Origin of the sequence: Ruegeria sp. HKCCA5463, assembly GCF_013034175.1 — a bacterium.
Classification (GTDB): Bacteria; Pseudomonadota; Alphaproteobacteria; order Rhodobacterales; family Rhodobacteraceae; genus Ruegeria.
Window position 1 is genome coordinate 1 of record NZ_WQFL01000004.1, and the last position, 115343, is coordinate 115343.

The window sequence follows — 115343 nt, forward strand, 5'->3', positions numbered from 1 at the left end:
CGTGCATCTGCAAAACCTTAACAAACGCCTCTTCCGTCGTCATCTTCATCTGAGTTCTTCCTTGTCTTTTCAGGGCGCCGAAGCCCCTGTGAGTTACAGTATTTCGTCTTTGAGGTAGTAGCCGACATACGCCATACGCTGTCCCAGTCGGCGGAAAGGCGTCAGGATGCCATGGCTCGGCAATGGGGAGGTGAAGATCGGCAGTTCAAACGCCTTGTCCTTCTGGCCGGCAACCAACTGCGCCATGCGTCGTCCGGCCTGCGCCGAGTACATGACGCCATTGCCGCCGTAGCCCATGGCGTAGAACACGCTCTGATCTGGATCGGGCCGAAAAATGCGCGGCATCATGTCGTGGCTGACATCAACCCAACCCCACCAGGAGTAGTCGAGGTTGATATCCTCGAGCGCCGGGAACTTGCGGGCAAGTCCCTTTTTCAGCAAGTCCAGATGTTTGCCGTTCTCGGCATCACGCCCTGTCACGGCGCTGCGGCTGCCGATCTGCATCCGATTGTCCGGCAACAGGCGGTAATAGTGGCGCAGCGTGCGCGTGTCGGTCAGCGGGGATCTGGTCTGAATACCGCATTCGTCCAACTCGGCCCGGGTCAGAGGCCGTGTCACCATCGAATTTGACAGGATCGGCATCAAGCGGTGCCTGGTGCGGTTGTTGAGCCCCGGGGGTGTATAACCGGCCGTTGCCAAGGCCACCGATTTCGCGCGCACAATACCGCCCGGCGTACGCAGATGATGCACTCTGTCCTTGGTTTGCCACCCCATGACCGGGCTGCCGGTATGGATTTTCACACCCAGCCTGCGCGCCATGTTGACATAGCCAAAAGCCAGCTTGCCGGCGTGGATACACGTTCCGTCCGGCTCCCACATCGCGCCTGCGGCTTCCATGTCGCGCACGTGGTTTTCATGCAGTTCGTCCCGGGAAATGATACGCGAGCCGTAGCCGAACACGTCGTTCAGCAGCTTGCACTCTTTCTTGAGCGACGGCATGACCTTTTCACGGTGGGCAATATAGTAATGGCCACCCGGCTGCGGTTCGCAGTCGATGTCATCCGACGCGATGAGATCGTTGAACAACTCGAAAGCTTCGGTGACTTCGGCGTGCATGCCCTTGGCCACATCCGTGCCCCAGCGCTGAATCCATTGCGACCGTTTCAGCCGCCCGGATGAGATCTGGGCCTGCCCGCCATTGCGCGTCGAGCATCCCCAGGCCACGGTATTCGCTTCAAGAACAACCGCCTGGATTCCGTGTTCCTTGGCAAGGTGAATGGCGGTGGACAGGCCGGTATAACCCGACCCGATCACCACCACATCGGCATCCATATCGCTGGACACTGGACCATCATCGGCCGGGGGCGTACCGGCCGTTCCGATCCAGTATGTGGGCGCGTGGTCGCGATTGTGACCAGGACCCGCATCGATGATGGGGTCATATTTCGGGTCATAGCTGGCCTTGGGCCAATGACGCGGGATGCTGTTGTCCACCATTCTTGTTTTTCTCCGAAGCTGCGCGCAGTGCGGCGGATCAGGCCTTGAACATGGGGCGCGTTTTGCGAAGCGCCTGTTTTACGACGATTTTCCCGTCACGCAGGGTGAACAGATCCGCACCTTCCGCTTCGATCCGCATGCCGTCTGCATCGGTTCCCGAAAACGTCCATTCCGACACGGCGCGATCACCGTGGACAAAGTGGCCGTGGTGATTCCAATGGGCGTCCTTCATGCCTGCCCAGACGCCTGAAAACGCGGCGGCGATGGCCTCTGCTCCTTCAACCTTGTTGCCGTATTTCTCGTCACCGGCCACGGTGTAGAACACGCAGTCGTCGGCGAAGTGGGTCATCACGCCGTCGATGTCGTGGCGGTTGAACGCATCAAACGTGTCCGCCAGGTCCTGCGCGGTCAGGGTTTTGCTCATTTTGTACTTCCTTGTCAGTGGGGTTGTTTCGTTTCGTCCGGGTTCGGAACGATCAGTGTCGGTATCTTGGAGCGCCGCAAAACACGCTTTGCGACGGTGCCCAGAAACGTATGCGAAAAGCCGTGATCATGCGCGCCCAGCACGATCAGATCACAGCCCAGTTCGACCGAGCGGCGCAGGATCACTTCGGCCGGGTGGCCATCTGTGACCTCGACCGAAGTGACCTGATCGCGAATTCTCTCATCGTCACCATCGAACTGAGCCCAGAACTTGGCTTGCCGTTCGGCCAGAACCTTGCGCACCATCTCGTGACGGCGCGCAGCGGCGGTTTTGCGGGTCTCTTCATTCAGGATGAAGATCTCCATCGTGATCTTGGCATCGTCCGACAGTGGCTCATTCACATGCAGCACGTGAATTTCAGCCCCCGTGGCCTGCGCGATGCTGGCGGCATGGCGCATGGCGTGACCCGAGTTTTCGGACAGGTCAGTGGCAAAGAGGATGTTTGTGACCAGTTGTTTCATGTCGTCATCCTTTCGGGTCAGTAGCCGAACAGCCGTGGAAGCCACAGCGACAGTTCAGGGAAGAAGGCGATGATGAAGATCGCGATCGTGTTGGCGGCCGCAAAGGGCAGCGCACGCAACGAGATCTGTTCGATCGTGATGTTCGAGATACCTGACGCGATGAACAGGTTTTCGCCCAGCGGCGGCGTCTGGAATCCGATACCCAGCGTGCAAACCATCACCACCCCAAAGTGGATCGGGTCGATACCCACCGAATAGGCCACCGGCAGCATCACCGGAACCAGGATCAGGATGGTGGCCAGCGTCTCCATGAACATGCCGACGAACAGCAGGAAAAAGATGATCAGCGTCCAGATGACATAGAGGTTGTCCGTGAAGCTGAGCATCGAATCCGCGATGATCGCCGGGATCTGGTTTTCCACCAGCAGTCGACCAAACACCGTCGCGGTGAACAGGATCAGCAGAACACGCCCAGTCAGCCAGGTGGTGGCCTCGAGCGACTGGAACAGCGACTGCCAGGTCAGTTCGCGGTAGATAACCACGCCCACGAACAGGGTGTAGAAGATTGCTACGATTGCCGCCTCGGTCGGGGTGAAGAACCCGGTATAGATACCGCCCAGGATCACCAGCGGCGCCATCAGCGACCAGAAACCGCGATACATTTCGCAGCCCACGTGACGGATCGACCAACCTTCGGAAACTCCCTTGTAGCCGCGCTTTTTCGACATGAAGAAGTTCAGGATCAGCAGGCTGGTAGCGATCAGGAAGGCCGGGACGAATCCGGCGATGAACAGTTTCGAGATTGAAACCGACTGGAACGTACCGAACTTTTCCACGGCTTCCGGCGGCGGCGCCATACCGAGCGCGGCAATACCGAAGATCACCATCGGGATAGAGGGAGGAATGATAATCCCAAGGCCGCCAGAGGACGCAGTGATCGCCGAGGCATAGCCGCGCTCATAGCCGCGGTCGATCATCGCAGGGATCATCAACATCCCAACGGCCGCGGTTGTTGCCGGGCCCGAGCCCGAAATGGCGCCGAAGAAAAGACATGCCATGACCGTCGCAGCCGAAATACCGCCGGTGAAAGGACCGGCCAGGCTTTCAGCAACATTGATCAGGCGTTTCGAGATACCGGCGGCCTCCATCAGGGCCCCGGCAAGAATGAAGGCAGGCAACGCCATCAGGGGGAAAGCACCCACCGAGGTAAAGGCGATTTGCACGAATTTGATCGGGTTCTCGTCCAGGTAGAGGAATGAGACCAGCGACGCCACACCCAGCGCCACCGTGATCGGCGCGCCAATGAGCAGCAGAAACAGGAAAGACCCAAACAGGATTGTGACGATTTCGGATTCCATGGTTTATCCCCCTGCCCTTAGGATTTCTTTGCTGCTTCAGTCGCAGCTTTGATTTCGTCGAGGTCGATCTGATCAGGATCGTGAATATCCTCGCCCTTGATAAGGCGGCGGTAATTCACCTGAATGATGCGGACGGTCATCAGCGCAAACGCGATGGGCAGCACCATGTAGATGTACTTCATCTCGATACCCAGGGTCTGGGACTTCCAGAACTTGTTCATCTTGTTGAAGACAAAATCCGTCGCCAGATACAGGAAGTAGACATTGAAGAAGAGCCAGAAGAGATCGGCGAAGGCTTCGATGTACTTGATCGACCCTTCGGGCAGGAACTTGAACTGGAATGTCACGCGGTTATGCGCACCTTTCAGAGCGGCGTAACTTGCGCCGAAATAGACGAACCAGACGAACATGTAGACCGAGAGCTCTTCGATCCAGCTGATCGAAAAGCCGAAGACTTCGCGCGCGATGATCTGCACGAACAAAAGGCAGACGAAGCCGGATAAGAGGATCCGGCAGATGACACTTTCTATGTTGTCCAGAAATTTCCAGAACATGTGGTTTCACTCCTCCCTGAAATGAGAAGAGCGCCGCAGCGCTCTTCCCGGTATCGCCGTGCGACGATTATTGCTGGACCGGCTCGCGGCCGATGGCTTCGAGAACTGCATTCAGTTTCTCGACACCACCAATGGACTCGTAGAATTGCGGCCAGACAGCTTCGGTCGCCAGTTGAATGAACTCGGCTTCGTCGTTCTCGGGGTCGATGATTTCCATCCCCTTGGCCGTCAGCTCTTCCTTGATGGCTGCTTCCGAGTCCCGCAGGAACTGGGCCGAGACCTGAGTGGCTTCCTGCCCTGCTTCCAGGATCATTTGCTGTTCCTCCTCGGACAGGTTCTGGAACACGGCTTCCGAGATGATCAGCGGTTCGATCGAGAAGATGTAACGCAGGTTGGTGACGTGGTCCTGAACCTCGTAGAACTTCATCGCATTGATCGTCAGGTAAGGGTTGTCCTGACCGTCAACCACTTTGGTCTGCAGGCCGGTGAAGGTTTCCGACCAGGCCATCGGGGTCGGGTTGATGCCCCATGCCTTGTAGGTTTCGATCATGATTTCGTTTTTGGGAACGCGAATGATCAGGTCCTGCAAATCCGCAACCGATTTGACCGGCTTCTTCGAGTTCGTCAGACGGCGGAAACCGGTATACGTCCAGCCGATGATGCGGACGCCGGCATCACGGATGGTGTTTTCGATCAGTTCCTGACCGATTGGACCCTGGGTCAGTTTTTCGGCATCTTCCAGGCTGAGAATAACATAGGGCAGAGTGAAAACCCCGACCGAGGGCGAGAATGGCGTGATGTTGTTGATTGCCAGCAGAGACATATCGAGCGTGCCGATGGCGGCCTCGTTCACGGTGTCCTGCTCGGAACCGAGCTGACCGTTCAGGAACAGCGTCGCGGTGTGCTCACCACCTGATTTTTCTTCAAGCGCTTTTACGAAAGCGAGCCCCAGCGCCTCTTGAGCGCTGCCCGCGCTGTCGCCGACAGCGATCTTGAAATTCTTCGCCTCGGCCGTGCCTGCAACCATCAGTGCGGCAACGGAAACGGCTGCGCTGAAAGTGCCAAGCTTTTTGATAAATGACATGGATTTCCTCCCATTTGTCGTGTTTCGAGGTGCGCGCTGACCTGGGGAGAAATAGGCCAATCCGATTCTACCTCGGCGACACGAAGCTAACTTGCCAAAATGGTTTCGTCGTTGTTAATATTTGCGCGAAAGGTTTCATTAATCTCAAACATACGATATGAGTCAGAACAAACTTGATACCCGGATCGGCGACACGGACATCCGTCTGCTGCGCGTGTTCAAAACCGTTGCGGAAAGTGGTGGTATCACGGCCGCCGAGATCGAGCTGAACATCGGAAAATCGACGATCTCGAAACACTTGTCTGATCTGGAACTGAGGCTTGGCCTGAAGCTGTGCAACCGGGGGCCGTCAGGGTTTTCACTGACGGAAGACGGCGAGAAGGTGCTGGCGGCGGCAGAAGACCTGCTTATTTCCGTGGCGCAGTTCAGAACCGAGGTCAACGAAGTCAAACAACAACTGGCCGGCAGTATTCGCGTGGCTTTGTTCGATCAATGTACAACCAACCCCGAAGCCCAACTTGCCCGCACCATTCACAAGTTCAATGAGGCCGCACCGGCGGTTCACATCGAGCTGTCGCTGGAACCCCCAAACGTGATTGAGACAATGGTCATCACCGGGCATCTGGATGTCGGCATCATCGCTTTGCACCGACCATCGGCAAGCCTGGATTACACACCGCTCTACGGGGAAAACATGTTCTTGTACTGTGGGCAGGAACACCCCCTGTTTGACCGGTCGGATCCAGAATTGAAGCTGAGTGTTCTTCGCAAGTTCAACTATGCCGGTCTGAATGTGAACTCTCCAAATCTTATCGTTGGTCAACAACTGGGGTTTCGACGTGCGGCCAAAGTGCAGAACGAACAAGCCCTTGTCATTCTGATACTGTCAGGTCGCTACCTTGGGTTTCTTCCCGATCATCTGGCGCAGGAATTTGTCGAACAGGGGCTCATGAAAAAGGTCCTGCCCAAAGAAATCAAGTACAGAACCCGTTTCGCGGCCGTGGCCAGAAAACAACCTGCGCCAACACGCGTGGCCAAGCTGTTTCTGGAAACTTTGGTAAAGGTGCATTCTCAGGTACAGTAGGAACGCGGACAGGGCGTCTTGTTTCCCAGGCCCAAACCCGCCCGTGTCTGAAATCAGTGCATGGCGCGCGGCCGGGCGGATCAATCGCAGGCTGCGGTAACGATCATTTCGACCTTCAGAACATCACGAGCCAGTTTCGCCTCGCCACAGGCACGGGCCGGGGCGTGGCCCTCTGGCACCCAGGCATCCCAGACCGCGTTCATTTCGGCAAAGTCGGCCATGTCCGACAGCCAGATCACACATTGTAGGATGCGCGTCTTGTCGCTGCCGGCCTTGGCCAGAAGGTCCTCGATCTTGGCAAGGATGTCACGGGTTTGATCCGCAACGGTTGCAGCATCGGAAACCTGACCGCACAGATAGGCGGTTCCGTTATGTTTGACGATGCGGCTCATGCGTTTGCCGGTCTCGATCCGAGTAATGGTCACAACTGCTGTCTCCTGTTTCGATGGGTATGTTCCGGTTGGGCGATAGAGCGAAACGACGCCAACCGCCAGCCCGGACCTTCAATCATCGAATAATTGCCAGCCTGCTGCGCGAGGGCTTTCAGCCTAATAGCACGCTTATGTCCGGTGCTCGGAGACGTGATAAGCGGTTGCCAGCGCCTTGCGGATAGGACGTTTTCACCGATGCTTTTTCTTTCCTGTCTTGCACTCTTCGGCCAACACATTTGGTGAAACATCGCGGCCTTGGTTCACAAGGCGTTTTACGGAGATTTCCCAGTCTGCTTTCAATCGGCCAAGAGCTCCTCCGCTCGCCCCAATATCGGAGCGCCATATGCCACCCGGCACTGCCGAAACGCTGCTTTTTTGCATGTCCGATGCAGGACAGCGAAGTTGGTCGACTGACGAAAATGGTTTCAAAAAAGGACGGGTGGTCACGCGATGTGCTGCTGCAACCCTATCAGCTGAAACATCTGACGCTGAAGAACAGGATCATGACGACCAGTCATGAACCCGCCTACCCCGAAGACGGCATGCCGAAAGAGCGGTATCGCGCCTATCTGAGATACGCGCTAAAGCTGGTGTTGCCATGACCATGACGGCTGGTTCCGCCACCGTCAGCCGCGACAGCCCGCCGGTGTTCAACAACGTCCTTGCCTACAAGGACGAGGTCGTGCGCTGGATGGCTGAATTGACCGACGCCTGCCATGCTCATGGTTGCGCAGTGATGATTCAATTGACCCATCTGGGGCGGCGCACGGGTTGGAACAAGGGCGATTGGCTGCCGTCGGTCTCTTCGTCGCATTATCGTGAACCGGCCCATCGGGCTTTTGCGAAGAAGATGGAAGACCATGATATCGAACGGATCGTGAGCGACTACGCCGATGCAGCCGAGCGTATGAAGGCCGCGGGTCTCGACGGAATCGAATTGCAAGCCTATAGCCACCTGATCGATCAGTTCTGGTCGCCGCTGACCAATAAGATGGACGCGCCCTAAGGCGGCAGTTTCGACAATCGGTTGCGGTTCGGCTTCATGGTTCTGGATGCGATCCGCGACCGTGTCGGGCAGGATTTCATCGTTGGCGTCCGCTATACCGCGGATGAGGTTGAAAAAGGCGGCATCACCGAAGAAGACGGGCTGGAAATCGCCCGGCGGCTGCGCGACAGCGGTCAGGTCGGTTTCCTGAAAGTCATTCGCGGGGGCATTCATACGGATCCGGCCATGACGGATGTGATTCCCGCGGCCAATTCCCGCCGCCGGACGGTCGTCGTCGGCGCCGGGCCCGGAGGGCTTGAAGCGGCGCGGGTCGCGCATGATGTTGCCGTTTTGGAAGCGGCCCCTGAACCTGGCGGTCAGGTGCGTCTGGCCGCGCAATCCCGGCACCGGGCCGAGAAGGACGAGATCATCGACTGGCGCATGGCGCAATGTGCTGCGCGTGACGTCAGGTTCCAGTTCAACACGTTTGCAGAGGCCGAGGACGTAACAGCCCTTTCCCCTGATATGGTCGTGATCGCAACCGGAGGCTTGCCCGAGAAGACAATATTGGAAACCGGCAAAGGTCTGGCGATTTCGGCGTGGGACATCCTGTCCGCAGACGTGCCCCCCCGCGAAATTGTCCTGATCTACGATGATGCGGGCGACCACCCGGCCCTGATGGCGGCAGAAATCATCGCCGAATCCGGTGCGCAGGTTGAGATCATGACCCGCGACCGCAGCTTTGTGCCCGAGATCATGGGCATGACTCTGGTGCCATATATGCGGGCGCTGCAAAAAACGGGGGCGGTGTTCACCGTAACCCGGACGCTGAAATCGCTGGTACGTTCAGGCAATCAACTGGAAGCGGCGATTGGAACGGATTACTCGGATCTTGTTGAAAAGCGCATGTATGATCAGGTGATTGTCAATCAGGGCACCTTGCCTCTGGATGATCTCTATTTCCAACTCAAGCCGCTTTCGCGAAATCGTGGCCGTGTGGATCACGACGCTTTGGTCGCCAATTCGGGTGACGTGTTTCCGCAGGTGGACCCGAATGCCGGTTTTGATCTTTGCCGGATCGGAGACGCCGTTTTTTCACGCAACATACACGCGGCAGTCTATGACGCGCAGCGCCTTGGCCTTCGGTGGTGACGCCACCGGAATACGAGTTGAAGACGATCGCGACGTTGATGGGCACGGACGACCGGTGGCGCGAGGACGTCCACTTTTGCAGCGGATGCCTGGCCAACGACAATTTCTGGTGGGTTTCGATCATAAAACTGTATAACGCCATGCCACCTGACCCAGAGATTGTCGGCGCGGACCGCTGGCTTGACATGTGGCGCGAGCGGTTGGCAGGCGCCGCGTTTTGGCCGTCACCGAATATCACCAACACGTCCCTGTGGCTGATTCAGCAGACGCTTGAGGCAGACGCCGTCTCCGCAGCAGAGCTTGCGATTTGCTCGCCGCCAAGCTTCGGGGCGGCCGCAGGCGATATGTGCTCTTTCGCCATTCCCGGAGACATGGCGGCAGATTGCCGGATCGACGCCGCCGGCGCGTTGCAGTTCAAAGCGGCGCCACTTGAAGACGCACTTGATATCCTGGGGCAACCGTCGGTCGATCTGAAAGTGTCAGCAGATCAGGCTCAGGGCTTTGTCGTTGCATTGTTGGTGGACGAAGCCCCGAACGGTGCGCAGACGATGATTGCACGGGGATTCTGCAACCTCAACCACCGCATCAGCGATATAGAACCCACACCGATCACACCCGGCGAGGAGATGGCTGTAACCGTCCCGATGTTTGGAACAGGATATCGGGTTCCGCCGGGTCATCGCATCGTTTTGCAGATCGCTTCGGCTTATTGGCCCGTACTCTGGCCCGCCCCCGAACCTGTGACGCTCACGATCCGTCCGGGTCAATCTTAGTTGCATTTGCCCATCCGCAACCCAGGCGTTGACACAACGGAACCCCGCCCGCTGCCGGAACCGGCAGCGTCCGGTGAGGCCGCAAGAAAGACCAAGGTGCGCTCGGGCTCGATGGAACGCTCGGTCCACACGGACCTGACCAATGGCAAGGTGACACACAAGTTTTTTCTGGATGGGGGCGTTTTCGGACCGGTGGGAGATTTCCGCCTGGACGATATTGGGACGGTGCTCAGCGACGTGTCGGATCGAAGATATACAATCCTTCCGGGTGATCCGCTTTCGGCTGTTGCCACGATGGAGCAGACCGCCGGTTTCGACCGAGAAGACTGGTCGGCCAGGATCTGGACCTATTCCGAACAACAGGCAACGGCCACCGAGTTTCATTTGATCTCGCGCCTGAAGGCATGGTCAGGAGAGGAGCTGATCTTTGAAGAAGAGAAAGCGCATGTCATTCCGCGCAATGGAATGTAGTTGAAAACACCTTGGAACAGCGGCGCTGAGACCCGTGGCGGGACTTGCCTTTGCAGTCCTGTCAACCCAACCGAATGGTCCAGACCTGCGCGGACAAGTCTGGACGGGTCTGTCGTTGCACCATGTGCCGGTCAGAACCCCAAAGCACTGCCGGATTTGATGGTATCCATGGAAACGAAGGTTCTGAACTTTCGGATATTTCCGTTTTCAAAGAACATCCTGCGGGTGAAATCTTCGTATACCGCCATGCTTTCGACGACCACGACAACCATGAAATCAACCTCTCCGGTCACGTAAAAGCATTGTTGGACTTCCTGAGCATTCAGCAGGGATTTCTTGACGGCATCAATCTCGTCCGGGGTTTCGCTGACCAGTTCAAGTTCAACGAAGATGGTAAGCTGAAGACCTACGGCCGCCGGGTCAACGACGGCCACATTGGCTCGTATCACGCCCTCGGCCTCCATCCGGCGGATACGGCGCTGCACCGAGGGTGCGGACAGATTTACGGCCTCGCCAATCTTGTGCTGCGTGGTTTTGTTGTCTTGTTGCAAAATCCGCAGGATCGCGCGGTCAAAGTCATCCAATTGCGTCATGTGAAAGAAACTTGCATGGCTGGCAACCAACTAGAGCCCTTTTTTCAGGTCACCTGCAATAAACTTGTTTCACACCTGTGAAGCAACACGTCGAAGGAGAAGTTTTGCCGTGACAGCATTGACAGAACGCCTGCGTGCGTTGCGCCATGAGTTTCATCGCAACCCCGAGCTTGGGTTTCAGGAAGTCTGGACCAAGGCCCGGATTGCCGGGCATCTGCGAGCCTTGGGCATCGAGGTGTTTGAAGGGGTCGGTGTCGTGGGCGTGTTGAAGGCGGGCAACGGCAATCGCGCCATCGGGCTGCGCGCGGATTTCGACGCGCTGCCGATCACCGAAGTCAACACGTTTGCGCACAAGTCGCAGAACGAAGGTGTCATGCATGCCTGTGGCCATGATGGCCACACGGTGATGCTGCTTGGGGCCGCCGAATTGCTGGCCAAGGATCCGGCGTTTGACGGCACGGTTGTCTTTCTGTTCCAGCCCAACGAAGAGCATGGGCTTGGGGCAAGGGCGATGATCGATGAAGGGGTTTTGCGGACCTTCCCGATTGATGAGGTTTACGGCGCGCACAATCTTCCGGGAGAGCCTGTCGGGCGGGTTTCCACCCGCGCCGGTGTCATCTGTTGCAGTGAAAGCCTGTTTGAAATCACGCTTTCCGGTCAAGGCGGTCATGCCTCGATGCCGCATGTCGGGCGCGAAACGATCACGCCTGCGGCGGAACTGGTATTGGCCCTGCAAACCATCGTTTCACGCAAACTTGCACCTTCATCCGGCGCCGTGGTGTCGGTGACCGAGTTCATCACCGACGGGCAGCGCAATGTGCTTCCGGGGCGCACTGTTCTGAAAGGGGACGCACGGGCCATGTCACCGGAAGACCGCAAGTTGATCGAGCGCAGCATGCGCCAGATCGCAGCCGGTGTGGCCGAAAGCCATGGCGTCGAGGTGAGTGTGGATTTCCGCACCGCATTCATCGAGGCAAACAATGATGCCGATGCCGCATCGCATGTCGTTGCAGCGGCTTCGGCCATGGGTCTTGAGGTGGACGGAGACCGCTCTGCCATGTCTTTCTCGGAAGATTTTGCCGAATTTGCCGCCGTTGTGCCCGGGTGTTTCCTGCTTATCGGCAACGGAACCGAAGGATCAAATGGCCGTCCGCTGCACTCGGCTGATTACGATTTCAACGACGAACTGCTTCCGCTGTGTGCAGAACTCTGGGCAGAGCTGGTGCGGCAGCGCCTGCCGCTGACCCCCTGACAGGATACACGACCATGACAGAAATCATCGTCCATCAGGCAGGCAGGCCGAGCTTCGGCCCCGCTGCCGAAACCGTTTTGACACAACAGGATTTCGATCGCGCAGCAAGGGAAATCACCCAATGGGAGGGGTATGCGCCAACGCCTCTGCATTCTTTGCCCGCGTTGGCAGCCGAGATCGGCGTCGCGAAGGTTCACTACAAAGATGAAAGTCCTCGGTTTGGGCTTGGCAGTTTCAAGGCCTTGGGGGGGGCCTTTGCCGCCTTACGCGTTCTGCAACGTGAAATATCGCGCCGGACCGGTCAGGACGTGTCATTGGAAGATATCCGTACTGGCCGCTGCGCCGACATGGGTGCCAGTATCACGCTTGTTTCGGCGACCGATGGAAACCACGGTCGGTCCCTCGCGTGGGGGTGCAAGCGGTTCGGCGCGCCTTGCCGGATTTACATTCACGCCGAAGTCAGTGAAGGCCGCGCGCAGGCCATGCGCGAACTCGGGGCCGACGTCGTGCGCATCGATGGAGACTATGACGCCTCGGTGGATCAGTGTCGGCGGGAAGCCGACGAGAACGGCTGGTTCGTGGTTTCGGACACATCCTGGCCAGGCTACACCGACCCGCCGCGCGACGTGATGTCGGGCTATGGCGTCATGGTCAAGGAAGTCGTGGATGCAATGGACGCGGCACCGACGCATGTCTTTCTGCAAGGTGGAGTTGGAGGGCTTGCCGCGGCGGTTGCGGCAGCTTTGCGTCAGGCCTGGGGTGATGCCGCGCCGCGCGTCGTGGTCGTGGAACCGCATCTGGCGGCGTGTTTGTTCGAAAGCGCAAGGCAGGGGCAAGCCGCGTCCGTAGATATCGACGAGGAAACCATCATGGCGGGTTTGTCCTGCGGGGTGCCGTCACCGATGGCGTGGGAGGTTTTGCGCAGCGAAGCCTCGGACTTTCTGGCAATCGACGATCAACTGATACCGCCCACCGTCCGTCGTCTGGCGCGTCCGCATGGCAGTGATCCGGCGATCGAAGCCGGAGAGAGCGGCGTTGCCGGATTGGCTGCATTGATCGAAGCAGCCAACAGCCCCGAGCTTTTTCAGAAGCTTGGATTGACGCCGCAGTCTCGGGTTTTGACAATCGGTTCCGAAGGTGTGACGGATCCCGATATCTATGCCCGGATCATACAAGGCGACGTGTAGCTCAGCCGCAATTCCTGCGGGCACCGAGGCCGATCAGCTCAGCCCAAAGCCCAGTTTCAATGGGCCTTGGGACGGTTGAATCCGACATAGTGGCCTGCAACGGAGAAGTTCCATCAAACGACATCCCGATGTCGTAGGAGTTGTATACAGGCCAGACCCGCATCAGTAGCGGTTGGCCATGATACGCGCGTTAAACGAAAACTGGGCACTGTTCCTGGGGATGTTCATGCTGATGGTTGCCAACGGTCTGTTGGCGACGTTGCTGACGATCCGGGGGGCCAGTCTGGGCTTTAGTGACTTCACGATTTCCGTCATGCAGGCAAGCTATCCTTTGGGCGCGCTTGCGGGGACGGCACTTGCCCCGAGGCTGGTTGAAAATGTCGGGCATATTCGGGCATTTTCGGCCCTCGCCTCGCTGGTTTCGATTGCGGCCATCGTGCATCTGCTGACCAGCGACGCGATCAGCTGGAGCGTGATGCGTCTGTTGGGCGGGTTTTGTTACCCAGGACTTTACGTCATCACCGAAAGCTGGCTGAACGCGAAATCCGAGAACAACATGCGCGCTCAGGTTCTGTCGCTGTATTTCATTATCCAGCTTGCCGGCCCGGCGCTTGGCACCGCCATAGTAGGCTTTCCCGACCCTACCGGGAACCTGCTGTTCGGGCTTGTTTCCATCCTGATTTCGCTTTCGATCGTGCCGCTTCTTCTGTCGGGCAACAAGGCGCCGGAATATGCCGCGCCGGAACGCATGTCGGTTCCGGTGCTTTACAAGGTTTCGCCCATCGCAGTCATCGGAATCGTTCTGGTCAGTATCGGTGTCGCGGCGTCCTATATCTCGTTGCCGCTTTATGCGTTGCAAAACGGCTTTACGACGGCGCAGGCGTCAGGGGCGCTGGTGGCGGCGCTGATCGCCGGTGCGGTGGTGCAATACCCCGTCGGCTGGCTGTCTGATCACACCGACAGACGCTATGTCGTCATCGGGCTGGGAGTCGTTACGACCCTGTCCAGTCTTTGGATGGCCATCGATACGTCTCCGTCTCATATCGTCTATGGTTTTGTACTGATCGCAATCGGGCTGTATCCCGCGTATTCGATCCTGACGGCGCATGCCAATGATCAGCTCAAGCTGTCTCAGATCGTTCCCGCCAGTGGCACGATGGTGCTGCTGCTGAATGTCGGCCTGCTGGTGGGAACCATGCTGGGGCCGAACTCTATCTCATTGTTAGGCGGGCGCGGTCTTCCGTTTCTTCTGGCGGCTATCGGTATTGCGGTCGCCCTTTTCGCATTGATCCGGCGCGTTCAGGTGGCCGCGCCCACCGACACCGGCGATGTGCAGGTCGTGGGGATTATCGGCACCGGGCAACCCGGGGTCTTGCAGGCCGAAACCTGGGTTCAAGAGGAAGAATCCCGGACAAACCCAGACTCATCCCAAGGGTTCAAAGCATAGGCTGTTTCATTCGCGTCCGGCGCGACGGACGTCGTGCCGATGCCGCGATCAAACCGAGATCGAAGCCGCCTTTGAAGCACCGGACCATTCTGCACCGCAGGACCCCGTCAGAAATCCGTCGCTCAACCGAATATCAGGATCAGCGCCACGCAGGGCGCGCTCCACTTCTCCTTGGGGAAGATCACCGTCGATACGTTTTCGATACAGTTCGCACAGCTGACGGAATCCGCCAGATTGCGGCGACAGACGCAACGCCGAGATGCCAGCCTGTTTCAGAAGGTCGATCTGATGATCCGTACAGGCATGGCTGTCTGACAGGGTCTGCACACCGTTCATGGCCATAAAGGGCTTGCCGTCGCCGGTCAGAACGTCCAACCCGTCCGGATCGTCTTCGCAGGCAAACTGGCAATTGTCCTTGCTGCGCCCATGCAATCGCGCGTGGTAACAGCGCCCGGAAATAGCCAGTGGCAACCTGCCATGCCCCCATATTTCGATCGCGACGCCCAAGTCCGAGGCAGCTTGCGCCAGCGTTTTGACCGAAGCGATGGGCAATTCCGGCGGAAGACAAACCCGGCGCGCACCCCGAGCAGCCAACCATCTCAAAGTGCCTTCGTTGTAGACATTTACCAACGGGCCAACGGCAAACGTGCAGGTTCCGGGCAAATGTGCCAGCGCGGTCAGATCGTTGATCTCGACCATGACGCCCATTTCTGCAAGCTCAGCGGTGAGTTTGCGCTCGCGTTTCAGGGTCACAAGGGCCAGGCTTGTCAGCGCAACGTCTTTGCCCGCCTCCACCAGCCGGGAAATCGCCGCGGGGATACGATCCTGGTAAAACGGCAAGCGCTTGGAACAGACCAGTTCCCCAAGCACGACGCGGTCGACGGGCGATCGGGCCAGATCATCGTAAAATGCAGCCCAGGTTTCGGCGGGCCAGAAGAACTGGTTCGGACCTACTGTCAGTTCCATCGGATCACCTCCACGTCTTTTTGTAAGCGCCGGTCGTCATGGCCTGCCCTTCCGACAATCGCGCAAGCATACCTTCGGGCATCGGCTGGCCTGACTCCAGCGCATCGACCGCGGCGCGAAAATTCCGAACGACTTGTGCGACATAGGATTTTGACCGCTGGCGCCCTTCGATCTTCAAGGCTGTCACACCTGCCTTTTGCAATTGCGGGATCAGCCGTTCTGCGTTCAGACTGACGGGATCCTCGAACAGGTGCCCGGTTTTTTCACCTGCGGAAAAACACCCTTTGCACAAAGTCGGATACGGTGCGGGCTCATCCCGTTCGACCCGGTGGATCAGGTACCCGCCAAGGCGCGCGTTCAACGCGCCCTGTTCTTCTTGATACTGCACATGGCTGGCAGGAGAACAGACACCGTTCATGTTTGGAGACAACCCGGTGGCATAAGAGGACAGCGAGCATCGCCCCTCGGCCATGACGCAAAGACCGCCGAACACGAAGACTTCGGTTTCGACGTCGGTTTCAGAGTTGATCGCGGCAATTTCCGGCACGGACAAAACGCGCGGCAAGACCACCCGCTTCACACCGAAAGTTTCAGCATAGAAATTGATCACGTCAGCATTGGCCGCCGCGGCCTGCACGGACAGATGTCTGCGCAGCTTGGGATGATGTCGCGCCGCGTAGTCCAGCAAGCCCAGATCGGCGAGAATGACAGCATCTGCACCGCAGATTTCGGCATCCGCCACGGCTTGTTTCCAGATCCCTTCGTTGCCCGCCTGCGGGAAGGTATTGATTGCAATCAACACCTTCGATCCGTAACCATGGGCAAAGGAAATTCCGGCCCGCATTTCAGCGCGGTCAAAGTTGAGCCCCGGAAAGTTCCGCGCATTGGTTTCGTCATTGAAGCCACAATAGACCGTGTGAGCCCCGGCCTTGACGGCTGCACGCAGGGCCGCGGGCGTTCCCGCCGGGCAAACGATTTCCATTACCATAGGATCGCGTCCTCGGGTCGGGTCAGGCACAGACCGGTCCGACGCTCTGCAAAGGCGATGATCTGCTTCAGCGGGCGTGCAAGCGGGCCGGAAAGGGCTGCGGCCTCGTGCGCGAGGTCCAGCTCTGCGTCGTCAATTGCGTTGCGCAGCGCCAGTGCCGCGGCTGTGTCGCCCTCGATCACCAGATCGCGTGAAAAGAACAGGGCGTCACCGTCAAACGCACCATGCACCAGCCCCAACAGCGCGGCCAGTGGGCCGGAAATTCGCGCGGCCCCTTCCACGCGCCCTCGGCTCAGTCTTATTCTCGGTGCGCCGTCATTCGGTTCAAGCAGAAGGACAACGGGCAGATCCGTGGGATCAAGCACAAAGGCTGCCCGGCTGTATTCACCGAGCCGGTTGAGCAAGTCGGGGTGTTTCTTGGTTATTTTGCGGGAAAACGCCGTCAGTGACAGCGACAAAGGTGCAAGCGGAACAAACCGCAGGGCCGCGGCCAAAGCGGCAGGGCATCGCGGTATCGGGTTTCGGGGATCGGACAAACAGACCTCCTGCTGTCTCAACAAAGTGAACCGGTGCGGCCTTCCTAAAGCCGCCCCGGCGCCCGGGACTTGACGGTTGTCAATTCGACCGGTCTCTTTCGCTGCTAGAGGGTGGGCACCACCGCCGGAGCAAACCCATTCGCACTCTGCCGCCATATCCCAGCCTTCGACATTTTCTGAAATGGTGTGAAGAAACAGGGCAGTTCAGGCGCATCGCCGAACCGGTTTCCGTGCGCCATCAAATGACCACTGTCCACCGCGCCGTGCTAGAGGCCAATGGGCCCGTGTTGCAATTCGACACGCCGACGGGCGTGCCTTCGGGGCAGTGCGACATACCGGTTGTGGTGAACCTGTTCGGCACTTCGGAACGCGTCGCCGCCGGGCTGGGCGTTTCTTCCGATGGGCTGGATGATCTGGGCGCGTTTCTGGCCGCGCTTCGGGCACCGACGCCGCCGGGCGGGTTGCGGGATGCGCTGTCCCGGTGGCCGATGCTCAAGGCCGCATTGTCCACACGGCCGAAGCAGGTCAAAGCCGCCGCTGTTCAGCAGGTTTGCCACTGCGAAACCGATGTTGATCTTTCAGCGCTGCCGATCCAGACACATTGGCCCCGGGACGCGGGCCCCCTGATCACCTGGCCTGTGGTCATCACCCGGCCGCGTGGCAGCGAACCCGACGCGGCACAGACCTACAATGCCGGCGTCTATCGCGTTCAGGTGCTGGACCGGAACCGTCTGATCATGCGCTGGTTGCCACATCGCGGCGGGGCCGCTCATCATCGCAGTTGGGCGCAGCATGGCGAAACGATGCCGGTCGCAATTGTTCTGGGCGCAAACCCCGCGACCTTGTTGTCGGCGGCTCTGCCCCTGCCCGAAATGGTGTCTGAGCTGACATTTGCCGGGGCCCTGAACCAGAACCGGCCGCGGTTGGTTCCGGCCAAATCCGTCCCTCTGCTTGTACCGGCAGATGCCGAGATCGTTCTGGAAGGCTGGGTGTCGCCAAACGAGACAGCACCCGAAGGGCCGTTTGGGGATCACACCGGGTACTACAATCCCGCCGAGCCGTTTCCGGTGATGCATGTCACGGCCGTGACCCATTGCGAGGCGCCGCTGTATCTGTCAACCTATACTGGACGCCCGCCTGACGAACCTGCCATCATTGGCGAAGTGTTCAATCGCCTGGCCTTGCCGACCATTCGCGCTCAGATCCCCGAAATACACGACCTTTGGCTGCCGCCTGCCGCCTGTTCCTATCGCATCGCCATCGTCGCCATCGACAAGCGATATCCGGGCCAGGCCCGGCGTGTGATGATGGCGCTTTGGGGGATGCTGCCGCAATTCAGCTATACGAAGATGATCGTTGCGGTAGATGCCGATATCGACCCCCGAAACTGGGACGATATCGCCTGGGCACTTGCCACGCGAATGGACCCGGGCCGTGATGTGATGATCCTGGACAGGACACCCATGGATTATCTGGATTTCGCCTCACCCGAACCTGGTCTGGCCGGAAAGTTTGGCATCGACGCCACGACAAAAACAGGCAGTGAAACAGGGCGGGAATGGGGGACGGTCATGCGCACCGAAAAGGTTGATCACGCATTTGCGGAAGATCTGATAGACAGATTGATGCCAGAGCTGAGAACATGACGAAAACCCGAGTAGTCTTAGGCGTGTCAGGCGCTTCCGGTGCGGTTTTGAGCCTTGCGGTGGCACGGCATCTGAAATCGGTGGATATCGAAATCGACCTGGTCGTCAGTCCAGCCGCCCGTCTGACGCTTGCGCAGGAATGCGGCCCGGATGCCCTGAAGGAATTGCGGCAGTCGGCAACCCGTCATCACGCGCCCGCCGATATCGGGGCCAGTATTGCGTCCGGTTCGGTGCCGGTATCCGGGATGATCGTCGCGCCCTGTTCCATGCGTTCATTGGGTGCGATCGCGCATGGCCTGGACGACAACCTGCTGACACGCGCGGCGGGCGTGCAGCTCAAGGAACGACGCCCACTGGTACTGCTGACACGAGAAGCGCCGCTGACACTGGCGCATTTGCGCAATATGACGGCGGCCGCAGAAATGGGAGCCATCATCCTGCCCCCCGTGCCTGCCTTCTATTTGAACCCCGTCGACATAGCCGAAATCGCGGATCAGATCGCAGCGCGCGCGGTTGATTGTCTGAAGGTTTGCGAACCGGCCGCGAAACAGTGGCACCCCGAAACCGAGGCGGACCCTGTCGAACGATTCGAAAGCAAATTGCACATCCCATAGCCACAGATCGCGGATGAGATCTGTGGCCACGGGATGAGCTTGATCGGGCGGGCCGGTTGTTTCAGCCGCGCAGCCTGCCGCCCAAAGGATCGAACGGCGCCTCTGCCAGCACCCGAGCCTTATGCGTTTTGCCAATCACTTGGATCACCACTTCATCCCCCGGCTGCGCCACCTCGGGGTTGCGGAAACCCAAAGCCAGAGATTTCCCGACTGAATACCCGTACGCCCCCGATGTGACACGGCCGACAGGCACACCATCAGGTGTAAAGATCGGCTCACTGCCGGTGGCGTCGGCATCCTCGGTCACGTCCAGTTCAAAGATGGACAGGACCTCGCGCGGAGCTTTGTCCTTGATGGACAGATAGGCGTCTTTGTGCAGGAAATCCTTGTCCAGCTTGATCAGGCCCGTCAGCCCGACCTCTTGCGGCCAGTATTCCTGGGAATATTCCCGCCCCCAGGATCCATAACCCTTTTCGATGCGCAGCGACCCAAGCGCCCGTCCACCCACGGGGCCGCCACCGCAGTCTTCGGCGGCTTCGAGCAATGCAGAGTAAAGCGCGACCTGATCGGTTTCGGCGCAGTGCAGTTCCCAACCCAGATCGCCGGTAAAGCTGACCCGGATGGCCACGCAATCAACACCTGCAACGGTGATCTTTCGCGACCGCATGAAGCGGAACGCTTCGTTGGAAAGGTCTGCATTGGTCAGGCGCGCCAATGCCTCGCGTGATTTTGGGCCGGCGATGTTGAACCCGGCAATGCGGTCCGTTGCGACGTCAAGAGTTGTGCCCTGAGGCATTTCCACCATTTGAAAGAAGCGCTGATGATAGCGTTCAGCCATGCCGGAGCCAATCATCATGTATTCGTCTTCCGCCAGCTTGGTGACGGTAAAATCCCCCGCCACACCACCGCGGACCGAGATCAGCGGCGTCAGGCAGCTGCGCCCAATTTCGGTCGGCACGCGATTGGCCACCAGTCGGTCCAGCCAGTCATAGGCACCAGGCCCCTTGATCACGTAATTGGCGAAGTTCGAGATATCGATCACGCCCACGCTGTCGCGCAGCATCTGCACCTCGCGCCCCACCGGATCAAACCAGTTCTGACGGGTAAAGCCAGCGGTCTCTTCGGTGCCGGGTTCATCTGCAAACCACAAAGGGTGTTCCCAACCACAGTTGAGACCAAAGACACAGCCCATCTGTTTCTGCATCTCGTAGGCGGGGCGCACACGAGCCGGGCGGCCTGCACTGCGTTCTTCATTCGGGAAGTGGATTTTGAAGCGATGGGTATAGGCGTCTTCGACCCGCGCCTTGGTGAACTTCTTGTCGGCCCAGTCGCCAAAGCGGGCGAGATCCCAGGCGAACATGTCATATTGCGGCTCACCCTCGATCATCCATTGCGCCGCCAACAGCCCCAGCCCACCGGATTGCGAGAAGCCGGGGATCAGACCGCCGCAGAGGAAATAGTTCTTCAGCTCGGGCACCGGCCCCCACAGCATGTTGGCATCCGGCGACCAGATCATCGGGCCGTTTATCACCCGTTTCACCCCGGCTGTGGCGGCAACGGGCACGCGTTCGGTGGCGCGGATCACGTTTTCCATGATCCGGTCCAGATCGTCGGGGAACAGATCATGCGCAAAGTCGAGCGGCGTGCCGTCTTCGGCCCAGAACTTCATGTCTTTCTCATAGGCCCCGATCAGCAGGCCGTTGCCCTCTTGTCGGAAGTAATACTCGCCGTCCCGGTCGGCGATTGACGGCAGACGACGGCCCAGACTGGCCACTTCGTCGATGCTTTCGGTCACGAAATACTGATGTTCGGTCGGTTGCAGCGGCAGGGTCAAGCCTGCCAGCGCCGCCACCTCGCGCCCCCAGAGGCCCGCCGCGTTGACCACCCATTGGGCATGAATGTCACCCTTGGGCGTACGTACGATCCAACTGCCATCGGGTTGCTGTTCCGTGGCGATCACCGGGCGGAACCGTTCGATGGTGGCCCCCATCGCGCGGGCCCCGGCGGCATAGGCATGCGGTACGCCGGACGGGTCCACATTGCCGCCATCAGGTTCGTACATGATGCAGCGGATGTCATCGAACTGCGCCAGCGGGTGCAGCTCTTTGGCCTCTTCCCGGCTGACCTCGTGAAAATTCAGCCCATAGAACCGGGCCTTCGCCTCTTGCAGGCGCAACTGTTGCTCGCGCTCTTCGGTCTGGGCCAGATAGAGCGATCCGGGCTGGAACACCCCGCAGCTTTGGCCGGTTTCCTTCTCCAGCTCTTTGTACAGGTTCATCGTATAGTGCTGGATGCGGGTGATGTTGTTGTTGTCATGCAGACCGTGGATGTTGGCCGCCGCGTGCCAGGTCGATCCGCTGGTCAGCTCGTCGCGTTCCAGCAGGATGGAATCCGTCCAGCCAAGCTTGGCAAGGTGATACAGAATCGACGTACCGGCAAGGCCGCCGCCGATGACAACAGCTTGTGCATGGGTTTTCATGAGGGAATGTCCTTGGATATGGCGCGGCTCAGGCGGCGATTTCTTTCATGACGGCAAGGAATTTGGCGACTTCGCCGATCGAGTTGTAGTGACACATCGAGACCCGCACACAGGCATCATAGCCAAGCGGTGTCAGGATATTGCCGGAATAGTGATCCGCCTTGCGCAGATGCGTGCGGATACCGTGTTCGTTCAGCCGTTTGACGACCTCGGACGAGGCCACGCCTTCGACACGCAGCGATACCAGACCTTCTCGCACCGGGTTGTCGGCCCCGCCCAGAATGGTGACTTTTTCCATCTCGGCCAGACCGCTCAGGTTGCCGGTGCCATGGATCATCGCGTCGGTCAGCGCCTTTTCCTGCGCATGGATCGCGTCACCCGCCGCCAGAAACTTGCCGCGCCGGTCTTCGGCATCGCTGACCTGACTGCCCAGCCATTCGAAATAGGATACGACGTCGGACATCGTGGCATAAGCTCCGGTGTCGCGCGTGCCCATTTCCCAGTTGTCCGCGGGGCCATCCAGCAAGGCGTTGTGCTCCAGCGCGGTCAAGCGATCAGAAATCCACGCCACGCCGTAGCCATGACGCGAAAACACCTTGTAGGGCGAAATCACATAACCATCGACGTCATAGGCGGTCAGATCGATCCGGCCATGCGCTGCGTGCTGAATGCCATCGACGATGATGAAACAATCCGGAGCCACGGCGCGGATGGCCTGAGAAACGGCAGCGACGTCAACGCCCATTCCCGTCACCGGCGAGGTATGCAGGATCGTCGCCACTTTGGTATCCGGTGTCACGGCCACGGCATAGGCTTCGGCCGAGACGGTACCGGTGGCGTCATCATGGGGCACCAAAACGTGGGTTTGCCCGGAAATGCGGGCCCAACGATCACAGGCCGAACGCGTCGCCGGGTGTTCCAATGTTGATCCCAGCACAACGCCCGGACCCGTTCCCAGACATGCGTTCATGATCAGCCGGAACAACAGCTCTGTACCGCTTTCACCCACAAAGAACTGCCCGCCGGGTGCGTTCATGAAATCCCGCATATCCGCCTTGGCCGCGTTGATCGTGGCGACCAGCGCATGGGATCCCGGATTGTCGCGCCCCTGGTTGTCCGGGATGGCGGCGTAACGAACCGAACTTTCCAACACTGAATTCAATGTCAGTGCGCCTCCGGCATTCTCGAAAAAGATCCGCTCACCCTGTTCGGGGCAATGATCGATCTGGGCAAAGCGGCTGCGGATTTGGTTCAGCAGGCTCTCTGATATTTGGCTCATGGTCAGTGGTTCTTGTTTCGTTGTGTGTGCAAAGCTGTGCTTTGCCGACCCTAGGACGGTTCTTGCCGCAAGACATGCAAAAAAAACTGTGGCAAAGCGGTAGAATATTCTGTGCAAGTCGCGCGGGTGCCAGCCCAAAGCTTATCACGACGGATACCACCCTTCGCCGGGCCGGGGACCCCGTGCCTGCGGCGGCGGATGGCATATCTTCTTGATTTCCGAGCCATCTGTGGCTGGTCGACTACTCGGGCAAGTACTTTTCCGACCAGCTTTCGGCGGCCGATCCAGCAGAGATCATCGCGTCGATATCCTCATCTGCATAACCGACGCTTCGCAGAATGCTGCGTGTATCCGCGCCGTATTTCGGCATCGGTCCGGGAATGACGATCCGGGCGCGTTCGGGTCGCACAGCGTTTGGTGCAACCAGATCGCACCACCGGCCCATAGGATGCATGTCATGCCGAATGACGCTGAACGTTCCCCGCGTCAGGTCGATATTCCCGGCACTTTCCGGCTGCAACACGGCGTCGCGCGTGTCATGCAGCGATCCCAGAGGCATGACAGTGCTGGCGGAACCGGAAAACGCCTTTTGCCAATAATCAACAGGTTGCCTTGCAAAATGATCCGCAAGCGCATCCGGCAATTCCTTCTCCGGTGTATCGGCCACGCTGGCGAGGTCCGAGACACGGCGCAGGGCTTCGCGTTGTTCGGTGGGTGCGGCAAAGAACATCCACCCGTCCGCCGCGCGGTAACAATGGTAGAATGGTCCCCACCCCATAGCTGCGCGCCCGGCTGGTTCGTCAAAGGGCGCGCGGCCTTCGAAATCATACATCAACTGCGCCTGAATGAGGTTGCCGGCCGCCGCCAACGCCGCCCGCGCAATCCCGCCTTTGCCGGTTTTCTGCAATCTCAGCAGGGCCGCACCAAGCGCAACACATGCGCAATAGCCGGTCAGAACGTCAATGGTACCGAAATGCGCATGTTCTTCGGGCGTGGCCATGCCACCGCCAAAACGCACCATGACCCCTGTCGCCGCCTGCGCCAGGTCGTCATACCCCAGATGGTCCGATTTGGGTCCGCTCGCAGGCCCACCAAAGGCATCGAGTTGCACCAGTATGAGGCGGGGGTTGATCGCCGCCAACTCTTCCTCGCTCAACCCCAGGGAATCGCGCTGCTCATCCGTGCCGTTCATGGTGATGACATCCGAGGAGTCGATGAGCCGTCGCAACGCCTGCTTCCCGTCATCCGAGCTCAGGTTCAGCAAAACGCTTTGTTTTCCACGGTGTGCGTGCAAGCCGAAAACCACGGTGTTCCACGGATCGACTGATGGCTCGGCCGGCTGAACGGAAGTCACCTGAGCGCCAAATCGCGCCAGCGTGGACCCGATCGTCGGACCGGCGATCACGTTGGTCAGGTCCAGCACCTTCAACCCCTCCAGCCAGCCCTGGCCGCTTGCGGCTGGTGGCCCGCTGCGCGGTGGTTCAGCAAGTATCGTTGAAACGGGTGCGTCATCGGGATCGGGGCCCGGTATTTTGACCAGCGCAGCGCCATCATCCGCAAGCCACGCAACATTTCCCATCTGCTGCATCTTCCCATGACGCGGGTCCTCTACCTCCAACACCAGACCCGAGGCCAAAGCGTGCGGATCGGCCAGCCATTCCTTGCTGAACCGTTGCGCCGTTCCGGGCGCCTTGGCAGACCCGAAAAGGGCTTCCCACTCATGAGAGGGCCTTGTCAGAAACGCCTTTTTCATCGCGTTGGACACACGCGCGCGATCCCTTGCTCCGACGGGGTAGTTGCGCAGCGACCATTCATCCGGCCAGTCTGCGGTATCGAGATAGGCATCGAAGTCCGGCAATTGATCGGCAAGGTGTTTGAGGCCAAGCGTCTCCAACACTCGCCGGGGATGTGTTTTCACACTGCCCGCCACCACATAGAACCCACGCCCGTCGGCGCAGGTATAAGTTCGATAGAAAGGGTCCAGGAACTCTTCCAGTTCCGCAAAGCTCAGATCCGTTGGCAAGCCTTCGGCTGTGCGCCTGTCAAGTTCCACTTCGCGAGGGGACTTGTAGCGTTCGGGATAGTCTTCAATCTGCTCACAGTTATACACCAACCCTTCCAGCAAAGCCGAAGCCAGAGGCACCTCGATGTGATCGCCTCCGTTTCGGTCACGTGCAGCCAAAGCGAACTGCACGGCCATCGCGCCGAATGAAGCGCCATAGGCGGATGCCAGCGTCAAAGGTGAAAAGGATGGGTTGATGCCCATCAGGCGCCGGTTCAGCCCCATATCCGTGAATTGCCCGGTACGGGCCGCGATCACGGCTTCCCACGCCGGAAGATCGGCCAGCGCGGTATCATTTGAGGCAAACCCCGGCAATGACAATGACACGATGCGCGGATTTATGTCGCGCAGAGCTTTCGGACCCAGGCCCAGCCTCTCCAACACGCCGGGCCGGAAGTTCTCGATCACCACGTCAGCCCGCGCCACAAATTCGCGCGCGACCTGCAAACCCCCTTCGGATTTGAGGTCGATCGTCACGGCGGTTTTGCCGCGTGACAGCATGTCTGTGGCCGGTTCTTTCAATCGCGGGCCACCGGGCGGGTCGATGCGGATCACCTCTGCCCCCAAATCAGCAAGCATCATGCCAACCAGTGGACCAGCCAGGTACTGGCCAAAATCGAGGACACGAATATGATCGAGCTGCCTTGCAGTCATCCGTTGTGACCCTCCCCGGGTGTTTGGTGTGTTTGTTGCGAAGCGGCGTGCAGGCAAGAGGTCACAACGCCCTTTCCGGAACAGGCTGAGTTTTCAGGCTTGGGACATAACGCGATCAATGCAACACCTGCCCTTGTTCAACATGCGACAAGGCGGCCACGGCCGAGCTTCACAGCCTTCTCCGGCGACCGCTGCGCGTACCATGCAGCCGAGCAATGCCAAGAAGTTGTTCGATTTGACCAAGCCATGTCGCAAACGAGAAACATCGCTCAAAAATCCGCGTGTGAGGCATACTTGGAAGCGCACCGAGGCCCGGATGGAAGCGGATCAGTCGCCTTGCAAGATCACCGGACCGTTGCGCCCGGAAGTCAGAACACAAGTGCTTGGAATCGCACAAGAACGAGGAGCTTCACAGGTGTCGGGCGCCACAAGACAAAAGGTCACGGCATTATCGGGACAAAGGCCACGTTGGTACGTGGCAGGACCTGTCGCGACGCATGGCCGGCAATTGCGATTCCGATAAAATATCTCTTTTTCCGGCAATATGACAACCATCTACATCAATTCGTCAAATTGGCACCTATGAATTGTCGTGGCCGCGCGTCACGCTTGGGACAGGATGGGAAACAGCGGAGATCTTTATGTCCTGGAATGTGTGCGTTGTCGGCGCTGGAAAGATCGGACAGATGATTGCAACCCTGTTGAAAGGGTCGCCGAATTACTCTGTGACGGTCGCTGATCATGATCTGAAAGCGCTTGGTGATATCTCGAAGATGGGCATTGGAACCAGACAGATCGATGCCAATGACGCGGACGGGCTGGCCCGGGAACTGACGGGTTTCGACGCAGTCATCTCGGCAGCGCCGTTCTTCTTGACCCCTTCGATCGCCAAAGCGTCCAAAGCGGCGGGCGCGCATTATTTCGACCTGACCGAAGATGTTGCGGCCACGAATGCGGTACGTGAACTGGCCGGGGACAGCGCAACTGCGTTTATGCCGCAATGCGGTCTGGCGCCAGGTTTTGTCGGCATCGCCGGAGCGTCGCTGGCGGCGGAGTTTGACGAGATTGACAGCCTGCACATGCGGGTGGGGGCATTGCCGCTTTATCCGACCAACGCGCTGAAATACAACCTGACCTGGTCCACCGACGGGTTGATCAACGAATATTGCAACCCATGCGATGCCATCGTGAACGGCAAGCTGGTCAAGACCGCGCCGTTGGAGAACTACGAGATTCTGGGCCATGACGGCGTGGAATACGAATGCTTCAATACCTCTGGCGGTCTGGGCACGTTGCCGGAAACGCTGGAGGGCAAGGCGCGGGATGTGTCCTATCGTTCGATCCGCTATCCGGGTCATTGCGATATCCTGAAGCTGCTTTTGAACGATCTGGGACTGGAACGCCGCCGCGACCTGCTGAAAGAGATATTCGAGGCCGCCCTGCCCCGCACCGATCAGGACGTGGTACTGGTATATTGCACCGCAAAAGGCGTCATTGGTGGCGTGCTGCGCGAAAAGTCCCTGATCAACAAATCCTTTGCCCGCACCATCAATGGACAGGTCTGGAGCGCCATTCAGGTCACGACCGCCGCAGGCGTGCTGGGGGTGGTCGATCTGATGCGGATCGGAGCGCTGCCCTCGAAAGGCTTTGTCCGGCAGGAACAGGTCAAGCTGGACGATTTCCTCAACACTGAGTTTGGCCAGCTGTATCGCGCTGGCGACGTCACCGAACAGAACAAGGCGGCCTGAGATATGAAAGACATCGTAATGACAGCCCAAACCACGCTTGCAAACCTGGATCTGACCGAGGCCCAACTCAAAGGCGGCACGCTCAAGGTCACGTCGCCGATTGACGGAAGCCTGCTGGCCGAAGTGCACGAGACGCCGATCTCGGACATGGACGCCATCTTTTCCCGTGCAAAGGCCGCGTTCAGGGAATGGCGCGTGGTCCCCGCCCCGCGCCGGGGTGAACTGATCCGCCTGTTGGGTGAAGAGCTGCGCGCGGCCAAGGATGATCTGGGTGCTCTGGTCAGTTGGGAAGCAGGCAAGATCACCTCGGAAGGTCTGGGCGAAGTGCAGGAGATGATCGACATCTGTGACTTTGCCGTCGGCCTGTCGCGTCAGCTTTATGGTCTGACCATCGCGTCCGAACGTCCAGGCCACCGGATGATGGAAACCTGGCATCCTGCTGGCCCGGTTGGTGTGATTTCCGCGTTCAATTTCCCTGTCGCGGTTTGGTCGTGGAATGCTGCTCTGGCCCTCGTATGCGGTGATCCGGTGATCTGGAAACCGTCCGAAAAAACCCCGCTGACGGCGCTGGCCTGTCAAAAGGTTTTCGAACGCGCCCTGGCCCGGTTTGGCGATGCGCCGGACGGTCTTCTGCAAACGCTTATCGGTGGCGCCGATCTGGGAGAAAGACTGGTGGCCAGTGAAGATGTTCCGGTGATCTCGGCCACGGGATCGACCCGCATGGGCCGTGCTGTCGCCCCCATCGTCGCACAGCGCTTTGGCAAGTGCATTCTGGAACTGGGTGGCAACAACGCAATGATCGTCGGCCCTTCGGCTGATTTGGAGATGGCTGTGCGCGCGATTGTCTTTTCGGCAGTTGGTACCGCCGGTCAACGCTGCACCACGCTGCGTCGCCTGATCGTGCACAACTCGATCCGCGAAGAACTGGTGAGCCGTCTGAAAAAAGCCTATTCGGGTCTGCCCATCGGCAATCCTCTGACAGACGGCACGTTGGTTGGACCGCTTGTGGACGAAGCGGCGGGCGCGGCGATGACCGCGGCTTTGAAAGCGGCCGAAGCGGAAGGCGGTTCGGTGTTCGGCGGCAACCGCGTTACCGAAGGCGTTCCGGCAGGCGTATACATGGAACCTGCGATTGTCGAAATGCCGGGTCAGACCGCGACCGTGAAAACCGAAACCTTTGCGCCGATCATATACGTCATGGGCTATGACGATTTCGACGACGCGGTAGAGCTTCAGAATGACGTACCGCAAGGCCTTTCATCCTGCGTGTTTACCCTGAACATGCGCGAGGCCGAGCAGTTCCTGTCCGCAGCCGGATCCGATTGCGGAATTGCCAACGTCAATATCGGGCCCTCAGGGGCAGAGATCGGTGGCGCCTTTGGCGGAGAGAAGGAAACCGGCGGCGGGCGCGAAAGCGGTTCGGACGCGTGGAAAGCCTATATGCGCCGACAGACCAACACCGTGAATTACTCTGCCGAACTTCCACTGGCCCAGGGCGTCAAATTCGACATCTGAGTGTCGCTGGATAGTTGTCGGGCAAAAAACTTGAATAGCCCGCAAAAACACCACCCGGGACGACCAGTCCCGGGTGTTTGTTTTTTCCTATATGTTGAAGCAGTGTTCAGGCCGCGGGTTTCGATGTAGACGCTGCGGCGGTCGTTTCGATGCAGATGGGTTGTCGTGAATGTCGCCAGGGCGGCGGCAACGCGCGTATCGTTTCCATGATGGCCATCCGACGCGTTTCGGTAGGAGACCCTCCGAGGCTTTGCGCCACCTCATAGATCGGGGAATGACCCTGTTCGGTGCGCTGGGGCTGTTCATCTCGAACGTGGCCGATGTGCTAGAACCGTATAGCAAACGGCGTCTGAAGGCGGGATTGGACGCCGATCTGGTGGTTCTTGACGAAAACCTTGCTGTACGGCATGTGATGGCCGGGGGGGAGCAGCATGTCCGCTAAAGCCCGATAGCCCGACGTGGCATGCATGAACAGTTCAAAGCGTCCGCGCGGTCCCCGATGACTGCCCGCTTCAGCACCGGAAGGTAGTTAAGACATGTGCCCTGCACCCATTGATGCAGAGACCCCACGCGGGTTCATTATCCCGATCGGGGGCGGCGAAGATCGCGTCAAGGAAATGCAGATCCATCGCAAGTTCGTTGAGCTTTCTGGCGGCAGCGATGCCGACATCGTCGTGATCCCGACAGCCTCGATGCTGGAAGAAACCGGGCCCGATTATAACCGTATCTTTTCCGAACTGGGTGCGGGCAAAGTAGAGTTCCTGCCTATCTCGCGCAGGGCGGATTGCGACAACCCCGAGTATGTCGAGATGCTTGATCGAGCGACCGGAGTTTTCATGACAGGTGGAAACCAGTTGCGCCTGTCAGCGATTCTTGGGGGAACTCTGGTCGCCCAAAAAATCCGCCAGCGGAATGCAGCCGGTGTTCCGGTTGCCGGAACTTCGGCGGGTGCTTCGATCATGTCTGAACACATGGTTGCCGGTGGCAGCAGCAACTCGGCTCCGGCGGAAGGCAACATTACACTTGCACCAGGTATGGGCCTGACCAATGCCGTCATCATCGATCAACATTTCACCCAGCGTAACCGTCTGGGTCGCCTGCTAACGGCTTCATCTTTCAACCCATTTTTGATTGGTTTGGGAATTGACGAAGATACGGCCGCCTTCATTGGGCCCGACAATGTCTTTGAAGTCATCGGCAGCGGCTCGGTTACTGTCGTGGATGCCAGCCAGTTGACTCATTCATCAATGTGGGATGCCCGGCGGGGCGAAGCGCTTAGCCTTCTGGGACTTCGGCTTGACGTTCTGGGTGAAGGGTGCCGTTATGACCTGACGGCTCGCCAGGCTTTTCCGCCGGATGAGCATCTGGCGTTCTGCACCTTGCCGGATTTTTCCGGGGAAGAGGCCGCAAACGGGGGGAACAAAAGCTAACCAACGGGGAGCCTCATGAAAATAATCTCGACCAATGTCTTTGTCGGCCCGAATGTCTGGGCAAGTTTCCCCGTTATTCGCCACGTCATCGACCTGGGTATTCTGGAAGAGTGGCCATCGGCAAAAATTGGTTCCGAGTTTATCGACGCGCTGATCGAAGCGCTTCCTGGCCTTGCGGAGCATGGCTGTTCCTACCGCGAACCCGGAGGTTTCATCCGCCGTCTGCGTGAAGACGAAGGCACTTGGCTGGGTCACGTTCTGGAACACTGTGCCATCGAAGTTCAGAACGTAGCGGGCACTGACGTGACCTTTGGCCGGACACGCGGCACAGGTGAGCCGGGCCAGTACAACATGGTGTATGAATACCGTCAGCGCGACGTTGGGCTGGACGCAGGGAAGCTGGCAATGCGGTTGCTGATGCATCTGTTGCCTCAATCCCTGAAAGATCAGGTAGATTACGATTTCGACCCGGACTTTAACTGGGACGACGAACTGCGCAGCTTTGTTCTGCGCGCACAGCGCAAGGAATTCGGCCCGTCGACCGGGTCGCTGGTCAAGGCGGCGCAAGAACGCGACATTCCCTGGATCAGACTCAACTCTGGCTCGCTGGTGCAATTCGGGCACGGCAAATACCAGAAACGCATTCAGGCGACGATTACATCCGAGACCAAACATATCTCGGTCGAGATTTCCTGCGATAAGGAAGATACCCACAACCTGCTGAACGATCTTGGCCTGCCGGTTCCACAGCAGCGCATGGTCTATTCCGCCCGCGAAGCTGTGCGTGCTGCGGCGCGCATTGGCCATCCGGTGGTCGTCAAACCATTGAACGCCAATCATGGGCGGGGCGTTTCGATCAATTTGAACTCGGATGAAGAGGTCGAGGCTGGCTTCGCCGAAGCAAAGGAACATTCCCGCAGCCGCGCCATTCTGGTGGAGAGCTTTGTCACCGGGTTCGATCACCGGATGCTTGTGGTGAACAACAAGCTTGTTGCGGTGGCAAAACGGGTTCCAGGCCATGTGGTCGGTGATGGTACGCACACGATTGCCGAGTTGGTCGATATCGTGAACGAAGACCCGCGCCGGGGCATCGGGCATGAAAAAGTACTGACCATGCTCGAGATCGATACTCAGGCCAGGCGCCTTATGGATGCCGCAGGCGTAACCGAAGAGACCGTCTTGCCGGACGGTGAAATTTTCTATCTGCGTTCGACGGCAAACCTTTCGACCGGCGGCACTGCGATCGACCTGACAGATGTGGTCCATCCCGACAACCGCGACATGGCGGAACGAGCCATAATGGCGGTTGGGCTGGATGTTGGCGGCGTCGATTTCCTGATCGATGACATCACCAAATCCTACAAGGACATCGGCGGTGCCATTGTCGAAGTGAACGCAGCACCCGGTTTCCGCATGCATGTGGCGCCATCCGAAGGACAACCGCGCGATGTAGCCGGCAAAGTGATCGACATGCTGTTTCCAGCCAATGAGGAAACCCGCATTCCGATCGCGGCGATCACCGGCACCAACGGCAAGACGACGACGTCCCGAATGCTGGGCCATATTATGAAGACCAGCGGCAAAACCGTTGGCATGACCTCGACCGACGGGGTCTATGTCGATGGTAAGCTGAGCGTCAAGGGTGACATGACCGGGCCAAAATCCGCGCAGATCGTCTTGCGCGACCCGATGGTTGATTTTGCCGTGATGGAAACCGCGCGCGGCGGGCTTGTGCGGTCTGGTCTGGGATACCAGCGATCGAACGTGGCGGCATGCCTTAACGTTTCGGCCGACCATCTTGGCCTTGGCGGCATAAACACAGTCGAGGAACTGGCCGTGGTGAAACGCGTGGTGGTGGAAAGCGCGACGGATACTGCGGTTCTGAATGCTGATGACATCAATTGTCTGAAAATGGCTGACTACGCCGGGGCGGATCAGATTTTCTACGTCACGACCAATCCCGGCCACAGCTTGGTCAAGGAACATATCAAGGCGGGCGGAAAGGCCATTGTTCTGGAAAAAGGCATGAACGGAGACATGCTGACGATCTATGACAACGGGCTTCACATTCCGGTCCTCTGGTCGCATCTGATCCCCGCTGCACTGGAAGGCAAAGCGATCTTCAACGTTCAAAACGCCATGTTTGCTGCCGCCATGGCCTACAGCTTCGGGGTCGATCTGGACAACATCCGGCATGGGTTACGCACCTTCGACACCAGCTATTTCCAGGCGCCGGGGCGTATGAACGTCTATGACGAACATCCGTTCAAGGTCATCCTGGATTACGGCCACAACCCCGCCGCTCTCAACGCGATGGCCGCGTTGGCGGATCAATTGGAGATCAAAGGTCGCCGATTGTGTGTCGTTGCCATGCCCGGCGACCGGCGCGATGAAGATATCATCAACGGAGCTGCCGCGCTGGCCGGGCATTTTGACCATTTCATCTGCAAGGCCGATGACCGCCGCAGAGGCCGAGGACATGATGAAGTACCGCAGATGATGCGTCAGGCACTGATCGACAATGGCGTTGACGACGCATCCATTACGGTTATCCCGGATGAGGTCGAGGCCGTAAATGCTGGGCTGCAACAAGCGGTACCGGGGGATCTGTTGGTAATCTTCGGCGACGACACTACGCGCTGCTGGAAACAGATCATCTATTTCAGCTCTGACGGTGCAACCCCAGATGCCGAGGCTGCACCAAAGACCACGGCCGTCGACACATCCTTCGAGGACATGTTCGAAAACGATCAGAATTTGATCAGGGACGAGCGCGGTGTGCGCCTGGCGCGTGAAAACAGCGAAGACGCGGACTGAGCGAGGGCACCGGAATGGACCGGATTGAAGAGCTTGAAACCGCGCTGACCATAATAAGCGCGACCGCTGATCATATTCAGGTCGACGATGCCCGGCGTCTGACGGGCCCTGGCCTGTTATGGAACAAACCCGGCGCGGTGATGGATGTATTTTTCACCGGAATTGATCCATCCACGGTCTCGGCCCTGTGGGAAAAAAACGCCCGGCGAGTGCTGGGCGCGCTGGGATGGACGGATGAGGATTTGACCCATCGCACATTCACTGGCGGTGTAAATCTGGCGATTTCCGCACCAATGGATCAGCTGTATTCGGCGATCTTCGCGGTGCAGACGGCGTGGCACTTCTGTGCCGCCGAGTTGTTGGATGCAACTCCCGGTGACTTTGATCAAATGGTGGCCGATGTCAAAGCTGTTATGGCCAAAGAAGCCAATCCCCGCCTGATCGACCTGATCGCTGCGGCCGAGGCGCATGGCGTGGATATTCTGTGCGACGACGATGAGGTTTCAATCGGGCACGGTACAGGTAGTCAGGTCTGGCCGGTTGATGCCCTGCCCGTCCCTGGTGACGTGGACTGGTCCAGCCTTCACAACATTCCAGTTGCGTTCATCACCGGCACCAATGGCAAGACCACGACGACCCGGTTGCTTGAGGCGATCGCGCGGGCATCTGGCAAAGTTGCAGGGCTGACCTCGACCGAGTTTGTGCGGGTCGGCAACGACATTCTTGACCGAGGCGATTACTCGGGCCCGGGTGGCGGCCGGATGCTGCTGCGCGACAAGCGCCTTGAGATCGCCTGCCTTGAAGTGGCCCGCGGGGGTATTCTGCGCCGTGGTCTGCCAACGCGTGCGGCCTCGGCGGCCGCTGTCACAAATGTTGCGAATGACCATTTGGGTCAGTACGGCGTCAATACCGTGCCGGAACTGGCACAGGCGAAGTTCGCCGTGCATCGCACACTTACCGATGGTGGCGTGCTGGTTCTGAACGCTGATGATGCGTATGTCCGTGCCGAGGCAAAAAACACGTCGGCAAATATCTGGTGGTTTTCCTTGGATGCACAAGCGGATCTGATCCGTGAGGCGCGCGATTCCAACAAATGCTGCGCCTATGTGCAGCAGGAAAATATCGTGTTTTTCGATGGCACTTCCGAAAAGACGGTGATTGCCGTGTCAAACGTGCCCGTGACCATGGGCGGGGCGGCGAAATACAACACCCTGAACGCCTTGGCCGCCATGTGCCTTGCTCTGGCGCTGGACCTACCCCTTCAGGCAGTGCGGGATGGATTGGCCGGTTTCAAACCCGATGCAAAGGACAATCCGGGGCGCTGCAACGAGTTCAACTATCATGACGCCCGTGTTTTTGTAGATTTCGCACATAACCCGCACTCGATCTCTGCCGTGTGCGATGCGCTGTCAGGACTTCCGGCAAAACGTCGCTTTATCATGCTCAGCCATGCGGGCGACAGATCGGATCAGGACATTCGGGACGTCACCGCGACGGCTTTGAAATTCCAACCTGACGTAATCGTTGCAGCCGAACTGGAAGGCTATCTGAGAGGCCGGGCGTTGGGAGAAATCCCGGACCTGATCGAAGGGACGGCCTTGAAGCACGGATACAACGCTGATCAGATCCAAAGGGCCCAATCCCCTTCTCAGGCCGCGGCCAGGATTCTTAAACAACTTGAGCCGGGCGATCTTGCTTTGTTGCTTGTCCTGTCAGAACGCGACGCCGTTCTTGAGATGCTGGGCGCTTAGGTACGACACCTATTGGCGTACCCCGGCGATCTATTGGAAAACAAACAAACCCCGCAATGGGTTTGTGGCATCCAAGAAATCACGGCCACGAATGACTGTCGGCCTGATCATGGGTTTTCTATATTTGTGAGGACGTAATCCACCGTTCAATCTCGCCTGGGGAAACTGAGCGAAACCAATCGCCCGAGTTGTCAGGTCACGGTGGATCTCAGCGGGCATTCGGCGATCATGAAGCTTTGGAACACAGTCCGGGCCTGATAACACAACCCTGTTGTTGTTCGATTGCCGATTATCCCGGTGCGCCACTTACTCGCCCAACAGCAGCGACAGTTTTTCTGCACCCCGGCGCAAAGTGTCGAGAAATGACTTCAGACTGCCGACGTCATGCCGTTGCGTCGGGGCATGAACTGAAAGCGTGGCAACCAGCCTGCCCTGCGCGTCCTGCACCGGTACGGCAATCGCCACCATGCCCGCCATGAATTCTTCGTCGTCGGTGGAAAATCCCCGCTCGGCGGTGATCTTGATTTCGCTCAGCAGAGCCGTCGGCTCTGTCAAAGAACGGGCGGTCTGCTCTTTCAGCTTTCCGGCTGACAGAAACCCGTTCAGAGTTTTGGGACGCAAGGTGGAAAGGTACATCTTGCCACTGGCCGTGCAGTGGAACGGCACCTGGGTTCCGATCGGCAATTGAATCCGCAACGGCCATTTTGTTTCCACTCGGTCAAGATAGATCATGCCTTCGCGATCCGGGATGGCCAGATTGCATGTTTCGCCCACTTCGTCGGCTACGCCGCGCAGGATGGCGAGACGCGCGGTCCGCAAATGCTCGGCGGACATGGTATTCACGGACAGCAGCCGCAGTCTTCTGCCCGGACCATAGGACCGTCCGTCAAGATCGCGTTGCAAGAACCCTTCTGCCTCAGCCGTTTGCAGCAAACGATGGATGGTGGGTTTGGCCAATCCCAATGCATCGATCAGATCCGAGGGTTTGACCGCAACGCCGCGCCGTGCCACCTCTTCCAGGATCAGCAACAGGCGCAGGTTGGTGGGAATCTGAGTTTCTCTGTCTTTAGTATCAGTCTCGGCCATCCTTCAACATTCTAGTTATTTGGCAGAAGGATCAAGGCCAGTTCGGGGACCAGCGACACCAATATCCAGACGGATAGCAGGGCCGCCAAGTAAGGTACCGTATAGCGCAGCAACCGGAAATACGGCACGCCTGTCACGCCTGAAGCGACATACAGGTTAAGCCCGTATGGTGGTGTGATAAACCCGATGGACGCCCCGACCAGGAAGATGACCGAGAAATGGATTGGATCAATTCCAACCGAGGCTGCGATCGGCGCAAGGATCGGGGCCAGGATGATTGTGACCGGAAGGCTTTCCAGCACCATGCCTGAAAAGAAGACGATCACCATCGATGTGAACAGAACCGCATGGTACCCCCCCATGGAGGTCACAAAGTTTCCGATTGTTTCCTGTGCGCCAAGCAGGGACAGGATCTGCTGCATCACCACCGAAATTGCGATCAACGGGGCCAGGATACCCGTAATCTGGGCAGACCTGATGACGATTGAGGGGATCTCTGGGATCGTGAACCCTTCGACCACGAACATTTCAGCGAAGCTCTTTTCGGTTGGCGGTATATCGTTCCGGGCCCCCATGATGCGGTTGATCGGGTAGCTGACCAGCCCCGCGATGACACAAAAGCCCACGGTCACGCCGGCGGCCTCTGTCGGAGAGAACTTGCCGGTATAAATGCCCCAGAGCACAAGACCGATGGCGAAAAAGCCGAGCCAGGCACCAAAGGCGGTTTTCAGCACCCGGTTCAATTGCAGTGGGATCAGATAGCCCCACCCGTTCATGCGGCAGATGACCCAGCATGCCAGTTGCATCCCGATGACCATCAGCGCACCGGGCAGAATACCGGCCACGAACAATTCGGAAATCGGCAGGTTCATCAGAAAGCCATAGACGATGAAGATGATCGAAGGGGGAATGATGATACCGACAGTACCGCCCGCAGCAGCGGTCGCGGCGCTGAACCGTTCGTCATAGCCGCCCTTTACCATCTCGGGATGCAGCATCGACCCGATGGTCGCCGTCGTGGCGGAGTTCGACCCGGAAATCGCCGCGAACAACCCGCAGGCCCCCAGCGACGCCATTGCAAGTCCGCCGCGTATCCAGCCCAAACAGGCATAGGCAAAATCACTGAGCCTTCGCGCGATACCGGATTTGTTGATCAGATCTCCGGTCAGGATGAACAGCGGCATTGCCAACAGGGCGAAGCCCTTGTTGAAGACGTTCAGCAGTTCGGCCCCCATATTGTCCAGCGTTAGACCAAGGACAAAGGAACATCCAATAACCCAGTAACCGATGACCAGCAGCACCGGCACGCCCAGCATGAACAGAAAGGTGACCCCCAGCGAGATCAGTGTAACAAGTGTTCCGTCTGTCATCAGTCTGCCCCGATCACGGCCTGCTTGATCAGCGGCTCGCCTGTTTTCCAGTTGTGCAAATCATCGGCGAGGTTCTGAAACACGCGACCGACCATCAAGAAGAATGACAATGGTGCAGCCAGCAGGAACCACCACTGCATGATATTGTCCGTGCCCAGAACGATCTGAAAGTTCGAGGCCGAAAGCGCCACCAGTCGCGAGGTGGTCACGATAACGATCACCGCAAAGATGAACCACAGTACCGCGTCAAGAAACAGGCAGGCTAATTGCCCGCCGCGGGGCATAGCGGTGCGGAATTCACTGAAACTCAGATGCGTGCGCAGGCGTACGTTGTAGGACGCTCCAAACCAGGCCATCACCATGAAAAGAAGCGGAGGAATGGTCGTGGACCAGGGTTCCTGATCATTGAAGACAAACCGGTCGATCACGCCCCAGAAAATGATCAGCGCGATGGCAAGATAAGAATACACCATGACCGACCGTTCCAGATGACGTTCGATCAACGGCACCTTGCGATAGATCAGCATGACCAGCAAACCCCCGATCGCGGCAACGACCGCACCGACGATCCAAGCCGCGTCGGATTCCAGAGCAAGTTGAATCTCGAAAGAATCCTGGCTGAGAAAAGCGCTGAATATTGCGCCAATGTCTGCCCAAAGTGACATGAAGCCCGTCCTCCCAGTGGGTATTGATTGAACCGGCCCATTCGGGCCGGTTCTGGCAGTCTAATCAGGCCTCGCCCTTCCACCAGCGGCGCGGCTCGACATTTTCCGGCAGCGTGTCCGCGGGGATCTCGCGCGCGATGTCGTAGATCTCCTGGTATGTGTCGATGCCACCGGCCCATTTGTTCAGCCGCTCGCGCCACTGCGCCCACGGCTCGGGGTTGTAGTTCGGAGCACACATTTCTTCGGCCAGTTTGATCTGGTCCTCCGGCAGGAAGGCAGGGCGCACACCGTTTTCCGCAAAAATGGTTTGCGGCAATTGCGGATCCGAGAATCCGACAGTGTTCAGCAGTGCCGCCTCGTTCGCTCCCTGAATCAGAGCCTGGGTGAAGTAGGACGACTCCATCACGGCATCCTGCAATTCACCGCCCAGCCCATCGAATACTTTGGCAGACATCGAAGTGTGTTCGGTACCGCAGAAGAACTTCAGGTTCACCGATTGCGAGACCACAGGTGCCATGTTCGCATAAGCCACCGCCGAGGCCCAGGTTTCCGCACCATCGATCAGACCGGTCTTGAGCGCATCCAGCGTTTCTTCCCATGCCACCGGAACAGGGTTCAGGTTCAGCAGTTGCATCGCGATCCGGCCCAGCTGCGTGCCCGTCACGCGGTTCTTGGTCCCGAACAGCTCTTCCAGCTTGGTGACGGTCGGCTTGTCGGCAAAGGTTGAGCCCATTTGCAGACCGCGCAGTTCACAATGGGTGAACAGGAATTTCAGACCGTGACGCTTTTCAAGCGGGTCGCGCAGGATGCGCTGGCTGGCGGGGCTGTAGAAGAAATGATACTGCGCCGCCCGGCTGGGGAACATATAGGCATAGTCCAGAACGTTCAGATAAGGCGCACCGCCGGCCGAATTCTGTGTCGAGGCCGCGTAGATATCGACGATTCCCTGCTGGGTTTTCTCAACACAGCTCAGCTGACCGCAAATCTGGTTGTCGCCGATGAACTCGATGCGAATCTCGCCATCTGTGCGTTCTTCCAGGTCGCGTGCAAACTCGATGGCGCCGGCGCGCTCGATTAGCAGGTTGCGGGTGTTGAAGCCCGACGCACCAAATTTCAACGTGTGCTTCGGTTCTTTCGAAAAGCGTTTTTCATACGTGGATTCCGCCGCTTGCGCCAGATTGGCCAAGCTCATTGCCCCGCCAAACCCTCCTGCTGCAAGCAGCGTCGAGCTCATGCCATAGCGCCCTGCCACCCGAAAAAAATCCCGCCGAGAAATACCACTCAGTTTCCGACCAATCTCCATTGCTTACCTCCCTGTTCGCAATTATTGAGACGTTTTGTATCAAAAAAGGCTAGTATATTTCTTGCATCTTGCATAGAGTTTTTTTCAACGACGTTGGAAGGAGGCGGTCATGGAAGTGGATTATGCGGTAGTTGGCGCGGGGTCTTCGGGCTGTGTCATCGCCAATCGGCTCAGCGCCGACCCCAACACGACCGTCGCGTTGTTGGAGGCTGGCGGCCGCGACACCAATCCCTGGATCCACATCCCGGTTGGCTATTTCAAAACCATGCACAACCCTTCGGTGGACTGGTGTTACAGGACCGAGCCCGATCCGGGCCTGAACGGGCGTTCGATCGACTGGCCACGCGGCAAGGTGCTGGGCGGCTCATCCTCTCTGAACGGTCTGCTCTATGTGCGCGGCCAAAAAGAGGATTATGACCGCTGGCGCCAGATGGGGAATGTCGGCTGGGGCTGGGACGACGTGCTGCCTCTGTTCAAACGCAGCGAAGATCAAGAACGCGGCGAAGACCCGTATCACGGTGTCGGTGGGCCGCTGTCGGTGTCGAACATGCGCATTCAGCGACCGATCTGCGACGCATGGGTCGCGGCAGCGCAAGCCGCCGGATACCCGTTCAATCCGGATTACAACGGCGCAGATCAGGAAGGCGTAGGGTATTTTCAGCTGACCACCCGCAATGGGCGCAGGTGCAGCTCGGCAGTGGCGTATCTGAAACCCATTCGAAACCGACAAAACCTGAACATCATCACGAACGCATTGGTGACACGCATAACGCTGGATGGGAAACAGGCGACCGGACTTGTCTATCGGGATCGCGCAGGCAATGAGAAAACCCTGAAGGTGCGGCGCGAAATCATCCTGTCCGGCGGTGCTATCAACTCTCCTCAGATTCTGATGCTGTCGGGTATCGGCGATCCGGACCACTTGAAGAAAAACGGCATCGATCCGGTCCATGCCTTGCCCAATGTCGGCAAAAGACTACAGGATCACTTGCAGGCCCGTCTCGTTTTCAAATGCAATGAGCCCACATTGAATGACGAGGTGCGCAGCCTGATCAATCAGGCCCGTATCGCGCTCAAATACGCTTTGTTCCGCGCCGGTCCGATGACCATGGCGGCCAGCCTTGCGACCGGATTCATGAAAACGCGCCCGGACGTGGAAACACCCGACATTCAATTCCATGTACAGCCTTGGTCCGCCGACAGCCCCGGCGAAGGCGTGCACCCGTTTTCCGCCTTTACCATGTCCGTGTGCCAGCTGCGGCCGGAAAGCAGGGGTGAACTGCATCTGAACGGCCCGGACCCATCACAGCATGTAAAGATCATTCCGAACTATCTGTCGACGGAAACGGATTGCCGAACCATCGTCGACGGCGTGAACATCGCCCGCAGAATCGCACAGCACAATCCGCTGGCATCGAAAATTTCCGAAGAGTTCCGCCCGACATCCCAACTTTCGACCGACGATTACGAGGGCACGCTGGACTGGGTCAGGTCGAATTCCGTTTCAATCTATCACCCAACAGGGACCTGCGCGATGGGTACGAATGAAACCGCAGTCGTTGACCCCGCGCTAAAGGTGCACGGCATCGGAAACCTGCGGGTCGCGGATTGTTCGATCATGCCGGAAATCGTCAGCGGCAACACAAACGCCCCCGCGATCATGATCGGAGAAAAGGCGAGTGACTTGCTTGCCGCCGGAACATAGCGCGGCAGGCCGCGTATCCGGATCCCAGGAAAACTGGGCAACTCGGCTTGCAGATCTCAGGAAAAGTCCGGTGATGCCATCCCTGCCCTGACCTAGCGCAGAGGCGGTGTCAGCCACTGCGCCGACATCCCATAATTGGAATTCTTCAACTCCTGTTTGGCGATAGCCTGAAGATGGACCTCATCCGGTCCATCCGCATAGCGCAACGCCCGGGCCCAAGTGTAACTGTCGGCCAATGGCGTGTCGGGTGTCATGCCCATTGCGCCAAAAACCTGCATTGCACGATCCGTAACCTTTGCATGTACCTGGGGCGCCACGACCTTGATCAGGGATATTTCACGGAAGGCCTTTTTCGCCCCCACCTGATCTATTTTCCAGGCCGCCTTCAGGGTCAACAGCCGCGCCTGTTCAATTTCCAACCGGGATTTGGCGATCCATTCACGGATCACGCCTTGTTCCGAGAGTTGCTTGCCAAACGTCTTCCGTTCCTGAGCACGTTCCACCATCAGGTTCAGTGCCATTTCCGCCGCCCCGATCGAGCGCATGCAATGATGAATTCGCCCGGGCCCAAGCCGCGCCTGAGCCAGCGCAAAACCGCTGCCTTCTTCGCCCAGCAGATTGCCGACCGGGACGCGCACGCCCTTGAACACCAGTTCAGCATGGCCTTCGGGATCGTGCATGTTCAGGATCGTCGGATTGCGCACGATCTCCAAACCGGGCGTATTCTTTGGAACGATGATCATGCTTTGCTGTTTATGGCGATCGGCGTTCGGGTCGGTTTTGCCCATGACGATGAACAGTCTGGTATTGGGGTGGCACGCATTGGTGATGAACCACTTGCGGCCATTGACGACGTATTCGTCACCCTCGCGCCGGATGGATGTCGTTATGTTGGTCGCGTCCGAACTGGCCACGTCGGGTTCGGTCATGGCAAAGGCCGAGCGGATCTTGCCGTTCAACAGCGGCACCAACCAGTCTTCGCGCTGCTCGGGCGTGGCGAACATGTGCAGCAATTCCATGTTCCCGGTATCTGGCGCGTTGCAGTTGAAGACTTCCGAAGACCAGCTCACCTGCCCCATCAGCTCGGCCAGGGGCGCGTAATCAAGATTGCTGAGCCGCGTTCCGGGCTCATCATCCCGCAAGGAGGGCAGGAACATGTTCCAAAGCCCTTCGGCGCGGGCCAGCGACTTGAGGTCTTCCATGAACGAAACGGGGAAATTGCCGGCTTCTATTTCCTCTTTGTGGTCGCGAATGCGCGGATAGATATGCGCCTGCATGAAGGCTTTCAGCCGGTCGTGCATTTCCGTGGCGCGTGGCGATGGAGCAAAATCCATTGTGATCCTCTTCAGTGAGTTGCAGCAGCGATTTCGTCGAGCGCCATTTGCGCCAGAGGGGCCACCAGCCCCTTGAACGCCATTGCGTTCTCGTTCGATGCGTTTCCCGCCAGCGCACGGCTGTAAACACCCTGTGCAATCGCAGCCATCCGGAAAAAGGAAAACGCCAGATAGAAAGTCCAGTTTTCAATCTCCGGCAGGTCACGCAGCGAACAATACCGCTCAATCATCTCAGCTTCGGAAGGGATGTTCAAAGCAGCGCGATCCAGCCCTTGCAGCCCCCGGATCAGACCGGTGGGCGGCAATCTGAGACACACACAGAAATAGCCCAGATCAGCCATCGGGTGGCCCAGCGTCGACAGTTCCCAATCCAGAACCGCGGTGATCTGCGGGGCATCCGAAGCGAAGATAAAATTGTCTATGCGAAAGTCACCGTGGATCAGACTGACCGAACCGTCACCATCGGGCAGGTTGCGGGACAGCCAGCCCATAAGCTGTTCCATCTCGGGAAGATTACTTGTTTCTGCGGCGCGATACTGTTTGGTCCAGCGGCTGTATTGGCGTTGGAAATAGTTTCCCGGCTTGCCGAAGTCCGACAGGCCGACGGCGCCTGTGTCAACCGAATGCAGCGCGGCCAGAACCCGGATCATTTCGTCGAACACCGGATGATGGTCGGCCACGTCCAACTCGGGCAGCGCCGGGTTCCAGAAGATACGGCCCTCCTGGAAGCTCATGACATAGAACATGGAACCGATGACTTCCGTGTCCTCACACAGCACGTAAGGTTTGGCGACCGGAACCGCAGTGCCATGAAGTGCCTTCAGAACACGATATTCCCGATCCACCGCATGGGCCGAAGGTAACAGGTCACCTGGCGGTTTGCGGCGCAGCACGTATTTCGAACCACCGGCCTTCAGCAGATAGGTTGGGTTCGACTGCCCGCCCGAAAACTTTTGATAGGACAATGGGCCGGCGAAGCCTTCGATATGGCGCCCCAAATATGTCGAAAGCCGCTCGGTATCGAGTTCGAGGTCGGATGAGGTCATGCATGAAACTCCGTATTCCGCCAGGATACGATTCAGCTTACCGCCCCCAATGACATTTGTGAAATTTACTTGCATGATCGCCGGCATAAATCTGGTGAATGACATGGCGACCAAGCTCAACAAGATCGACCTGAACCTTTTTGTTATTTTTGACGCCATCTACACCGAACGAAATCTGACCCGCGTTGCCGAACGCCTGTCGATCACGCAACCGGCCGTCAGCAACGCCCTGACCCGGTTGCGCAAGACACTGAACGACCCGCTTTTCGTGAAGACCAGCACGGGGATGCAGCCCACGGCCCTGGCAGAGAGCATTTCGGACAGGATCTCAGCCGCTCTTCACCAGTTGCAAGCCGCATCGGCGCAGGGTGAACGGTTCGACCCGTTCACCAGCAAACGGCTGTTCCGGGTCAGTTTGGTCGATCTTCACAGCCTCATCATCCTGCCCGGGCTTTTGTCCGGGTTTCAGCGCACGGCACCCCAGGTCGAACTCAGCCTCGTGCGCATTCCCCGCCGGGATACGCGCAAGGCGTTGCAGCAGGGCACGATCGACATCGCGTCGGACATTCCGATGCCGGACAGTTCGGATCTGATCAGCCGGACCATCATGAAGGACCGCTATGTCTGTGCCATGCGACCCGACCACCCGCTGGGTTCGGGCCCATTGACGCTGGAGCGTTATCTTCAGCTGACACATCTGCATGTTTCCTCACGGCCTCAGGGGGCGAGTCCGGTCGACATCGTCCTGCGCAAACTGGGCGCACGGCGCAAACTCGGGCTTCAGATGCAAAGTTATCTGAACATCCGGGATATTCTGCACAAGACAGATATGGTTGCCACGCTGACCGAATGCAGCGCGCGTGAAATGGGGCTGCGCATGTTGAGGCTGCCGGTTGAAGTGCCTCCGATCGAACTTCGCCTGTATCGGCATATCCGGTCCGACGGCGACGAAGCCGTACAATGGATGTTTGACCAAATCGCAGGTCGCACCGTCAGCGCGAACGATACGGAACAGCATCATAGGGTCGATCAGAATTGATACGGAACCTCGGGCACCATGTGACGTCAGGATATCGGAGGCGCCAACCGTCAGGTCCGCGAAACCTCAAGGTCGGAAACATCACGTATTGATCTGACTTTCAGACTTCTTGGGTAACGCGTCATAGGTCGCCTGAAGATAGGCAAAGCCATATCTTCGGTCAGGCTCCAGATGCGTCCCCTCTGCCCACTCGTTCCACGCATTTATGAAAACGATTTTTTCGTCGGCACTGTATTTTTCCTGCGCAAGAACCTGGCGGCACAAATGTTCCGTCCAGCGCTTGTAGGCATCGATCGTGAACAGCCCCATAATCCGGGGGGCATCCTGATTGCGCGCGGTATTGTCCCACGAAAGCGTGGAGGACCGAAACAGCTTGTACCGGGGTTCCGGCTTTTGAAGCTCTGCCTCGACCACGGCCTGGTAATCCAGAACGGCTCCTGTGAACTCTGGATTGTAGATCCCCATCTCATCCGTGATGTCGGTGCGCTTTACCTGATGCGGCGGGAACTCCATAGCAGCGTCAAAACCCAGTTTCTCGGGGTCGCCGATATCGAAAGTCTGGGCAGCTATGAGATACAGGTCCGGCTCGCCCCAGCTTTCTGCCTCTTTTCGCCAAGCCGCGGTTGTTTCCTCGATATTCGGTATGATGTTCGCTCGGTAAACGATGAAAACCGGCTTCCCATCTATCCGAATGTAGCGCGGATCATCAAAGTATTTGCGTATATGGCGGAGAAGGTTCAGGGAATCCTCGATCGAATGATTCTGCGCGATAAGAATGTCGTGCGCCCGCCCGTCCCAGCGGCGTGTCCAGTTTTCGTTTGCCCATGTCAGGCAAAAAGGCATGTCGACTTCCGGATTGCCTAACATTTGTTCGAGCGGGTGCTCCATCAGGGTCTTTCCGCCGAACCAGTAGTAGTAATAGGAGAACCCTCCTATCCCGTAAGATTTCGCGATCCGCGCCTGTTCGACCATGATTTCTGGCAACCGCAAGTCGTAGTAACCCAGATGAATCGGACAATGAGGTTGGTAATGGCCCGGATAATTCGGAACGGCCTTTCCGACATTGGACCATTCGGTAAAGCCTTTGCCCCACCATTCATCATTCTCTTTGAAGGGATGAAATTGCGGCAGGTAATGCGCAATCGCCCGCACTGCGGGTTCAGCTTTAGCAGGCGGGTCGAAGGGTTTGAACTCGTCGGCCCGACCGATGGCTTCAAAACCCTGCCTGTTGGATTGCCCAGGTTTGTCCCAACCCCTTTTGGGGTCTCTTTTCTTGGCTGAATTTCTGAACCGCCTTGCCGTACGTGGCGACAAAGGTGGGCTGAGTTTCGACGCCGCAGTCAGCAAATAGTGTCTGACATCAGCACCTGTAGGCCTGATTGTAGGATTTGCATAACGGAAGGTTTCTGGCTCATCTGAACCGTTTAGAAGTGAAGATGAGACGGAAAGCTGGAACCGACAAAACTACAGCTGAACAGGTCGTCAAGGACATTCGCCGCAAGACACGCAAGCACCATTCTGCGGAGGAGAAGATCCGCATTGTACTGGAGGGTTTGCGCGGCGAGGAGAGCATCGCCGCGCTCTGCCGTCACGAGGGGATTGCCGCGAGCCTGTACTATTCCAGGCCGAAAGAGTTCCTGGAGGCCGGAAAGAAGCGGCTGGCAGGCGACACAGCCAGGCAAGCGACGAGCCCCGAAGTGAAGGAACTGCGGGCCGAGGCGTCGGCCCTGAAGGAGGCCATTGCCGACCTCACCCTGGAAAACCGCCTACTCAAAAAAAGTATGCTCGCTGATGGGGACGACGACATATGAGATACCTCGCAACGGAGAAGCTCGAGATCATCCGACTTGTCGAGCAGTCCCACTTGCCAACGAAGAGGACGCTGTCGAGGCTGAGCATTCCGAAAACCACGTTCTACCGCTGGTGTGCCCGCTATGAGGCGTTTGGTGAAGCCGGGCTTGAAGATCGCCGTCCACACGCCGGCCGGGTCTGGAACCGCATCCCTGACGAGATCCGGAAGGCCGTCGTTGACCTCGCTATTGATGAGCCGAAACTTTCGCCCCGCGAGCTGGCATTCCGCTTTACAGACACGAAAAAGTACTTTGTGTTAGAGCCTTCGGTCTATCGTATCCTCAAGGAGCAGGATCTGATTACTGGGCCGGCGTTCAACGTGATCAAGGCTGCCGACGAGTTCCATGACAAGACTACGAGACCGAACCAACTTTGGCAGACCGACTTCACCTACCAAAAGGTGACTGGCTGGGGTTGGTTTTTTCTCTCGACGATCCTGGGCGACTTCAGCCGTTACATCGTGGCATGAAAGCTTTGCACAACGATGAAGGCCGACGATGTTACCGACACTCTGGAACTGGCGTTGGAGGCATCAGGCTGTTCGTCGGCGACCGTCCGACAAAAACCGAGGCTGCTCAGCGACAACGGCTCATCATACATCTCTGGTGACCTGGCGGATTGACTCCAAGATCAAGGAATGGACCACGTTCGAGGGGCATCAAATCATCCGCAGACCCAGGGCAAGATCGAGCGGTGGCGCCAAACGCTCAAGAACCGCATCCTGTTGGAGAACTATTACCTACCGGGCGCACTCGAGGAAGCGATCAGAGCCTTCGTCGACCACTACAATCACCGCCGCTATCAAGAGAGTCTCGGCAATCTGACACCGGCCGATGTCTACTTCGGTCGCAGCGACGGCATTCTGAAGGAAAGGAGAACCATCAAGGAAAGAACACTGAAACAGCGACGCTTGCTCAACCTCGGGAGCGCCGCGTAAGATCGCAATCAATGAGCCAGGCCGTCCTAAACGCCGGCGGCTCAATCGGAATACTTCATTCGATGACGGACAATCTTACCGCTCCGATCAAAAAAGGCTTTGCATCCCCTAACGCGGCTTTGCCATTTGGCTGCGCTTGATGATCGGTTTCTTGCCTTCGCTTCACCGGTGAAAAACCAATTCAATCGTTTCTCAGATTGGCGTCGCTGAATGCAAAAGATCACAGACCTTATTCAGCAGCCCGGATCCGTCGTACTGGAACCGGGGTTGACCCTAACTGTGTTTGCGAGGAAGTAACGATCATGCCCATTCCACAGGTACGGCAGGCAGGATTGTCACAGATTACGATCATAAGCGTTTGTTACTACAGCAGTGGTGTACTGCCGAAGATGCTGAATTCCATCCCAGAGGGCGTGCCAACAATTTTGGTCGACAATGGCTCGGACGAAATAGAAGCGGTTCGGCAAATGGCCGAGACGCATGGCGCAACTCTGATCGAAAGCCAAGACAACATCGGGTTTGGCCGCGCACGCAACCTTGGTGCCGCCAAGGCAACAACGGACCTGCTGTTATTTCTGAACCCGGATTCCCACTTGCTGCCCGGAGCATTGGACGCGTTGAAAGAGGGGGCCGACAATCATCCGGATGCGTCAGCCTTCAACCCTTCAATTCTGGACCGGAAGGGGCACCTCGTTTCATGCGATACAGTGTAATCATTCCCCGAAATGAAACACTGCCCAGGAAAACAGCCGATTCCGACTTTGAATTGCCGGTCCTCGTCGGCGTCGCCTTCCTGGTCCGCCGCGAAGCGTTCGAAGCGGTCGGCGGGTTTGATCCCGAAATCTTTCTGATTCATGAGGACGATGATCTGAGCCTGCGGCTCAAAGCCGTTTGCAGGCCACTATACTATGTTCACAACTCTCAGATGCGCCATGCCAGAGGCAAATCCTCGCCAGGAAGCCCAGCCATCGCTGGCCTGAAGGGCTGGTATAGGGGGCAATCGCGCGTTTACGTCGCCCGCAAGCATGAAGTCCCGATGGCCTTTGGTCGGGCCCTGGCATCGGCACTACTGCAAATGATGTCTCCGGCTATGTTGTTTTCAGCGAGAAAACGCGCCAAACAATGGGCCTTCTTGCGTGGCGTTTTGGCATGACCGGAATGCCCGCCCAGCCCCGTTCAGACCTTGATCACAAAGCGTGAAGCAGCTTACAGCCCACGCAAATTCCAGCCTAAACACGCAACCATGAGACAGTTCGCGGCCTAGCTCAGAAGCCCTTTAAGATAGGTGCCGTACGTGGACTTGGCGAATAGGCGCGCGCGCGCCTCAAGAGCCTCGTCGTCGATCCAGCCATTTGCCCATGCGATTTCATCCAGGCTGCCGGTCTGCATACCCTGACGTTCCGTGATCGTTCGCACGAAGTTTCCCGCATCCAGCAAAGACCCGTGCGTGCCGGTATCCAGCCAGGCAAAACCGCGCCCCATGGTCTGCACATCCAGCAAACCTTCGTCCAGATACATTTCCAGCAGCGACGTGATTTCCAGCTCGCCGCGATCTGACGGTTTGACCTCATGCGCGCGGGCCGGAGCGTCGCCATCCAGAAAATAAAGACCCGTCACCGCGTAGTTCGACGGAGGCACCTTGGGTTTTTCGACGATCGCGCGGGCTTTGTTCCCTTGGAAATCCACAACGCCGTAGCGTTCTGGATCAGCGACCCGATACGCAAAAACCGTACCGCCGCGCTTCAGTTGATCCGCCTCGAGCAGCAGGTCCGTAAGGCCATGTCCGAAGAAGATGTTGTCACCCAGAATCAACGCAGACGGGGCACCGTCCAGAAAATCCTCGGCCAGAGTATAAGCCTGCGCCAGACCGTCAGGAGACGGTTGTACGATCCATGTCAAGGACAAACCGTATTGACTGCCATCTCCCAACAGGCGCTGAAACTGATCCTGATCCTGGGGGGTGGTGATGATCGCGATTTCGCGGATCTGCGACAGCATCAAAACACTCAGCGGGTAAAAGATCATCGGCTTGTCGTAGATCGGCAGCAATTGCTTCGATATCGCCATGGTGATCGGGTAAAGCCGGGTTCCGGACCCACCGGCAAGAATAATGCCTTTGCGCTGCATAATCTGTCCTTTCAAGGTTCAGCTGGTCGCTGACTTCAACTCGCTCAATATCTCAGCCAGTCCGGCTTTCCAGTCGGGTCTCTGGATTCCGAACACATTTTCCAGCCGCGAACAGTCCATACGTGAGTTCAGCGGTCTGGGCGCCGGCGTTGGGTAAGCCTCGGTTGGAATATCCTCGATTTCGACCGACAAGCCGGATTGAGAAACAATTTCACGGGCGAAATCCGCCCAGCTGGCGTCGGGTACACCGGAATAGTGAAACACCCCCCCTTTGGCTTCGAGGCCAGCCTTGGCCATTTTCAGCAAGGTTTCGGCGATGTCGGCAGCAGGTGTTGGCCCACCGATCTGATCTGCGACGATGGTCAGCTTGTCACGGGTTTCTGCCAGTCGGAGAATGGTCTTTGCAAAGTTCTTTCCGTGGGCCGAAAACACCCAGCTTGTGCGCAAAATGGCATAGTGACCGCCAGGCCCTGCGATCTGGTGTTCGCCGTCCAGCTTGGTTCGACCATAGGCCCCCAAGGGCCCGGTCGGGTCATCGATGTTCCAGGGGGTCGTACCAGAGCCGTCAAAAACGTAATCCGTGGAAACATGCAGAAAAGGCAGGTCGCGGGCCGCGGCGGCACGCGCCATTGCACCGGGTGAATCTCCGTTGATCCGTTGCGCCAGGTCGCTTTCCTCTTCGGCCTGGTCCACCGCCGTATAGGCGGCCGCATTGATGATCACGTCCGCATCCGTATGCCGGATGGCGTCTGCACATTGCGACGGGTCAGACAGGTCCGCTGCGGTGCGATCCAGAGCTTCAACCAGGACACCATGCGCCTGTCCGCGACGTCGCAACTCGGTCGCCACCTGCCCCCCGTGGCCGAACACCAGCGCCTTCATTTGGCAACACCCAGCCGCACACCCACGCCACTGCGGGCCTGCAAGGCGTTCAACCATGCGCTGTTGTCCAGATACCACTGAACCGTCTGTTCCAGCCCGGTTTCAGGCGTGTAGGAAGGACGCCAGTTCAGTTCGGTGCGAATCCGGGTCGGATCGATGGCATAACGCTGATCGTGACCGGGGCGGTCAGCGACGAACGTGATCAAATCCGCATAGGGCGTTTCACCCGGCTTGAGGCGATCCAGGATCGAACACAGCATTCTGACAAGATCAAGATTGGTCATCTCATTCTCGCCACCGATATTGTAGCTGCGGCCCAGTTCACCCTTTTCGAGCACCAGCAACAGGGCTTCGGCATGGTCATCGACATGCAGCCAGTCGCGAATGTTGTCGCCTTTCCCGTAAATCGGGATCGGTTTGCCCGCCAGCGCGCTGAGGATGACAACGGGGATCAGCTTTTCCGGAAACTGGTAAGGGCCGTAGTTGTTGGAGCAATTGGTAAGAACCACTGGCAGGCCGTATGTTTCACGCCACGCCCGCACGAGATGATCCGATCCCGCTTTCGAGGCCGAATAGGGTGAGTTCGGCTGGTATGGGCTGTCTTCGGTGAAAAACCCGGTTTTTCCCAAGGACCCAAAGACCTCGTCGGTTGATATGTGATGAAACCGGAAATGCTCGGGCCGGCCGGCACCCAGCCAATAGGCGCGTGCTGCTTCCAGCAATACATAGGTCCCGGTCAGGTTCGTGTCGATGAACGCGGCCGGGCCATCGATCGAGCGGTCAACATGGCTTTCAGCGGCCAGATGCATGATCGCGTCTGGCTGGTGCCTGTCCAGTATCGCCGACATGGCGGCGGCATCCCGGATATCCGCATGTTCAAAAACGTATCCCGGCGCATCCGCGACAGAGGCAACATTGTCCAGACAGGCCGCGTAGGTCAGGGCATCGACATTGACGACCGAATGCCCATCGGCAATCGCGCGACGGATAACGGCAGAGCCGATAAAGCCCGCCCCGCCCGTAACCAGAATTTTCATTGTGTGTCCTCGAATACGAAAGGAGATTCAATTTCGCGCAGAAGTGGTGCGATCCGATCTCTCTCGGACAGCTGGTGTTCTGAATTGCTCTGTGGCCATTCAATGCCGATATCGGGATCGTCCCAACGAACCGCGCCTTCGGTTTCCGGCGCGTAGGTATCAGAACACTTGTAGACGATCTCGGTCTCCGGCTCCAACGTCACGAACCCATGCGCGAACCCCGCAGGAACCAACAGCATCCGCCCGTTTTCGAAACTCAGTTCTTCACCGACCCAGCGACCATAGGTGGGCGAGCCTTTGCGGATATCGACCGCGACATCAAACAGCCGCCCACGACCGCAGCGCACCAGCTTGGCCTGCGCCCTTGGCGGAGCCTGAAAATGCAATCCGCGTACCGTGTTCACCGTGCTCGAAAGGGAATGATTGTCCTGAACGAATTGCGTATGAATTCCTTGTGCCGCAAAACTGTCGCCATTGTAGGTTTCCTCAAAAAAACCGCGATGATCGCCAAAACGCTTCGGGGTGATCAGTTTCACTTCCGGAATGGAAAGCGCCAATATTTCCATTGTTACTAATTTTCATCTATGTGTTGATGTCTCGGCCTGCTATGTCACATTTGCTCCACCGACGCCAAGACCTATGTTGTCTGATCAGCAATTTGAGCGGCTTATCGGTTCCGAAGGTCGGGCGATTATCGCAGGCAAGTTGCGATTCTGGTAGAATTCATTGAAATTATTGGACCATCTCTGCATGAAAACACAGGGATGTAACAGATAGTGAAGCCGCAGGCGCGCCAACGCTTGGGTCGAAACCAAAAGCACCGCGACATGGGGCGGTATTCGAGCGCTGAGGCTGGGACGTGTCAATTTGGCCGCAAAAGCCGATCCACACCTTACTGCTTAAAAAGGTACAAGCCTGCTTTGGCCGAGATATCTTTCGGCGCTCAGGCCGCTTCGAGATTTCCCAACAGGATGGAGGTCATGTCCACGTTGATGACCCCATCCACCGCCACGACGTCGACACCTGTCTGATAGGTTACATTGTCTCTGGTAATCCCTGAAAGGTCCGCGTTCTCATCCAGAAATACCCATTCAGGGTCATGGGCCGTGGACTGCCCAACGGCGACTTGCAAAATTGCAAGCGCATCCAGGGCGTTCACAGTGCCATCCCTGTTGACGTCTGCGGCTATCAGGTTTTCCGCGGTCGCGGGACCCCATGTCGGGTCGAGACCAACCGAGATGCGCAACACTTGCAAGGCGTCCAGCGCGTCAATCTTTCCGCTCGCCGTGGAATAGTGTTTGGTGATGTCCAGCACTCCGGGAAAGGTGCCATCGGGCAATTCCAGATCGAACCGCCCCTGATCATCTGCGGTGCCGGATACCGTGCCCCCGCCGTCCGGCGTGAACCGGATTTCCGCATCCGTCAGCCCCGGATTCGCAGCCTCGCTGTCCACCGTGATCTGCCCGACCAATCCACCAGAGCTGCCCGGTGTCTGCCCGCCCAGGTCCCCGAAATCTACCGGGATGTGATCCGGTCCGGCGAAGCCTGCGCCAAAGATATCCGTGCTTGTCAAAGCGCCGCCCGAGGCGGATTGGACCTGCACGACCTCGCCACGATATTCGATCTGAGCCCCGTTTGCCGTGCTGGTAAAGGTCAGTTGCTGAGGCGACCGCAACAGCGGGTAGTCGAACATATCCAGACGATCCACGCCCGCCTGAAAATCGGTTATTGTGGTCAGACCACTACCGGACTGCATCACGAAGATGTCGGCCCCTGCACCACCCGACATCGTCGTCGCACCCTTCCCCGCGATGAGAATGTCGTCTCCGGCGCCCCCCAGAAGGGTCGTGTCCAGAATACCGCCGCTGAGGATATCGTCCGACGCGCTCCCGTTCACGGTACCGAACCCCTTGCGCACCACACCCAGATCATCGACCGGGACCGTCAGGACGTTCACCCCGGCATCCTGTTGTGACGTCACGAGAATTTGCAGCTCGTCGCCCACATGTGCAACCGCCAGCGATTCGACATTCTGCAATCCACTGGCCAGCGTATCCTCGAAACTGTCCATATGAACAAGTTGACCTTCGGGTGTCAAAGTGAACAGAGACAGGCCATCATCGCCGCCACCTGCAACCACAAAGACCCGACCGTTCACGTCTATGACCTCCAGATCCTGAACCGATTCAAACCGCGTGTGAAGCGTATCAAGCACATGGTCCGTCGCCTTCAAACTTCCATCGCTGTTCAATTGAAGAACACTGAGAGAGTTGCTGCCGGACCCCGCCACCACGACCCAGGATTTACCGTATGCCTCTACGGTCTCGACATCCGTTGGAGTAGAAACACCAAGGGTTCCGAGCGCCGAATCATTGTTGATCTCGGTTAACGTGCCGGTGCCGGAATCGATGCGATATGTCGAGACAGAGTTTGTTGCCGCGTCACTTGAGATCAGAAAAGTATCCGAACCCGACCGCAACGTCTGCATGGCATCCGCTGTGCCGGCAATCAAACCCGCAAGACTGAGCGTCCCGTTCGCGTTCACATGGTAGGTTCCGATATTGCCTGTATCCTCATGCGCCATCGCAAGGACACCCGAAGACCCAAGTGAAAACTGTACGATGGCCGAGATATCTCCGCCTCCGTTGAGCACACCCGTTTCCTTCAGGTTACCGATCGTTCCGTCCGCGTTCACGTCATACCCGACTAGGCCCGTGGCAGTGTTGATGTCGAGCGCAATCTGCTCGGTTCCCGCCAGCGTTATCGACGTGGCACTGCGCCCCACCTGGAAGGTGATCGAACCGCTGTAATACTCGGTATCAACCAGCTGCGGCAGGGCACCGTCGACCAGCCGCCAGACCGCGACGCCGCCACCCGGGCCGGTCACCGTGTAGAGATACGTATTCCCGTTAAGCGTTTTTAAAGCCGTATCGCCGATACCTGAATCGAGCGCCGTGCTCCCCGTTGCCACTACACTTTCGAACTGAAGCATCACAGCCATCACCTCCCGCGCCACCCCTGGCAGTTACGGCAAGATGACCAGATGAGCAGACCGAAACCGAAGCAGAATTGTGGTGAAAACGAGAAGTTCGGTTTCAGTTTAACTCAATTTTTTCAGGTCCGATCGCTACGGCAACAATTGGGAAAGACAGATGAGCAAAACGCCAAACAGCACATCCTTTCCTGTTGCGATGATCGCGGACACCACATGCGAGGGCAAGATGACCAAAGCACCTGAGGCCAACAATCGTCCGGCGGCTGACTCGACGGACGGAGATCGCAAATCTCAAGTTCAACAATGGATCAATGGTAAGCTTGGTCGTTGGGCGGGTCGCGGCGCAGCTGGCGGCCTCATGTCCACATTGATGGCCTTGCCTGCCTTGTCACAAGCAACCATCGAAGAGCTCTACGCCTTCCAGTTCGCAGAGACAATTCCGGGTGTACGCTCCGCCAAGTTGCTGAAAAACGGCGATGTTCTTCTGAAAATGGCGGACGGTCGGACCATGATCGTGGCGGCGGAAAACGTGCAGGTCCTAGACAGCGGCGCAATCATGATCGCGGAAGAGGCGGTTGCTGAAATCGCCCAGTTCAGCGCAGCTGAAGCCGGCGCAGCAGCTGGCGGAATCAGCGGCGCCGGGGCTGCATTGGGCGGCCTCGGGCTGGCCGGCGCAGCTGCCGCTGCGGGCGGAGGCGGTGGCGGCAGCGGCGATTCCCCGGAACCTGTCGCGCCAGCGCCTAAACCCCAACCCCAACCGGAACCGAGCTATACCAGCCTGAACCTGGCCGAACTTCAGGCAACGGCATTGAACAGTGCCATTACCAATGCCGCCGCACCCGAAGGAACATCGACAGTCGAGGTCACGATAGGTTCGCTGGTCAAAACCGTAACACCCAACGATGACGGCAGTTGGAGCATTTCTCTCACTGCGGCCGAAGCAAATGCGCTTCCGCAAGGCGTCTCTACGGTGACAGTCAGACATCTGGACGATTCAGGCACGGAACTGTCCAGCGAATCCGTCAAGTTCGATATTGATACAATTCCTCCAACCCTGTCGATCACCGGGTTTTCCGATGGCGCTGTTTTGAATTCGATCGAACAGGCAACGGATCTGACGGTCACCGGAACAACCGATGCAGAAGACGGGCAGACCGTTACCGTCTCAATGAACGGGCAAAACTATTCGGGAACGGTATCCAATGGACAATGGAGCGTCACCGTTCCGGCGGCAGACCTCTCAGCCCTTCCTGATGGCGCGACGATTGCCGTTACGGCGGATGTTGCCGACGCGGCGGGAAATTCAGCACCACAGGCGAGCGGAAGCTTTGATACTGATTTCACTGCACCAACTGTTTATCTGGATCCCGTGGCTGGCGGCTCGATAGAACTGATCGACGTAGCCGGCGACCTGGCCTTGACCGGTTCCACCACGGCAGAGGATGGTCAGACCATCATCGTTACGTTCAACGGACAAGTGCACACAGGCACCGCTTCTGGCGGAAGCTGGAGTGTAACGATCCCCAATTCCGATCTGAGCAGTCTTTCCACCGGAATACCTGCATCTGTTCTGGTAGCCGTCGAGGACGTGTCGGGCAATCCGGCAGTACCGCTTCTTGTATCGGTTCCCGTGGACCTGACCGGCCCTTCCATTTCGATAACACCCCTTCCTGTTGGTTCCGTACTAAACGCAACCGAAGCCGGATCCGACTTGACCATCAGAGGGCTAACGTCAAACGTTGGGGATGGTCAGCAAGTTACCGTAACCCTCGATGGTCAAACATATTCCGGAACAGTATCCGGCGGGGCCTGGAACGTGACTGTGCCAGCTGGAGATCTGGCGTCCTTGTCGGATGGAGGCAACTTCTCTGTTACCGCAGATGTCGACGACGCCAGTGGCGTGACGGCACCTCAGGCCGCAGTGACATTTTCCAAGGATGTGACCGCGCCGACGCTCAGCATCGACAGTTTCTCGGACGGAGCTGTCATGAATGCAGCCGAGCGGGCCACGGATCTTTCCATCTCGGGCAGTACGACAGCTGAAGACGGACAAATCGTAACCGTCAGTCTGAACGGGCAGTCCTTTAGCGCAACGGTTTCCGGCGGCAATTGGAGCGTAACTGTACCTGCTTCGGATCTGACAGGTCTATTTGACGCGTCGACGGTCACCGTGAACGCGGATGTCTCGGACGCTGCCGGGAATCCGGCTCTGCAAGCGAACAACAGCTTTACCACCGATTTCACGCCACCGACGATCGGAATTTCAACCGTATCCGACGGGGCCGTCATGAACGCCGTTGAACAAGGAACCGACCTGACGGTGTCAGGAACTTCCGATGCGCCGGACGGAACAGTTGTTACCGTCGAAATCACGCGCGCTGACGGCACTACGGACGTCACCGGAACGGCAACGGTAACCGGGGGCACTTGGACCTATACGGCGACCGTGACAGATTTGTCTGCCCTGCAAGACAACGAGACTTACAATATCAATGCGTCGATCTCGGACGCGGCGGGAAACAACAATCAAACCACGACAAGCTTTGCCACTGACTTCACAGCACCTTCGATAACCATAAACAGTCTGCCTGTGGGTGCCGTGTTGGACGTGACCGAGTGGGGCGTGGATCTTGCAATCTCAGGCACGACCACGGCTGAAGATGGCCAGCCCGTTTCGGTCACATTCGGCGGGCAAACCTATACAGGCGTTGCATCAAATGGTTCGTGGGCAGTTACCGTTCCAGCAAGTGATCTTGGAATGCTCTCTGACGGAACGAGCTATACCATTTCCGCCACTGTTGACGATCTTGCAGGAAACAGCTCGGCCGCGGCGAACAGCTCACTTTCCACAGATTTTCGCCCCCTGTTGACGTTGAACGATGTCGGGGTCAACAATTCGATTGGTCTTGCCGATGCCAAAGCTTCCGGAATTACTCTCGGCGGGTCATCGACCGGATTGTCAATCGGCCAGTCGGTGGATGTCACGTTAAACGGCAGTTCGGTCGGATCTGCAACGGTGGCCGCAGACGGATTCTGGTCGCTGGCTGTCGCGGCGTCCAACTTTTCGGCAGTGGAGGCAGGTGATGACCTTGTCTTTTCCGCGCAGGCGACAGTTGCGGGTGGACCAGATCCGCTGCCGGTTTCCGAGCAGGCCGTTGCGCATGAACCCGCCGCCTATGTGATCTCTGAAGTTGGGCGCTCGGGATCTACGGTGACATTCGCAATCTATGCCGAAGCCGACCGCGATATCTCTGGCGGTCTGGCTTTGACGGCAGAGCTTGGATTTGACCCTTCGGTTGTCACATTCAACACGGCGTCGGTTTCGGAAAACAACGCCTTCGATTTGTTCTTGGCCAGCCCGGGCGCCGGGGGCGCGATGAATTTTGCCGGCGCCGCGACAACCTTTACAGATCTTTCTCAGCCGCTTGTCACCTTCACGATGACGATCCAGGACTCCAGCCAGCCTATTGAGCTGACAATCAAAACGTCTGATGGCGGACCGACGACAGTGCAGTTTGGCACCAATGGTGATGACACGCTCACCGCTGCGAATACGGACACCATCACGCGCGGCGGTGACGGCGACGATACCATTGATGTTTCTGCAGCAGGGCGAGACATCGTCGTCTTCGAGGCCGACCCGGCCAGCAATGGTACAGACGCTGTGACTGGCTTTACGATTGGCCCGGCTGCGGATGTAACCGACGCACTGATGTTCCACGGGCTGGACACCAATACGCTTCGCGGTGATGGCACCGGATTCGAATTGCTTTCCACCGGAGACACGTTGGGCACGAACACCGGATTTGTCGGCCTCAGCACGGTACTCACCGACCTCAACCTCAGCACAATCGAAGCCGCTGTCGAGAGTCTTGCCGGAGTCATGGCGGGCGATGAGCTTTACGTGATGGCAACCGACGGAACAGACAGTATTCTGGTCAAGGTAGATTTCCAGGCGGCGAACGATGCCAGCGTTGAAACCGTGGCCACGTTCCAAGACCTGAGCGATCTGAGCGGCCTGACCGCAGATAACATCCTGCACACCGACCCGACCGGGGCAACGGCCTGATCCAGACCGGCGCACATACAGACGTAATTCAACATCATGAGGCGGTTATGGCACAGAATGGCTTAACTCCGGTCAGTCTTGGAAGACATGGTCATCGGTTCTGGAGGCGGTTCACCTCGTTCGATTTCGCACGGACTATGGCAGATTGCCCTGTGGTCGAAGCAGAAATTCTTCAGGCCGCCGCCACATTTCCAATCACTTTTCGGAAATCTGAACACGGGTTTTATCCAGTGGCTGTATTGTCCATGCAATCAGACCAGCCTACGCCATTTGTGTCAGCACATGGCAAATGGCTCGCGACTTATGTGCCAAGCGTCTTGCGCTGTGCTCCGTTCCGGCCACGACTGATTGAACCGGATGGTGACGGCCGTGACGAATTGCTTGTCGACGAAACGGCGGGGCTTATCACTGACAATCCGGAGGACGAAACATTCTTCGACAAATCAGGTCAACTTGCGCCGGAGCTGAAAAAAGTCGCAGCTTTCTTTCGCGCCCTGAAAGAGTCGATGAAATACACAACTCATCTGTGTCGTGTTCTTGCGGACATGGGATTGTTTGGTCCGCTCACCACTTTTCAGGGAGTTGAGTTTCCGAGCGGGCATTTTGGCGTCACGCAGAACGCCCTGGAGAAAATTCCCCGCGCGCACTTGTCACTGCTTACTTCGAATGGGGGTTTGCGACTGATTCACGCTCATCAGATTTCGCTGACCCACAGTATCTGGCTGACACATGCACATGCCCGCGCGCATCGGGAAGCTGATGGTTCTCTTACACAACAGACCACCGGTGTTTCAGGGTTCTTGGACGCGTTGGTTGCGGCGCAACAGAAAGAAGAAGCCATGGACCATTGCAGGCAGGAGGGTCATCATGCGTTCCTGTAAAGCAGTTTTGTCCTGGGTTGCGTTCGCTCTGCTTGCAATACCGTTGTCTGCCTGCACGCCGCCTCCTGATTTGACTTCAGTGGCAGTATCCTTTGCACCCGGGACCACCGGTGCCGGGGCAGCAAAGCCATCGGCAAAGCTCAGCAGCAGTGCATTCGGGCAACGCGTGCGCCAGGCGGTAGAGACAAGCCCGACACTGGCGCAAAGTAATACCAGGATGGATATCGCATCAGCCAATCAAGATGCGGCCGAAGGCGCCTTTCTTCCACAGATATCGTTGGGAATAAATGCACGGTCCGAACGGGTCGAATCGGATATTGCAGATGTTTCACCCTATCTGAGAATTTCACAATTGGTTTATGACGGTGGGGCTGCCTCGGGGGATCTGACGGCAGCCCGGGCACGTGTTCTGGAAACACGGGGCGATCAAATTCAGACGGCATCGGCCACGGCTCTGGCCGCCATCGAGACCTATGTGCTTGTCCTTGATCAACGAAAGTTGCTCCGCATCGCGGCCGACAATGTCTCGGTCCATGAAGAACTGGTGCGTCAGATTTCGGAACGCACAGCGGGTGGCGCCGGATCAAATGCAGATGTTCTGACCGCACAATCCAGAATGGCGGATGCACGTACAAGACTTGCTGACGCACGAGCACTAACTGATCGGGCCGAAGCGCGGTTTCGAGAAGTGTTCGGGACTTTTCCTGGCTCATTGCCCCCTCCTGTACCGGCCCCACTGCTGAATAGAAGTGATGCCCAGATCGTGATGAACAGCCCTCAGATCCGCAGGGCGGATGCTGGCTTGCTGGCAGCCAAAGCGGAGTGGTCGGCAGCTCAGGCACGGCGGAAACCGAATGTTCGGGTCGCCGCATTTGCCAACCAGGATGACACTCGGGATGCAAATTTTGGCGTCGATCTTTCTTTCAACTACGAGCTGGACAGCACCGGCCAACGCCGCGCCGCCATCGCAGCAGCAGAAGCCAAAGTGAAAGAAGCAGAATTCGCGAGAGAGCAATTGGTTCGCGAAATCATGCGGGAGCTGCGCTTTATTCGATCCGATCAAAAAGCAGGCGCAGAACGGCTGCGCGCGGCCCGTATTGCGGCAACTGCCAATGCCGACAGTGTTACTGCATCCCGCGCACAGTTCTCGATTGGGCGTCGCAGCCTGATCGAAATTCTGGACGCTCAACGCGATTACGTAAATGCGCAAGAACGCCTGATTCTGGCCGAACAGAGTTATTTTCTGACCAACTACGCGGCACTGAGCCTTACCGGAGACATTCTGGACCTGCTCGGACTTTCGCTTGGCAATTGGAACGAGGTGAAATGAGCACGTTGAAATCAATGCAGGACCGCGCCCGTTTGACATGCTACGAAGCCTGCATTCTGAATATCGCCGCGACGCTTGAACGCCCACTGACCCTTGCAACGATCCAGGCGTCGCAGACCGGTTCGGACGGGGATCTGACTGTTCGTGACATCCTCTCGGTGGCGGAAAACACAGGTCTACAGGCGGGCTATGGCGCGCGGCGCATCGCGAGTTTTGACGAAGCATTGGCTCCGGCCTTGTTGCTGATGACCGAAAACAAGGCGGTTGTGTACCATGGCCGCGCAAAAAACGGTGCCTTGCTGGTCTATGACCCGGAACTTGGCGAAGGAATCGGCGAAGTTTCAGAAGAACAGCTGGCCAAGTCCTACACCGGTTTCGCTGTCTTGTTTCGGCGAAATCATACAGATGAATTGGACACCGGTCACACGGCTTACCGAGGTCATTGGTTTCGCGCGGCGCTGTCCGCCAATCGATGGACTTACATACAAGTTGCTCTCGCTGCGGCACTGGCAAACCTTCTTGGCTTGTCGACCTCAGTTTTTATCATGGTTGTCTATGATCGCGTGTTGCCCAATGAGGCAACCGAATCGCTCATTGCCTTGACGGCGGGCGTGGCCTTGGCGCTGCTATTTGACTTCGCGCTAAAATTGCTGCGAGCAGCGTTCATCGACAAGGCCGGGCAAAAAGCCGACTTGCTCATGGGGCGGCGAATTTTCGACCACGTTCTGAATATCCAGATGAAGTCACGCGCGGGTTCCACCGGCGCTATGACCAGTACCATCCGTGAGTTCGAGACCCTGCGTGAGTTCTTCACGTCCGCAACGCTTGTTGCCGTCGTGGATCTGCCGTTCATCTGGTTGTTCGTGTTTGTGATTTACCTGGTCGGCGGACAACTGGCATTGGTCCCGGCTCTGGCCGTGCCTGTGGTTCTGCTGACAGGTTTGGCCGTACAGCCGCTTCTGTCCCGCATGGCAGAAAAGAGCCTGTCTGACGGGCAATCCAAACAATCGGTCCTCGTAGAAGCTGTCTCGGGCCTTGAAACTATAAAGACAACGGCCGCGGGCCGGCAAATGCGTTCCCGATGGGAGCAGGCGATAGAACGGCAATCCTCGCACGGTGCTCAGAGCCGGGCCGTTACACAATTTGCTCTTAACCTCACCGGTTTTACGCAACAAGCGGCACAGGTGTTGATCGTATTTTATGGTGTTTTTCTGATCACAGACGGTCAGACCAGCATGGGCGCTTTGGTTGCCTCGGTGATGCTGACAGGGCGGGCACTGGCACCTTTGGGGCAGTTGGCGCAAACGTTGACAAGGCTTAACCAAGCCCGAAGCGCATACCGAAACCTCAACGCGCTGATGATGGCGGAAAGCGAACGCCCACAAGGCCGAACATGGGTGAACCGGCCCCATTTCAAAGGGGCGATCGCCTTCAACAACGTGTATTTTTCCTACCCTGATCAGGGGGAAGATACCCTGCAAGGCGTTTCATTCACGATCAAACCGGGTGAAAAAGTGGCGATCTTGGGTCAGATTGGCTGCGGGAAAAGCACCATCGCACGTCTGATGCTGGGATTGTACGCGCCGCGTGTTGGATCTGTCACATTCGACGGCCTTGATATCCGCCAGATCGATCCTGGCGATCTGCGACGCAATATCGGATCCGTCCTGCAGGATATATGGCTCTTTTCCGGATCAGTCCGGGACAATATCGCAAGCGGCACAATCCGGCCAAAAGATCACGAACTGATCGAAGCAGGCCGCGCCGCCGGGGTTGAGGATTTCGTGGCCAACCATCCCGGGGGTTACGATCTTCAACTCGCGGAACGCGGCGAAGGCCTCTCTGGCGGACAGCGGCAAGCCATTGCCCTGGCAAGGGCACTCATAGGCCGTCCGCCGGTTCTCCTGCTGGATGAACCAACAAGCGCGATGGATGTCAAAACCGAAGCCCAGGTAATCCAACGTCTGAAAGAATGCACGGCAGAGTCCACCATGGTTGTCATTACACACAGAACCAGCCTGTTGGAGCTTGTTGACAGAGTCATCATCCTTGAACACGGGAAAATCGCGGCGGATGGCCCCAAAAGCATGCTGACGCAACATGTTCGTCGGACAGGGAGGCGCTTGAATGTCGCAGCATCCTGATCTGGCCACCCTGGCGCGCGAGATGCAGGGACGCTCTCCTGTTCGGAGTTCCTTGCTGCTTTTGGTGATTTTGCTCTGCCTGATCGCCGCGCTATTGTGGGCGCATCTGACTGAGCTGGACGATGTCACGCGCGTGGACGGCCGGATCGTGCCTTCCGGAGACATCCAGTTGATCGAAGCCACCGAGCCCGGCGTATTGCAGTCATTGCACGTGCGCGAAGGCCAACTGGTCGAAAAAGGTTCACTGCTGATGGAACTGGAAACAACCCAAATTGACAGTCAGCTCAGTCAGGAACAGCAACGCGCGTTCGGGCTGATGGCGCGCATCCAACGTCTTCGGTCCGAAATTGATGGGACACAACTGGATTTCGATGTTCAACTGATCAATGGCGCGCCTACCGTCGTGCAATCCGAAACTGCACTGTACCAAGGCCGGCAGGCTGAGTTGGAGGCGGAAATAGCCATCCTGGAGCGTCAGCGTCAGCAAAAACAGCGAGAGTTTGAGGAAGGCCTGGTCGATCAAGTGACGGCAGAAGAAACCCTGGTGGTCCTGGCCGAAGAGAGGGCCATCATGGCGCCGTTGGTCGAGCGTCAAATGGAGCCTGCAACAACATTGCTTGCGTTGCGGCGAAGTGAAGCCGAATGGCGCGGTCGCAAGGTGCGGGCAGAAGCTGTGACCAACAGGTTGCAAACGGGCTTGGACGAAATCGACGATCGGATTCAAGCGGTGCGAAGCCGGTTTCGCAGCGCCGCGCTGACGGACCTGGCGCTTGCCACTGCCGAGCTGGCTGCCTTGCAACCCGCCCTGCCCGCTTTGCGCGACCGGGCCTCAAGGGCGCAGGTTCGGTCTCCTGTACGCGGCATTGTAAACCGGATTCATCGCTCCACCATCGGCGGTCTTGCTCGCAGTGGAGAGGACCTTGTTGAAATCGTACCGCTGGACGACACATTGCTGGTTGAAGCCTATGTAAAGCCTGAGGATATCGCGTTTCTGCACGCTGGTCAGCCTGTGAAGGTCAAAATCACGGCTTATGATTTCGCACGATACGGGGCGCTGCATGGTGAAATCATCCGCATCGGTGCAGACACGGTCACACGATCAGAGCGGAATGACGAAGAGGTCTTTGTGGTCGAGATCCGAACCAAAAGTACCATGCTTGATGGGAATGGCATAGCGGTCGAAATCATACCTGGAATGATTGCCGAAGTGGACATTCTGTCTGGCCGCAAAACAGTGCTGGATTATATTCTGCAACCGGTTGTGAAGATAAAGGATCAGGCATTGCGCGAATGAGCGATAGGGTAATTGGGGACAGACGTGTCACTTCCGATACGGAAATCACGGTGTCAGCAGCTTCAGCACGGAAGGCTCGAAAGGGTTGAACAGGCATGGAAGACAACTCATCTGACCAAGTCTCGGCCGGTTGGATCTGCGACTACTTCCAACCGACATCACCCAAGAATATATACCCCGCCCCATAGATCGTCTTGATCAACCGCGGGTTCTTGGGATCCTCTCCCAGCTTGGTACGCAACCTGGAAATCCGAACATCCATCGCCCTGTCAAAACTGTCTCCGGCTGCGCCGCCCAGGGACTCCTGCATTTGTCCCCTGCTGATCAGCCGCTTGGGGCTTTCCAGAAACAGCCGCAGGACTTCCCCCTCTGCATGGCTGAACGGCGTTTCGTCACCTGATTCACTTTCAAGGACGTATCGGTCAAAATGTGCGGTCCAGCCGTTGAATTCCGCCGTGTCCGAATGAGAGGTCTGAGTGCGGGGTGTTCTTAACCTTGCCCTGATCCGCGCCACGACTTCCGCAGGGTCAAACGGTTTTGTAATATAATCGTCTGCCCCAAGTTCCAGCCCCGTAACACGGTCCTGCACCTGCGCGCGCCCCGAAATGATGATCACGGCCGCGCCTTGTTCCAACGCCAGACGATGAACCAACGCCAGCCCATCCGTATCCGGCAATGACAGGTCGACCAGACAGACATCGGGCGTCACACGGTTGAGCGCAGCCTCGAATTCTCGCGCGCGGGAAAAACTCTGCGTACGGAAACCGGCATCCTCCAGAGCGTCCGTCAGGATACGCCGGATTTCGGGTTCGTCGTCGAGGATGGTAACCAGCGGTTGCGTCATCAGGCGGCCTCGGTTTGGATCAGGGCTGACAATTGAGCCTGCGAAAACGGTTTACGCAACACCGGGGCCAACGCAAGGGCGCGCTGGTACAACGGGTCCGAACTGGGCAGCGATGTCATAAGGATACATGGCAATCCCGGCTTCACCTGCCGCAAAATGTCCAGACCGGTACCACTTCCTTCGAGACGGATATCGGACAGGACCAGAGAAATGTCTTCAACGCTGTTTATCAACGCCAGCGCTTCATCTACCGAATTGGCCTCGATGACGGCGAAGCCCAGCTCTACCAGCATATCCCGAAACTGCCCCCGCAGATCTTCGCTGTCTTCGACCAGAAGTACCAGACCGTCTTGCACGGGCGGAGCTGGCCGATAGGGCAACCGCAAAACGACGGATGCGCCTGATGGCGTGTTCTTGAGGTTCAGATCGCCCCCGGCCAGCTTGACAGTGTCATACACCATGGGCAGTCCAAGCCCCGACCCGTCGCTTCCCTTGGTGGTAAAGAACGGGTTCAGCGCCTTTTCCAGCGCCTCAGGTGTAAAGCCCGGGCCGGTGTCCGATACGGTGATTTCAACCCAGATTTCTCCGATGGTATGCGCGCTGATTGTAATCTGGCCCGAACTGCCGCAGGCATCCCGCGCATTCAGCACCAGGTTCAGCAACGCATCCTGCACCATTCCCGGGTCCAGCATCAAAGCCCGGTCGGGCAAAGTGTTGACCACCGACAAACCGACGCCGCGCGGCAAGGAAGGCGAGGCCAATATTCTCAGGTCTTCCAGCAGCGCCTTCATGTCCGTGGCCTGAGGATGTGGCGTTCGGTTCCCGGTCATGTCCGCAATCCGATTCAGCAATTGCCCACCCCGACGCGCCGTTTGCTGTGTCGCGGCAACCAGCTCATGTGCTTCATCCGACAGGTCCATTTTGTTCAGTTTGGACTGCATCCCAAGGATGATCGTCAGCAAGTTGGAGAAGTCATGTGCCAATCCACTGGTCATCTGGGCGGCCATAGCCCGGCGGCGTGTTTGCTGCAAAACGACGCGCGCCTGCGTTTCTTCGGTGATATCAACCGACATTACATAGACGCCACCGGCGTCATCCGGCGTGAATGAAACGCGGATACGGCGGGAATCCTGATCCTCGTTGAACTCGAATACGGAGGTTTCTCCGTCATAGGCTTTTGCCAGATGCGCTTTGACCCGCCGATACGCGGCGGCACCAAGCGCTTCAGATATGTGAAGCCCAAGAATCTCCGACGGGCGTCCGGGCAGGACCGCGCTCAAACGGCGGTTGGAGTAGTCATATCGACCAGTGCTATCCAAATGCGCGATATGAGCCGGCATCATTTCGGTCATCATGCGTGTGCGGGCTTCGATTTCGGTCAGCTCGCGTTTGGCCTCTTCCAATGCCTTGATCGTGGCCGCAAGCTTTCGGTTGGTTGCAGACAGTTCTTCGGCGTGGCCGAGCAATTGTTCCGACAATTCTTCTGATCGCGCCCGCAGCAGGTTTTCTGCACGCCGGGTGCCGGTAATGTCAGTGTAGACCGCAACCCATCCGCCCTGTGGCAACGGCGCGCCTTCTATCGAGATAACCTGCCCGTTGGGCCTTACGCGTTCCATGTAATGGGGCTCGAAAGCCAAAGCCTGCTCGACGCGCAGGTTCACCATTTCTTCCACACTTTCTTCGTCACCGTATTCGCCACGGCTGGCGAGAAAATGGATGGTATCCCGAAACAAAGCTCCGCGTTCGACCAGCTCGTCCGGCAGGTCGAACATTTCCTTGAACCGACGATTGCTCAGCACCAGTTTCAGGTTGCTGTCATAAATCGAAAGCGCCTGACCGATGAGATTCAGTCCGGCAGTCGTCATCGCCTTTATGCGCTGTTCGGTGATGTCCAGGTTCGTCTTCTCCACGCCCCATGGGTACCATCAGAATTGATGCGCCGGTAGTGGAATTGATGAACGACAAAACGTCTCATGCAACTTCCATGATCCGACTGAAAAGAGCGCGAAAGCGTGCGGTGATCCTAATATCTGGAACGGGACTTCGCGCCTTCGGACGTGATGGAGTGCAACGACAAGGTATGATCCATGTTTCGCATCCGATGGCGCAGCATCTGTCTGCCCAACCGGGCAAGATCAACCGCAAACGCAGGGTTTTCCGCAAGGTTTTCGAATTCTCCCTGTCCCTGGTGATCAAACAGGATCGGCGGCAGGTCGGCTGCAAATTCGATCAACGTGAATCGTTCGTCCCGCAGTATTCCCAGACAGGAATCAATGTTGCCCGTTCCCAACCGCTGTTGCCAGAGGGTCGGTTCTTCGGGTTCCGAGAAATCCAGCTCGCTGAAGGAATAGCTGCGCCAGTCATCGGGAACGTCGCCGTGCAACAAGGGCAGCAAAGACCTGCCATCCATGGCGTTTGGAACAGTCTGCCCAATCCAATCAAGGATAGTCGGCGTGACATCAATCGACTCGGTAGGAACGGTCACTTTCGCGCCGGCCATGGCCTCGTTCCCCGGCAGACGTATCATCAACGGTGTGTGATAGGCAGCGTCGTACACAGTCATTTTGCCCCAGCTGTACCTGTCGCCCAACATTTCGCCATGATCAGCCGTAATGACCAGCATGGTATCGTCGTATTGCCCGCTGTCCTTGAGATACTGAACGACGCGCCCGATATGGTGATCGACCTCGGTCGCCAATCCCAGATAAACGGCACGCAAAGTGCGGATATTTTCATCCGTTGGCTCCACGTCAGCAAAGCCATGAACGAACTTTTCTGCCGTGTAGGCGTCCAGCTTTGGCCCGAAAAACGGATGCAGCGCCTTTTCAGCGGCTTCGCTCGGCAGGCGTTTCGGCAGAGGGATTTCCGCCGGATCGTACATGTCGTTATACGGGGCAGGCGCAACCAAAGGTGGATGCGGACGGATGTACGTCAGATGAGCAAACCATCCCTCGCCTTGATGAGGTGCAATCCCGTCCAGAAACGCATCGGTCAGGAAGGCTGTGTCGCTGTGTTCAGCCCGATACATGGCCGGGTCGTTCAGCTTGGGCGTTTGACCATCCGTTGAGACAGGCTTGTAAACATCCCAATATGAATCGAATGTATAGCCATTTTTCATCAAATATGATCGCCAGGGGTAAGACTCTTCCAGGCGCATTTCGACAACTTCAAGGAACCCGTTCATCGATTGTTCGTAAGATTTGAGCACGGGGTCGTTGGGATCATGGACCCGGGGATCGGCAGACGTATCGGTGTACCCGAACAGCATCGGCATATAACCCGCCTTTCGCATTTCCGTGGCGATGTTCGGCGTATCATGACGCAGTGGGGTACCATTTCGCACGGAACGGTGGTTCATCGCGTATTGGCCGGTCAAAATCGATGCGCGGGATGGCCCACAGGGATTGGTGACAGAGAAGTGGCGCGTAAAACTTACCGCCTCGTCCATGAAAGCCCGCAGGTTCGGTAGCTGCACGTGCTCGGCCAGAGCGCCGTTCAGGCAATCTGCCCTCAATTGATCGATGATGATGAACAGAACGTTCTTGGCGTGATGCATACCGACTTCTCCGAATTCCGCACCCAGGGTTCCGCAGCGGAATGTGTCCCGCTTCCGTTTTTCGCGCAACCGATTAGTCGAACAGCCCTGCGTTTTCTTTTCCTGCCTGACTTGAGCCGCGAAAAGTAACGCCCAAGTCTCCAGTTATGCTAGCTCCTGCTCATGGTCCGGCGTGACGCCAAGGCCATCCTTTCCGGCAAAAACCGGGTCAAAGGGCACAAAGTCATTGCAGGCATTGAATGTTTTACTTCACATGGCACCATGACGCAGCCAACGATAACATCAGAGCGCGACGCCAGCGGCAATCAAGTGCGCATTTCTGGTGAGTTGCTCACACAATCCCTGCAAACCGTGGAGCGTGATTTTGCTGCGGTCCAACCTTGCGGGGGCAAGGTCGTTTTTGATCTGTCCGGCATAGAAGCACTGGATACGGGCGGGGCCTGGCTGGTTGCGGACCTAGGCCGGAGGTTCACGTCAAACGGTGCCACGCTGGAGTTTCAAGGCGTGAAACCCGCACATGCGACACTGATAGACACGGTGACACGCAGCATCCCGGACAAACCCGGCAAGCTTGAGGAGCCTCGCGGTTTTCTGGACTGGGTCGCTCATGTGGGTCAGGGCACATTCGGGGCCTGGAAGGATACCCTGTCGATCCTCGAATTTCTGGGCCTTACCCTGCACCGCTTGTTTCGGACCCTGGTCATGCCGTGGCGCCTGCGCAAAGCGGCCCTTGTCACTCATATGGAGGAAACCGGGGTCAAAGCCCTTCCCATCGTGGCCCTGATGGGTTTTCTGATCGGTGTCGTGCTGGCCTTTCAGGGTGCGACACAATTGAAACAGTTCGGGGCCGAGATCTTTGTGGTCGAACTGATTTCGATCTCGATTCTGCGAGAGCTGGGAATTTTGCTGACCGCCATTATCGTCGCCGGCCGCTCGGGTTCGGCATTCACGGCCTCGATTGGTTCGATGAAAGTACAGGAAGAGATCGACGCCATGCGAACACTGGGCCTTGACCCGATCGAGGTTCTTGTCATTCCGCGTGTTTTGGCGTTGCTGATCATGCTGCCCATTCTTGGCTTTGTCGCAGATATGGCCGGCCTGTTCGGCGGCGCACTGATGAGCTGGATCGATCTGGGCGTAAGCCCGGGCATGTTTGTCACCCGTTTGAAGGAAAACACCGACGTCTGGCAACTTGCAGTTGGGTTGATCAAGGCACCGTTCTTTGCGCTGGTCATCGGGGTCATCGCATGCTGGCAGGCCTTGCAGGTCAAAGGGTCGGCCCAGAGTGTGGGGCAGCGTACAACCGCCTCGGTTGTGCAATCCATTTTCATGGTGATTGCAATCGACGCATTGTTTTCGATTTTCTTTTCCGAAATCGGAATCTGACATGAACGATAGCACGCAACACGAAACGGAACAGACCGCAGTGCAGCGTGACGCCGTGATCCGCGTTCGCGGTCTCAGGAACCAATTCGGAACGCAGGTGGTTCATGACGATCTGAACCTTGATGTCTGGCGCGGTGAGGTTCTGGGCATTGTTGGCGGGTCCGGAACCGGAAAATCCGTCTTGCTTCGTACAATTGTGGGTCTGAACAAACCTGCTGCTGGCAGTATAGAAGTGCTGGGAGTGGATGTCCTGAACGGCCCCGAAGAGGAACGCCGCAGGATCGAACGCCGCTGGGGCGTGGCCTTTCAGGACGGTGCGCTGTTTTCATCGCTGACCGTATTGCAAAACGTGATGGCCCCACTGCGAGAACATACGGGCATCAGTGAAAAACTGATGGAATCGCTGGGTGCGTTGAAGATCAGCCTTGTGGGTCTGCCCCAGCTGAGTTGCGGCAAGTTTCCATCGGAACTGTCGGGCGGCATGCGAAAGCGCGCCGCCCTGGCACGGGCGCTGGCGCTTGATCCCGAAATCGTTTTTCTGGATGAGCCGACCGCCGGATTGGACCCGATTGGCGCGGCTGCATATGATGAACTGATCGGCGAGTTGCAGCAGGCCCTCGGGTTGACTGTTTTCATGGTCACCCATGATCTGGACAGCCTTTACGCCATCTGTGACCGAATTGCAGTGCTTGCAGAAAAACGCGTGCTGGTTGAAGGTCCGATTGAGGATATGACCAAAGTGGATCATCCTTGGGTACAGGAATACTTCACAGGCCCCCGCGCCCGCGCGGCGCAACAGAAGGGTCAGGACAGGTAAAGGCGATGGAAACCAGAGCAAATTACATCCTGATCGGCGCGTTCACCCTTGCGGGGCTGTTGGGCGTATTCGGCTTTTTCCTGTGGTTGGCGAAATTCGAAGTGACCCGCCAATACGCTTATTACGATGTATTGTTCGATAACGTCTCGGGGCTTTCGGCGGCGGGCGGGGTGAATTTCAACGGCCTTCCTGTTGGGCAGGTGATCTCTCTGAACCTGGACGAGGACGATCCCTCCAAGGTTCGCGTGCGAATAGAAGTGGATGCAGATATTCCGATCACCGAAGAAACGATCGCCCAGCTTCAATCGCTGGGTGTTACCGGCGTCGGTTACGTTGAACTTACCGGCGGGTCACCGACTGCCAAAAGGCTGCCGCAAGACAGCGTGATCAAAAGCAAGCGCAGCACCATCCAGTCATTGTTTGAAGGCGCACCAAAAGTGCTGGACGAGGCCGTTACACTTCTGGAAAGCCTGAACAAGGTCGTCGACGACAAGAACCGGCAAGCCGTGAGCAGCATTCTGGACAACCTTGCCTCTGCGACCGGCCGGCTGGACAAAACATTGACAAGCTTTGAATCCGTGGCCAGCGACATTGGCAGTGCAGCCAAGGATATTGGTGAATTTTCAAAACGTCTGGACCCTTTGATCGAAACGGCGGATACGACCCTCAAGACCGGCACGGACACGCTCAATTCGGTCAAGTCCGCGTCCGAGTCAGCCAGGGCTGCGCTGGACGAAGTGAAAACGACGATCGAAACGGCAGACCGCATCTTGCAGCAGGACGTTCGACCTTTCATCGAACGCGGGTCGCAACTGGCCGAACGGTTGACCCTCTTGTCGGATGAAGGCAGCGTCACTTTGGGGATCGTGAACGAGACCGTGTTGAACGCCAACACGACACTTGGTTCGATCACATCTGCAATGGACACGGCCAAAGGTGCGCTGTCTTCGGCGGAAACGGCCTTTGAATCAGCCAACCGCGTCATGGAAGAAGACGTGGCGCCCGTTGCGGAAGATATCCGGAAGGCGGCCAACCAGGTCACCGAAACAGTCTCGAACATCACCGGTAAGATCGATCAGATTTCAGACGATGTCCTGAGCGCTTCGAACTCTGCCTCAGAGCTGCTGGGGACAATTGACGGCATCGTTCAAACCAACCGCCGGCAGGTGTCAGACTTCCTGCGCGTGGGTCTGCCGCAATTTATCCGCTTCGTCGAAGAATCCCAACGCCTGGTAATCAGCCTCGACCGTCTGGTGGACAAGGTCGAACGTGATCCTGCGCGGTTTCTGCTGGGCACCCAAGCATCGGAGTTCCGTCAATGATCAAGCCTGCACTTGCAATTCTGACGTTTGCATTGGTCGGTGGATGTGCCGGGTTGGGCACTTTGAAACAAGCCGCGAAACCCAACGATCTGTATCTGTTGACACCCAAAAGCACGTTTTCGTCAGCGCTGCCGCGAATACAGAAACAGATCGTTGTTGAAGAACCAACGGCAACCGCCGCGGTGAACACGGATCAGATCGCCATTCAGCCCACCCCGTTTCAGGTTCAGTATTTGCCACGGGCGCGATGGGTGGATCGCGCACCCCTGATCGTTCAGACGCTGTTGATCGAAAGCTTTGAGAACTCTGGCAAAGTCGCTGCCGTCGGCCGTTCAACGGTTGGTCTGCGCGCTGATTACGTGATCGCACCGGACCTGCGCGAGTTTCAGGGCATCGTTGTCGCGGATCCCGAGAACGGAGACAAAATCCGTATCGAAGTGCGCATGAACATCAAGGTCATCGATGAATACGACGACAAGATTATCGCTTCGAATTCGTTTCAGGAAAATGTCGTTGCCGCAAGCGACCAGACATCAGATCTGATCAAAGCGTTTGATTTGGCCTTGGGGCGCGCAATGCGGGATTCTGTTGAATGGAGCATTCGCAGGATCAACACGCATGTGGCCAACAATCCCAGATCGAACCCCAGTTGAGTTAAGCCAAGTGTCAAAACGGTGAGCGCGGGCGCAGTTCGCCCACGCCTGTTCTGGGTGAACGGCTGTTAACGGATCGGGTCTCAGAAACGAGATGCCGAAGCGCGCTCCCAATCCGCCGCGAATTCCTCGGGAACCACATCTGCCAGCAGCGCACCATCCTCCAGATAGGTGTAAAGCTCGCCATAGGTGCGCTCATGCTCGTCCGCCGTGCGCCGCAAAATGTCGCGTGGATGCAGCTCGGAAACTTTTTCCTTTCCCATCGCACCCAAGAGTTCGCGGAAACTTTCCAGTGTTGCGTCGTGATACCGGTGAACGCGCCGCCGCTTTTGCGGGATGTTCACCGCGCGCCCGCGAACTGGATCCTGGGTGGCGACCCCGGACGGGCAACGGTTAGTGTTGCAATGCAAGGCCTGAATGCAGCCCACCGCAAACATCATCGCCCGTGCCGCATTGCACATATCCGCGCCAAGCGCGAATTTCTCGACCATGTCGTATCCGGTCGCCACTTTGCCCGCACAAATGATCCGGATCTTGTCGCGCAGCCCTACGCCACGCAGGCAATTGTTTACAAAAATAAGCGCCTCGTTCAGGGGCATGCCCAGACGGTTGGTGAACTCGACCGGGGCCGCGCCCGTTCCCCCTTCCGATCCATCAATGGTGATGAAGTCCGGCAAAATCCCTGTCTCGAGCATGGCCTTGCAGATCGACATGAATTCGGACGGGTTGCCAATACACAATTTGAAGCCGACAGGTTTGCCGCCTGACATTTCGCGCAGATGCTGAACAAAATGCATCAACCCCGAGGGCCCGTCAAAAGCACTGTGAGTTGGGGGGGAAATCACATCCTGATGCTCGGGCACCCCGCGGATTTCGGCAATTTCGGCATCGACCTTGGCAGCGGGCAGAACGCCCCCATGCGCAGGCTTGGCACCTTGGGACAATTTGATCTCGATTGCCTTGACTACATCCTTTGTGGCCCTTTCGGCAAACTTGTCCTTGTCAAACCCGCCTTCCGGCGTTCGACATCCAAAATAGCCCGTCCCGATCTGCCAGATGATGTCGCCGCCTTCGGCCAGATGGTGAGGAGACAACCCGCCTTCACCGGTGTTGTGGGCAAAGCCTCCGTCCTTTGCCCCGCCATTCAGCGCGCGGATGGCGTTGGCGCTCAGCGCGCCGAAACTCATGGCCGAAACATTGAGACGCGAGGCGCTGTATGGCTTTGTGCATTGCGGTCCACCCAGCATCACGCGGAGTTCACTTTCATCTACGTGTTTGGGCGCAAGTGAGTGATTTGCGCGGTGATAACCAACCTCGTTAATGTCGTATTGTGTTCCGAAAGCCTGCGTGTCCATCTGGCCCTTGGCGCGAGAATAAACCAGCCCGCGAATGATCCGATTGTAAGGTCTGCCGCTTTCGTTGGTTTCAACGAAATACTGTCGGATTTCCGGGCTGACGAATTCAAGCATGTACCGGAAATGACCCAGAACCGGATAGTTGTTCAGCACATTGTGCTTGGTTGTCAGAATGTCGTAAAGGCCGATGACCGCGTAGGGCACCAAGATGACCAAAAGCCAATGTAGGGGTGGCCAGAAGAACCCCAACAGTAACACGAGCGGCAGGCAGACATAGCTCAGAAAATAGTAGATCCTGCGTACAATCATGTTCCTGTCTCCTTGTGTTTCCGACCGGTCGTTGCGCGTTCCAACAGCACTCAACGTGAAACAGATTGATTTTTAATTGCAAGCTTTCGCAGGAATTTATCCGCTCAAAGACGAAAACGTGAAAACGCGTTACGGCCGCTCGACAGTTGAACGGGGTGTCGCCAGTGGATATGCCACGCATACCAGAACACGACAGGCATACACGTGACAAAGACGCATTCCCAACCCCGGCGCGACCGAAAGAGCCTTATGTTTCTCGCCGTCTTTGCCGGCGGGGCGCTGGGATCGTTGCTGCGCGAAGTATTCGCGCTGGAAATCCCCGGCCTCAGTTTCCTCACGTCGACTTTCGGCATCAACGTGGCGGCCTGTTTCGTCTTGGGGTGGCTGTATTCAATACGCCACAAGGTGCACGCGCATGTGCTGCATCTGGGCGCGGTCGGATTTTGTGGTGGGTTGTCCACCTTTTCGTCTTTCGTAGCTGATCTGGAACGTATTGCCGAAAGTGATCTTTGGGCCGTGCCGCTTGCCGTCGGGTTGGAAATCGCTTTCGGCATTGGCGCTGCGCTGGTCGGAGAGAAGCTGGGCAACCATTTTCATTCCGAGAGGTCACCGTCATGAATGATCTCTATCTTCATGCGATGTTCGGACTGGGCGGAGGCCTGGGGGCGGTCCTACGTCATTGGCTGGCTTTGAAAGTGCGGCACGATTTGCCCTTTTCAACGTTGATCGTAAATGTACTGGGCAGCCTGCTGCTGGGGATCTGGATCGGCTATCTGGGCGGCCCTGTAGACATCCCCGAGGATCAAAGACGGCTGGTCTTTGGATTCTGCGGCGGGTTTACCACCTTCTCCAGCTTTGCCTATCAGTCTCTTGAACTTCGGCGCGAGCGGACTCTGGTTCTGGCAGCTGGCAATATCCTGATCAGCCTGGCGCTGTGCTGGTTCGCCCTGTGGCTTGGGCTGACCTTGACGCGCTAATGCACATGAGCGGCAACATGTGACCCGGGCTTCGGAGCGCGACAAAAGAAAAGCAATGGAATTGTCGCCAAGGCAAGCAGACCCAGATTGTTGAACACGGTCAAATAGGAAATCATCTCGGCCTGCTTCATGATTTCTTGGCCCAGAATGACAGCACCTTCAGCGCTGTCCGGCGCAAGGCCAAGCGGGCTCAGATACGCCTGGGCTGCGGGGTTGTAGGGCGTCACATTCTGGCTGAGCACCGCCGTATTGGTCTGCAACCCGCGTACAACCCAGGTGCCGACCAGCGAGATGCCAACCGACGATCCCAATTGCCTTGTCACGTTGAACAGACCGGAGGCTTCGTCCTGCCGGCCTTTACTGATGCTCTCGAAAGCCAGTATCGACATGGGCACGAACACAAGACCCATCCCGAGGCCGCTGATGGCCCCCGGCCATGCGAGCTCCCAAAAACCGGCATTGAGGTTGATGGCACCCATCATGAAATTCCCGATCGCCGTCAGCAACAGACCGATGCCCGCCAGCAGGCGCGGATCAAAGCGGTTTACCAGAACTGCGCCGGTCAGAACCATGGACAGCCCGGCGGTCAGGCCACGCGGAATGAACAGATGGCCCGACGCGATGACAGGGAAATCCAGCAGACTTTGAACAAGCGTCGGCAAAATCGCGATGCCCCCGAACAGAGACACCGCAAAACCCGCGATGATCAGATTGCACAGGGCAAAGTTTCGATCTGCGAACAGACGCAGGTCCACAACCGAATTGCGAAAGGTCAACGCGTGAAGAATGAAACCAAACGCCCCGATAACTGCTGCGATCACGGCCACCTGGATGACGCGGGACGACATCCAGTCCAGTGTCTCGCCTTGATCCAGAACGAATTGAAGGCACCCGATTCCAAGAGCCAGCAGAGCAAGGCCTTTCCAATCGATCTGAACCTCCTCGGTTTTGTCTTCCGGCAATTCTCCGGCCAACAGAAGCAGTGCAAGGGCCGCCACGGGAACGTTGACAAAGAAGACCATTCGCCAAGAAAAATATTCGGTCAGGATCGCACCGACCGTTGGCCCCAGAACCGGCGCTACCACGACGCCCAGACCGAAGATGGCCATTGCCTGTCCGCGCTTTTCCCGCGGGAAGGCATCGAACAGAATGGACTGGGACAAAGGGATCAGGAAAGCGCCGAACATACCCTGAGCCAGCCGAAAGGCAACGATGACCTCAAGGCTCCAGGACATGCCGCACATCATCGACATGACGGCAAAACCAGTCACCGCCGTCAGGATCAACCGTCGTCGGCCCACGCGTCGGGCGACGAACCCTGTCAACGGCATGATGACCACCGCGGAAACGATATAGCTGGTCAGAATCCATGTCGCCTGATCCGTGGTCGCCCCGAATGCGGCCTGGATATGCGGCAACGCCACATTGACAATCGTACTGTCCAAGACTTCCAGAATGGCGCTGAGAACAACGGCGATCACGATCACCATGTTCACATGGCCGGACGCCGCAGGGGTCATTTGCCGTCCACCGGACCTGTTGTATCTATGACAACTTTGCTGCTGCCTCCGACACGCAAGGGCGCATCGGTCGGGTCAAGCTCGATCCGAACCGGAAATCGCCGGGTGACCTTGACCCAATTCCCGCTCGCGTTTTCCGAGGGCAACAACGAAAACGTGTCCCCGGACCCTCGCCCGATTGACGCCACCTTACCTGTAAGCGTCGTCCCAGGGAGCATATCGACACGTATCGTGACTGGCTGCCCCGGACGAATGCGCGTCAATGCGGTTTCTTTGAAGTTCGCGTCCACCCACCAATCGGACGATTCGACAATCGAAAATTGCGGGGCATTGGCGGACACCGAGGATCCGGGGCGAAGGGTCAGATTGGCGATCCATCCGTCGGCCGCGGCATGGATCTTGGTCCAGGCAAGGTTGGTTTCCGCTATTTCAAGCTGTGCCCGCGCAGACAGGATATCATCCTGTTTCGCCTGCAACCCGCTTTTCAGTGCCAAAAGGCTGGACTGGCTGGTCGTCAACCTTGCAGAGGCTTGGGCGAAATCCGAGGCCGTCTGATCCAGCGATGCCTGTGCGACATCGCCTGATGCAAACAGGGCTTTCGCACGTTCAAAACTCTTCAATGCAGTATCGTAGGCCGATTGGGCGCTGTTCACCGAAGCCTCAGCCGCCGCAATCTGTGTGGAATAGGATTTGGCCTGTTGTATCGCACTGTCCAGATTGGCTTTAGCTGCATCCACCGAAACCTTGAATTGAGTGTCGTCGATCGTGAAAAGCAGATCGCCGTTTTTCACGGGCTGGTTTTCTATCACATGTACATCGGCCACCTGCCCTGTCACCTGCGCAGCGACATAAATGATGTTCGCGCCCAGATATGCATCCTGAGTGGACGGGTAGCGCTCTTCGTGCCTCCAGAACAGAACAAGACCGACTGTAATTGCTGCAAGTATCAAAGCCACGGCTGCGATTTTGAGTGGCTTCATTTTCGTATCCCTTTCTGCACACGACCCATGAGCATCACATCACATGCATGTGCATTCGTATTGCCAGATTGCCCAGCACCCAGACCGTTCCAAAAATCATGATCAACAGAACCATCGTGGAAAACAGAACCAGATGCAGGTCTTCACGACTGCTGCGCCGGCGATCGATGTGCAGGAAATAAACAAGTTGCAGAACAAGTTGGGCCAGACCCAGCAATCCAATTGTCAGGTAAACACCGGGGGTTTCGATCCCAAACAGATGGGCCACGCCGAAGGTCGCAAAAGTCAACAGCAGCGAACCACCGTATCCGATCACATAGCGCCGACGCTCGCGACGGTGCATTTCAGAGCGTTTATCCATAGGTCAGACCTCCGAAATAAACGATGGTGATGATCCCGATCCAGATCAGGTCCAGAAAATGCCAGAACAGTGCCAACCGCACCACACGCGAGATAATGACGTCCGTCATCCCTTTCACGCGCAGCTGAATACCCAGAACGATCAGCCACAGGCACCCTGCGGCGACGTGCAGACCATGCAGCGGAACAAGTCCGAAGAAGGCCGACAAGAAACCGCTGCGCTGCGGAATGCCACCTTGTTCCGCCATGGCCATGAAATCACGCACCTCCAGCACCAGGAAGCTGATGCCCAGAAAAAGCGTGACGCCAAACCACAAGACAATGCGAGCGCGCGACAGATTGTATTTCAGCGCCAGCATGGCAAGGCCAACCGTCAGGCTGCTTGTCAACAGGATGAGCGTCTGCGCAAAGACGCTTTTGAGATCAAACAGCTCGTGCGGGCCGGGACCACCGGCCTGCGCATCGATCATCGTGATGTAAATCGCAAACATCAGGCCGAAATAGACCAGGTCGCTCATCAAAAAGACCCAGAACCCGAAGGTGACGACCTCGGTCGCCTTGTGAGCACTCGCGTGACGTTCCCCCAGGTTGATACCCGGATAGCTGTGGGTGGGCGCGCGCTTCATGTCACCGCCTCCAGATCGGGGCGGGCGAGGCCGCGATTTTCCGGAGACGTCTCGAAATCGCGATCCACCGCCTTTTCACCGTGAACCAGTGCGAGCCAGGCTTCGTGATCCTTGCGCACTTCTTCCGCCGGTATGGTCAGCTCGGTACTGTCGTCGAACGTCCATACGATCACCGCCAGGATCATCAGAACCGTCATCAATGCAGCCAACCACCAGATCCACCAGACCAGCGCGAACATCCAGATACCACTCATGACACACAGAACGAAACCAATGCCTGTATTGCGCGGCAAATCGATATCTTCATAGGCGTCGGGCGTTGGGTAGGCTGCCCCCTTTTCCTTTGCTACCGCAAAATCATCCCGGTCCGTAACGGTTGGGATGATCGCAAAGTTGTACGGCGGCGGCGGCGACGGGATAGACCATTCCAACGTCCGCCCATCCCATGGATCTCCAACGGGAACGCGGGTCTTTTCGCGGTCGCGGATGCTGACCCAAAGTTGGATCAGAACCGAGAGCAACGCGCAGGTAATCACCAGCGCCCCGACGATCGCCACCATCATGAAGGGATGGAAAGATGGGTCATCATAGCTGAAAGAACGGCGCGGCATCCCCATCAGCCCGACGAAATAAAGCGGCATGAAGGTCAGCAAAAACCCTATGGTCCAGAGGGCGACGGTCACGCGGCCCCAGAATTCGTTCAGGCGAAATCCGAATGCCTTGGGGAACCAGTAGTTATAGGCGGCCAAAAGTCCAAACAGCACACCCGGCAACAGTACGTTGTGAAAGTGGGCCACCAGGAACAATGTATTGTGTACCTGATAATCCACGGTCGGATTGGCCAGGATCACCCCGCTCAAGCCACCAATCACGAACAACATCAAAAATGCCAATCCATACAGCATCGGCACCGAGAATCGGATGCGCCCCCGCCACAAAGTCGCCATCCAGTCATAGACTTTTACACCGGTGGGGATGGCGATCAGCATGGTTGCGATGCCAAAAACGGCGTTGATCAGGGCGCTCTGCCCCATGGTGAAGAAGTGGTGCAGCCAGACGGTAAACGACAGAACCGCGATCGACATCGTAGCGATGACGAGCGAGTTGTAGCCGTAGAGCCTCTTGGCCGAAAAAGTCGCAAAAACTTCGGAGTAGATGCCGTAAGCGGGCAGAACCAGCAGGTAAACCTCGGGGTGGCCGAACAGCCAGAACAGATTGGCGTAGTTCATCATATTGCCGCCGAGGTCATTGGTGAAAAAGTGGAAGTCCAAATAGCGGTCCGCAGCCAGCAAAAGCGCCGCGACGCCCAACGGCGGCATGGCAAAGACGATCAGGATCGAACTGCATATGATGGTCCAGCAATACATCGGCAGCCGCATGAAGGTCATGCCCGGCGCGCGCATCTTGTAGATCGTAACGGCAAAATTGATACCGGTAAGCGTCGTGCCGACGCCCGAAACAACGATCGCCCAGATCCAGTAGTCCGGCCCAACGCCGGGATTGAAGGCGGCCCCGGTATAAGGTGGGTACGCCGTCCAGCCGCCGGTCGAGAACCGCCCCACGACCAGCGAAACCATAAGCATCATGCCGGAGGACACCGTCAGGCCCAGACTGATCTGGTTCAAGCGTGGGAACGCCACATCCCGCGCCCCGATCATCAGCGGGACGACATAGTTCGCGATGCCAAAGACAAAGGGCACCGCGACAAAGAAAATCATGATCGTGCCATGGGTACTGAACAGCTCGGCGAAATGTTGGGCTTCCAGGAACCCGTCGCCCGGGCCGGCAGCCTGCTGCGCGCGCATGACAACGCCTTCCAACACGCCGCGCGCCAGCATGACGATGGCAAAGACGACATACATGATCCCTATCTTCTTGTGATCAACACTGGTCAGCCAATCGCGCCAGAGGGGCGTCCACAACCGAAACCAGCTGAGCAGGCTGACCACGACGACAACGCCAACCAAGACGATTGCGGCCGCGGCGTTGGCAACGATCTCATTCGCGTTCGGGTTCTGGATCAACCCTGTGATCGGAAGCGCATCCCAGTTGAGGCGGCCTAGGAATCCTGAATAGGACGGCGTCATTGCTGCACCTCCTGCCCGAAGGATGCCGTTCCCGGCTGTTGATCCACCGGCAGTGCTTTGCCGCTGTGATAGCGGTGCAGGATTGTTTGAAACAAATCTTGTTCCATCGTGAAGTACAGCGCGTCCTTTGGCATCTTGTCGGTGCCCAGCGCTGCCTGCACCTCATCCCTGTCTGTCCGCATCGCGAGCATCTGATACGTTTCCGGGTCCAGTCGGATACCATTTTCGCGCACTTCCCGGGCCCAGCTTTCAAATTCATCACTGTGCATGGCAACGGTACGAAATTTCTGTTTGGTAAAACCCCGCCCGTTGTACTGCGTGTTCTCGCCTTGCATGACCTCGGGGACGTCCGCGACCAGATGCAGTTGCGTGGTCATTCCCGGCATCGCGTAAATCTGGCCCGCCAGCGCAGGGATCATGAAGGATTGCATGACGGTATCGGTGGTCAGCGTCATGGCCACTTGCCTTTTGGTGGGAATGCCGAACTCGCCCACACTGGCGATACCAAGATCGGGATAGATGAACAGCCACTTCCAATCCAGCCCGACAACCTGCACTCGCAAGGCCGGGTCTTCACCAAATGTCGACGCATACGGATCAAGCCGATGGGTGGCCTTCCAAAGGTAGAACGACAGGAGCGCCACAATCACAACGGGCACACCCCACATGAGGAATTCCAGTTTCGCGGAAAAATCCCAATCCGGTCGATAGGCTGCGTGACTGTTCCTTCGGCGGCGATATCGAAACGCGATCAACGGCACCAGTATCAGGACAGGGATAACAGCCACCATGATCAAAGCGGTCGCCCGCAGCAGATGCGTTTTCTGGATGGCGGCAATGGGTCCTTGCGGATCCATGAAACTGTCGCTGGCGGAAACCATGTGCGGCATCGACACAAACAGGATCACCGCCATCGCAAGCAAAGGGATTGGATTGGGCGTTTTTACATGTGCCATGACTGACTGCCCTTTCCTCAAACAAATTTTATTCGACTATCGACAAGTGCGTGAATTTTCTCAAGAGTTTTTCAAACCACAAATTGCCCAAGTCTAACCCAATTCAACTTCGGGTATATAGAACCAAGGATGCGCGGTATCTTACCGTTGACTTGCAATCCCAACCGGGACAGACAAAATGAAGATGCGTATTCTGGTATTCTCTTTCGGGTTGATCCTGCTCTTTCAGCCCTCATTGGCGCAGGATCGTGCGGCGATCGAACGCCAGTTTCAGTCGTGGTTGCAGGAAACCGTTTGGCCCCGGGCAAAGGCCAAAGGTGTGACACGCGAGACGATGCAAGCAGCCCTCTCCGACGTGACCCTTGACTGGAAATTGCCGGATCTGGTGCCACCGGGAAGCACGCGCATAACTCCCAAGGTTCAGAAACAGGCCGAGTTTGGCTCACCCGGTCGCTATTTCAATCCGGGGTCGGTGCAAGGCGCAACATCAGCAGGACGTAAAATGGCACGGCGCCATGCCGCAACTCTGGCGGCGGTCGAAGCCGAAACCGGCGTTCCTGCCCGCATTATTCTGGCGATCTGGGGAAGAGAGAGCGGATACGGACAGGTTCCGATCCGGCATGATGCTTTCAGGGTACTGTCGACCAAGGCCTTCATGAGCACCCGTGCAGACTATTTCACAACCGAATTTGTTGCCGCCCTGCAAATCGCAGAGGCAGGGCACCAGCCCGCCCGGCAAATGAAAAGCAGTTGGGCTGGCGCTTTGGGTCAGCCTCAGTTCATGCCGTCCAACTACTTGTCTTATGCTGTCGACGGCAACGGCGACGGGGCGGCTGATATTTGGGGGTCACCCGAAGATACGATTGCTTCAATCGGAAACTACCTCATGAAGCACGGTTGGGTCACCGCACGGGACTGGGGATTCGAGGTTTTCGTACCCCAAAATGTCTCTTGCGCTTTGGAAGGCCCTGATCAGGGGCGACCTATTCAGGACTGGGTTGAGATGGGGGTACGTCGCGTCTCGGGCAACCCCTTTCCGGCCCATGAGCTGCGTGGTGACGGGTATTTGATGATGCCCGCAGGACGACATGGTCCGGCTTTTCTGGTTACGCCAAACTTCTACGTTCTAAAGGAATACAACAAAAGCGACCTGTATGCCTTGTTTGTCGGCCATGTTGGCGACCGTATTCAATACGGAATCGGCGATTTCAATGGCGCTTGGGGAAAGGTCGGCGGGCTGTACAGATCCGATATTGCCAAGATGCAGCAGGCGTTGGAACAAAAAGGGCATGATGTCGGAGGGGTCGATGGGCTGCCGGGGTTCAAAACGCGTCGTTCGATAGGTCGATGGCAAGAGACCGTGGGCATCGAACAGACCTGCTTTCCGGATGCGCTGATGAAAACAAGCCTGGCCCCGTGAGGCAAACCATGGTGCCCGGCCGACTCTGACATCCGGCCTGCTCATCGATCCAATGTGCAACAATCAGGCGTTTCCAGAACCTATCTATGGAACCAGGTGACAATTGTTGCCCATTCGAGAACACAATTTGAAAGGGCAAATCAAAAACTCGGATGCGTTGAGCAAGGCGGTCAGCCGCGCTTTTGCCAAGGAAGATACTCTGTCCGTCTGCACCCTTTGACGCGGCTTGTCCTTCAAGCCGTTTGCTTCCGAAAAGAGGGTTGTGGGCGACTTTGGGCGGGTTGCGGTTTTCCGCGTCGGAAAACCACGCAAAAATAACATGATAAGCGGCGCGGCAAGATAGTCGGGTCGGTTCTGAGAAAGCCGTGAGCTGCGAGACACGCCGCGAAGAACAAGCCTATGAGTTTTTCGTGATGGACCGGCGGTGATGTGTCCCGCTCTACGCCTTGCAGTCAGCCAATGATCCAAACACCTTGTGCACAAGTATTGTATTGATACCGCATCAGACCGGGCTTTTGACTCCTCCTTGGCAAGGTGGCACGATTTGACTGATAGCAGCCTGATCCATCAGGCATCATTGATTGACAGGGTATTGCAGCCTATGAGGACATTCCGGACATTTTCTGCTCTGCTGGCAAAACTTGATAATTGAGAGGCACCATGACACGCAAAGTTACCAAAGCGGTTTTTCCAGTAGCGGGCATGGGAACGCGTTTTTTGCCAGCAACCAAATCCGTTCCGAAAGAGATCATGACTCTGGTGGATCGTCCATTGGTGCAATACGCAATTGACGAGGCCCGTGCCGCCGGGATCAAGGAGTTCATTTTTGTAACGTCACGCGGCAAATCCGCGCTGGAAGATTATTTCGACCACAACCTGGTGCTGGAGCAGGAGTTGAGAGCCAAAGGCAAAAACAAGCTTCTGGACGTGCTGAACAAAACGAATATGGAAAGCGGCGCGATCGCTTATATCCGCCAGCACAAAGCTCTGGGGCTGGGACACGCGGTCTGGTGCGCCCGGCGGCTGATCGGCGACGAACCATTTGCCGTCATGCTGCCTGACGATGTCATCGCCGCCGACAAACCCTGTCTGCAACAGATGATCGAGGCCTACGAAGAAACCGGTGGCAATATGGTCGCAGCGATGGAAGTTCCGAGGGAAAAGACAAGCTCTTACGGCGTGCTCGATGTTGGCGACAATATCGGGTCTGTCGTCCCCACCAGAGGCATGGTTGAAAAGCCTGACCCATCAGAGGCACCATCCAATCTGGCGGTCATCGGCCGGTATGTGCTTCGGCCGTCCGTTTTGAACAACCTCAACGCAAAAAAAACCGGAAGCGGCGGCGAAATCCAGCTGACCGACGCCATCGCCCAGGACATTGCCGCCGGAGTGCCGGCCTACGGTTATAAATTCGATGGTCAGCGTTTTGATTGCGGTTCAAAATCAGGCTTTTTGCAAGCCACCGTTGCTTTTGCTCTTGCCCGCGAAGACCTGCGCGATGATCTGAGCCAATATCTGAATGACATTGTCGCCACGGGGAAAGCTGCTCAGTAGCCACAGATTGTTTTACTTGACTAAAAACAAGGCACGTGCGTGACCAGTACAGTCTAACCCGTCATTCTTTGCGGAGGCTCGGGAGCACGTTTGTGGCCCCTGTCACACAAAAGCTATCCCAAGCAATTCGTTCCTCTGGTCGGCGAAACAAGCCTGTTGCAGAATTGCGCGGAACGGATGCTCGGTCCTTCTCAGGCACCGTAAGCAAAGCCACTTGTTCTGACCAACGAGGCTTTTCGCTTTATTGTCCCGGAACAATTGATGGCCGTCGGAATTGACCCCGGTCCAATTCTGATCGAGCCCGAAGGTCGAAACACCGCCCCCGCTGTTCTTGCCGCAGCCTTGTATCTGGCGGCGCGAGATTCCGATGGCATCATGCTGGTGGCGCCGTCTGATCACGTGGTTCCGGACATGGACGCCTTTCATCAAGCCGTTGCCGAAGGCGTACGGGCAATAAGTGAACGGCGCGATCTGGTTACCTTTGGCATCACTCCGACGCACCCGGAAACCGGATACGGCTATCTCAAACTCCGCCATCCGCCGGATACGACCCATGAGGCTGTCCCATTGGATCGTTTTGTGGAAAAACCTGACCGCAAAACGGCCGAGGCGATGCTGTCGGATGGCAGCTATCTTTGGAACTCGGGGATCTTCCTGTTTGCAGTTCGCGATATCCTGGCAGCCTTTGAACAGCACGAGAGCGAACTGATCCCGCCGGTTCAAAAGGCCGTTTCCGAGGCAAAAACGGATTTGGGATTTCTTCGACTGAACCCAGCGGCATGGGCGGGTGTGGAAGACATTTCAATAGACTACGCAGTGATGGAAAAGGCCCTGAACCTGAGCGTGGTGCCTTATTCCGCTGGCTGGTCCGATGTCGGAAGCTGGACCGCGGTTCAAGAGCTGTCGAACCCCGATGAAGACGGTGTGGCGACCAACGGAGAAGTAACGGCAATCGACTGCCGCAATGCACTGATACGGTCCGAGTCGCCGGCGCAGGAAGTCGTGGCAATGGGTTTGGAAAACGTAATTGCCATTGCGATGCCCGATGCGGTTCTGGTCGCGAGCATGGACAAGGCCCAGGACGTGAAACAGGCCGTTGCAGCGCTGAAGGCCAAAGGGGCGAAGCAGGCAGAATCCCTGCCCGTGGATCATCGTCCGTGGGGCTGGTTCGAAAGCCTTGTGATCGGAGACAGGTTTCAGGTCAAACGCATCCATGTGCATCCCGGTGCGTCGCTCAGCCTGCAATCTCACCATCATCGTTCCGAGCATTGGATCGTGGTTGAAGGCACGGCCAAGGTCACCATCGGTGATCAAGAGCGTTTGGTGACCGAAAACCAATCCGTCTATATCCCGCTGGGAGCGACACACCGAATGGAAAACCCCGGGAAAGTTCCCATGGTTTTGATCGAGGTTCAGACTGGCACCTATTTGGGTGAAGACGACATCATCCGATACGACGACATCTACGCCCGAGATTGATTCTCGGGCATTGCTCTGCACGGGAACACCCATCGGCGGGTTCTTCGCAGACACCAGAATCTTACCAAAATCTTCCCTGGGCGGTCGGCCCGGTCAGACAGGATTGACGCGCTATGCGGCAGGGTAGCGCGCAACCGAAGCTTCGGACCGACGCCACAGGAGGACCCCCGTGTCACAAACATCCCCCCGATTGAACCTGCCTTTGCTGCAACCGGCACAGGCGCAAAAACACGTTACCCACAACGAAGCCCTGAGACGGCTCGATCTGGTCGTGCAACTCTCGGTACGGTCAACGGATTCCGGGACACCTCCTGTTGTTCCCGCGCAAGGCGAAGTTCATGCTCTTGGAGCCAACCCGACCGGGGACTGGGCAGGACATGCCAGTGAACTTGCCGCCTGGCTGGACAACGCCTGGCATTTCGTTACCCCCGACATTGGCTGGCGCGCCTGGGATGAAGCGGCCGGAGATCTGAAATTCTGGACAGGAACAGCCTGGGCCCCCCTGCCTGTCAGCACTCAGAACCTGGACGGAGTCGGGGTTGCGACCAATTCAGACAGTACGAACCGTTTGTCCGTTCGCAGCCCGGCGACCTTGCTGAGCCACGAAGGCGGCGGGCATCAGCTGAAGATCAACAAAGCCAGCGCAGGTGATACCGCGTCGCTGTTGTTCCAATCGAACTGGACGGGTCACGCGGAAATGGGACTGTCTGACTCAACCGAATTTTCCATCAAAGTGTCTCCTGACGGCGGCAACTGGACTGAAGCGATGACCTTTGATCCCGTAGCCGGAACCGTGTCGGGGGCAGCTGTTCAGGCCGATGCCAGCGACACGACTTCGGGCCGACTGATGCGCGCCGACTACGGATACGGCCCTGGAAACCTTCTTGGAACAGTGGCGGAAAACGCAGGTGTTCCGACCGGCGCTGTCATTGAGCGCGGCAGCAACGCCAACGGAGATTATGTGCGGTTTGCCGACGGCACTCAGATCTGTACGGCCACGCTTGCGCCCGTGGCGTGTACGACTGCTGAGGGTGCTCTTTTCAAAAGCGGCCCAATAACCTGGGATTTTCCGGCTGACTTTTCGACGCCCCCGAACCTGAACGGCACCGGAGGCGTTGCAACCCGATTTACCGCGTTTGATACACCTTCGTGGTCCCAATCGACATTCATTGTCTTCTCGGCGATCTCGGATGCGGCAGCCTTGGCGCCATCCGCCACAGCAATTGGTCGCTGGTTCTGACAGGCAGGGCCGCCTGGATACCGGAACAGGCGGCCAATCCGACCGCAGATCGGTTGAGACCCGTTCCGCGTTTACCCGCGCCACCGGGTTTGCAGCCCTTCATCACGCCGAAAAGCAGGATGGTTGCTGGAACCCCTGCTCGCGAAACGCGGCAAACAACGCCTAAAAAGAGGTTTGCACACACCTAACATGCACGCCCCCCCCGACTGACGTCTCGTACCAAGTCGAATCCCAAAACAGTATTCGTTTTCAATCAATCAGAACCGGTAGGTCGCCCCGATCACCGGCCCGGACTGATGGAACTCGAAATCATTGCCGCCGATCTCATGGTCGAAGGCGATATAGCGATATCCGCCGCGGATCACCCATCTGTCATTGATGGCATAATCCGCCGTCAAAAGAACCTGCCACGTTTCGCTGTCACTGCGGAAGCCGCCATAATCAACGAACCCGGTTCCCGTCCATTTGTCGGAAAAAACGTAACGTATTCTTGCGCCAATGACCGGGTCTACCCAATCGTCGTCCACAACGGTCGTGCGCCCAGGTGCCGAAGCGGACGTTAGTGTGAAATTGGTTTCGGTACTGAACCATCTGAAACCACCGGCAATGTCCAGTTGAACGGAAGGATCTTCATAGACCCGATAGGCCACGTACCCACTGAGGAACTGGGTGGTGAATGATGTATCGAGAGTGGATCCAGACGGACCGGCACCACTGTTGCTGAAGGATAAATTTGTATAATTGTAGTCAGCCAGCAGGCTCCAACGCCCATTGGATGCCGCAAACGCGCCCATAAAGGCGAAATCCAGGTTGCTCAGAGCGTCAGAGAAACTCAACGTGCCGTCCAATGTTCCTGACGGGGTTTCGATAGACGTTTCCGTTTCAGGCATGAAAAGGTAAATCGTCGCTTCATGGGACCAATCGCTTTGCTGCGCGGAAGCGGTTGTGCCAAACGCCGCAACCAAGGCCAAACCCGCGCCTTTCATTGCCAGTTCTGTTTTCATCTCGTCCCTCCAATGTTTCAGATGTAATTCAGCTTTTTGGTGATCCAGAACAGGATTTCCGCCAACACACTGATTGCGCCCGCCTTGTCCGTAATTACCAGTGCCGTGCCAGAAGTCCCGAATGGAAAATCTTCGATATTGATCTGGTCCGGAACTTCGATCAGCACCGGATAGCTGGACACGCCAGCCAGATCGCGCAGTGAAGGAAGGCCCGTGCGCGAGTCAACAACGCCCTCTGCCGTTCCTACGGGCAACGATATGACGGTCCCAGGTATTTCGCCGCCCGGCTGGATTCGCAGCGCAAGGCGGATCTGGTCGCCGACGGAAACGTTCATGCGACTTGATTGGGGCAAACTTGCGATCAGATGGCGGTCATCGGGGACAACAAAAGAGATCGCCCCCTGTGCGATAGATACACGATTTCCGGGACGCAGAGAAACGGCGGTGACAAAGCCGTCTTCCGGCGCGCGCACGACTGTTTGCTCCAAATTCCAAAGCGCCTGCGCCAAAGCCTGCTCAGCCTCGACCACGCCGGCATCAATGCCGTCGATCTTGGCGGCAATCCGCCGCTCCAGACCGGCTTTGCGCGCCTCGGCCGCGCGCAGGCTTGCGGACAATTGATCGATGGCAGACACGGCTTCCTGCAACTGGAAGGTCGTCGATGCCCCCCGCTTCTCAAGATCGACAATGTCGTCACGGCGCTGGACGCCAAAGGTCAATTGCGCGGTGAGGGATTCAATGTCGGCTTCCGCCGCTGCCAGGTCGGACTGTAACTGATCTGCCGCAGAACGCGCAGTTTCAAGACTGGCTGTCAGCCGGGCGACTTCGATCCGAAAGGGTGTATCGTCAATCCGGAACAGCGGATCCCCTTTCGCAACCCGCTCGTTGGGGCGAACCGAAACGTCAACAACAGTACCTGACACATTGGGGGCAATGTTGGTGGCAACACCCTGCACCGAAACAGGCCCTGTCGGTGTGGTGTGGTTGAGGGCACCGATTACAACCAGAGCAATGATTGCGGCACCCCCATAGACGACAGATTTCCAGAACCGGTTCCATGGAAGCAGCCCCAGCTTGGAAAACACCACCCAGATCACTCCGAAATAGAGACCTAAGACAATAAGCATATGTTTACTCCATTGCGCAGAGCTGCTGATACCAGCGGGGCGCAATATTTGTTTCGGATGCGGCTAAGAAGTACGCCAACGCTTGCCCTATTTGCGTGTCGATTTCGCGGCCGCGCATTTCTGTTGACGCGCGCGGCCTTGTTTCATTGTTGCGCCGAAGATCGTTTGACCATGAAAGCCTCGACTGCCTGTTGCGTTTCCGGCCGCAGGTTTTCGATTCCTTCATACGGCATTCCTGTGGCCGGGCCAGTATCGGGGAACAGCTCTTTTCTCGCCATGTGGCGTCCCAGAATGCGGACGAACTCCTGCCCGCCCCAAGCACCAACTTCGGTCGAAACCGGGTACTTTTCGTGCGTGTCGCGCATCACATCAAAGAAATCTGCAATGATCGCGTTTTGACCCGGCCCGGGCAGGTTGAGCTTCAGTTTGTCCTTGACGACCGCCTTTGGGGTACTCACCGAATATATAATCACGTGATCACGCCGACCTTTGCTTTCATCTTGAAACAGGATCGAGGCAGATTGATCCACGCCATCAATCAACCGGTCTCGGGGAATATGCTGAACCGCGCCGCCGAATCTAGCCAGCGTCGTATAAAGATCAGACACATGAATAATGTTGTTGATCATGCTGTCTGGTTCAATCAGACCCGGCCACCTTATGAAAGCGTCCACGCGAACCCCGCCCTCGGTCGTATCGCCTTTGCCTCCGCGAAAGACCATTGGCGTAAAACCAGATGCCGGTGAATACTTGGTGAAGTGGCCGTTGTCGCCCATCAACACGACAATCGTATTATCCGCCACGCCAAGCTCGTCCATGCGCGTGAAGATTTCGCCCAAATACGTGTCCAGCTCTTGCAGTTTGTCGGCGTACAGACCTCCATTGACGCTTTCCGGTCCGTCACGCCCGGCCCGCGTGTTGTTCAGCGGGATCATCGGCCAATACTGTAGGAAGAAAGGCTCAGTACCGCCGGCCAAGCGTTCCAGTTCACTCAGGGTTTTGTCCTGAAATGCTTGGTTCATCTCATCATATTTGGCTGCGTTCCAACGCTCACCCGGCTCCATTCGGATCTCACGAACAGGTCCGCCGGCATTTCCTTCGATCACCGTGGCCATGGCCGATGCATCGGGGCGGAACCAGTCGTCGATCGTGTAATCGTCGACAAAATCTGCGATACCAACCGAAACCTGCTCGCGGATTGCATCGTCATTGAAAATCGTCAACTGGCCCTGTTGATGAACGGCGTGCTGCGCATAGTCGAACCCCTGGTTCATTGCCCAGCTCTCGGCAATGTCACCCATGTGCCACTTCCCGACATGCGAGGTTGCATATCCTTCGGCCTTCAATACCTCGGCAAGCGTTACTTCCTCTCCGGGCAGACCGAAACCGGCGATGTCGACGGTCGTATCACCCATTCCGATCCGAACCGGCAGACGACCGGTCGTCTGGGCCACACGTGTCGGGGTGCAGGATGGCTCGGTGTACATGCGCACCATGCGCATCGCTTCGTCAGAAAAATCGTTGATGTTTGGGGTGCTGATGCCGCGTACCGCGTTCAATTCCGGGATACCCATATCCCCAAAACCGATGTCATCGACCAGAATACTGATGATGTTCGGGGGGTTGCCACCGTTCTCGTCTCGAAATGCCGCGAGAGCCTGATCAACGGCTGTATCGTCCTGTTCCCAGGCATCCTTGTTCTGGGCCTGTAGGATATAAAACTCGGAATCATGCGCAATGGGTGCATCCTGCGCGTAGGCAGGCGCGCTGATCGCCAGAGAACCCAGCAAAAACAACTTGAGATCCATTTCTTTAGGTTTCCTTTTTCCTTGGGTTTTCTTCTCGGTCCAGACCCTGTGCGATAAGATCGTGGGCGACACTGGAAAGCGTCTGACCGGTTAAATCCGCAAGACGAGTGAGTTTGTGGCGCTGTGAGGGTGTAAGAAGGGTCACGATCCGTTCCGACCGCACTTCTGCTTTCGGAAGCGGAGGGCGACCACGTTTGGGCGCGGCAAGCGGATCGGGCAATTTCATTTGAACATATTCCTATGTTTCGACTAAGCTTTTCATGCAAACTACAGGGGAGATATTTTGCACCGCATCAAAAAATCGACAAAACTAGACTTGGCCCCGCCCGAAGCACCCCGGTTTTTTGCGGCCACTTTCCGTGATCCGAACCAGATCGCCGCAATATCCAAATGGGATATGGATTTCCGTCAGATCGAAGACGGCGAAATGCAGGCTGATTTCAAGGTCAGATCCGGCCCGCTTATTTCCGTTATGAAGTTTGGTTTCTCGCGGCGTGTGCACCAGATCGGCGCGTCTCCGAAAGACCACATCACATTTGGCATCCCTACCCATTCAAGACTGACGGACTGGAACGGTACCAGCATCGAAACGCCACCGTTTCTGTCCTTCGGCAGCGGCGATGAGTTCGACTGTATCAGCGACAGCGGGTTCGGCGGATATACGATGACCGTTGAAACTGAGAATGCGATGAAAATAGGCGAGAAGCTGGGGATCGCAGTCTCTGATACAGAATTCGGGGCATTTTTGTTACCTGCAACGCCACCTGATCGCTCGGCTGCGCTTTTGAACGACATTCAGAAGTTGTTGGCGAACCCAAATTCGTCAGAACAGGGCGAAACCCATTTGATCGAAGAGATACTGCGGATCGCTTTGGGGGGCGGGGCGGATCGCAGGGAGCCGCGGATAAACCGAAAAGCTCTGGCACTTGCTGCGGCCATTGATCGGATGACGGCGACCCCGGACGAAAACATCCCCATCAGCGAGATCTGCGGGGATATCAGTGTGTCATTGCGCACATTGGAACGCGCGTTCAACGAAAAATTCGGTATCGGCCCAAAGGCCTATTACACAAGGCTCCGCCTTAACAGGGTTCGAAGCCTGCTTGCAGAACAAGGCAAAGATCTGTCGATTTCTGACGCCGCAAACCGATACGGCTTTTGGCATATCGGACAGTTCTCACAAGATTACAAAAAGTGTTTCGGCGAATTGCCATCGGCAACTGTCGATTGATAACACTGGGCTTTGGGCTGTTTGTGACCATGGCCTTTCATCGAAGCAAATCCGAAACGGCCTGTAAGCTCAACAGGTCAGGCTCGGGCTGTATTCCATTTCAGGCACATGCGCCGTCATGATCCACAAAATCTTGCTCAACTCTCGCGACTTCGCCGCGGTTCAAAAACCGCTTATGCGTTCTATCAGCCAGTACATTGACACTGAGCCGATCCCATACGCGGTCAAGACCGTGGCATGTTTGCCAACCGGACGCGCGATCAGCCGCCAGGTTGCCATCAGAAGAGCCAAGGCAGCAATAAAACTCAGCTGCCCGGCTTCGACACCGAGGTTGAAGGCCAGCAATGCCGCGGGAATATCGTCAGGGGGCAACCCGATATCAGCCAATGCCCCTGCAAAACCAAGGCCGTGCAAAAGCCCGAACCCGAAGCAAACGATCCAGGGTTTCTGTTTTGAAAGCCGGAACCGTCCTTCGCCACCTTTGACGATCTCCACCGCTAGAAAAACGATGGACAGTGCGATAACGGCCTCGACCGGTGGTCCGGGAACATTCAAAACGCCCATCGTTGCCAGCGCCAAGGTTATTGAATGCGCAAGTGTGAACGCTGTTACGGCTCCGACAAGTTTCCATGGATCGCGGACCAGAACAAACAGCGCGAAGACAAACAGAAGGTGATCCCAACCTTCCAATATGTGTTCAAACCCCAACCGGGAATATGCCGCAAACACTGACCATGTCGACTGTTCAGAAGGTATGATTTGGACGTTGATATCCGGTGTAAAACGAAGCGTAGTAGGTTGCGCATCCTGGGGATGCACACGCGCCAGCACGTCGTTTCTCTGAGTCTCAAGGCCCTCAATGGCAATGGGTTGGCCCGCGATACCCGCCTGGCATTCGACGACCCAGGACGAAACCCACCCTCGACCGTCGGAAATGGGATCCGGGCCACGCGCCGGAGTGCAGCCATCTGGCAAAATTGCGTCAATCGCCATCGGTTGGCCATTCACGTCGGGCTTTCGCCAATGAACGCTCCAGGTGTCAGAGGCAATTTGACGAATTTCCAGATATCCAGGATCAAGCGCGTGCGCAGCAGCGAAATTTGCAGGCCACACAAACAGCAGCACAAACAGGAAGCAGATCAAGGTTCTCATTTGGCCGAGCCAGAAAGATCGGGGGCCACAATCTCGTATTTTTCGGCCAAAGACTGATATTGCGCTTGCGCCAGATCTTCACTCATCGCGCGGCGCCAGTCCCGCAGCACCGTATTGTGAATTTCAGCAAGTGGCGGTGTTCGGCTGGGCTCGACAGCAACGACCTCGACAAGGTGGATACCGTAACCTGACCGGATCGGACCCGTCCACTGACCTGTTTCGACCTCTGTGATGCTTTTCGAAAACCCTCCTCCAAAGACCGACTCGACAACCCGCGTCGCGGACAAAGGCATTGACGCCGGCAGCAAGGTCGAACCGCCCAGATCGGAAATGTCCTGCTTGGCGCGCAGGCTGGCCAGGGCTTTCTCGATTTCGGCCTCTCCGGGCTCCTCTCCAAGAAAGACCTGATTAAAGGCCACCATGACAGGCGTTGCATAGCGTTCCGCGTTTTCCTGAAGAAAAACCTCCAGATCTTCGTCATTCGGAACGATGGAAGTGGCAATGGCTTCGGTCAGATAATCCATTTTTTGGCTCAGCCGGGTCCTTATCAAGGGATCTCCGCGATCCAGACCAAGTTGCCTTGCCTCCCTGACCAGAACCTCTTCACGAATGGATGCGTCGACCAAAGCCTTCAGTTCCGCATCGCTTGGAGGGCGTTTCCACTGCGCTTCGAAACGAGCGGACAAAAGCGCAACGTCATTCTCGTCGAGTGTTATTTTCTCAAGATCTTCAACGCTCTCGCTTTCCGGTGCTACAATATGGAACCAAACAAAAATTGCCGCCCCAATCAAAAAAAAATGGAGCAGAGGTTCTTTCAGTACTCGCATCAAGCCTCCTGCGTGAAACGTGGCCAGATTGTTTGTTCAGATGTTGGCGTCATCGGGTCGGGTTTTGCATGATGATGCCCTCCGCGTGTTACAGTAACGCGGAGGACGCACCGAGGTAAGGTCATTGACTCGGCTTGTGTTCCGATCGCAGAACGGATCACTCTGCCGGGGTGTACCAGATCGGGGACGAATAGGCGCGTTCCTGATGCGTAAGCACTGCATCCTCGGGCAATTCGATACCATATCTCAACTTGTCGTACAGGATCCAACGCGGCGTTGGAATTTCGATGGCGCGGACGTAGTAAAACGCGCGTGCATTCGGATCGAAATCCGGGTCTGACCATACGGTGACAAGTTCGGCCGTTCCGATTGTGTTGGTCCAGCTGGCAGTCCCCACGTCCACCGTGTTTCCAACCGCAGGGACTTTGCCGTTTTGATCGACCTCGCGGTTATCCGACCATGCCACGTCGTAGACCTTTTCCTGCAAGGCACCTTCAGAATCGAGCCATCCCTTTATCACTTGAACACGGTCCAGATTGGCACCAACCGGGTCGCGCAGAGCGGCGATCAGAAAGCTTGGCGCAGCCTCACCCTCGCGCGGGCGCAGGTCCGAACCCATTGGCACGCCTTTGGTATAGCCAACATTGGCCAAGAAACGGGTTTCAACATCTGCTTCACTGAAATCCCATCCGCCAAAGAACCGCAGGCCGATCCTTGGCCCGGTCGTTGCATAGGTTTCGCGGCGCTTGAACGCGTCAAAGATCGCCGAGCGTGTATTCTCGGTAGCCCATACGGCCGTGTATCCGGAGGCGACAAGCAAATCGCCGGGAATTTCACCAAGGTCATTGGCTATAAACGGATGCTTGATACGCGAGGCTGAGGGTTCGACGCTGACGGATTTTCCAAAGAAGTTGTCTTCTTCGGCCGTGGCCAGAGAGGTATGGCTGTCCGTCGCACCCCCCATGCCGAATTTATAGGGGTTCACGCCAAACTTTTCTTCCAGCATCAATCCGCGTTTCAATGCCTCTCGGGCGTATTCTCCGGCCAGCATGTCATCGGTTTTCAACTCGGTTATGTCCAGATTGCCGACGTCCCAGTTCTCGTAATCGGCAAATTCGTCATCCGGGCTCAGGAAAGGATGCGCTTCTCCGTCGCCCTTTATCTGGGTGACTTCGTAATGGGGCTCCCATTTTGCGCGGTCCGCGACATAATCCTCGTCAACCTTGCCGCCGTGATACGTGTCTTCGGTCGGGAACATCCACCCATTCGACAGGTTCCCGTTATGGGCAAAGGCAACTGCACGCCCCCCCGTTTTTTCCTGATACTCTTCAAGCCAGGCATAAAGCGCCTTTGGATCCGTATCACCGTAGGGCGGTTGCGTGACCGGCGGCACCATTTGAAGCGCCCTGATTGGCCCATCGCGCAGCATGACATTGCGGTGCAAGTTGAACCCTTTCGGTACCGAGGTCCATTCAAAACCGATAAAAGCGGTAAAGGTGCCGGGGTCATTGTGCCGCTCTGCCGCCAGAACGATGCTTTCCCAGGTAAAGGCAAACGCATCGGCACCGGGGCTGTAGGATTCCAGCAGGATTTCCGGCAGTGTCATTTGCGAAAAATTGGTGATGATGTCGAAAGCCGCTTTACCGGCTTCTTCCCCGCCGGCCTTGTACCCCTCGTACCACTCCAGTCCTTTGGGATCAGAAAGAACGCCCGGCTTGCCAGCCTGCAAATCCGGCGCGAACCCCATCAGGTCCGTGTGATCCGTGAGAACCATCCAATCCAATGGTCGTGACAGTCTTACAGGCTGACCTGTTGAAGAAATGACCTGCTCACCCTTGGCGAAACGCCACGCCTCATCCGGCAGCAAGGTGTTCCCGAAAGCACCCGCATCCAGCGAAAGCCCGGTGTGAAGGTGAGTGTCTCCCCATAATGGGCGTTCAGGAAATGTGCGTTGGGCGTAAGGGGAATAGGGCTGATCAGAAAACAATCCCTCGGCAGCATCTTCGCTGGGTACGGCGTCGGCACCAACAACAGCAGGGACCAATACGAGTGAGATTATGCAAGCAGATTTCCGAAACAAAGTGACCTCCCAGTTCAGGAATACTCAGCTGTGAGGGCGAATTTCATCGCGCCATTATTATATTCCCATGTTCTTATATCACATTCTATTGGCCAAAGGGTTTTTTTAATCTGAGAGCTGCAAACCCGCGCAATCAGGGAATTCGGCGAAAGCCCTCAGGGTGATCGCTAATCGTGTTCACCTGACAAGACCCGTCGGATCATCTTATCTGATAGTAAAATGAAAGCTTCCGGCTGACGCCCCCAGGCGGGCGCGGGAAAGGTGCGGCGGTTCGAACCTGTTCTTTGGCTGCGCGCTCTATTTCCGGCGAGCCAGAGCTTTCGACGACATCAACCCAAGCCAATGAACCATCCGGGTCAATCTGGAAAAACACCCGCGCATAGCCACGACCGGCAACGTAAACGATTGGCGCCCTGTTCAGATGAACAAGAACCTGACCCGCATAGTTCGTGGTGTCCGAATTTCCCGGCCCCCGCCCGCCTGAACGGGTGCCGCCCCGGTTTTGTCGGAAGGCGTCGACACCCTCTTTTTGATACGTCGCCAGCGGTGATTCAATCGTCTGTTCTGGAAATCTCAAAGCGTCAAAGTTACTTGACGGATCCAACGCACCCCGCAGGGTGGGTTGCGGGCGTCGGTCTGGAAGGCGAGGCCGCAATGACGTGGCTACGGCCTGTTCGGATCCGTCCACGCTTACATCGGGTACGGTCAGTTCGGCGTCGTCATCCAGAGGTTCCGACGCTTCTTCTGGTATTACAGGTTCAAGTGGGGACGTGTTTTCCGGAACAATAGGAGCCACCTCGACCGGTAACGCGGCGATCTGTTGCTGTTCCTCGGACACCGGTTCTTCGGCAGAAGAAGGCTCAACCGGAGCAACCGCCTCTTCAATCGGCACCTCAGGTGTTTCGGCCAACGCTTCGGGCCTTGCCGACGCAGCGCCTTCAGCTTCGGCGGCTTCGCCTTCGTCCTCCAGGTTCTGGTCTACAGGGTCCACGACAACCTCATCCGGCGCCCTCGGCTGGATTATCGTTGATTTCCCCGTATCGGGCGTGAACGTCTCTTGCGGATTCGGCGAGGCCACGCGGGCATCACTTGTCGGAACTTCTGCCTCCTGCGGCTGGGTTGGCGGTTCCACCGGAGGGGTTGGCGGTTCATCCGGCGCAGGCGGTACGGGTTCGATCGTGGTATCGGCCAACTCTTCGAACGCGTTGCTGAGTTCGATCGTGTCGGTACCGGTTTCCCCGGAAGCCGGGTCTGACAAATCTGGTACCGTGACAATCAGGCCGATCAGATGCACCAGTACGGAAATCGAAATTGCAATGATTGCAACAAAAACGGACCGCCTGATCATTCGAGGGCCTGTTCGGTCACCAGAAAAACGGTTGGCGCACCCAACCGGCGCAAACTGCTGGTGATCTCCATCAATCGAGAGGCCGACGCATTCCTGTCTGGAACGATCCGCACGGGCCCCGAGTCATGCGCGACCATGAAAGCTTCTGCCTCGATCGGATTGCCGCGAAAACTCAATGTCCCGTCCCTATGAAGAACAAGCGCATCCGGCGGCTCGCGACCGTCAATATCCGCAGTATTCACCAGATCCAGATCGGGATCCAATGGCGGTGCAATCGTACCCGTAATCAGAAAAAAGATCAGGATCAGAAAGACGACGTTGATCAGCGGAATTGTGGAATCGCGATTTCGACCGGGTCGGATGTAACGGATCATTGCCTCACTCCAACACCCTGACTGTCAAACCTTCGCGCCCGCGCAAAGGGACAAGCAGGTCCACAAGACGTTGCGCGGTTGTCCCGGGATCAAGGCTTACCAGCACCTGACCGGCCTGGACCTGATCGAACAATTCCTCAAGCGACAGGGGTTGGCCGTTCAGGACAACACGTGTGGGGCCAAGTTGCACGAAAAGGCGTTCGGGCGGCGTAGCGTCGGCATTCCCGCCTGTGGCGGCGCTGCTCAACTCGATCTCGCTGAACCGCGAAAACGTTGAGGACAGCATAAAAAACAGCAAAAGCAGAAAGATCACGTCGATAAGGGGTGTCATCGACATGCGCCGCCGCACAAAAGGCGCAGTGTTACGCATGCTCTGGGGCGACCGGGACCTGTGCCGCCGCCTCTGTGCGTTGGATGGAATGACCGGGAACCAGAACCGTACGCAAAGCCTTGTCCGCAAAAACACGCTCGCTTGCGGTTCGGCTTTCAAGCCAGGACAAAACCATCGACGTCGGCATCGCAACGGCCAGACCCACAGCCGTGGTGATCAGGGCCACCCAGATCCCGCCGGCCAAAAGTGACGGATCAACCGATGATCCAGCGGTTTGCAAGCTTTGGAATGCACTGATCATACCCAGAACCGTACCAAAAAGACCCAGCAAAGGCGCCAACTGCGCCACGGTGTCCAGCAAACGAAAACCACGTTCCAGCCCGGCAAGCGCCAAACCCGCTTCGGCATCCAGCCGGTCATCGGCCCCCGGAACACCAGATGCGTTCATCGCCGCGCCCACAATAGGGGCAAGATAGCTGCTGCTGTCCGCCAGCCTTGCGCGCGCGGCACTGTGATCTCCTGCGTCCCAGGCTGCCAGAGCTTCAGACAGCACCTTGTGCCGCCCGACACCGCAGGCTGCAAATTGCCAGAGTTTGTAGAGGGTGACAGCCAGCGTCAAAACCGACATGGCGATCAATATCGCCACCACCGGCCCGCCGAGGTCAAAAATCTCACGAAGTGCGGCTATAGGACTCATCCCAACAACTCCATTTCCACCCTGCTGCTCAGCGTGAGGGTGCTGTCGCATATGTCACTTTCGGTACCATCCACGACGCAGGAGTTCGCGCCGTTGATCAAGGCTTGTCCAACTGTGTCACATGTTCTGTTGGGAAGGTCGAACTGGCGCACCCGGGGCCGGTCGGCGGGCAGATCGCGAAAATCGAACAGAGAAAGGTTCAACACACCACCTTCGGTGTCGAAAATGACGGTTTCGAACACGGCACCGTCGATCGGCTGCCCGGTTTCATTCTTGACCAGAAACGTCAACCTGCACGCGCTGGCGACATCCTCGGCCGAGTTCAGCTCCACAAAGAGCCGTGCAGCGGAATCGGATTGTGCAGACGCTGTGGACAGCAAACAGCCAGAAAACATGGCCGCGACCATAATGCGACGAAACAGCATGAACAGACTCCGTGTTGCAGCGCTGGAACAATCGGGCAGCGACCGTCAGCTTGCCCATCTGCGTTTCTACCCGAGGGACATGTCACATTAAAGAGCCGCGAAGGGTGGCAAAGTAAAAGGGTCGTCAGCGCGTGTTGATATACGTACGTTCACGGCAAGACATACGGTGCGCAATCAGAATTTCAACTGCGCACAAAGCTGCTCCGCGCATCTGGACAACCAGCAAGTTGATGTCGGATCTAATTTGAAAAGTCGCACTTTTTCCAAACAGGTGCTTAAGCCGCAACAAAAAGCGTGAAACTGCGCTCGATCCAGTCTTCACAGAAAATCACTCAAAGCGGTTTTTGAACGTCGTTTTCACTTAATTCTTGCTAAAAGCGCGAAAAATAATGCATATTTGTCTACATTTTTAATGCATATGAATAATAATAACGTGTTTTTTAAGAGGCAAGCGTCGAGCACAGCGCGGTTTCCGTGCTTTAAAGCCCATTGGGGGAAGGGGTTCGAGTTTGTCGTTGTTAAAGATTGTAATGGTTCTTTGCGTTGTCGTGGCTATACCGTCGCAGACCATCGCCAACATCGGAAAAATTATTAGCGTCAAACAAGGCGCCCAAGTTGTTCGCGCGGGAAAAGCACAACCCGTTTATTCAGGAATGGAGGTTGCGTCCGGCGACGCGCTCAGCACTGATCAGACTGGCGTAATCCAAATCGTTTTTGTGGATGACACCAAGATTGCCATTGGCCCCAACGCACGCATGGTTCTGGATGTGTCCATGTTGCGAAATAACCGCAAAGCCAAGAGCTTTGCCGTTCAGGCTTTGGGTGGCAGTTTTCGGTTTATTTCCGGAAAAAGCCGAAAGAGAGCCTACTCGATCAGGACTCCCTCGGCGACAATGGCCGTGCGCGGCACCACCTTCGACATGTGGATCGTGTCGGAAAAACAAAGCGCGATGCTTGTCCTGCAAGGTACGGTCCGCATGTGCGGCAGTCAGGGCGCGTGCAGGTCTTCGGGGCGTCAATGCAGCATGTTCGCAACAAGCGGAGATGGAGGAGTAGGACGGCCTGCCGATCAGGCGCAATACGAACAAGCACTGAAAAGCGGGTTTCCATTCGTTCAGTCCCAGGAAGGGCTGCTGCCCCCTTTGCAGGTACGCGTTGAAGGGTGCTCAGGTGATGGAGCGCCTATACGGCGCATCGAGACAGACCGGTCGGAAGCCCGTAGGGACCCTCCTCAGCAACGCGAAGCGCAGAATACGGTCACTGGCCCTTCGCCTTCCGCGAACAATGAACCGGCAAGAGAAGAACCGGACCATGCAGAACCCGAACGCGAAGAACCAGAGCAGGAAGAGCCCGACAGAGAAGAACCGGAGCAGGAAGAACCTGAACCGGAAGAACCTGAACATGAGGAACCCGAACGGGAAGAACCGGAACCTGAGGAGCCCGAACGGGACGAACCAGAGCGGGAAGAAACTGATCCGTAATTGCTCGGGAATTGCTGTTGAACACGCAGTTCCAGTTCCATTTGTCTGGAGGATGGTGTGAGCGACAAGGCGCGGAAATCCAGGAACGGGCGATGGGCCTTCCGCCTCGTGGGGCTGGGTCTGATCCTTTTGGGTTGCTTCATCCGGGCGTGGGATCCGTACCCGGTTCGAATGACGCGCCTGATCTATTTCGACGTTTTGCAAAGATTATCCCCGCGGGAGTTCAATCCCGAACTCCCCGTGCGCGTCGTGGATATCGATGAGGTCTCGCTTGCCAGCTTTGGACAATGGCCCTGGCCCCGCACTTTGGTTGCGCAGTTGGTTCAAAATCTGGGTGACTACGGCGCCGCGACGATTGCGTTCGACATGCTGTTTGCTGAACCTGACCGGTATTCGCCGTCTCGCCTTCTGAATGATCCATCGCTGGCGGGCGTACTGACTGTGGAACGCCATGCCGAAAAGCTGGACAACGATGTCTTGCTTGGGATGGAAATGGCCAACTGGCCCGTGGTGCTGGGCGTGGCCGCGCGATTGTCGGCCAAAGGTGAGCCCATTGCGGCCAAGGCCGGAATCATTGAATTCGGGGAAAGCCCCACCGAGGGGCTGATCTCGGTTCCGCATTGGACGCCGATCGCGCCACCATTGGATCGGGCGGCGGCGGGTGTCGGCGGGGTCAATGTCTCGCCCATCGGAGGAACCGGCATCGTAAGACGGGCGCCGGTTCTTTGGAACGGTCCGGACGGTCCGCTGCCAAGCCTTGCCGTCGAGGCCCTCAGGGTCGCCCTGGGTGAGACCAGCATTTTCGTGGAAGGCGCGCCTGACGAGGCTGGCATCATGCTGGCCGTCGAAATCGCCGGATACCGTTTACCGACAACCGAGAATGGCGAACTTTGGCTGAAGTACCGGCGGGACAGCCCCGACCTTTACATTTCAGCCAAGGATGTCCTGGAAGGTACTGAAGACCACGGGCTGCGATCCGAAATTGAAGGAAGAATAATCCTGATCGGAACCTCAGCTGCCGGTTTGTTCGATATTCACCAGACGGCGCTTGGCGAAAGCGTCCCCGGTGTTTCTATTCATGCCCAGATGATCGAACAGATTCTGACCGGTGATATGCTCAGCCGGTCTGATGTGACCGCGGCGCAGGAACTGCTTGCATTTGCGTTTCTGGGGCTTGTGGTGATTGCCGTCATGTCCAGCTTTGGTGCCATCGCATCCTTCATCGCCGGTGGCTTAGCCGCCGCAGCCGTTCTTGCCATCAGCTGGCTGATTTTTCAGAACCAATCCATCCTGTTCGATGCCACCTTTCCTCTGATTGGAGGCATCGCAAATTTCGGTCTGCTGGCGGGGTATCTTTTTGTTTCGACCGAGCGTGAAAAGCGCCAGATTCGAAAAGTCTTTTCACACTACGTAGCCCCGGAAATCCTTGATGAAATGGAGAATTCGGGCCACCAGCTGCAATTGGGCGGAGAAAGTCAGGAAATCACCGTGATGTTTTCGGATATCCGGGGATTTACCGCTCTGTCCGAGTCCGCGTCGGCAACGGAACTTGTATCCTTGCTGAACGCGCTGTTTTCCAAGCTTGGAGATCAGATCCTGCATGAGCGTGGCACGATCGACAAGTTCATCGGTGACGCCATCATGGCCTTCTGGAACGCGCCTTTACCTGTTGCGGACCATCCATGCCGCGCAGGGCTTGCCGCGCTCAGGATGCGGCGTGCCCTGGCACAGTTCAATGCATCCGAGATCATGCGGAACCGAAAGCCGATAGCGCTGGCAACCGGAATCGCCACGGGGCAGGCCTGCGTCGGCAACATAGGATCGCAAAAACGGTTCAACTATACGGTTATCGGAGACGTCGTGAATGTTTCGGCACGGATCGAACAATGCTGTCGAACGGTCGAGTATGACATAGTCGTCTCAGACGCGGTGTATCAAGCCGGGCGAGATGACCTGGCATTTTTGCAGGCAGGCCATGTTGACTTGAAAGGCAAAGCCAACCCAGAGCCCGTTTTTGTTCTGGTTGGAGATTCCGCTTTGCGGAAGACGGACGCGTTCCAGGAACTCGTTGCACGGCACGGTAAGTTGATCGCAGCATTGAGAACCCGAAAGCCTCAGGGCGACATCCTGCGCATGTGTCAGCATTGCGAAGAACTTGCCGCAGATATCGAACCCGGATTGCGCCAGTTCTATCGCGCTTTGGCAGGTCGCGCGGCCGATTTCCGCGCGGTCGCATCATCTGGGCCTGTCATGTTCACCCGAAACACCAGAATAGCCGGTGGTGTTTAGGCGGCGCTGCATCGAAAACTCGGCTGACTTCGGCCCCCAGAGTCCTGCGTCAGTGAGTGTCACGCGAGACGCGCACCCTGTGCGTCGAAGCGATAGACCCTGCCCGGAGAATACCCAAATCGGATGCTCTGACCGGCTTCAACCTGATGCTGCCCGAACAGGCGCGCGGTGATCTGGTGATCCTGCATCATGGCAATCACGTTGGTGTCACCGCCCAAATGCTCGACATGGGTGACGTTTGCGATCACCGGACCGTCGTCAGACAAAAACAGGTCTTCCGGCCGGATACCCGTTGTAATTTCTGCGCTTTCGCCGATCATGCTGGCAGGAAAGAAATTCATCGACGGCGCCCCAAGAAAACCGGCCACGAACTGGTTGGCAGGATTGTTGTAAAGCTCCATCGGGCTGCCGACCTGTTCCACACGCCCGTCGCGCAGAACGACGATTTTATCGGCAAGAGTCATTGCCTCGGTCTGGTCATGGGTCACGTAGATCATCGAAGCGTCAAGCTGACGGTGCAGGTTCGCAATTTCCAACCGTGTATTCATACGCAGAGCCGCATCGAGATTGGACAGAGGCTCGTCGAACAGGAACAGCTTTGGTTCCCGGACGATGGCACGACCGATGGCGACGCGCTGGCGCTGACCACCGGACAGTTCGGAAGGATACCGGTCAAGGTAAGGTTCAAGGTTCAGCATCTTGCTTGCCCTTTCGACACGCTCGTCGATGACCTGCCTGCTCTGGCCCTCCTGTTTCAGCGCCAATGACATGTTCTTGCGCACGTTCAAGTGGGGATAGAGAGCGTAACTCTGGAACACCATCGCGATACCGCGTTTCGAAGGCGGGGTGAGATTCATGAGCTCTCCGCCGATGCGCACTTCGCCCGACGTCACATCCTCGAGCCCCGCGATGACACGCAGAAGGGTGGATTTGCCACAGCCCGAGGGGCCGACGAAGACGACGAATTCACCCTCGTCAACGTCGATGTTGATATCCTTTAAGACCTCGACGGTGCCGAAGGATTTGTTCACGTTTTGCAGCGTCAGGGCGGTCATGTGCGTGCCTCTTTCAGCGATATGGGTTGGCCGGTACGGATGCTTTCATCAGCGGCCAGGCAGATGGCCAGCGATTGCACGGCATCGTTCATGTGGCGGGTCAGATCGATATCTTCGGCGATGGCGCGCAGCATATAGGCTTGCTCGGCATCGCAGAGTTGCTGATGGCCGGGCTCATCCGGCATCTCGATTATCCGGTCGCCGTCAGGGCGGTGGACCAGAAGGCCGCCAACCTTGGTGTGGCCGTCGATATCCGCGGATGCGCCCTTGTTGCCATCCGTGATTGAAACCGATCCGTTGGGGGACACGATATCTTTCACGAAAAAGGCGGTCTCGGACATCATCGGGCCCCAGCCAGCCTCGTACCAGCCGACCGAGCCGTCTTCGAAAATCACCTGAAACTGGCCGTAATTGTACATGTCTTCGGCAATCTCATCACTCAGGCGCAGGCCCATGCCATGCACGCGGACGGGATCGGAATCGGTGATCTGGCACATCACATCGACGTAATGCACGCCGCAATCGACGATAGGCGATGTCGTCTGCATCAAGGCCTTGTGGGTTTCCCATTCGGCCCCGCTGCTTTGCTGGTTCAGGTTCAGACGGAAGACATACGGCCCGCCGAGATCGCGCGCCTCCGAGATCAGTCGCATCCATGACGGGTGGTGCCGCAGAATATATCCAATCACCAGTTTCCGGCCGGTTTCCACTGCTTTTGCGACCACGCGTCTGGCGTCCGCAACCGTCGTGGCCAGTGGCTTTTCAACAAAGACATGCGCACCTGCTTCCATTGCGGCGCAGGCGAAGTCTGCGTGGCTGTCGGAATAGGTTGCGACGACGACCAAATCGGGGTTTGTCTCGGCCAGTGCCGCCTGAAAATCCGAAAAGGCCGGATAGCCTGATAGGTCGTGATGGTCTACTTGACCTGTGCGGTTGACCAGCCCCACGATCCGTGCGTCGGGGTGGCGATGATGGGCCAAGGCATGGCTCAGGCCCATGTTGCCAAGACCAGCGATCAGTACCCGGGTCATTTGACAGCTCCTGAGGTGATACCGCGGATCAGCTGGCGCGAGAAGATGACGTAGAGCACCAGAACCGGCAGGATCGCCATGCTGAGCGCGGACAGAACCGCGTTCCAGTCGGTCACAAACTGGCCGATGAAGACCTGGCTGCCCAACGTCAGGGTTTTGGTCTCTTCAGCGGGTGCCAGGATCAAGGGGAACCAGAGATCGTTCCAGATCGGGATCATGTTGAACACGGCGACGGTCGCCATGGCAGGCCGGACCAGAGGCAGCACCAACCGGAAAAAGATCGTGTATTCCGAAAGCCCATCGATGCGCCCCGCATTCTTCAGGTCATCACTGACCTGGCGCATGAACTCGGACAGGATGAACACCGCCAGCGGCAAACCCTGTGCCGTGTAGACGAAGATCAGGGCCCAAAGCGTGTTCACAAGCCCTGTGGCGACCATCATCTCCAGGATCGCCACGGTGCCGATGCGGATCGGAATCATGATCCCAAGCGCCAGATAGAGCCCCATCAACATGTTGCCCTTGAACCGGTATTCGCTGAGGGCAAAGGCGGCCATGGCGCCGAACAGAAGGATAAAGGCCAGTGAAACAACGGTGACGATCAGCGAGTTCTGAAAGTAGAGAAAGAAATCCCCCTGCTTCATCACGGTCTGGTAGCCGATCAAGGAAAAGCTTTCGGCATCAGGCAAGGCAAGCGGCTCGCGAAAGATGGCACGGCGCGTTTTGAAGCTGTTGATGATGATCACGAAAACCGGAAACAGGGCGATCAGAGTGTAAAGGATCAGCGCACCATGCATTGCGACGGTGTTCAGTGGATTCGAGCGTGCCTTGTTCATTGCAGAGCCCTCACAGCTGATACCGGCGCATCCGGGTCTGGATGCCGAAAAGGTAAATGCAAACACCCACAAGGATGATGGCGAACATGGCGCCGGCAATGGCAGATCCCATATACGGATCACCCAGTTGCAGCTGGAAGCCAAAGAACGTGCGGTACATGAAAGTGCCCAGGATGTCGGTCGAAAAATCCGGCCCCGCCAGCGCGCCCTGAGAGACATAGATCAGGTCAAACGCGTTGAAATTGCCCACGAATGTGAGGATCGAGATGATCCCGATCGAGGGCAGGATCAGCGGCAGTTTTATTTTCCAGAAAGCCGAAGCTCCTGTGATCCCGTCGATCTCTCCGGCTTCAAGAATTTCTTCGGGGATCGACAGAAGGGCCGCATAGATCAGCATCATCGGGATGCCGACAAATTGCCAGACCGAGACAAGCGCCAGAGTTGTCAGCGCGTATTCTTCCTTGCCCAGCCAAGGCGCGAACAGGGATTTCAAGCCAACCGCGTCCAACATCGAGGGCGCAATCCCCCAAAGCGGAGACAGGATCAGTTTCCAGGCAAAACCCACGATCACGAAGCTCAGGATCGTCGGAATGAAAATGGCCGACCGGTACAGTGCGGCAAAGCGCAGCCTCGGGTGTGACAGGATCGCGGCCAAAGCGATGCCGATGGGGTTCTGCACCAGCATGTGAATCAGGAAGAACCAGAAGTTGTTGCCCAGCGCATTCCAGAATTGCTCGGACCAGAGCGGATCAAGGAACAAGGTTCGGAAATTCTCCAACCCCACATACACACGCGCCTGATCGACTTCGGTAAACAGCGCAAGGCGGAGCGTGTTGAACAAGGGCAGGATCATCACCGCCGTGTAAACCAGCACCGCAGGTGCAAGAAAAACGGCGATGTGCCAGCGTATGCGGCGGGTCTGCATGGGGATCTCCGGGGAAAAGGTGCCGGACGCGACGGGCCGCGTCCGGAGAGAGTGGTTCAGGTCTTACTGATGCGGTGCGAACCAGCTGGCCAGCCCGTCTTGCAGTTTCTTGCCCAAAGCCTCGGGGCTTTCGGTGCCCTTGATGGCTGCAACGGATGCACCCCAGGTCTCGTTTTCGAGGTTGGGCGTGCCACGTGACAGGATCTGATAGGTCGAACGGATGGTGCTCTCGCACTCATCCCGCCATCCGACGATTTCCTTGGCAAGGGGATCTTCCAGTTCAACCGGAGTATTGGACAAAGGGAAGAAACCGGGAACCGCATTGCCGAAGATACTGGCGAATTCCGGGCTTGCGACCCAGGCCAGGAACGTGCGGGCAGCCTCCTGGTTTTCACTGGCAGCGTTCAGACCGATGCCGATATCTGTATGGTCCGAGATATAGCAGGTGTCACCGGCATTTTGGACCGGCGGCTTGAAGGCGCCCATCTCAAAATCTGCCTGCGTGTTGAAACCTGCAATCTCCCAGCTGCCCGCCGGGTAAATTGCAGCGCGGCCCAAAGTGAACAGGTTCTGGCTGTCGGGATAGGTCTGCGCCTCATATCCGTCACCCAGATAATCGGCCCATTTCGCCAAAGTGGCAAAGGGCGCGACCCACTGAGGGTCGGTCAGTTTCTGCTCGCCCCGGATCAATGCCAGACGGCCTTCTTCACCTTTCCAGTAGTTCGGGCCGATATTGTTATAGCCCATCGTTGCGGCTTCCCACTGGTCATTGGTGCCCATTGCCATCGGAATATAGGTGCCGTCTTCCTTGATCTTGTCCAACACTTCAAAGAATTCTGCCTCGGTGGTCGGAACCTCCAGACCCAGTTCGTTGAACGCATCCTTGTTGTAGATGAAACCGTGGATCACCGATGCCATCGGAACACAAAAACTGGCCGACCCATCGTCAGTCTGCCACGCCGATTTGGCTACGTCCGAGAAATTGTCCATCGCATCCAGATCGGACAGGTCGGTCAGATGGCCCGCTTCGTACAGCGCCAGAGAAGCATCGAACGGGCGGCAGGTGATCAGATCACCGGCGGATCCGGCTTCCAGTTTGGAGTTCAGAACCGCGTTGTACTCCGCCGGGGCCGAAGGCGAGAAAACAACTTTGATACCTGGATTGGCCGCCTCGAATGCAGGGATGATCTTTTCCTGCCAGAGAGCGAGATCATCGTTGCGCCAGCTTTCGATCGTCAGCGTGGCGTCTTGCGCATAGGCGCTTGTGACCAGCGCCGTGCTCATCAGAGCCAGGCTCAGAACTTTGCGTTTCATTTGGTTTCTCCCAGTTTGCTATGTTCGTTATCTTCATTCAGCCGGTTCATCGCATGACGCAGACGGCCATTCGTTTCAGCCAGTCGCTTTTGTGCATCCTCTGCCGATACGGCACCTGCGGCGACAAGTGCCGCGCATTTCAGGTTCCCATTCGCGGCCCTCAGGGCATCATCAGCACGTTCAGGTGATACGCCGGTAAGCTGGCACACGATTCCGTTGGCGCGTGCGCGCAGTTTGTCATTGTCCGCCCGCAGATTGATCATCATGCCGTCCTGAATATGCCCAAGCTCGATGGCCATCAGCGTCGACAACGTGTTGAGGGCTATTTTCTGCGCAGTGCCCGCCCCCATCCGGGTTGAGCCAGAGATCAATTCCGGAGGGGTCGCAAGCAGAACCGCATGGTCCGCCAATTGCAACAATTGCGAGCCCGCGTTGTTTGCAATCCCGATCACGGGCGTCCCCCGGTCGCGCGCCAGTTTTGCGGCAGCGACGGTATAAGGTGTGGTGCCGCTGGCCGAGACCGCGATGAGCGTATCGTTGGCAACCATATCCGACACCTCTTGCGCCAGCCCATCAACAGCGTCCTCTACATCCCCCGGCATGTCTGCCGTGGTCGGCATTCCACCCGCCATATGAATGCGGATCTGCTGCGACGGGATGGAAAAGGTTCCGCCAAGCTCCAGCGCGTCCGAGGCCGCCATGAGGCCGGAAGACCCCGCCGCAAGATACCGAAGCTTGCCGCCCGACCGGATCGTCTGGGCCATGGCGGTCGCCCCGCTACAAATCGGACCAAGCGCATCAAGCACTGCCGTTGCCGCTGACACCTGCGACCGCGCCAGCAGGCCGGCCACTTCGGCCAGCGGACGGGTATCAAGCCCATGCGCATCCTGATGCAATTGCTCTGTTGCAGGCGTAATCAAGTGATTCTCCCCCAAGAACTCTCGATATCATACCTTTTAAATACCATTAGTCTACCATTTATTTTTTTCTACATTTTTGGCCAAAATAGCATGAAATTCGCCGCTTTGGTCACAATTAGGACTTCAAAACACGCAAAAGGTATTATAAAGGTCTGTATATGGTAAAGTCATCAAAACCCATGCTCCTGGCCGCCGACGGAGGTGGAACGCGCTGCCGCGTCGCCGCTTTTGTTGATGGCAAGACACACAGGGTCGAAGTCGGCGCGGCAAACGTGTCCACGGATTTCGAGGCCGCCTGCATCGAGCTGCGGCGCGGTCTGGAAGCTCTGGCCGTTCAGACGGGCCGTTCGCCCGATGAGCTTGCGCAAGCGCCCGCCTATCTGGGCCTGGCCGGGATAACAGGTGACGCGATTGCCCGGAAACTTGCGACGGCATTGCCATTTCGGCACGTCCGGATCGAAGATGATCGCGCAGCAGCTTTGCGCGGCGCATTGGGGGCCAGGGACGGGTTTGTCGCACATTGCGGTACCGGTTCTTTTGTCGCAATGCAAAGGGGTGGCACGATGAAATTTGCCGGCGGATGGGGCCCTGTTCTGGGCGATCAGGCTTCCGCGCAATGGGTTGGCAAACGGGCGCTGGCGAAGACGCTGGAGCAAACGGACGGCACGACCGGCCCTTCGGCATTGGCGCAGGATCTGCTGTCTCGATTTGGCGATGCCGCAGGAATTGTACGGGCCGCCGCTGACATGACGCCATCGGACTTTGGCGCCCTTGCCCCGCTTGTGACCGAGCTTTCCAATCGCGGGGACGACTTGGCCAGATCCATCCTGCAGGACGGTGCGGGCTATCTGATCGAGGTGATGAAGAAAATGGGCTGGAATGTTGGCCTGCCCGTTTGTCTGACCGGCGGAATTGGCCCTCTTTACGCGCCGTACCTGCCCGCGGACATGCAATCTGCTCTGGTCGAGCCCGCAGGCGATCCACTGTCCGGCGCACTTGCATTGGCACAGGCGTATCTGGAGGAAATCGAACATGAACATAGCTGATTTCCTGCGGCCCGAAGGATGGTTGGGGCACAGCTCGGGCCCGCGCTATGTACAGCTCCGTCAACGCCTTGAACAAGGGATCAAGGACGGCATCCTGCCTCCCAACAGTTCGCTGCCCCCTGAAAGAGAAATCGCCGAGATCACCGACCTGTCCCGTGTGACCGTGCGCAAGGCGATTCATGAACTGGTGCGCAAAGGTGCAATAGAGCAAAGACAAGGGTCTGGGTCCTTTGTTCGCGAACCCGTAGCGAAGGTTGAACAATCGCTGTCCCATCTGACATCGTTCACCGAAGACATGGAGCGGCGCGGGCTCAAGACGACCTCGACATGGCTGGAACGTGGGGTTTTCCTGCCATCCCCGGAAGAAATGATGGCATTGGGCTTGTCGGCAAATGAACAGGTCGCGCGTATCTACCGCCTGCGAGAGGCAGGAGGACGCCCGATGGCGTTGGAAAAAGCGGCCCTTCCGCTCGATATCCTGCCGAACCCCACCGAAGTGACGGGGTCGCTTTACTCTGTTCTTGAACAATCTGGTCTGCGACCGGTGCGCGCGATCCAGAAAATCTCGGCCATCAACCTCGAACCGCCAGAAGCAGAGCTTCTGGATGTTGCGGAAGGTACGGCCGGGCTTCGGATTCAACGCACTTCATATCTGCAAAGCGGGCGGGTCGCTGAATTGACCCGCTCGATCTACCGCGGTGACGCCTATGACTTTGTGGCCGAGCTGCGCCTGTCAAATTGAAAGCCTGGGAAAATGCCTGACACAACCACTCAGATGCGGCGCGAGATCGATGAGATTCCCGACGCCGTAGACCGCCTTCTGACCGAAGGTGCAGATTTGATCGCGCAAACCGCCGACGAGATCCGGGCCCGCGACCCGCGGTTCCTGATCTCGGTGGCGCGCGGATCCTCGGATCATGCGTGCAGTTTTCTGAAATACGCCTCGGAACTGTTGCTTGGTTTGCCGATGGCTTCGGTCGGACCGTCGGTGAAATCCATCTACGGGGTCGACATGCGTTGCGAGGATGCAATCTGCATCTCAGTCTCACAATCCGGTCAGAGCCCGGATATCGTGCAGCTCACGCAGTCGCTCACATCCGGCGGGGCTTACTCGGTCGCGATCACGAACAACCCTGCCTCTGCCCTGGCCGAGGCGGCTGCGGCAACACTGCCCATTCACGCGGGCCCCGAACTGAGCGTGGCGGCGACAAAGACATTCGTGACGTCTCTGGTCGCCGGGCTGTGGCTGATTGCGCAGGTGAAGCGCGATGATCACCTGCTACGCGCAATCCATGGGCTGCCGGACAGTTTGTCGACCGCAATCGCCTGCGACTGGAGCGCCGTGGCGGACGCGGTCGACGGTCGGTCTTTGTTTACCTTGGGTCGGGGCCTGTCTTTGGCAATCTCCAACGAAGCCGCGTTGAAATTCAAGGAAACCTGCCAGATCCACGCAGAAAGCTATTCGGCGGCCGAGGTTCTGCACGGCCCGGTTTCCATCGTGGATCAGGGCTTTCCCGTGCTTGCCCTGTCGTCCGGGGATGCAGCAGAGGACAATCTGGCCGAAGTTGCGGACGCACTGGCGTCCAAAGGCGCTGTGGTTTTCGCCACAACCGGCCGCGTGAAACACGCCACAGAACTGCCCCATGTCCGGACGTCGCATTGGATGACGGACCCGATACCGACAATCGCTGCGTTTTATGGAATGGTGGAAAAGGTGGCCACACAACGCGGGATCGACCCGGACACACCACGCCATCTGAAAAAAGTGACGGAAACGGTATGACCAGCTCTACTGTTACTTTTGCGGGCGGCCCGATCTTCGATGGCACTGAATTGCGTGAAGGACACGCCGCACGGTTCAGAAACGGCGTGCTGGATGCGTTGCTACCTGAGGCCCAGATCACACAGGATGACCAGATCGAGGATCTGCATGGCGACATCCTCAGCCCCGGCTATGCGGACTTGCAGGTCAACGGCGGCGGGGGCGTGATGTTCAACGACGATCCATCGGTTCACACGCTGACCCAAATCGCCAGCGCTCATCGCGCGCTGGGTGCCACTCGCATCCTGCCAACCCTGATCACGGACACGGCCGAGAAAACCCGGGCCGCGATTGATGCCGCCATCAAGGCCGTTCAGACGGGTGTTTCGGGCATTGCGGGCCTGCATCTGGAAGGTCCGCACCTGTCTGTGCGACGCAAGGGTGCACATGATGCCGCCCTGATCCGCCCGATGCAGCAAACCGATCTGGAGATTCTGATCGACGCTGCAAAACACCTGCCTGCATTGATGGTCACGCTGGCGCCCGAAAGCACAACTCTGCAACAGGTTGAAGCATTGAAGCGCGCGGGAGTCATCGTTTCTCTGGGGCATACGGACGCGCCTTTTGAAACCTGCCTGGCGTTTTCAAGGGCCGGGGCGCAGTGCGCAACGCATCTGTTCAATGCAATGAGCCAGCTTGGCAGCCGTGAACCGGGACTGGTCGGCGCGGCTCTATCCTGCGGGTCGTTATCGGCGGGCTTGATCGCGGATGGCATCCACGTTCATCCCGATACGATGCGGATTGCCTGGGCCGCCAAACGCGGACCAGGGCGGATTTTCCTTGTCAGCGATGCGATGGCAGTCGCCGGAACGTCACTGAGCAAGTTTCAGTTGGAAGGACGCCGCATCCGGCGGGAAAACGGCAGGCTGACTTTGGAGGATGGCACTCTGGCCGGGGCAGACTTGTGCCTGACAAAGGCGGTGCGGGTTCTGACGGAACAAGCAGAGATCCCCGTTCAGGATGCACTCGCCGCAGCGACAAGCGTTCCGCTTGGGATGATTTCCGGTAAAAGCACAGGACTGAAATCTGACCTGTCGCAGGTGATACGGATTGCCCCGGATCTGTCCGGGGTCAGACCGGTGCAACCCTGACCCAATCCTCGTTGATCCGACCGGCTGCGCAGCGCGCGCGATGCCAATGCTGCATGCGTTTGTTGGCGGCCGAATTCTGATTTTTCAAATCTTCACGAATAGAGCTGTCAACTTTTTGCGGGTGGTCCGCCCCGATCCTTCGGCGCATATTTCAGGCATATGACATTTTTCAGGAGCATGCATGACCGCCAAGTATTATTCTCCACACGGTGGGCATCCTGGTCAGGAGCAATTGCTGACTGACCGCGCCGTATTTACTGACGCTTATGCAGTGATCCCAAAGGGAACGATGCGGGATATCGTGACCAGTTTTCTGCCGTTTTGGGACGACACCCGCTTATGGGTGATATCACGCCCGCTCAGCGGCTTTGCTGAAACCTTTTCGCAATACATCATGGAGGTTCAGCCCGGCGGTGGCTCTGACCGGCCCGAGACCGATCCCGAAGCCGAAGGCGTTTTGTTCGTGGTCGAAGGTACAGCGACCTTGACGGCCGACGGCGCGACCCATGAGCTGACGCCCGGCGGCTATGCCTACCTGCCCGCTGAATGCAACTGGACCTTACGAAACCGAGGCGGTGAGACCCTGCGCTTCCATTGGATTCGAAAGGCTTATGAAGCGGTGGAAGGGCTTGACCGCCCGGACGTTCTGGTTCTCAACGAAAATGAGATCACGCCGACGCCGATGCCCGGAACCGACGGCAAATGGGCCACGACGCGCTTTGTCGATCCAAGTGACCTGCGGCACGATATGCACGTGACCGTGGTGACTTTCGAGCCCGGCGCCGTCATTCCTTTCCTTGAAACACATGTGATGGAACATGGTCTGTATGTTCTTGAGGGAAAGGCCGTCTACAGGCTGAACAATGATTGGGTAGAGGTCGAGGCCGGCGATTACATGTGGTTGCGCGCGTTCTGCCCGCAGGCCTGCTATGCAGGCGGGCCGGGTAAGTTCCGTTACCTGCTGTACAAAGACGTGAACCGTCATATGGCATTGCGGCCGGGGCCAGCGGCTTATCCGCAGCACCGGCGTCTCAGGACAGCGGCGCAGAAATAGTCCCGCCGATGGCCAGAGTTAACTGACGCGCCGCCTCGATGACGGGGCGGCTTAGGCGTGCGATTTCGGCTTCGCTGACGCGGCTTGTCGGTCCGGATACCGAAATCCCGGCTACAGCCTCTCGGTTGATGTCGAAGACCGGCGCAGCGATACATCGCATACCCATATTTTTTTCTTCGTTGTCTATCGAGAAGCCCTGTGCCCTGACCATGGCAAGATCTTCTTTCAGCGCGGCCGGGCT

General features: G+C 57.4%; 96 protein-coding genes and 3 pseudogenes (1 of these 99 running past the window's edge). 43 read left to right on the forward strand and 56 right to left on the reverse strand.

Going from position 1 to position 115343, the window contains the following annotated elements; genetic code table 11:
• Nucleotides 1-93: 93 nt before the first annotated feature.
• The 6 genes from GOW09_RS10035 to GOW09_RS10060 form a co-directional block, all read right to left on the reverse strand.
• Nucleotides 94-1497 (reverse strand): FAD-binding oxidoreductase, encoded by a 1404-nt coding sequence (locus GOW09_RS10035; protein ID WP_171117915.1) that lies wholly within the window; start codon nucleotides 1495-1497, stop codon nucleotides 94-96.
• A gap of 37 nt (nucleotides 1498-1534) precedes the next feature.
• A complete protein-coding gene (locus tag GOW09_RS10040; protein WP_216602442.1) occupies nucleotides 1535-1921 on the reverse strand; it encodes a nuclear transport factor 2 family protein in 387 nt (128 codons plus the stop codon).
• A gap of 14 nt (nucleotides 1922-1935) precedes the next feature.
• Nucleotides 1936-2442 (reverse strand): universal stress protein, encoded by a 507-nt coding sequence (locus GOW09_RS10045; protein WP_171117917.1) that lies wholly within the window; start codon nucleotides 2440-2442, stop codon nucleotides 1936-1938.
• Between the two features lie 17 nt (nucleotides 2443-2459).
• A complete protein-coding gene (locus tag GOW09_RS10050) occupies nucleotides 2460-3800 on the reverse strand; it encodes a TRAP transporter large permease (protein WP_171117920.1) in 1341 nt (446 codons plus the stop codon).
• A 17-nt stretch (nucleotides 3801-3817) separates the two neighbouring features.
• Nucleotides 3818-4354, reverse strand: a complete 537-nt coding sequence (locus tag GOW09_RS10055; RefSeq protein WP_171117922.1) for a TRAP transporter small permease — start codon at nucleotides 4352-4354, stop codon at nucleotides 3818-3820.
• A gap of 67 nt (nucleotides 4355-4421) precedes the next feature.
• A complete protein-coding gene (locus GOW09_RS10060; protein WP_171117924.1) occupies nucleotides 4422-5438 on the reverse strand; it encodes a TRAP transporter substrate-binding protein in 1017 nt (338 codons plus the stop codon).
• 157 nt (nucleotides 5439-5595) lie between these two features.
• Between GOW09_RS10060 and GOW09_RS10065 the strand changes: the two genes are divergently transcribed.
• On the forward strand, nucleotides 5596-6522 hold the full coding sequence (locus GOW09_RS10065; protein ID WP_171117926.1) for a LysR family transcriptional regulator: 927 nt from the start codon (nucleotides 5596-5598) through the stop codon (nucleotides 6520-6522).
• An 80-nt stretch (nucleotides 6523-6602) separates the two neighbouring features.
• Here GOW09_RS10065 and GOW09_RS10070 read toward each other — a convergent pair whose 3' ends face one another.
• Both GOW09_RS10070 and GOW09_RS22325 read right to left on the reverse strand, forming a co-directional pair.
• Nucleotides 6603-6947, reverse strand: a complete 345-nt coding sequence (locus tag GOW09_RS10070; RefSeq protein ID WP_171117928.1) for a RidA family protein — start codon at nucleotides 6945-6947, stop codon at nucleotides 6603-6605.
• A gap of 195 nt (nucleotides 6948-7142) precedes the next feature.
• On the reverse strand, nucleotides 7143-7334 hold the full coding sequence (locus GOW09_RS22325) for a hypothetical protein (protein ID WP_171169845.1): 192 nt from the start codon (nucleotides 7332-7334) through the stop codon (nucleotides 7143-7145).
• A gap of 38 nt (nucleotides 7335-7372) precedes the next feature.
• Here GOW09_RS22325 and GOW09_RS10075 point away from each other — a divergent pair.
• From GOW09_RS10075 to GOW09_RS10085, 3 genes and pseudogenes are all read left to right on the forward strand, one after another.
• A pseudogene (locus GOW09_RS10075) lies at nucleotides 7373-9090 on the forward strand (N-methylproline demethylase).
• A complete protein-coding gene (locus GOW09_RS10080; protein ID WP_217360266.1) occupies nucleotides 9087-9863 on the forward strand; it encodes a CocE/NonD family hydrolase C-terminal non-catalytic domain-containing protein in 777 nt (258 codons plus the stop codon). The pseudogene GOW09_RS10075 and the gene GOW09_RS10080 overlap by 4 nt, the downstream one beginning before the upstream one ends.
• Complete coding sequence (locus GOW09_RS10085) at nucleotides 9864-10334, forward strand: hypothetical protein (RefSeq protein WP_171117932.1); 471 nt, start codon at nucleotides 9864-9866, stop codon at nucleotides 10332-10334.
• A 131-nt stretch (nucleotides 10335-10465) separates the two neighbouring features.
• Here the strand turns inward: GOW09_RS10085 and GOW09_RS10090 are convergent, their stop codons facing one another.
• On the reverse strand, nucleotides 10466-10927 hold the full coding sequence (locus tag GOW09_RS10090; RefSeq protein WP_171117934.1) for an Lrp/AsnC family transcriptional regulator: 462 nt from the start codon (nucleotides 10925-10927) through the stop codon (nucleotides 10466-10468).
• A 109-nt stretch (nucleotides 10928-11036) separates the two neighbouring features.
• Between GOW09_RS10090 and GOW09_RS10095 the strand changes: the two genes are divergently transcribed.
• The 3 genes from GOW09_RS10095 (at nucleotide 11037) to GOW09_RS10105 (ending at nucleotide 14813) form a co-directional block, all read left to right on the forward strand.
• A complete protein-coding gene (locus GOW09_RS10095) occupies nucleotides 11037-12179 on the forward strand; it encodes an amidohydrolase (RefSeq protein ID WP_171117936.1) in 1143 nt (380 codons plus the stop codon).
• Between the two features lie 14 nt (nucleotides 12180-12193).
• Nucleotides 12194-13366, forward strand: coding sequence for a diaminopropionate ammonia-lyase (locus GOW09_RS10100; RefSeq protein ID WP_171117938.1), 1173 nt, complete (start codon nucleotides 12194-12196; stop codon nucleotides 13364-13366).
• A 178-nt stretch (nucleotides 13367-13544) separates the two neighbouring features.
• Entirely contained in the window at nucleotides 13545-14813 is a 1269-nt protein-coding gene (locus GOW09_RS10105) for an MFS transporter (protein WP_171117940.1), read from the forward strand.
• A gap of 48 nt (nucleotides 14814-14861) precedes the next feature.
• On the opposite strand, the gene GOW09_RS10110 is transcribed toward GOW09_RS10105, so the two are convergent.
• The 3 genes from GOW09_RS10110 to GOW09_RS10120 are packed head-to-tail and all read right to left on the reverse strand — an operon-like array spanning nucleotide 14862 to nucleotide 17303.
• A complete protein-coding gene (locus tag GOW09_RS10110) occupies nucleotides 14862-15779 on the reverse strand; it encodes a U32 family peptidase (protein WP_171117941.1) in 918 nt (305 codons plus the stop codon).
• Nucleotides 15780-15783: 4 nt separating this feature from the next.
• Nucleotides 15784-16761, reverse strand: a complete 978-nt coding sequence (locus GOW09_RS10115; RefSeq protein ID WP_171118440.1) for a peptidase U32 family protein — start codon at nucleotides 16759-16761, stop codon at nucleotides 15784-15786.
• Nucleotides 16761-17303, reverse strand: a complete 543-nt coding sequence (locus GOW09_RS10120) for an SCP2 domain-containing protein (RefSeq protein ID WP_371808037.1) — start codon at nucleotides 17301-17303, stop codon at nucleotides 16761-16763. The genes GOW09_RS10115 and GOW09_RS10120 overlap by 1 nt, the downstream gene beginning before the upstream one ends.
• A 137-nt stretch (nucleotides 17304-17440) precedes the next feature.
• Here GOW09_RS10120 and GOW09_RS10125 point away from each other — a divergent pair, with 137 nt between their 5' ends.
• The gene (locus tag GOW09_RS10125) at nucleotides 17441-18949 is read left to right on the forward strand and encodes a UbiD family decarboxylase (RefSeq protein WP_171118442.1); all 1509 of its coding nucleotides are present in this window, start codon (nucleotides 17441-17443) and stop codon (nucleotides 18947-18949) included.
• On the forward strand, nucleotides 18946-19563 hold the full coding sequence (locus GOW09_RS10130) for a UbiX family flavin prenyltransferase (protein WP_171117945.1): 618 nt from the start codon (nucleotides 18946-18948) through the stop codon (nucleotides 19561-19563). The genes GOW09_RS10125 and GOW09_RS10130 overlap by 4 nt, the downstream gene beginning before the upstream one ends.
• Nucleotides 19564-19624: 61 nt before the next feature.
• On the opposite strand, the gene GOW09_RS10135 is transcribed toward GOW09_RS10130, so the two are convergent.
• The 3 genes from GOW09_RS10135 to GOW09_RS10145 form a co-directional block, all read right to left on the reverse strand.
• Complete coding sequence (locus tag GOW09_RS10135; protein WP_171117948.1) at nucleotides 19625-22042, reverse strand: FAD-dependent oxidoreductase; 2418 nt, start codon at nucleotides 22040-22042, stop codon at nucleotides 19625-19627.
• Between the two features lie 28 nt (nucleotides 22043-22070).
• Complete coding sequence (locus GOW09_RS10140; protein WP_171117950.1) at nucleotides 22071-23321, reverse strand: aminotransferase class V-fold PLP-dependent enzyme; 1251 nt, start codon at nucleotides 23319-23321, stop codon at nucleotides 22071-22073.
• 241 nt (nucleotides 23322-23562) lie between these two features.
• Entirely contained in the window at nucleotides 23563-26037 is a 2475-nt protein-coding gene (locus GOW09_RS10145) for a CoA transferase (protein WP_171117952.1), read from the reverse strand.
• Nucleotides 26038-26678: 641 nt separating this feature from the next.
• Between GOW09_RS10145 and GOW09_RS10150 the strand changes: the two genes are divergently transcribed.
• The 6 genes from GOW09_RS10150 to GOW09_RS10175 all read left to right on the forward strand — a co-directional run bounded on the left by GOW09_RS10150 (nucleotide 26679) and on the right by GOW09_RS10175 (nucleotide 35298).
• Nucleotides 26679-27785 carry a saccharopine dehydrogenase family protein gene (locus GOW09_RS10150; RefSeq protein WP_171117955.1) on the forward strand — a complete coding sequence of 369 codons (1107 nt, stop codon included), beginning with the start codon at nucleotides 26679-26681 and terminating at the stop codon, nucleotides 27783-27785.
• Between the two features lie 18 nt (nucleotides 27786-27803).
• Nucleotides 27804-29300, forward strand: coding sequence for an aldehyde dehydrogenase family protein (locus GOW09_RS10155; protein ID WP_171118444.1), 1497 nt, complete (start codon nucleotides 27804-27806; stop codon nucleotides 29298-29300).
• A 274-nt stretch (nucleotides 29301-29574) separates the two neighbouring features.
• Nucleotides 29575-29742, forward strand: coding sequence for a hypothetical protein (locus tag GOW09_RS10160; protein ID WP_171117957.1), 168 nt, complete (start codon nucleotides 29575-29577; stop codon nucleotides 29740-29742).
• Between the two features lie 94 nt (nucleotides 29743-29836).
• Complete coding sequence (locus tag GOW09_RS10165) at nucleotides 29837-30730, forward strand: cyanophycinase (RefSeq protein ID WP_171117959.1); 894 nt, start codon at nucleotides 29837-29839, stop codon at nucleotides 30728-30730.
• A gap of 15 nt (nucleotides 30731-30745) precedes the next feature.
• On the forward strand, nucleotides 30746-33547 hold the full coding sequence (cphA, locus tag GOW09_RS10170; protein ID WP_171117962.1) for a cyanophycin synthetase: 2802 nt from the start codon (nucleotides 30746-30748) through the stop codon (nucleotides 33545-33547).
• A 14-nt stretch (nucleotides 33548-33561) separates the two neighbouring features.
• Nucleotides 33562-35298, forward strand: coding sequence for a Mur ligase family protein (locus GOW09_RS10175; RefSeq protein ID WP_171117964.1), 1737 nt, complete (start codon nucleotides 33562-33564; stop codon nucleotides 35296-35298).
• Nucleotides 35299-35604: 306 nt separating this feature from the next.
• On the opposite strand, the gene GOW09_RS10180 is transcribed toward GOW09_RS10175, so the two are convergent.
• The 4 genes from GOW09_RS10180 to GOW09_RS10195 all read right to left on the reverse strand — a co-directional run bounded on the left by GOW09_RS10180 (nucleotide 35605) and on the right by GOW09_RS10195 (nucleotide 39722).
• The gene (locus tag GOW09_RS10180; protein WP_171117966.1) at nucleotides 35605-36384 is read right to left on the reverse strand and encodes an IclR family transcriptional regulator; all 780 of its coding nucleotides are present in this window, start codon (nucleotides 36382-36384) and stop codon (nucleotides 35605-35607) included.
• An 11-nt stretch (nucleotides 36385-36395) separates the two neighbouring features.
• A complete protein-coding gene (locus tag GOW09_RS10185) occupies nucleotides 36396-37754 on the reverse strand; it encodes a TRAP transporter large permease (protein WP_171117968.1) in 1359 nt (452 codons plus the stop codon).
• Entirely contained in the window at nucleotides 37754-38419 is a 666-nt protein-coding gene (locus GOW09_RS10190; protein ID WP_152460474.1) for a TRAP transporter small permease, read from the reverse strand. The genes GOW09_RS10185 and GOW09_RS10190 overlap by 1 nt, the downstream gene beginning before the upstream one ends.
• Before the next feature lie 64 nt (nucleotides 38420-38483).
• Nucleotides 38484-39722, reverse strand: a complete 1239-nt coding sequence (locus tag GOW09_RS10195; RefSeq protein ID WP_152460475.1) for a TRAP transporter substrate-binding protein — start codon at nucleotides 39720-39722, stop codon at nucleotides 38484-38486.
• Nucleotides 39723-39831: 109 nt separating this feature from the next.
• Here GOW09_RS10195 and GOW09_RS10200 point away from each other — a divergent pair, with 109 nt between their 5' ends.
• Nucleotides 39832-41427 (forward strand): GMC family oxidoreductase, encoded by a 1596-nt coding sequence (locus GOW09_RS10200; protein ID WP_171117970.1) that lies wholly within the window; start codon nucleotides 39832-39834, stop codon nucleotides 41425-41427.
• A gap of 92 nt (nucleotides 41428-41519) precedes the next feature.
• Here the strand turns inward: GOW09_RS10200 and GOW09_RS10205 are convergent, their stop codons facing one another.
• The gene (locus GOW09_RS10205; protein WP_171117972.1) at nucleotides 41520-42761 is read right to left on the reverse strand and encodes an acyl-CoA dehydrogenase family protein; all 1242 of its coding nucleotides are present in this window, start codon (nucleotides 42759-42761) and stop codon (nucleotides 41520-41522) included.
• An 11-nt stretch (nucleotides 42762-42772) separates the two neighbouring features.
• Nucleotides 42773-43807, reverse strand: coding sequence for a phosphotransferase family protein (locus tag GOW09_RS10210; RefSeq protein ID WP_171117974.1), 1035 nt, complete (start codon nucleotides 43805-43807; stop codon nucleotides 42773-42775).
• 49 nt (nucleotides 43808-43856) lie between these two features.
• On the opposite strand from GOW09_RS10210, the gene GOW09_RS10215 reads away from it, so the two are divergent.
• A complete protein-coding gene (locus tag GOW09_RS10215; RefSeq protein ID WP_217360267.1) occupies nucleotides 43857-44846 on the forward strand; it encodes a LysR family transcriptional regulator in 990 nt (329 codons plus the stop codon).
• An 81-nt stretch (nucleotides 44847-44927) separates the two neighbouring features.
• On the opposite strand, the gene GOW09_RS10220 is transcribed toward GOW09_RS10215, so the two are convergent.
• On the reverse strand, nucleotides 44928-45998 hold the full coding sequence (locus GOW09_RS10220) for a glycoside hydrolase family 99-like domain-containing protein (RefSeq protein ID WP_217360268.1): 1071 nt from the start codon (nucleotides 45996-45998) through the stop codon (nucleotides 44928-44930).
• Between the two features lie 284 nt (nucleotides 45999-46282).
• On the opposite strand from GOW09_RS10220, the pseudogene GOW09_RS10225 reads away from it, so the two are divergent.
• The 3 genes and pseudogenes from GOW09_RS10225 to GOW09_RS22565 all read left to right on the forward strand — a co-directional run bounded on the left by GOW09_RS10225 (nucleotide 46283) and on the right by GOW09_RS22565 (nucleotide 48787).
• Nucleotides 46283-47634 (forward strand): annotated as a pseudogene (locus tag GOW09_RS10225) (IS3 family transposase).
• A gap of 302 nt (nucleotides 47635-47936) precedes the next feature.
• Nucleotides 47937-48347 (forward strand): glycosyltransferase, encoded by a 411-nt coding sequence (locus tag GOW09_RS22560; RefSeq protein ID WP_253284236.1) that lies wholly within the window; start codon nucleotides 47937-47939, stop codon nucleotides 48345-48347.
• Entirely contained in the window at nucleotides 48332-48787 is a 456-nt protein-coding gene (locus GOW09_RS22565; RefSeq protein ID WP_253284237.1) for a glycosyltransferase family 2 protein, read from the forward strand. The genes GOW09_RS22560 and GOW09_RS22565 overlap by 16 nt, the downstream gene beginning before the upstream one ends.
• Before the next feature lie 107 nt (nucleotides 48788-48894).
• On the opposite strand, the gene rfbA is transcribed toward GOW09_RS22565, so the two are convergent.
• From rfbA to GOW09_RS10255, 5 genes are all read right to left on the reverse strand, one after another.
• Nucleotides 48895-49761: a glucose-1-phosphate thymidylyltransferase RfbA gene (rfbA, locus tag GOW09_RS10235; RefSeq protein WP_171117977.1), complete on the reverse strand. Its 867-nt coding sequence runs from the start codon at nucleotides 49759-49761 to the stop codon at nucleotides 48895-48897.
• Nucleotides 49762-49779: 18 nt separating this feature from the next.
• Nucleotides 49780-50643 (reverse strand): dTDP-4-dehydrorhamnose reductase, encoded by an 864-nt coding sequence (gene rfbD / locus GOW09_RS10240; protein ID WP_171117979.1) that lies wholly within the window; start codon nucleotides 50641-50643, stop codon nucleotides 49780-49782.
• On the reverse strand, nucleotides 50640-51680 hold the full coding sequence (gene rfbB / locus GOW09_RS10245) for a dTDP-glucose 4,6-dehydratase (RefSeq protein WP_171117981.1): 1041 nt from the start codon (nucleotides 51678-51680) through the stop codon (nucleotides 50640-50642). The genes rfbD and rfbB overlap by 4 nt, the downstream gene beginning before the upstream one ends.
• The gene (gene rfbC, locus GOW09_RS10250; protein WP_171117983.1) at nucleotides 51677-52246 is read right to left on the reverse strand and encodes a dTDP-4-dehydrorhamnose 3,5-epimerase; all 570 of its coding nucleotides are present in this window, start codon (nucleotides 52244-52246) and stop codon (nucleotides 51677-51679) included. The genes rfbB and rfbC overlap by 4 nt, the downstream gene beginning before the upstream one ends.
• 377 nt (nucleotides 52247-52623) lie before the next feature.
• Nucleotides 52624-54672, reverse strand: a complete 2049-nt coding sequence (locus GOW09_RS10255; protein WP_254442720.1) for a dockerin type I domain-containing protein — start codon at nucleotides 54670-54672, stop codon at nucleotides 52624-52626.
• A 160-nt stretch (nucleotides 54673-54832) separates the two neighbouring features.
• Between GOW09_RS10255 and GOW09_RS10260 the strand changes: the two genes are divergently transcribed.
• The 5 genes from GOW09_RS10260 to GOW09_RS10280 are packed head-to-tail and all read left to right on the forward strand — an operon-like array spanning nucleotide 54833 to nucleotide 64393.
• Nucleotides 54833-58744 (forward strand): Ig-like domain-containing protein, encoded by a 3912-nt coding sequence (locus GOW09_RS10260; RefSeq protein WP_254442721.1) that lies wholly within the window; start codon nucleotides 54833-54835, stop codon nucleotides 58742-58744.
• Between the two features lie 47 nt (nucleotides 58745-58791).
• Nucleotides 58792-59625: a SapC family protein gene (locus tag GOW09_RS10265; protein WP_171117985.1), complete on the forward strand. Its 834-nt coding sequence runs from the start codon at nucleotides 58792-58794 to the stop codon at nucleotides 59623-59625.
• Nucleotides 59612-60955, forward strand: coding sequence for a TolC family protein (locus GOW09_RS10270; protein ID WP_171117987.1), 1344 nt, complete (start codon nucleotides 59612-59614; stop codon nucleotides 60953-60955). Before GOW09_RS10265 ends, GOW09_RS10270 begins: the two co-directional genes overlap by 14 nt.
• Nucleotides 60952-63099 carry a type I secretion system permease/ATPase gene (locus tag GOW09_RS10275; protein ID WP_254442723.1) on the forward strand — a complete coding sequence of 716 codons (2148 nt, stop codon included), beginning with the start codon at nucleotides 60952-60954 and terminating at the stop codon, nucleotides 63097-63099. Before GOW09_RS10270 ends, GOW09_RS10275 begins: the two co-directional genes overlap by 4 nt.
• A complete protein-coding gene (locus GOW09_RS10280) occupies nucleotides 63083-64393 on the forward strand; it encodes an HlyD family type I secretion periplasmic adaptor subunit (protein ID WP_171117990.1) in 1311 nt (436 codons plus the stop codon). Before GOW09_RS10275 ends, GOW09_RS10280 begins: the two co-directional genes overlap by 17 nt.
• Nucleotides 64394-64535: 142 nt before the next feature.
• Here the strand turns inward: GOW09_RS10280 and GOW09_RS10285 are convergent, their stop codons facing one another.
• The 3 genes from GOW09_RS10285 to GOW09_RS10295 all read right to left on the reverse strand — a co-directional run bounded on the left by GOW09_RS10285 (nucleotide 64536) and on the right by GOW09_RS10295 (nucleotide 68793).
• On the reverse strand, nucleotides 64536-65237 hold the full coding sequence (locus GOW09_RS10285) for a response regulator transcription factor (RefSeq protein ID WP_152460491.1): 702 nt from the start codon (nucleotides 65235-65237) through the stop codon (nucleotides 64536-64538).
• On the reverse strand, nucleotides 65237-67102 hold the full coding sequence (locus GOW09_RS10290; RefSeq protein WP_371808045.1) for a PAS-domain containing protein: 1866 nt from the start codon (nucleotides 67100-67102) through the stop codon (nucleotides 65237-65239). The genes GOW09_RS10285 and GOW09_RS10290 overlap by 1 nt, the downstream gene beginning before the upstream one ends.
• 158 nt (nucleotides 67103-67260) lie before the next feature.
• Nucleotides 67261-68793 carry an alkaline phosphatase family protein gene (locus GOW09_RS10295; RefSeq protein ID WP_171117992.1) on the reverse strand — a complete coding sequence of 511 codons (1533 nt, stop codon included), beginning with the start codon at nucleotides 68791-68793 and terminating at the stop codon, nucleotides 67261-67263.
• A gap of 261 nt (nucleotides 68794-69054) precedes the next feature.
• On the opposite strand from GOW09_RS10295, the gene GOW09_RS10300 reads away from it, so the two are divergent.
• From GOW09_RS10300 to GOW09_RS10315, 4 genes are read left to right on the forward strand one after another with little or no spacing between them, the layout of a single operon-like run.
• Nucleotides 69055-70179: an MlaE family lipid ABC transporter permease subunit gene (locus GOW09_RS10300; protein ID WP_171118456.1), complete on the forward strand. Its 1125-nt coding sequence runs from the start codon at nucleotides 69055-69057 to the stop codon at nucleotides 70177-70179.
• A 1-nt stretch (nucleotide 70180) separates the two neighbouring features.
• Entirely contained in the window at nucleotides 70181-70996 is an 816-nt protein-coding gene (locus tag GOW09_RS10305; protein ID WP_171117994.1) for an ABC transporter ATP-binding protein, read from the forward strand.
• Nucleotides 70997-71001: 5 nt separating this feature from the next.
• Nucleotides 71002-72318 (forward strand): MlaD family protein, encoded by a 1317-nt coding sequence (locus GOW09_RS10310; protein ID WP_171117997.1) that lies wholly within the window; start codon nucleotides 71002-71004, stop codon nucleotides 72316-72318.
• Complete coding sequence (locus GOW09_RS10315) at nucleotides 72315-72971, forward strand: ABC-type transport auxiliary lipoprotein family protein (protein ID WP_171117998.1); 657 nt, start codon at nucleotides 72315-72317, stop codon at nucleotides 72969-72971. Before GOW09_RS10310 ends, GOW09_RS10315 begins: the two co-directional genes overlap by 4 nt.
• Nucleotides 72972-73054: 83 nt before the next feature.
• Here the strand turns inward: GOW09_RS10315 and GOW09_RS10320 are convergent, their stop codons facing one another.
• Entirely contained in the window at nucleotides 73055-74635 is a 1581-nt protein-coding gene (locus GOW09_RS10320; protein WP_171118000.1) for an FMN-binding glutamate synthase family protein, read from the reverse strand.
• Nucleotides 74636-74884: 249 nt separating this feature from the next.
• Here GOW09_RS10320 and GOW09_RS10325 point away from each other — a divergent pair, with 249 nt between their 5' ends.
• Together GOW09_RS10325 and crcB are read left to right on the forward strand one after the other, a co-directional pair.
• Nucleotides 74885-75253, forward strand: a complete 369-nt coding sequence (locus tag GOW09_RS10325; RefSeq protein WP_152460497.1) for a CrcB family protein — start codon at nucleotides 74885-74887, stop codon at nucleotides 75251-75253.
• Complete coding sequence (gene crcB, locus GOW09_RS10330) at nucleotides 75250-75612, forward strand: fluoride efflux transporter CrcB (protein ID WP_152460498.1); 363 nt, start codon at nucleotides 75250-75252, stop codon at nucleotides 75610-75612. Before GOW09_RS10325 ends, crcB begins: the two co-directional genes overlap by 4 nt.
• On the opposite strand, the gene GOW09_RS10335 is transcribed toward crcB, so the two are convergent.
• Genes GOW09_RS10335 through GOW09_RS10360 form a run of 6 tightly spaced genes read right to left on the reverse strand, consistent with a single transcriptional unit; the run spans nucleotide 75609 to nucleotide 82141 of the window.
• Entirely contained in the window at nucleotides 75609-77132 is a 1524-nt protein-coding gene (locus GOW09_RS10335) for a DHA2 family efflux MFS transporter permease subunit (RefSeq protein ID WP_171118003.1), read from the reverse strand. The genes crcB and GOW09_RS10335 overlap by 4 nt on opposite strands.
• Nucleotides 77129-78112 (reverse strand): HlyD family secretion protein, encoded by a 984-nt coding sequence (locus GOW09_RS10340; RefSeq protein WP_171118005.1) that lies wholly within the window; start codon nucleotides 78110-78112, stop codon nucleotides 77129-77131. Before GOW09_RS10340 ends, GOW09_RS10335 begins: the two co-directional genes overlap by 4 nt.
• A 34-nt stretch (nucleotides 78113-78146) precedes the next feature.
• Nucleotides 78147-78473, reverse strand: coding sequence for a cytochrome o ubiquinol/quinol oxidase subunit IV (locus GOW09_RS10345; RefSeq protein WP_224856200.1), 327 nt, complete (start codon nucleotides 78471-78473; stop codon nucleotides 78147-78149).
• Nucleotides 78466-79098, reverse strand: a complete 633-nt coding sequence (locus GOW09_RS10350) for a cytochrome c oxidase subunit 3 (protein WP_171118007.1) — start codon at nucleotides 79096-79098, stop codon at nucleotides 78466-78468. Before GOW09_RS10350 ends, GOW09_RS10345 begins: the two co-directional genes overlap by 8 nt.
• Nucleotides 79095-81185 (reverse strand): cbb3-type cytochrome c oxidase subunit I, encoded by a 2091-nt coding sequence (locus tag GOW09_RS10355; RefSeq protein ID WP_171118009.1) that lies wholly within the window; start codon nucleotides 81183-81185, stop codon nucleotides 79095-79097. The genes GOW09_RS10350 and GOW09_RS10355 overlap by 4 nt, the downstream gene beginning before the upstream one ends.
• Nucleotides 81182-82141 carry a cytochrome ubiquinol oxidase subunit II gene (locus GOW09_RS10360; protein ID WP_253284241.1) on the reverse strand — a complete coding sequence of 320 codons (960 nt, stop codon included), beginning with the start codon at nucleotides 82139-82141 and terminating at the stop codon, nucleotides 81182-81184. The genes GOW09_RS10355 and GOW09_RS10360 overlap by 4 nt, the downstream gene beginning before the upstream one ends.
• Before the next feature lie 178 nt (nucleotides 82142-82319).
• Here GOW09_RS10360 and GOW09_RS10365 point away from each other — a divergent pair, with 178 nt between their 5' ends.
• The 4 genes and pseudogenes from GOW09_RS10365 to GOW09_RS10380 all read left to right on the forward strand — a co-directional run bounded on the left by GOW09_RS10365 (nucleotide 82320) and on the right by GOW09_RS10380 (nucleotide 87834).
• Entirely contained in the window at nucleotides 82320-83561 is a 1242-nt protein-coding gene (locus tag GOW09_RS10365; protein ID WP_171118011.1) for a lytic murein transglycosylase, read from the forward strand.
• Between the two features lie 660 nt (nucleotides 83562-84221).
• Nucleotides 84222-85115: a UTP--glucose-1-phosphate uridylyltransferase GalU gene (galU, locus tag GOW09_RS10370; RefSeq protein ID WP_171118013.1), complete on the forward strand. Its 894-nt coding sequence runs from the start codon at nucleotides 84222-84224 to the stop codon at nucleotides 85113-85115.
• Nucleotides 85116-85178: 63 nt separating this feature from the next.
• Nucleotides 85179-86594, forward strand: a pseudogene (locus tag GOW09_RS10375) (mannose-1-phosphate guanylyltransferase/mannose-6-phosphate isomerase).
• A gap of 169 nt (nucleotides 86595-86763) precedes the next feature.
• Nucleotides 86764-87834 carry a DUF2793 domain-containing protein gene (locus tag GOW09_RS10380; RefSeq protein ID WP_171118015.1) on the forward strand — a complete coding sequence of 357 codons (1071 nt, stop codon included), beginning with the start codon at nucleotides 86764-86766 and terminating at the stop codon, nucleotides 87832-87834.
• Between the two features lie 257 nt (nucleotides 87835-88091).
• Here the strand turns inward: GOW09_RS10380 and GOW09_RS10385 are convergent, their stop codons facing one another.
• The 4 genes from GOW09_RS10385 to GOW09_RS10400 all read right to left on the reverse strand — a co-directional run bounded on the left by GOW09_RS10385 (nucleotide 88092) and on the right by GOW09_RS10400 (nucleotide 91999).
• Nucleotides 88092-88838, reverse strand: coding sequence for an outer membrane protein (locus GOW09_RS10385; protein ID WP_253283808.1), 747 nt, complete (start codon nucleotides 88836-88838; stop codon nucleotides 88092-88094).
• 17 nt (nucleotides 88839-88855) lie between these two features.
• Nucleotides 88856-89965 (reverse strand): HlyD family secretion protein, encoded by a 1110-nt coding sequence (locus GOW09_RS10390; protein ID WP_171118017.1) that lies wholly within the window; start codon nucleotides 89963-89965, stop codon nucleotides 88856-88858.
• A gap of 143 nt (nucleotides 89966-90108) precedes the next feature.
• Nucleotides 90109-91773, reverse strand: coding sequence for a sulfatase-like hydrolase/transferase (locus tag GOW09_RS10395; RefSeq protein ID WP_171118019.1), 1665 nt, complete (start codon nucleotides 91771-91773; stop codon nucleotides 90109-90111).
• A 4-nt stretch (nucleotides 91774-91777) separates the two neighbouring features.
• Nucleotides 91778-91999: a hypothetical protein gene (locus GOW09_RS10400; protein ID WP_171118020.1), complete on the reverse strand. Its 222-nt coding sequence runs from the start codon at nucleotides 91997-91999 to the stop codon at nucleotides 91778-91780.
• Between the two features lie 90 nt (nucleotides 92000-92089).
• Here GOW09_RS10400 and GOW09_RS10405 point away from each other — a divergent pair, with 90 nt between their 5' ends.
• A complete protein-coding gene (locus tag GOW09_RS10405) occupies nucleotides 92090-93004 on the forward strand; it encodes a helix-turn-helix domain-containing protein (protein ID WP_217360269.1) in 915 nt (304 codons plus the stop codon).
• A 162-nt stretch (nucleotides 93005-93166) separates the two neighbouring features.
• On the opposite strand, the gene GOW09_RS10410 is transcribed toward GOW09_RS10405, so the two are convergent.
• The 8 genes from GOW09_RS10410 to GOW09_RS10445 all read right to left on the reverse strand — a co-directional run bounded on the left by GOW09_RS10410 (nucleotide 93167) and on the right by GOW09_RS10445 (nucleotide 100238).
• Nucleotides 93167-94156, reverse strand: a complete 990-nt coding sequence (locus GOW09_RS10410; protein ID WP_171118025.1) for a HupE/UreJ family protein — start codon at nucleotides 94154-94156, stop codon at nucleotides 93167-93169.
• Complete coding sequence (locus tag GOW09_RS10415) at nucleotides 94153-94983, reverse strand: peptidyl-prolyl cis-trans isomerase (protein ID WP_171118027.1); 831 nt, start codon at nucleotides 94981-94983, stop codon at nucleotides 94153-94155. The genes GOW09_RS10410 and GOW09_RS10415 overlap by 4 nt, the downstream gene beginning before the upstream one ends.
• Nucleotides 94984-95140: 157 nt before the next feature.
• On the reverse strand, nucleotides 95141-97027 hold the full coding sequence (locus tag GOW09_RS10420; protein WP_254442724.1) for a DUF3604 domain-containing protein: 1887 nt from the start codon (nucleotides 97025-97027) through the stop codon (nucleotides 95141-95143).
• 235 nt (nucleotides 97028-97262) lie between these two features.
• Nucleotides 97263-98411 carry an energy transducer TonB gene (locus GOW09_RS10425; protein WP_171118031.1) on the reverse strand — a complete coding sequence of 383 codons (1149 nt, stop codon included), beginning with the start codon at nucleotides 98409-98411 and terminating at the stop codon, nucleotides 97263-97265.
• Nucleotides 98408-98785: a biopolymer transporter ExbD gene (locus GOW09_RS10430; RefSeq protein WP_171118033.1), complete on the reverse strand. Its 378-nt coding sequence runs from the start codon at nucleotides 98783-98785 to the stop codon at nucleotides 98408-98410. The genes GOW09_RS10425 and GOW09_RS10430 overlap by 4 nt, the downstream gene beginning before the upstream one ends.
• 4 nt (nucleotides 98786-98789) lie before the next feature.
• The gene (locus GOW09_RS10435; RefSeq protein ID WP_171118035.1) at nucleotides 98790-99116 is read right to left on the reverse strand and encodes a biopolymer transporter ExbD; all 327 of its coding nucleotides are present in this window, start codon (nucleotides 99114-99116) and stop codon (nucleotides 98790-98792) included.
• Between the two features lie 31 nt (nucleotides 99117-99147).
• Entirely contained in the window at nucleotides 99148-99813 is a 666-nt protein-coding gene (locus GOW09_RS10440) for a MotA/TolQ/ExbB proton channel family protein (protein WP_171118037.1), read from the reverse strand.
• Nucleotides 99810-100238 carry a hypothetical protein gene (locus tag GOW09_RS10445; protein WP_152460518.1) on the reverse strand — a complete coding sequence of 143 codons (429 nt, stop codon included), beginning with the start codon at nucleotides 100236-100238 and terminating at the stop codon, nucleotides 99810-99812. The genes GOW09_RS10440 and GOW09_RS10445 overlap by 4 nt, the downstream gene beginning before the upstream one ends.
• Before the next feature lie 653 nt (nucleotides 100239-100891).
• Here GOW09_RS10445 and GOW09_RS10450 point away from each other — a divergent pair.
• Both GOW09_RS10450 and GOW09_RS10455 read left to right on the forward strand, forming a co-directional pair.
• Nucleotides 100892-101719: a FecR domain-containing protein gene (locus GOW09_RS10450; RefSeq protein WP_253282476.1), complete on the forward strand. Its 828-nt coding sequence runs from the start codon at nucleotides 100892-100894 to the stop codon at nucleotides 101717-101719.
• Nucleotides 101720-101776: 57 nt separating this feature from the next.
• Entirely contained in the window at nucleotides 101777-104008 is a 2232-nt protein-coding gene (locus tag GOW09_RS10455; RefSeq protein ID WP_371808038.1) for a CHASE2 domain-containing protein, read from the forward strand.
• 59 nt (nucleotides 104009-104067) lie between these two features.
• Here the strand turns inward: GOW09_RS10455 and GOW09_RS10460 are convergent, their stop codons facing one another.
• The 6 genes from GOW09_RS10460 to GOW09_RS10485 all read right to left on the reverse strand — a co-directional run bounded on the left by GOW09_RS10460 (nucleotide 104068) and on the right by GOW09_RS10485 (nucleotide 110089).
• Entirely contained in the window at nucleotides 104068-105063 is a 996-nt protein-coding gene (locus tag GOW09_RS10460; protein WP_171118040.1) for an ABC transporter ATP-binding protein, read from the reverse strand.
• Complete coding sequence (locus tag GOW09_RS10465; protein WP_152460520.1) at nucleotides 105060-106094, reverse strand: Gfo/Idh/MocA family protein; 1035 nt, start codon at nucleotides 106092-106094, stop codon at nucleotides 105060-105062. Before GOW09_RS10465 ends, GOW09_RS10460 begins: the two co-directional genes overlap by 4 nt.
• Nucleotides 106091-106930, reverse strand: coding sequence for a carbohydrate ABC transporter permease (locus GOW09_RS10470; RefSeq protein ID WP_171118042.1), 840 nt, complete (start codon nucleotides 106928-106930; stop codon nucleotides 106091-106093). The genes GOW09_RS10465 and GOW09_RS10470 overlap by 4 nt, the downstream gene beginning before the upstream one ends.
• A gap of 10 nt (nucleotides 106931-106940) precedes the next feature.
• A complete protein-coding gene (locus GOW09_RS10475; RefSeq protein ID WP_171118044.1) occupies nucleotides 106941-107855 on the reverse strand; it encodes a carbohydrate ABC transporter permease in 915 nt (304 codons plus the stop codon).
• A 63-nt stretch (nucleotides 107856-107918) separates the two neighbouring features.
• Nucleotides 107919-109169, reverse strand: a complete 1251-nt coding sequence (locus GOW09_RS10480; protein ID WP_171118046.1) for an ABC transporter substrate-binding protein — start codon at nucleotides 109167-109169, stop codon at nucleotides 107919-107921.
• Nucleotides 109166-110089 carry an N-acetylmuramic acid 6-phosphate etherase gene (locus GOW09_RS10485; RefSeq protein WP_171118048.1) on the reverse strand — a complete coding sequence of 308 codons (924 nt, stop codon included), beginning with the start codon at nucleotides 110087-110089 and terminating at the stop codon, nucleotides 109166-109168. Before GOW09_RS10485 ends, GOW09_RS10480 begins: the two co-directional genes overlap by 4 nt.
• Before the next feature lie 158 nt (nucleotides 110090-110247).
• On the opposite strand from GOW09_RS10485, the gene GOW09_RS10490 reads away from it, so the two are divergent.
• The 5 genes from GOW09_RS10490 to GOW09_RS10510 all read left to right on the forward strand — a co-directional run bounded on the left by GOW09_RS10490 (nucleotide 110248) and on the right by GOW09_RS10510 (nucleotide 115102).
• Nucleotides 110248-111135: a BadF/BadG/BcrA/BcrD ATPase family protein gene (locus GOW09_RS10490; RefSeq protein ID WP_171118050.1), complete on the forward strand. Its 888-nt coding sequence runs from the start codon at nucleotides 110248-110250 to the stop codon at nucleotides 111133-111135.
• Nucleotides 111122-111877 (forward strand): GntR family transcriptional regulator, encoded by a 756-nt coding sequence (locus GOW09_RS10495; RefSeq protein ID WP_171118052.1) that lies wholly within the window; start codon nucleotides 111122-111124, stop codon nucleotides 111875-111877. The genes GOW09_RS10490 and GOW09_RS10495 overlap by 14 nt, the downstream gene beginning before the upstream one ends.
• 12 nt (nucleotides 111878-111889) lie before the next feature.
• The gene (locus GOW09_RS10500; RefSeq protein WP_171118054.1) at nucleotides 111890-112918 is read left to right on the forward strand and encodes an SIS domain-containing protein; all 1029 of its coding nucleotides are present in this window, start codon (nucleotides 111890-111892) and stop codon (nucleotides 112916-112918) included.
• Nucleotides 112915-114048 carry an N-acetylglucosamine-6-phosphate deacetylase gene (nagA, locus tag GOW09_RS10505; RefSeq protein ID WP_171118056.1) on the forward strand — a complete coding sequence of 378 codons (1134 nt, stop codon included), beginning with the start codon at nucleotides 112915-112917 and terminating at the stop codon, nucleotides 114046-114048. Before GOW09_RS10500 ends, nagA begins: the two co-directional genes overlap by 4 nt.
• 181 nt (nucleotides 114049-114229) lie before the next feature.
• The gene (locus GOW09_RS10510) at nucleotides 114230-115102 is read left to right on the forward strand and encodes a bifunctional allantoicase/(S)-ureidoglycine aminohydrolase (protein WP_171118058.1); all 873 of its coding nucleotides are present in this window, start codon (nucleotides 114230-114232) and stop codon (nucleotides 115100-115102) included.
• On the opposite strand, the gene bhcR is transcribed toward GOW09_RS10510, so the two are convergent.
• Nucleotides 115080-115343: the 3' portion of an HTH-type transcriptional regulator BhcR gene (bhcR, locus tag GOW09_RS10515; protein WP_171118060.1), read on the reverse strand. Its footprint extends 585 nt past the window's final position; 264 of the gene's 849 nt are visible here — the last part of the coding sequence; the start codon falls outside the window, past its right edge — the gene reads right to left on this strand; its stop codon occupies nucleotides 115080-115082. The two genes, GOW09_RS10510 and bhcR, sit on opposite strands and share 23 nt — an antisense overlap.

Coding starts and splice junctions, on each gene's coding strand:
- GOW09_RS10035 (WP_171117915.1), bottom strand. CDS start 1,497: ATGGTGGACAACAGCATCCCGCGTCATTGGCCCAAGGCCAGCTATGAC.
- GOW09_RS10040 (WP_216602442.1), bottom strand. CDS start 1,921: ATGAGCAAAACCCTGACCGCGCAGGACCTGGCGGACACGTTTGATGCG.
- GOW09_RS10045 (WP_171117917.1), bottom strand. CDS start 2,442: ATGAAACAACTGGTCACAAACATCCTCTTTGCCACTGACCTGTCCGAA.
- GOW09_RS10050 (WP_171117920.1), bottom strand. CDS start 3,800: ATGGAATCCGAAATCGTCACAATCCTGTTTGGGTCTTTCCTGTTTCTG.
- GOW09_RS10055 (WP_171117922.1), bottom strand. CDS start 4,354: ATGTTCTGGAAATTTCTGGACAACATAGAAAGTGTCATCTGCCGGATC.
- GOW09_RS10060 (WP_171117924.1), bottom strand. CDS start 5,438: ATGTCATTTATCAAAAAGCTTGGCACTTTCAGCGCAGCCGTTTCCGTT.
- GOW09_RS10065 (WP_171117926.1), top strand. CDS start 5,596: ATGAGTCAGAACAAACTTGATACCCGGATCGGCGACACGGACATCCGT.
- GOW09_RS22325 (WP_171169845.1), bottom strand. CDS start 7,334: ATGCAAAAAAGCAGCGTTTCGGCAGTGCCGGGTGGCATATGGCGCTCC.
- GOW09_RS10090 (WP_171117934.1), bottom strand. CDS start 10,927: ATGACGCAATTGGATGACTTTGACCGCGCGATCCTGCGGATTTTGCAA.
- GOW09_RS10100 (WP_171117938.1), top strand. CDS start 12,194: ATGACAGAAATCATCGTCCATCAGGCAGGCAGGCCGAGCTTCGGCCCC.
- GOW09_RS10105 (WP_171117940.1), top strand. CDS start 13,545: ATGATACGCGCGTTAAACGAAAACTGGGCACTGTTCCTGGGGATGTTC.
- GOW09_RS10110 (WP_171117941.1), bottom strand. CDS start 15,779: ATGGAACTGACAGTAGGTCCGAACCAGTTCTTCTGGCCCGCCGAAACC.
- GOW09_RS10115 (WP_171118440.1), bottom strand. CDS start 16,761: ATGGAAATCGTTTGCCCGGCGGGAACGCCCGCGGCCCTGCGTGCAGCC.
- GOW09_RS10130 (WP_171117945.1), top strand. CDS start 18,946: ATGACGAAAACCCGAGTAGTCTTAGGCGTGTCAGGCGCTTCCGGTGCG.
- GOW09_RS10135 (WP_171117948.1), bottom strand. CDS start 22,042: ATGAAAACCCATGCACAAGCTGTTGTCATCGGCGGCGGCCTTGCCGGT.
- GOW09_RS10140 (WP_171117950.1), bottom strand. CDS start 23,321: ATGAGCCAAATATCAGAGAGCCTGCTGAACCAAATCCGCAGCCGCTTT.
- GOW09_RS10145 (WP_171117952.1), bottom strand. CDS start 26,037: ATGACTGCAAGGCAGCTCGATCATATTCGTGTCCTCGATTTTGGCCAG.
- GOW09_RS10150 (WP_171117955.1), top strand. CDS start 26,679: ATGTCCTGGAATGTGTGCGTTGTCGGCGCTGGAAAGATCGGACAGATG.
- GOW09_RS10155 (WP_171118444.1), top strand. CDS start 27,804: ATGACAGCCCAAACCACGCTTGCAAACCTGGATCTGACCGAGGCCCAA.
- GOW09_RS10160 (WP_171117957.1), top strand. CDS start 29,575: ATGACCCTGTTCGGTGCGCTGGGGCTGTTCATCTCGAACGTGGCCGAT.
- GOW09_RS10165 (WP_171117959.1), top strand. CDS start 29,837: ATGTGCCCTGCACCCATTGATGCAGAGACCCCACGCGGGTTCATTATC.
- cphA (WP_171117962.1), top strand. CDS start 30,746: ATGAAAATAATCTCGACCAATGTCTTTGTCGGCCCGAATGTCTGGGCA.
- GOW09_RS10175 (WP_171117964.1), top strand. CDS start 33,562: ATGGACCGGATTGAAGAGCTTGAAACCGCGCTGACCATAATAAGCGCG.
- GOW09_RS10180 (WP_171117966.1), bottom strand. CDS start 36,384: ATGGCCGAGACTGATACTAAAGACAGAGAAACTCAGATTCCCACCAAC.
- GOW09_RS10185 (WP_171117968.1), bottom strand. CDS start 37,754: ATGACAGACGGAACACTTGTTACACTGATCTCGCTGGGGGTCACCTTT.
- GOW09_RS10190 (WP_152460474.1), bottom strand. CDS start 38,419: ATGTCACTTTGGGCAGACATTGGCGCAATATTCAGCGCTTTTCTCAGC.
- GOW09_RS10195 (WP_152460475.1), bottom strand. CDS start 39,722: ATGGAGATTGGTCGGAAACTGAGTGGTATTTCTCGGCGGGATTTTTTT.
- GOW09_RS10200 (WP_171117970.1), top strand. CDS start 39,832: ATGGAAGTGGATTATGCGGTAGTTGGCGCGGGGTCTTCGGGCTGTGTC.
- GOW09_RS10205 (WP_171117972.1), bottom strand. CDS start 42,761: ATGGATTTTGCTCCATCGCCACGCGCCACGGAAATGCACGACCGGCTG.
- GOW09_RS10210 (WP_171117974.1), bottom strand. CDS start 43,807: ATGACCTCATCCGACCTCGAACTCGATACCGAGCGGCTTTCGACATAT.
- GOW09_RS10215 (WP_217360267.1), top strand. CDS start 43,857: ATGACATTTGTGAAATTTACTTGCATGATCGCCGGCATAAATCTGGTG.
- GOW09_RS22560 (WP_253284236.1), top strand. CDS start 47,937: ATGCCCATTCCACAGGTACGGCAGGCAGGATTGTCACAGATTACGATC.
- GOW09_RS22565 (WP_253284237.1), top strand. CDS start 48,332: ATGCGATACAGTGTAATCATTCCCCGAAATGAAACACTGCCCAGGAAA.
- rfbA (WP_171117977.1), bottom strand. CDS start 49,761: ATGCAGCGCAAAGGCATTATTCTTGCCGGTGGGTCCGGAACCCGGCTT.
- rfbD (WP_171117979.1), bottom strand. CDS start 50,643: ATGAAGGCGCTGGTGTTCGGCCACGGGGGGCAGGTGGCGACCGAGTTG.
- rfbB (WP_171117981.1), bottom strand. CDS start 51,680: ATGAAAATTCTGGTTACGGGCGGGGCGGGCTTTATCGGCTCTGCCGTT.
- rfbC (WP_171117983.1), bottom strand. CDS start 52,246: ATGGAAATATTGGCGCTTTCCATTCCGGAAGTGAAACTGATCACCCCG.
- GOW09_RS10255 (WP_254442720.1), bottom strand. CDS start 54,672: ATGCTTCAGTTCGAAAGTGTAGTGGCAACGGGGAGCACGGCGCTCGAT.
- GOW09_RS10260 (WP_254442721.1), top strand. CDS start 54,833: ATGAGCAAAACGCCAAACAGCACATCCTTTCCTGTTGCGATGATCGCG.
- GOW09_RS10265 (WP_171117985.1), top strand. CDS start 58,792: ATGGCACAGAATGGCTTAACTCCGGTCAGTCTTGGAAGACATGGTCAT.
- GOW09_RS10270 (WP_171117987.1), top strand. CDS start 59,612: ATGCGTTCCTGTAAAGCAGTTTTGTCCTGGGTTGCGTTCGCTCTGCTT.
- GOW09_RS10275 (WP_254442723.1), top strand. CDS start 60,952: ATGAGCACGTTGAAATCAATGCAGGACCGCGCCCGTTTGACATGCTAC.
- GOW09_RS10280 (WP_171117990.1), top strand. CDS start 63,083: ATGTCGCAGCATCCTGATCTGGCCACCCTGGCGCGCGAGATGCAGGGA.
- GOW09_RS10285 (WP_152460491.1), bottom strand. CDS start 65,237: ATGACGCAACCGCTGGTTACCATCCTCGACGACGAACCCGAAATCCGG.
- GOW09_RS10290 (WP_371808045.1), bottom strand. CDS start 67,102: ATGACGACTGCCGGACTGAATCTCATCGGTCAGGCGCTTTCGATTTAT.
- GOW09_RS10295 (WP_171117992.1), bottom strand. CDS start 68,793: ATGCATCACGCCAAGAACGTTCTGTTCATCATCATCGATCAATTGAGG.
- GOW09_RS10300 (WP_171118456.1), top strand. CDS start 69,055: ATGACGCAGCCAACGATAACATCAGAGCGCGACGCCAGCGGCAATCAA.
- GOW09_RS10305 (WP_171117994.1), top strand. CDS start 70,181: ATGAACGATAGCACGCAACACGAAACGGAACAGACCGCAGTGCAGCGT.
- GOW09_RS10310 (WP_171117997.1), top strand. CDS start 71,002: ATGGAAACCAGAGCAAATTACATCCTGATCGGCGCGTTCACCCTTGCG.
- GOW09_RS10315 (WP_171117998.1), top strand. CDS start 72,315: ATGATCAAGCCTGCACTTGCAATTCTGACGTTTGCATTGGTCGGTGGA.
- GOW09_RS10320 (WP_171118000.1), bottom strand. CDS start 74,635: ATGATTGTACGCAGGATCTACTATTTTCTGAGCTATGTCTGCCTGCCG.
- GOW09_RS10325 (WP_152460497.1), top strand. CDS start 74,885: ATGTTTCTCGCCGTCTTTGCCGGCGGGGCGCTGGGATCGTTGCTGCGC.
- crcB (WP_152460498.1), top strand. CDS start 75,250: ATGAATGATCTCTATCTTCATGCGATGTTCGGACTGGGCGGAGGCCTG.
- GOW09_RS10335 (WP_171118003.1), bottom strand. CDS start 77,132: ATGACCCCTGCGGCGTCCGGCCATGTGAACATGGTGATCGTGATCGCC.
- GOW09_RS10340 (WP_171118005.1), bottom strand. CDS start 78,112: ATGAAGCCACTCAAAATCGCAGCCGTGGCTTTGATACTTGCAGCAATT.
- GOW09_RS10345 (WP_224856200.1), bottom strand. CDS start 78,473: ATGGATAAACGCTCTGAAATGCACCGTCGCGAGCGTCGGCGCTATGTG.
- GOW09_RS10350 (WP_171118007.1), bottom strand. CDS start 79,098: ATGAAGCGCGCGCCCACCCACAGCTATCCGGGTATCAACCTGGGGGAA.
- GOW09_RS10355 (WP_171118009.1), bottom strand. CDS start 81,185: ATGACGCCGTCCTATTCAGGATTCCTAGGCCGCCTCAACTGGGATGCG.
- GOW09_RS10360 (WP_253284241.1), bottom strand. CDS start 82,141: ATGGCACATGTAAAAACGCCCAATCCAATCCCTTTGCTTGCGATGGCG.
- GOW09_RS10365 (WP_171118011.1), top strand. CDS start 82,320: ATGAAGATGCGTATTCTGGTATTCTCTTTCGGGTTGATCCTGCTCTTT.
- galU (WP_171118013.1), top strand. CDS start 84,222: ATGACACGCAAAGTTACCAAAGCGGTTTTTCCAGTAGCGGGCATGGGA.
- GOW09_RS10385 (WP_253283808.1), bottom strand. CDS start 88,838: ATGAAAACAGAACTGGCAATGAAAGGCGCGGGTTTGGCCTTGGTTGCG.
- GOW09_RS10390 (WP_171118017.1), bottom strand. CDS start 89,965: ATGCTTATTGTCTTAGGTCTCTATTTCGGAGTGATCTGGGTGGTGTTT.
- GOW09_RS10395 (WP_171118019.1), bottom strand. CDS start 91,773: ATGGATCTCAAGTTGTTTTTGCTGGGTTCTCTGGCGATCAGCGCGCCT.
- GOW09_RS10400 (WP_171118020.1), bottom strand. CDS start 91,999: ATGAAATTGCCCGATCCGCTTGCCGCGCCCAAACGTGGTCGCCCTCCG.
- GOW09_RS10410 (WP_171118025.1), bottom strand. CDS start 94,156: ATGAGAACCTTGATCTGCTTCCTGTTTGTGCTGCTGTTTGTGTGGCCT.
- GOW09_RS10415 (WP_171118027.1), bottom strand. CDS start 94,983: ATGCGAGTACTGAAAGAACCTCTGCTCCATTTTTTTTTGATTGGGGCG.
- GOW09_RS10425 (WP_171118031.1), bottom strand. CDS start 98,411: ATGATCAGGCGGTCCGTTTTTGTTGCAATCATTGCAATTTCGATTTCC.
- GOW09_RS10430 (WP_171118033.1), bottom strand. CDS start 98,785: ATGATCCGTTACATCCGACCCGGTCGAAATCGCGATTCCACAATTCCG.
- GOW09_RS10435 (WP_171118035.1), bottom strand. CDS start 99,116: ATGACACCCCTTATCGACGTGATCTTTCTGCTTTTGCTGTTTTTTATG.
- GOW09_RS10440 (WP_171118037.1), bottom strand. CDS start 99,813: ATGAGTCCTATAGCCGCACTTCGTGAGATTTTTGACCTCGGCGGGCCG.
- GOW09_RS10445 (WP_152460518.1), bottom strand. CDS start 100,238: ATGCTGTTTCGTCGCATTATGGTCGCGGCCATGTTTTCTGGCTGTTTG.
- GOW09_RS10450 (WP_253282476.1), top strand. CDS start 100,892: ATGGAGGTTGCGTCCGGCGACGCGCTCAGCACTGATCAGACTGGCGTA.
- GOW09_RS10460 (WP_171118040.1), bottom strand. CDS start 105,063: ATGACCGCCCTGACGCTGCAAAACGTGAACAAATCCTTCGGCACCGTC.
- GOW09_RS10465 (WP_152460520.1), bottom strand. CDS start 106,094: ATGACCCGGGTACTGATCGCTGGTCTTGGCAACATGGGCCTGAGCCAT.
- GOW09_RS10470 (WP_171118042.1), bottom strand. CDS start 106,930: ATGAACAAGGCACGCTCGAATCCACTGAACACCGTCGCAATGCATGGT.
- GOW09_RS10475 (WP_171118044.1), bottom strand. CDS start 107,855: ATGCAGACCCGCCGCATACGCTGGCACATCGCCGTTTTTCTTGCACCT.
- GOW09_RS10480 (WP_171118046.1), bottom strand. CDS start 109,169: ATGAAACGCAAAGTTCTGAGCCTGGCTCTGATGAGCACGGCGCTGGTC.
- GOW09_RS10490 (WP_171118050.1), top strand. CDS start 110,248: ATGGTAAAGTCATCAAAACCCATGCTCCTGGCCGCCGACGGAGGTGGA.
- GOW09_RS10495 (WP_171118052.1), top strand. CDS start 111,122: ATGAACATAGCTGATTTCCTGCGGCCCGAAGGATGGTTGGGGCACAGC.
- GOW09_RS10500 (WP_171118054.1), top strand. CDS start 111,890: ATGCCTGACACAACCACTCAGATGCGGCGCGAGATCGATGAGATTCCC.
- nagA (WP_171118056.1), top strand. CDS start 112,915: ATGACCAGCTCTACTGTTACTTTTGCGGGCGGCCCGATCTTCGATGGC.
- GOW09_RS10510 (WP_171118058.1), top strand. CDS start 114,230: ATGACCGCCAAGTATTATTCTCCACACGGTGGGCATCCTGGTCAGGAG.